Annotated in this window: 113 protein-coding genes and 5 tRNA genes (2 of these 118 running past the window's edge); 39 read left to right on the plus strand and 79 right to left on the minus strand. The window is 67.4% G+C overall.

All coding sequences use genetic code 11. From position 1 onward, the window contains the following. Nucleotides 1-436, minus strand: partial view of a potassium channel family protein gene (locus tag ACODSL_RS11775; RefSeq protein WP_488900884.1) — the 5' portion only. Its footprint begins 110 nt before the window's first position; the window shows 436 of its 546 coding nt (coding positions 1-436); the start codon lies at nt 434-436; its stop codon lies off the left edge, out of view. A 60-nt stretch (nt 437-496) separates the two neighbouring features. Then, nucleotides 497-1,027, minus strand: coding sequence for a VOC family protein (locus tag ACODSL_RS11780; RefSeq protein ID WP_488900885.1), 531 nt, complete (start codon nt 1,025-1,027; stop codon nt 497-499). Between the two features lie 143 nt (nt 1,028-1,170). Between ACODSL_RS11780 and ACODSL_RS11785 the strand changes: the two genes are divergently transcribed. The 3 genes from ACODSL_RS11785 to ACODSL_RS11795 all read left to right on the plus strand — a co-directional run bounded on the left by ACODSL_RS11785 (nt 1,171) and on the right by ACODSL_RS11795 (nt 4,423). Then, nucleotides 1,171-2,352, plus strand: a complete 1,182-nt coding sequence (locus ACODSL_RS11785) for an amidohydrolase family protein (RefSeq protein ID WP_488900886.1) — start codon at nt 1,171-1,173, stop codon at nt 2,350-2,352. 125 nt (nt 2,353-2,477) lie between these two features. Beyond that, nucleotides 2,478-2,804 carry a hypothetical protein gene (locus ACODSL_RS11790; RefSeq protein ID WP_488900887.1) on the plus strand — a complete coding sequence of 109 codons (327 nt, stop codon included), beginning with the start codon at nt 2,478-2,480 and terminating at the stop codon, nt 2,802-2,804. A 206-nt stretch (nt 2,805-3,010) separates the two neighbouring features. Beyond that, nucleotides 3,011-4,423, plus strand: coding sequence for an alpha/beta hydrolase family protein (locus tag ACODSL_RS11795; RefSeq protein WP_488900888.1), 1,413 nt, complete (start codon nt 3,011-3,013; stop codon nt 4,421-4,423). Nucleotides 4,424-4,462: 39 nt separating this feature from the next. On the opposite strand, the gene ACODSL_RS11800 is transcribed toward ACODSL_RS11795, so the two are convergent. The 3 genes from ACODSL_RS11800 to ACODSL_RS11810 all read right to left on the minus strand — a co-directional run bounded on the left by ACODSL_RS11800 (nt 4,463) and on the right by ACODSL_RS11810 (nt 5,926). Next, a tRNA-Ser gene (locus ACODSL_RS11800) sits at nt 4,463-4,552 on the minus strand. Between the two features lie 43 nt (nt 4,553-4,595). Continuing rightward, a complete protein-coding gene (locus ACODSL_RS11805) occupies nt 4,596-4,997 on the minus strand; it encodes an SRPBCC family protein (protein ID WP_488900889.1) in 402 nt (133 codons plus the stop codon). 254 nt (nt 4,998-5,251) lie between these two features. Next, a complete protein-coding gene (locus ACODSL_RS11810) occupies nt 5,252-5,926 on the minus strand; it encodes a bifunctional 4-hydroxy-2-oxoglutarate aldolase/2-dehydro-3-deoxy-phosphogluconate aldolase (protein WP_488900890.1) in 675 nt (224 codons plus the stop codon). A gap of 220 nt (nt 5,927-6,146) precedes the next feature. Here ACODSL_RS11810 and ligD point away from each other — a divergent pair, with 220 nt between their 5' ends. Further along, nucleotides 6,147-8,762: a DNA ligase D gene (ligD, locus tag ACODSL_RS11815; RefSeq protein ID WP_488900891.1), complete on the plus strand. Its 2,616-nt coding sequence runs from the start codon at nt 6,147-6,149 to the stop codon at nt 8,760-8,762. On the opposite strand, the gene ku is transcribed toward ligD, so the two are convergent. Further along, a complete protein-coding gene (gene ku / locus ACODSL_RS11820; protein WP_488900892.1) occupies nt 8,759-9,604 on the minus strand; it encodes a non-homologous end joining protein Ku in 846 nt (281 codons plus the stop codon). The genes ligD and ku overlap by 4 nt on opposite strands. Here ku and ACODSL_RS11825 point away from each other — a divergent pair. After that, a complete protein-coding gene (locus tag ACODSL_RS11825) occupies nt 9,603-9,893 on the plus strand; it encodes a sulfurtransferase TusA family protein (protein WP_488900893.1) in 291 nt (96 codons plus the stop codon). The genes ku and ACODSL_RS11825 overlap by 2 nt on opposite strands. Here the strand turns inward: ACODSL_RS11825 and ACODSL_RS11830 are convergent. From ACODSL_RS11830 to ACODSL_RS11840, 3 genes are all read right to left on the minus strand, one after another. After that, on the minus strand, nt 9,847-10,785 hold the full coding sequence (locus ACODSL_RS11830) for a YihY/virulence factor BrkB family protein (protein WP_488900894.1): 939 nt from the start codon (nt 10,783-10,785) through the stop codon (nt 9,847-9,849). The two genes, ACODSL_RS11825 and ACODSL_RS11830, sit on opposite strands and share 47 nt — an antisense overlap. Before the next feature lie 216 nt (nt 10,786-11,001). Beyond that, complete coding sequence (locus tag ACODSL_RS11835; RefSeq protein ID WP_488900895.1) at nt 11,002-12,129, minus strand: CaiB/BaiF CoA transferase family protein; 1,128 nt, start codon at nt 12,127-12,129, stop codon at nt 11,002-11,004. A gap of 62 nt (nt 12,130-12,191) precedes the next feature. Then, nucleotides 12,192-12,968 (minus strand): SDR family NAD(P)-dependent oxidoreductase, encoded by a 777-nt coding sequence (locus ACODSL_RS11840; RefSeq protein WP_488900896.1) that lies wholly within the window; start codon nt 12,966-12,968, stop codon nt 12,192-12,194. A gap of 131 nt (nt 12,969-13,099) precedes the next feature. Between ACODSL_RS11840 and ACODSL_RS11845 the strand changes: the two genes are divergently transcribed. From ACODSL_RS11845 to ACODSL_RS11855, 3 genes are read left to right on the plus strand one after another with little or no spacing between them, the layout of a single operon-like run. Then, nucleotides 13,100-14,425: a diguanylate cyclase domain-containing protein gene (locus ACODSL_RS11845; RefSeq protein ID WP_488900897.1), complete on the plus strand. Its 1,326-nt coding sequence runs from the start codon at nt 13,100-13,102 to the stop codon at nt 14,423-14,425. Nucleotides 14,426-14,443: 18 nt separating this feature from the next. Further along, nucleotides 14,444-15,076: a DsbA family oxidoreductase gene (locus tag ACODSL_RS11850; protein WP_488900898.1), complete on the plus strand. Its 633-nt coding sequence runs from the start codon at nt 14,444-14,446 to the stop codon at nt 15,074-15,076. Then, entirely contained in the window at nt 15,076-15,597 is a 522-nt protein-coding gene (locus ACODSL_RS11855; protein WP_488900899.1) for a CcdC protein domain-containing protein, read from the plus strand. The genes ACODSL_RS11850 and ACODSL_RS11855 overlap by 1 nt, the downstream gene beginning before the upstream one ends. Before the next feature lies 1 nt (nt 15,598). On the opposite strand, the gene mfd is transcribed toward ACODSL_RS11855, so the two are convergent. Together mfd and ACODSL_RS11865 are read right to left on the minus strand one after the other, a co-directional pair. Continuing rightward, nucleotides 15,599-19,060, minus strand: a complete 3,462-nt coding sequence (gene mfd, locus ACODSL_RS11860; RefSeq protein WP_488900900.1) for a transcription-repair coupling factor — start codon at nt 19,058-19,060, stop codon at nt 15,599-15,601. Continuing rightward, nucleotides 19,053-19,397, minus strand: a complete 345-nt coding sequence (locus ACODSL_RS11865) for an FAD assembly factor SdhE (RefSeq protein ID WP_488900901.1) — start codon at nt 19,395-19,397, stop codon at nt 19,053-19,055. Before ACODSL_RS11865 ends, mfd begins: the two co-directional genes overlap by 8 nt. Nucleotides 19,398-19,605: 208 nt before the next feature. Between ACODSL_RS11865 and recG the strand changes: the two genes are divergently transcribed. The 3 genes from recG to ACODSL_RS11880 all read left to right on the plus strand — a co-directional run bounded on the left by recG (nt 19,606) and on the right by ACODSL_RS11880 (nt 23,164). Continuing rightward, on the plus strand, nt 19,606-21,678 hold the full coding sequence (gene recG / locus ACODSL_RS11870) for an ATP-dependent DNA helicase RecG (protein WP_488900902.1): 2,073 nt from the start codon (nt 19,606-19,608) through the stop codon (nt 21,676-21,678). A 137-nt stretch (nt 21,679-21,815) separates the two neighbouring features. Continuing rightward, nucleotides 21,816-22,793 carry a phosphotransferase family protein gene (locus tag ACODSL_RS11875; RefSeq protein WP_488900903.1) on the plus strand — a complete coding sequence of 326 codons (978 nt, stop codon included), beginning with the start codon at nt 21,816-21,818 and terminating at the stop codon, nt 22,791-22,793. Next, on the plus strand, nt 22,790-23,164 hold the full coding sequence (locus ACODSL_RS11880) for a DUF6285 domain-containing protein (protein ID WP_488900904.1): 375 nt from the start codon (nt 22,790-22,792) through the stop codon (nt 23,162-23,164). Before ACODSL_RS11875 ends, ACODSL_RS11880 begins: the two co-directional genes overlap by 4 nt. On the opposite strand, the gene ACODSL_RS11885 is transcribed toward ACODSL_RS11880, so the two are convergent. The 4 genes from ACODSL_RS11885 to rfaE2 are packed head-to-tail and all read right to left on the minus strand — an operon-like array spanning nt 23,138 to nt 28,075. Beyond that, nucleotides 23,138-24,391, minus strand: a complete 1,254-nt coding sequence (locus ACODSL_RS11885) for an MFS transporter (protein ID WP_488900905.1) — start codon at nt 24,389-24,391, stop codon at nt 23,138-23,140. The two genes, ACODSL_RS11880 and ACODSL_RS11885, sit on opposite strands and share 27 nt — an antisense overlap. A 2-nt stretch (nt 24,392-24,393) precedes the next feature. Continuing rightward, nucleotides 24,394-25,563, minus strand: a complete 1,170-nt coding sequence (locus ACODSL_RS11890; protein ID WP_488900906.1) for a DUF3089 domain-containing protein — start codon at nt 25,561-25,563, stop codon at nt 24,394-24,396. Nucleotides 25,564-25,601: 38 nt separating this feature from the next. Further along, nucleotides 25,602-26,603: an ADP-glyceromanno-heptose 6-epimerase gene (gene rfaD / locus ACODSL_RS11895; protein WP_488900907.1), complete on the minus strand. Its 1,002-nt coding sequence runs from the start codon at nt 26,601-26,603 to the stop codon at nt 25,602-25,604. A 5-nt stretch (nt 26,604-26,608) separates the two neighbouring features. After that, complete coding sequence (rfaE2, locus tag ACODSL_RS11900) at nt 26,609-28,075, minus strand: D-glycero-beta-D-manno-heptose 1-phosphate adenylyltransferase (RefSeq protein WP_488900908.1); 1,467 nt, start codon at nt 28,073-28,075, stop codon at nt 26,609-26,611. A gap of 120 nt (nt 28,076-28,195) precedes the next feature. Here rfaE2 and ACODSL_RS11905 point away from each other — a divergent pair, with 120 nt between their 5' ends. The 6 genes from ACODSL_RS11905 (at nt 28,196) to sseA (ending at nt 34,966) form a co-directional block, all read left to right on the plus strand. Further along, nucleotides 28,196-29,662: a cryptochrome/photolyase family protein gene (locus ACODSL_RS11905; RefSeq protein ID WP_488900909.1), complete on the plus strand. Its 1,467-nt coding sequence runs from the start codon at nt 28,196-28,198 to the stop codon at nt 29,660-29,662. After that, nucleotides 29,659-30,963 (plus strand): NAD(P)/FAD-dependent oxidoreductase, encoded by a 1,305-nt coding sequence (locus ACODSL_RS11910; RefSeq protein ID WP_488900910.1) that lies wholly within the window; start codon nt 29,659-29,661, stop codon nt 30,961-30,963. The genes ACODSL_RS11905 and ACODSL_RS11910 overlap by 4 nt, the downstream gene beginning before the upstream one ends. Then, a complete protein-coding gene (locus ACODSL_RS11915) occupies nt 30,960-31,841 on the plus strand; it encodes a DUF1365 domain-containing protein (protein WP_488900911.1) in 882 nt (293 codons plus the stop codon). The genes ACODSL_RS11910 and ACODSL_RS11915 overlap by 4 nt, the downstream gene beginning before the upstream one ends. Beyond that, nucleotides 31,777-33,018, plus strand: a complete 1,242-nt coding sequence (locus ACODSL_RS11920) for a class I SAM-dependent methyltransferase (RefSeq protein ID WP_488900912.1) — start codon at nt 31,777-31,779, stop codon at nt 33,016-33,018. Before ACODSL_RS11915 ends, ACODSL_RS11920 begins: the two co-directional genes overlap by 65 nt. Before the next feature lie 92 nt (nt 33,019-33,110). Beyond that, nucleotides 33,111-34,109 (plus strand): cysteine synthase A, encoded by a 999-nt coding sequence (locus ACODSL_RS11925; protein ID WP_488900913.1) that lies wholly within the window; start codon nt 33,111-33,113, stop codon nt 34,107-34,109. 11 nt (nt 34,110-34,120) lie between these two features. After that, entirely contained in the window at nt 34,121-34,966 is an 846-nt protein-coding gene (gene sseA / locus ACODSL_RS11930; RefSeq protein WP_488900914.1) for a 3-mercaptopyruvate sulfurtransferase, read from the plus strand. Here sseA and ACODSL_RS11935 read toward each other — a convergent pair whose 3' ends face one another. Next, nucleotides 34,967-36,052: an amino acid ABC transporter substrate-binding protein gene (locus tag ACODSL_RS11935; RefSeq protein WP_488900915.1), complete on the minus strand. Its 1,086-nt coding sequence runs from the start codon at nt 36,050-36,052 to the stop codon at nt 34,967-34,969. Nucleotides 36,053-36,137: 85 nt separating this feature from the next. Between ACODSL_RS11935 and metC the strand changes: the two genes are divergently transcribed. Further along, entirely contained in the window at nt 36,138-37,286 is a 1,149-nt protein-coding gene (metC, locus tag ACODSL_RS11940; protein ID WP_488900916.1) for a cystathionine beta-lyase, read from the plus strand. A 3-nt stretch (nt 37,287-37,289) separates the two neighbouring features. Here the strand turns inward: metC and ACODSL_RS11945 are convergent. From ACODSL_RS11945 to ACODSL_RS11955, 3 genes are all read right to left on the minus strand, one after another. Next, nucleotides 37,290-37,366 (minus strand) — tRNA-Arg (locus ACODSL_RS11945). A 142-nt stretch (nt 37,367-37,508) separates the two neighbouring features. Beyond that, complete coding sequence (locus ACODSL_RS11950; RefSeq protein WP_488900917.1) at nt 37,509-37,814, minus strand: ETC complex I subunit; 306 nt, start codon at nt 37,812-37,814, stop codon at nt 37,509-37,511. 29 nt (nt 37,815-37,843) lie between these two features. After that, nucleotides 37,844-37,920: transfer RNA gene (locus tag ACODSL_RS11955), tRNA-Pro, on the minus strand. 189 nt (nt 37,921-38,109) lie between these two features. Here ACODSL_RS11955 and ACODSL_RS11960 point away from each other — a divergent pair. Together ACODSL_RS11960 and ACODSL_RS11965 are read left to right on the plus strand one after the other, a co-directional pair. After that, complete coding sequence (locus ACODSL_RS11960) at nt 38,110-39,195, plus strand: phosphotransferase (RefSeq protein ID WP_488900918.1); 1,086 nt, start codon at nt 38,110-38,112, stop codon at nt 39,193-39,195. 11 nt (nt 39,196-39,206) lie between these two features. Then, nucleotides 39,207-40,310 (plus strand): NAD(P)-dependent alcohol dehydrogenase, encoded by a 1,104-nt coding sequence (locus ACODSL_RS11965; RefSeq protein ID WP_488900919.1) that lies wholly within the window; start codon nt 39,207-39,209, stop codon nt 40,308-40,310. On the opposite strand, the gene ACODSL_RS11970 is transcribed toward ACODSL_RS11965, so the two are convergent. From ACODSL_RS11970 to ACODSL_RS12010, 9 genes are all read right to left on the minus strand, one after another. Beyond that, nucleotides 40,297-40,752 (minus strand): PaaI family thioesterase, encoded by a 456-nt coding sequence (locus tag ACODSL_RS11970; RefSeq protein WP_488900920.1) that lies wholly within the window; start codon nt 40,750-40,752, stop codon nt 40,297-40,299. The genes ACODSL_RS11965 and ACODSL_RS11970 overlap by 14 nt on opposite strands. Then, on the minus strand, nt 40,749-41,255 hold the full coding sequence (locus ACODSL_RS11975; protein WP_488900921.1) for a DUF192 domain-containing protein: 507 nt from the start codon (nt 41,253-41,255) through the stop codon (nt 40,749-40,751). The genes ACODSL_RS11970 and ACODSL_RS11975 overlap by 4 nt, the downstream gene beginning before the upstream one ends. Before the next feature lie 38 nt (nt 41,256-41,293). After that, the gene (locus ACODSL_RS11980) at nt 41,294-41,914 is read right to left on the minus strand and encodes a cold-shock protein (RefSeq protein ID WP_488900922.1); all 621 of its coding nucleotides are present in this window, start codon (nt 41,912-41,914) and stop codon (nt 41,294-41,296) included. Nucleotides 41,915-42,078: 164 nt separating this feature from the next. Further along, nucleotides 42,079-42,153, minus strand: a tRNA-Glu gene (locus tag ACODSL_RS11985). A 102-nt stretch (nt 42,154-42,255) separates the two neighbouring features. Further along, entirely contained in the window at nt 42,256-44,058 is a 1,803-nt protein-coding gene (recJ, locus tag ACODSL_RS11990) for a single-stranded-DNA-specific exonuclease RecJ (RefSeq protein ID WP_488900923.1), read from the minus strand. A 2-nt stretch (nt 44,059-44,060) separates the two neighbouring features. After that, nucleotides 44,061-45,014, minus strand: a complete 954-nt coding sequence (gene glpX, locus ACODSL_RS11995; RefSeq protein WP_488900924.1) for a class II fructose-bisphosphatase — start codon at nt 45,012-45,014, stop codon at nt 44,061-44,063. 56 nt (nt 45,015-45,070) lie between these two features. After that, nucleotides 45,071-46,360, minus strand: a complete 1,290-nt coding sequence (locus ACODSL_RS12000; RefSeq protein ID WP_488900925.1) for a homoserine dehydrogenase — start codon at nt 46,358-46,360, stop codon at nt 45,071-45,073. Beyond that, nucleotides 46,357-47,577, minus strand: coding sequence for an LL-diaminopimelate aminotransferase (locus ACODSL_RS12005; protein WP_488900926.1), 1,221 nt, complete (start codon nt 47,575-47,577; stop codon nt 46,357-46,359). The genes ACODSL_RS12000 and ACODSL_RS12005 overlap by 4 nt, the downstream gene beginning before the upstream one ends. Before the next feature lie 117 nt (nt 47,578-47,694). Beyond that, nucleotides 47,695-48,165, minus strand: coding sequence for a hypothetical protein (locus ACODSL_RS12010; RefSeq protein WP_488900927.1), 471 nt, complete (start codon nt 48,163-48,165; stop codon nt 47,695-47,697). A 67-nt stretch (nt 48,166-48,232) separates the two neighbouring features. On the opposite strand from ACODSL_RS12010, the gene phaC reads away from it, so the two are divergent. Then, a complete protein-coding gene (gene phaC, locus ACODSL_RS12015) occupies nt 48,233-50,224 on the plus strand; it encodes a class I poly(R)-hydroxyalkanoic acid synthase (RefSeq protein ID WP_488900928.1) in 1,992 nt (663 codons plus the stop codon). Nucleotides 50,225-50,373: 149 nt separating this feature from the next. Here the strand turns inward: phaC and ACODSL_RS12020 are convergent, their stop codons facing one another. The 7 genes from ACODSL_RS12020 to ACODSL_RS12050 form a co-directional block, all read right to left on the minus strand. Next, nucleotides 50,374-50,826, minus strand: coding sequence for a GNAT family N-acetyltransferase (locus ACODSL_RS12020; RefSeq protein WP_488900929.1), 453 nt, complete (start codon nt 50,824-50,826; stop codon nt 50,374-50,376). After that, nucleotides 50,823-51,770, minus strand: a complete 948-nt coding sequence (gene argC / locus ACODSL_RS12025) for an N-acetyl-gamma-glutamyl-phosphate reductase (protein ID WP_488900930.1) — start codon at nt 51,768-51,770, stop codon at nt 50,823-50,825. Before argC ends, ACODSL_RS12020 begins: the two co-directional genes overlap by 4 nt. A 21-nt stretch (nt 51,771-51,791) precedes the next feature. Beyond that, entirely contained in the window at nt 51,792-52,202 is a 411-nt protein-coding gene (locus ACODSL_RS12030) for a VOC family protein (protein WP_488900931.1), read from the minus strand. Nucleotides 52,203-52,272: 70 nt separating this feature from the next. Then, nucleotides 52,273-52,743 carry a 30S ribosomal protein S9 gene (gene rpsI / locus ACODSL_RS12035; protein ID WP_488900932.1) on the minus strand — a complete coding sequence of 157 codons (471 nt, stop codon included), beginning with the start codon at nt 52,741-52,743 and terminating at the stop codon, nt 52,273-52,275. 3 nt (nt 52,744-52,746) lie between these two features. Then, complete coding sequence (gene rplM, locus ACODSL_RS12040) at nt 52,747-53,220, minus strand: 50S ribosomal protein L13 (RefSeq protein ID WP_488900933.1); 474 nt, start codon at nt 53,218-53,220, stop codon at nt 52,747-52,749. Nucleotides 53,221-53,390: 170 nt separating this feature from the next. Next, nucleotides 53,391-54,923 carry an alkaline phosphatase gene (locus tag ACODSL_RS12045; protein ID WP_488900934.1) on the minus strand — a complete coding sequence of 511 codons (1,533 nt, stop codon included), beginning with the start codon at nt 54,921-54,923 and terminating at the stop codon, nt 53,391-53,393. A 68-nt stretch (nt 54,924-54,991) separates the two neighbouring features. After that, nucleotides 54,992-56,023: a COX15/CtaA family protein gene (locus ACODSL_RS12050; RefSeq protein ID WP_488900935.1), complete on the minus strand. Its 1,032-nt coding sequence runs from the start codon at nt 56,021-56,023 to the stop codon at nt 54,992-54,994. Nucleotides 56,024-56,136: 113 nt separating this feature from the next. On the opposite strand from ACODSL_RS12050, the gene ACODSL_RS12055 reads away from it, so the two are divergent. The 3 genes from ACODSL_RS12055 (at nt 56,137) to ACODSL_RS12065 (ending at nt 56,959) form a co-directional block, all read left to right on the plus strand. Next, complete coding sequence (locus tag ACODSL_RS12055; protein WP_488900936.1) at nt 56,137-56,385, plus strand: hypothetical protein; 249 nt, start codon at nt 56,137-56,139, stop codon at nt 56,383-56,385. 64 nt (nt 56,386-56,449) lie between these two features. Beyond that, nucleotides 56,450-56,698, plus strand: a complete 249-nt coding sequence (locus ACODSL_RS12060) for a GlsB/YeaQ/YmgE family stress response membrane protein (protein ID WP_488900937.1) — start codon at nt 56,450-56,452, stop codon at nt 56,696-56,698. A gap of 51 nt (nt 56,699-56,749) precedes the next feature. Beyond that, complete coding sequence (locus ACODSL_RS12065; RefSeq protein WP_488900938.1) at nt 56,750-56,959, plus strand: DUF2842 domain-containing protein; 210 nt, start codon at nt 56,750-56,752, stop codon at nt 56,957-56,959. Between the two features lie 14 nt (nt 56,960-56,973). On the opposite strand, the gene ACODSL_RS12070 is transcribed toward ACODSL_RS12065, so the two are convergent. From ACODSL_RS12070 to ACODSL_RS12100, 7 genes are all read right to left on the minus strand, one after another. After that, nucleotides 56,974-57,050 (minus strand) — tRNA-Pro (locus ACODSL_RS12070). 82 nt (nt 57,051-57,132) lie between these two features. Beyond that, nucleotides 57,133-57,552 (minus strand): MerR family transcriptional regulator, encoded by a 420-nt coding sequence (locus ACODSL_RS12075; protein ID WP_488900939.1) that lies wholly within the window; start codon nt 57,550-57,552, stop codon nt 57,133-57,135. Between the two features lie 8 nt (nt 57,553-57,560). Further along, nucleotides 57,561-57,863, minus strand: coding sequence for an integration host factor subunit alpha (locus ACODSL_RS12080; protein WP_488900940.1), 303 nt, complete (start codon nt 57,861-57,863; stop codon nt 57,561-57,563). A gap of 88 nt (nt 57,864-57,951) precedes the next feature. Continuing rightward, the gene (locus ACODSL_RS12085; protein ID WP_488900941.1) at nt 57,952-58,929 is read right to left on the minus strand and encodes a beta-ketoacyl-ACP synthase III; all 978 of its coding nucleotides are present in this window, start codon (nt 58,927-58,929) and stop codon (nt 57,952-57,954) included. After that, a complete protein-coding gene (plsX, locus tag ACODSL_RS12090) occupies nt 58,926-59,990 on the minus strand; it encodes a phosphate acyltransferase PlsX (protein WP_488900942.1) in 1,065 nt (354 codons plus the stop codon). Before plsX ends, ACODSL_RS12085 begins: the two co-directional genes overlap by 4 nt. Before the next feature lie 96 nt (nt 59,991-60,086). Then, complete coding sequence (locus ACODSL_RS12095) at nt 60,087-60,620, minus strand: YceD family protein (protein WP_488900943.1); 534 nt, start codon at nt 60,618-60,620, stop codon at nt 60,087-60,089. Then, the gene (locus ACODSL_RS12100) at nt 60,620-61,144 is read right to left on the minus strand and encodes a ubiquinol-cytochrome C chaperone family protein (RefSeq protein WP_488900944.1); all 525 of its coding nucleotides are present in this window, start codon (nt 61,142-61,144) and stop codon (nt 60,620-60,622) included. The genes ACODSL_RS12095 and ACODSL_RS12100 overlap by 1 nt, the downstream gene beginning before the upstream one ends. 112 nt (nt 61,145-61,256) lie before the next feature. Here ACODSL_RS12100 and ACODSL_RS12105 point away from each other — a divergent pair, with 112 nt between their 5' ends. Continuing rightward, nucleotides 61,257-61,754: an outer membrane protein assembly factor BamE gene (locus ACODSL_RS12105; protein WP_488900945.1), complete on the plus strand. Its 498-nt coding sequence runs from the start codon at nt 61,257-61,259 to the stop codon at nt 61,752-61,754. A gap of 114 nt (nt 61,755-61,868) precedes the next feature. Here the strand turns inward: ACODSL_RS12105 and ACODSL_RS12110 are convergent, their stop codons facing one another. From ACODSL_RS12110 to glyA, 10 genes are all read right to left on the minus strand, one after another. Beyond that, the gene (locus ACODSL_RS12110; RefSeq protein ID WP_488900946.1) at nt 61,869-64,025 is read right to left on the minus strand and encodes a sodium-translocating pyrophosphatase; all 2,157 of its coding nucleotides are present in this window, start codon (nt 64,023-64,025) and stop codon (nt 61,869-61,871) included. A gap of 184 nt (nt 64,026-64,209) precedes the next feature. Next, nucleotides 64,210-64,638 (minus strand): hypothetical protein, encoded by a 429-nt coding sequence (locus ACODSL_RS12115; protein WP_488900947.1) that lies wholly within the window; start codon nt 64,636-64,638, stop codon nt 64,210-64,212. A 34-nt stretch (nt 64,639-64,672) separates the two neighbouring features. After that, nucleotides 64,673-65,689 carry a thiamine-phosphate kinase gene (gene thiL, locus ACODSL_RS12120; RefSeq protein ID WP_488900948.1) on the minus strand — a complete coding sequence of 339 codons (1,017 nt, stop codon included), beginning with the start codon at nt 65,687-65,689 and terminating at the stop codon, nt 64,673-64,675. Next, entirely contained in the window at nt 65,598-66,128 is a 531-nt protein-coding gene (gene nusB / locus ACODSL_RS12125) for a transcription antitermination factor NusB (RefSeq protein WP_488900949.1), read from the minus strand. The genes thiL and nusB overlap by 92 nt, the downstream gene beginning before the upstream one ends. Further along, a complete protein-coding gene (ribH, locus tag ACODSL_RS12130) occupies nt 66,125-66,586 on the minus strand; it encodes a 6,7-dimethyl-8-ribityllumazine synthase (RefSeq protein WP_488900950.1) in 462 nt (153 codons plus the stop codon). Before ribH ends, nusB begins: the two co-directional genes overlap by 4 nt. Before the next feature lie 3 nt (nt 66,587-66,589). After that, nucleotides 66,590-67,711: a 3,4-dihydroxy-2-butanone-4-phosphate synthase gene (gene ribB, locus ACODSL_RS12135; protein ID WP_488900951.1), complete on the minus strand. Its 1,122-nt coding sequence runs from the start codon at nt 67,709-67,711 to the stop codon at nt 66,590-66,592. A 156-nt stretch (nt 67,712-67,867) separates the two neighbouring features. After that, nucleotides 67,868-68,458: a riboflavin synthase gene (locus ACODSL_RS12140; protein WP_488900952.1), complete on the minus strand. Its 591-nt coding sequence runs from the start codon at nt 68,456-68,458 to the stop codon at nt 67,868-67,870. Beyond that, nucleotides 68,458-69,144 (minus strand): RibD family protein, encoded by a 687-nt coding sequence (locus tag ACODSL_RS12145; RefSeq protein WP_488900953.1) that lies wholly within the window; start codon nt 69,142-69,144, stop codon nt 68,458-68,460. The genes ACODSL_RS12140 and ACODSL_RS12145 overlap by 1 nt, the downstream gene beginning before the upstream one ends. A gap of 2 nt (nt 69,145-69,146) precedes the next feature. Next, nucleotides 69,147-69,617 carry a transcriptional regulator NrdR gene (gene nrdR / locus ACODSL_RS12150; protein WP_488900954.1) on the minus strand — a complete coding sequence of 157 codons (471 nt, stop codon included), beginning with the start codon at nt 69,615-69,617 and terminating at the stop codon, nt 69,147-69,149. Nucleotides 69,618-69,645: 28 nt separating this feature from the next. Further along, nucleotides 69,646-70,938 (minus strand): serine hydroxymethyltransferase, encoded by a 1,293-nt coding sequence (glyA, locus tag ACODSL_RS12155; protein WP_488900955.1) that lies wholly within the window; start codon nt 70,936-70,938, stop codon nt 69,646-69,648. 160 nt (nt 70,939-71,098) lie between these two features. Here glyA and ACODSL_RS12160 point away from each other — a divergent pair, with 160 nt between their 5' ends. Then, nucleotides 71,099-71,530 (plus strand): Ros/MucR family transcriptional regulator, encoded by a 432-nt coding sequence (locus tag ACODSL_RS12160; protein WP_488900956.1) that lies wholly within the window; start codon nt 71,099-71,101, stop codon nt 71,528-71,530. Nucleotides 71,531-71,536: 6 nt separating this feature from the next. Here the strand turns inward: ACODSL_RS12160 and hemA are convergent, their stop codons facing one another. From hemA to ACODSL_RS12190, 6 genes are all read right to left on the minus strand, one after another. After that, a complete protein-coding gene (gene hemA, locus ACODSL_RS12165) occupies nt 71,537-72,766 on the minus strand; it encodes a 5-aminolevulinate synthase (protein ID WP_488900957.1) in 1,230 nt (409 codons plus the stop codon). 231 nt (nt 72,767-72,997) lie between these two features. Beyond that, nucleotides 72,998-73,897: a 3-hydroxyisobutyrate dehydrogenase gene (gene mmsB / locus ACODSL_RS12170; RefSeq protein WP_488900958.1), complete on the minus strand. Its 900-nt coding sequence runs from the start codon at nt 73,895-73,897 to the stop codon at nt 72,998-73,000. A 4-nt stretch (nt 73,898-73,901) separates the two neighbouring features. Further along, complete coding sequence (locus tag ACODSL_RS12175) at nt 73,902-74,657, minus strand: class I SAM-dependent methyltransferase (protein ID WP_488900959.1); 756 nt, start codon at nt 74,655-74,657, stop codon at nt 73,902-73,904. Next, nucleotides 74,657-75,460 (minus strand): class I SAM-dependent methyltransferase, encoded by an 804-nt coding sequence (locus ACODSL_RS12180; RefSeq protein WP_488900960.1) that lies wholly within the window; start codon nt 75,458-75,460, stop codon nt 74,657-74,659. The genes ACODSL_RS12175 and ACODSL_RS12180 overlap by 1 nt, the downstream gene beginning before the upstream one ends. A gap of 61 nt (nt 75,461-75,521) precedes the next feature. Then, nucleotides 75,522-76,574: an enoyl-CoA hydratase/isomerase family protein gene (locus ACODSL_RS12185; protein ID WP_488900961.1), complete on the minus strand. Its 1,053-nt coding sequence runs from the start codon at nt 76,572-76,574 to the stop codon at nt 75,522-75,524. A 126-nt stretch (nt 76,575-76,700) separates the two neighbouring features. Beyond that, nucleotides 76,701-77,840 carry an isobutyryl-CoA dehydrogenase gene (locus ACODSL_RS12190; protein ID WP_488900962.1) on the minus strand — a complete coding sequence of 380 codons (1,140 nt, stop codon included), beginning with the start codon at nt 77,838-77,840 and terminating at the stop codon, nt 76,701-76,703. 109 nt (nt 77,841-77,949) lie between these two features. Here ACODSL_RS12190 and ACODSL_RS12195 point away from each other — a divergent pair, with 109 nt between their 5' ends. From ACODSL_RS12195 to ACODSL_RS12220, 6 genes are read left to right on the plus strand one after another with little or no spacing between them, the layout of a single operon-like run. Next, the gene (locus ACODSL_RS12195; protein ID WP_488900963.1) at nt 77,950-78,435 is read left to right on the plus strand and encodes a hypothetical protein; all 486 of its coding nucleotides are present in this window, start codon (nt 77,950-77,952) and stop codon (nt 78,433-78,435) included. Continuing rightward, nucleotides 78,432-79,439 carry a porphobilinogen synthase gene (gene hemB / locus ACODSL_RS12200; RefSeq protein ID WP_488900964.1) on the plus strand — a complete coding sequence of 336 codons (1,008 nt, stop codon included), beginning with the start codon at nt 78,432-78,434 and terminating at the stop codon, nt 79,437-79,439. The genes ACODSL_RS12195 and hemB overlap by 4 nt, the downstream gene beginning before the upstream one ends. 1 nt (nt 79,440) lies before the next feature. After that, nucleotides 79,441-79,806 carry a hypothetical protein gene (locus tag ACODSL_RS12205; RefSeq protein ID WP_488900965.1) on the plus strand — a complete coding sequence of 122 codons (366 nt, stop codon included), beginning with the start codon at nt 79,441-79,443 and terminating at the stop codon, nt 79,804-79,806. Between the two features lie 45 nt (nt 79,807-79,851). Further along, nucleotides 79,852-80,406 carry a GrpB family protein gene (locus ACODSL_RS12210; protein ID WP_488900966.1) on the plus strand — a complete coding sequence of 185 codons (555 nt, stop codon included), beginning with the start codon at nt 79,852-79,854 and terminating at the stop codon, nt 80,404-80,406. After that, entirely contained in the window at nt 80,403-80,999 is a 597-nt protein-coding gene (locus ACODSL_RS12215) for an inner membrane-spanning protein YciB (RefSeq protein WP_488900967.1), read from the plus strand. Before ACODSL_RS12210 ends, ACODSL_RS12215 begins: the two co-directional genes overlap by 4 nt. A gap of 47 nt (nt 81,000-81,046) precedes the next feature. After that, a complete protein-coding gene (locus ACODSL_RS12220; protein ID WP_488900968.1) occupies nt 81,047-83,533 on the plus strand; it encodes a hybrid sensor histidine kinase/response regulator in 2,487 nt (828 codons plus the stop codon). Nucleotides 83,534-83,535: 2 nt separating this feature from the next. Here the strand turns inward: ACODSL_RS12220 and ACODSL_RS12225 are convergent, their stop codons facing one another. Both ACODSL_RS12225 and ACODSL_RS12230 read right to left on the minus strand, forming a co-directional pair. Continuing rightward, nucleotides 83,536-83,826 (minus strand): ASCH domain-containing protein, encoded by a 291-nt coding sequence (locus ACODSL_RS12225; RefSeq protein WP_488900969.1) that lies wholly within the window; start codon nt 83,824-83,826, stop codon nt 83,536-83,538. A gap of 7 nt (nt 83,827-83,833) precedes the next feature. Continuing rightward, nucleotides 83,834-84,694 (minus strand): NAD(P)-dependent oxidoreductase, encoded by an 861-nt coding sequence (locus ACODSL_RS12230; protein WP_488900970.1) that lies wholly within the window; start codon nt 84,692-84,694, stop codon nt 83,834-83,836. Between the two features lie 88 nt (nt 84,695-84,782). Between ACODSL_RS12230 and ACODSL_RS12235 the strand changes: the two genes are divergently transcribed. The 3 genes from ACODSL_RS12235 to ACODSL_RS12245 all read left to right on the plus strand — a co-directional run bounded on the left by ACODSL_RS12235 (nt 84,783) and on the right by ACODSL_RS12245 (nt 87,068). After that, on the plus strand, nt 84,783-85,691 hold the full coding sequence (locus ACODSL_RS12235; protein WP_488900971.1) for a flagellar motor protein MotB: 909 nt from the start codon (nt 84,783-84,785) through the stop codon (nt 85,689-85,691). Between the two features lie 91 nt (nt 85,692-85,782). Next, on the plus strand, nt 85,783-86,607 hold the full coding sequence (locus tag ACODSL_RS12240; RefSeq protein ID WP_488900972.1) for an arginyltransferase: 825 nt from the start codon (nt 85,783-85,785) through the stop codon (nt 86,605-86,607). 2 nt (nt 86,608-86,609) lie between these two features. Beyond that, on the plus strand, nt 86,610-87,068 hold the full coding sequence (locus tag ACODSL_RS12245; protein WP_488900973.1) for a GNAT family N-acetyltransferase: 459 nt from the start codon (nt 86,610-86,612) through the stop codon (nt 87,066-87,068). Here ACODSL_RS12245 and ACODSL_RS12250 read toward each other — a convergent pair. From ACODSL_RS12250 to parC, 5 genes are all read right to left on the minus strand, one after another. Beyond that, nucleotides 87,065-87,427, minus strand: a complete 363-nt coding sequence (locus ACODSL_RS12250; protein WP_488900974.1) for a nuclear transport factor 2 family protein — start codon at nt 87,425-87,427, stop codon at nt 87,065-87,067. The genes ACODSL_RS12245 and ACODSL_RS12250 overlap by 4 nt on opposite strands. A gap of 4 nt (nt 87,428-87,431) precedes the next feature. Beyond that, nucleotides 87,432-88,487 (minus strand): M48 family metallopeptidase, encoded by a 1,056-nt coding sequence (locus ACODSL_RS12255; RefSeq protein WP_488900975.1) that lies wholly within the window; start codon nt 88,485-88,487, stop codon nt 87,432-87,434. Nucleotides 88,488-88,497: 10 nt separating this feature from the next. Beyond that, entirely contained in the window at nt 88,498-89,055 is a 558-nt protein-coding gene (locus tag ACODSL_RS12260; protein WP_488900976.1) for a LemA family protein, read from the minus strand. 91 nt (nt 89,056-89,146) lie between these two features. Next, nucleotides 89,147-90,490 carry a serine hydrolase domain-containing protein gene (locus ACODSL_RS12265; RefSeq protein WP_488900977.1) on the minus strand — a complete coding sequence of 448 codons (1,344 nt, stop codon included), beginning with the start codon at nt 90,488-90,490 and terminating at the stop codon, nt 89,147-89,149. A 261-nt stretch (nt 90,491-90,751) separates the two neighbouring features. Next, nucleotides 90,752-92,986: a DNA topoisomerase IV subunit A gene (gene parC / locus ACODSL_RS12270; RefSeq protein WP_488900978.1), complete on the minus strand. Its 2,235-nt coding sequence runs from the start codon at nt 92,984-92,986 to the stop codon at nt 90,752-90,754. 283 nt (nt 92,987-93,269) lie between these two features. Here parC and ACODSL_RS12275 point away from each other — a divergent pair, with 283 nt between their 5' ends. Beyond that, entirely contained in the window at nt 93,270-94,499 is a 1,230-nt protein-coding gene (locus ACODSL_RS12275) for a cytochrome P450 (RefSeq protein WP_488900979.1), read from the plus strand. A gap of 99 nt (nt 94,500-94,598) precedes the next feature. On the opposite strand, the gene ACODSL_RS12280 is transcribed toward ACODSL_RS12275, so the two are convergent. The 11 genes from ACODSL_RS12280 to pyrE form a co-directional block, all read right to left on the minus strand. Continuing rightward, nucleotides 94,599-95,639, minus strand: a complete 1,041-nt coding sequence (locus ACODSL_RS12280) for an isopenicillin N synthase family dioxygenase (RefSeq protein WP_488900980.1) — start codon at nt 95,637-95,639, stop codon at nt 94,599-94,601. Further along, nucleotides 95,636-96,793 carry a M24 family metallopeptidase gene (locus tag ACODSL_RS12285; RefSeq protein WP_488900981.1) on the minus strand — a complete coding sequence of 386 codons (1,158 nt, stop codon included), beginning with the start codon at nt 96,791-96,793 and terminating at the stop codon, nt 95,636-95,638. Before ACODSL_RS12285 ends, ACODSL_RS12280 begins: the two co-directional genes overlap by 4 nt. Nucleotides 96,794-96,965: 172 nt before the next feature. Beyond that, entirely contained in the window at nt 96,966-97,697 is a 732-nt protein-coding gene (gene recO, locus ACODSL_RS12290; RefSeq protein ID WP_488900982.1) for a DNA repair protein RecO, read from the minus strand. Between the two features lie 212 nt (nt 97,698-97,909). Next, nucleotides 97,910-98,407: a nuclear transport factor 2 family protein gene (locus ACODSL_RS12295; RefSeq protein WP_488900983.1), complete on the minus strand. Its 498-nt coding sequence runs from the start codon at nt 98,405-98,407 to the stop codon at nt 97,910-97,912. A 93-nt stretch (nt 98,408-98,500) separates the two neighbouring features. Next, the gene (gene era / locus ACODSL_RS12300) at nt 98,501-99,451 is read right to left on the minus strand and encodes a GTPase Era (protein WP_488900984.1); all 951 of its coding nucleotides are present in this window, start codon (nt 99,449-99,451) and stop codon (nt 98,501-98,503) included. A 146-nt stretch (nt 99,452-99,597) separates the two neighbouring features. Beyond that, nucleotides 99,598-100,287: a ribonuclease III gene (gene rnc, locus ACODSL_RS12305; RefSeq protein ID WP_488900985.1), complete on the minus strand. Its 690-nt coding sequence runs from the start codon at nt 100,285-100,287 to the stop codon at nt 99,598-99,600. Continuing rightward, nucleotides 100,284-101,027 carry a signal peptidase I gene (lepB, locus tag ACODSL_RS12310; protein ID WP_488901175.1) on the minus strand — a complete coding sequence of 248 codons (744 nt, stop codon included), beginning with the start codon at nt 101,025-101,027 and terminating at the stop codon, nt 100,284-100,286. Before lepB (ACODSL_RS12310) ends, rnc begins: the two co-directional genes overlap by 4 nt. A 228-nt stretch (nt 101,028-101,255) precedes the next feature. Then, complete coding sequence (lepB, locus tag ACODSL_RS12315) at nt 101,256-102,149, minus strand: signal peptidase I (RefSeq protein ID WP_488900986.1); 894 nt, start codon at nt 102,147-102,149, stop codon at nt 101,256-101,258. A gap of 86 nt (nt 102,150-102,235) precedes the next feature. Continuing rightward, nucleotides 102,236-102,658, minus strand: coding sequence for a holo-ACP synthase (gene acpS / locus ACODSL_RS12320; RefSeq protein ID WP_488900987.1), 423 nt, complete (start codon nt 102,656-102,658; stop codon nt 102,236-102,238). After that, complete coding sequence (locus ACODSL_RS12325; protein WP_488900988.1) at nt 102,655-103,416, minus strand: pyridoxine 5'-phosphate synthase; 762 nt, start codon at nt 103,414-103,416, stop codon at nt 102,655-102,657. The genes acpS and ACODSL_RS12325 overlap by 4 nt, the downstream gene beginning before the upstream one ends. Before the next feature lie 114 nt (nt 103,417-103,530). Continuing rightward, complete coding sequence (pyrE, locus tag ACODSL_RS12330; protein WP_488900989.1) at nt 103,531-104,112, minus strand: orotate phosphoribosyltransferase; 582 nt, start codon at nt 104,110-104,112, stop codon at nt 103,531-103,533. Between the two features lie 205 nt (nt 104,113-104,317). Here pyrE and ACODSL_RS12335 point away from each other — a divergent pair, with 205 nt between their 5' ends. Beyond that, nucleotides 104,318-104,725, plus strand: coding sequence for an NUDIX domain-containing protein (locus ACODSL_RS12335; protein WP_488900990.1), 408 nt, complete (start codon nt 104,318-104,320; stop codon nt 104,723-104,725). An 18-nt stretch (nt 104,726-104,743) separates the two neighbouring features. On the opposite strand, the gene ACODSL_RS12340 is transcribed toward ACODSL_RS12335, so the two are convergent. The 3 genes from ACODSL_RS12340 to folK form a co-directional block, all read right to left on the minus strand. Continuing rightward, nucleotides 104,744-106,951 (minus strand): RelA/SpoT family protein, encoded by a 2,208-nt coding sequence (locus tag ACODSL_RS12340; protein WP_488900991.1) that lies wholly within the window; start codon nt 106,949-106,951, stop codon nt 104,744-104,746. An 83-nt stretch (nt 106,952-107,034) separates the two neighbouring features. After that, entirely contained in the window at nt 107,035-107,394 is a 360-nt protein-coding gene (rpoZ, locus tag ACODSL_RS12345) for a DNA-directed RNA polymerase subunit omega (RefSeq protein ID WP_488900992.1), read from the minus strand. Nucleotides 107,395-107,469: 75 nt separating this feature from the next. After that, nucleotides 107,470-107,988, minus strand: coding sequence for a 2-amino-4-hydroxy-6-hydroxymethyldihydropteridine diphosphokinase (gene folK / locus ACODSL_RS12350; protein ID WP_488900993.1), 519 nt, complete (start codon nt 107,986-107,988; stop codon nt 107,470-107,472). Between the two features lie 12 nt (nt 107,989-108,000). Here folK and ACODSL_RS12355 point away from each other — a divergent pair, with 12 nt between their 5' ends. Together ACODSL_RS12355 and ACODSL_RS12360 are read left to right on the plus strand one after the other, a co-directional pair. Continuing rightward, a complete protein-coding gene (locus tag ACODSL_RS12355; protein WP_488900994.1) occupies nt 108,001-108,609 on the plus strand; it encodes a LabA-like NYN domain-containing protein in 609 nt (202 codons plus the stop codon). Nucleotides 108,610-108,735: 126 nt separating this feature from the next. Further along, nucleotides 108,736-109,149, plus strand: the 5' portion of a protein-coding gene (locus ACODSL_RS12360) for a uracil-DNA glycosylase (RefSeq protein ID WP_488900995.1). Its footprint extends 225 nt past the window's final position; only the first 414 of its 639 coding nucleotides appear in the window; it begins with the start codon at nt 108,736-108,738; the stop codon falls past the right edge of the window.

Raw genomic sequence — 109,149 nt, forward strand, 5'->3', positions numbered from 1 at the left:
CGAGCAGCCGCAGACGACCCGTCACGGAAAACAGGAAGGCGGTCGACCAGGCGATCAGGATCACGCCGTTGGCCGCCTCGATCGCGCTGAGCATCCGCCAGGTCGTCGGCAGGACCACGTCGCCGTAGCCGACCGCGACGAAGGTGACGGTCGAGAAATAGAGCGCCGGTTCGAGCGACGGCAACGCGTTAAGCGTCAGATAGAGCATGGCGTAGAGCCAGATCTCGACGGTGTGCAGGGCGAAGATCCCGAACACCACCATCAGCACCAGCATGGCCTGGCCGCCGTGACTTCTGTCCGCGCGCAGGCGGGGGCCAGTATGCCCCATGATGCGCAGGAGCAGGATCAGACCCCAGAAGTGGATGAGCACCGTGATCCCGACCATCGCGGTGGCAAGGACGAGGTTCTGGAACAGGCCGACGTGGGTGGGGTTCATGATGGACACATCGTACACGATCCGCGCGACGGGCTGTTTGATCTGACGCCCTGAGGCGGCCTATTTCACCGGCCGGATCGGATCGGTTCCGTCCCAGTCCACGGCGGCGCGCCGGATATGGTCGAAGAAGCGCATCTTCGTTCCGCTCACATCCGACAGCTCGACCACCGTGCCCGGGTGCTCCTCGTCGGTGTCGAAATAGACAAAGCGTCCGTTCGGTCCATTGATCTGGCCTTCGTGGCCGATGGCCAGGCCTCGGGCCAGCGCGGCGTCATAGTCGGCCTGGTAGTTCATCGACCACCAGGACATGTGCTGCAGCCCCTCACCGTGTTTGGCCGCGAACTCGCGGTAGAGCGAGGGGACATCATTGCGCTGCTGGATCAGCTCGATCTGCAGATCGCCGGAATTGGCCAGGGCGATCGACAGGTCGATGTCGTAGGCGACGCCGCGATGGCGGAACCAGTCGACGGGGACCTTCTCGATGTAGAACCAGGGCCCCACGCCCAGCACCTCGATCCAGTGCCTCATCGCCGCCTCAACGTCGCGCACGACATAGCCGTTCTGGCGGACCGGACCGGTGAAACGGCTCATGGCGAAGCTCCTCTGCGCGGGGGCAGCCTCAGGGAGTCGGGCGGACGGCGCAACCGCCCGGCCTTGACGGACCGGCCCGCAGGTCGCCGAATGGCGCCCAACGGACCCGCCGCGCGGCCAGAGGTCCGGTGGGAGGATGTCCGATGCCGTACGTCGAAGGCCAGACCGTTCACGACGCCGACTCCCATGTCATGGAGCTACCCGGGACCATCGAACGCTACATTGATCCCGCGTTCCGAGAGGCCCTGTCCGCAAAGCTGCGCAAGGCCGCCCGTGATGAGGCCTGGGTCGACCAGGCCCGCGCACTCCAGGAGGATCCGGCGTTTCGCGCCGGTCAGGCGGACAACCTGCTGCTACGCAAGAACTACCAGGCTCTCGGCGCCTTTGATCCCGTCGACCGGCCACTGGCCGTGGACCTGCTGGGCTTCGCCAGCCAACTGGTGTTCACCACCGCGGGACTCAGCCTGTTCGCCCTGGAGCATGGCGACGATCCGGTCCTCGCCGTCGAGGCGGCCCGGGCTCACAACAGAATGATGGTCGACTACTGCCAGGTGGACCGCCGTCTGCTGCCGACCGCTTATGTGCCCCTGGTCGACCGGGCTCGCGCCGTCGAGGTCGCCCGCGAGGCGATCGCCCTCGGGTGCAAGGGCCTGATGATCCCGTCCCAGGTTCCCAAACACCACGCCCCCAGCCATGCCGATTTCGACCCGCTGTGGGCCCTGGCCCAGGAGGCCGGCCTGCCGATCCTGTTCCACGTCGGCGGGGAGAAGAAGCTCGATCCGGCCTATTTCGACAACGGCGGCCCGCAGGTGCTCGACTTCCATGGCGGAGCGGAGAACTTCACCTCGGTCAGCTTCATGGCGATCCCGGTGTCGATCTGGCAGACCCTTCCGGTGCTGGTGTTCGACGGGGTGTTCGACCGGTTCCCCGATCTGAAGTTCGGGGCCATCGAGTTGGGCGCCGGCTGGCTGCCCAGCCTGATGCAATTCATGGATTCCGCCGCCCTGGCCTTCGGCAAGGAGGAGCGGCTGCAGCGTCTGTCGGCGAAGCCGAGCGAGATCCTGAAGCGGCAGTTCTTCGCCACGCCCTACCCGCACGAGAACGTCGGCTGGATCATCAGTCAGGTGGGCGAGGACATGTGCCTGTTCTCCTCGGACTTTCCGCATGTGGAAGGCGGCCGCAATCCGCTCAAGCGGTTCAACGATTCGCTGGAGGGCGTCTCGACGGCGGGCCGGCGCAAGTTCTTCCGCGACAACTTCGTCAACCTGATGGGTGCGGGGTTGCCGGCTGATCTGCACGACATACCCGGGCTGGTCGCGGCTTGAGCGCCAATCCCCGGATCGGGGACCGATCGTCACCGAACCTCGATTGCCGTTCCGGATTCTGGCGCCTAACCTCCCGCCCCGACGGCGCATTCGACGCCGCGCGGAACCCAAAGGGGGGACTATCCATGAAAACCAGACTGCTCATCGCCATTGCCGGGCTCGCGCTTATCGCCACGCCGGCGCTCGCGTCGTCCACGACGGTCGAGTTCGCCAACAGCAACGGCACGACCACGGTCGTGGTGTTCGATTCCAACGGCACCGCGAGCGTCAACGGAGCGGCGCCGGGCCCCTACACTGTTGATCAGGCGGCCAAGAAAATCTGCGGCGACGCCGGCGGACAGCAGCTCTGCGTGACGTTCGGCGAAATGGGCGCCGCCGTCGGCTTCAGCACCACCTACACCGACAACGCCGGCAACTCCGGCACGGCGACCATCACGGCCGTCAGCGAGTAGGACGATCAGGGGCGCAGGCGCGCTTGCCGGACAGGCCGCCTGCGTCCTTCCTTCAGTCCAGCCCGGTCGCGGCGAGCCACGCCGTCGTCGTTGCCGCGATCTCAACAGAATTTACGCCGGTTCTTGACCAGGGCCTGACCAGGGCAATGCCGATACCACGGTAGAGGCTCCCCCTGAACGAGTGGCTGTGGGAGCCGGGTGAAGCGATGTTGATTCCCGATCTGGTCTTGCTGGCGGTGGTGCTGGCGCTGGCGGCGTGGCGGTTGTTTGCTCCGGCCGAGCGGCCGAGGCTGCGGATCGCCGGGGTCGGTCTGGGCCTGTTGCTGGCGGCGGCCCAATCGGCCCTCTGCGGATTCACCTGGCAGGACCTGCCCGCCTGGCTCCTGCTGGCGCTGAGCGCCCTGCCTCCGCTGCGAACGGGGGCCGCGGTTCGCTGGATCGGTCGTATAGGCCTTGCCGGGATTGCCGCCGCGTGCCTCGGCGTCTGGCTCCTGCCCGCGGTCCCGGCGCTTCCAACGCCCGACGGCCGCTACGCCGTCGCGACCGAGGTCTATCGCTGGACCGACGCGTCACGCGACGAGCCGCATACGGCCGATCCAGGCGACCGGCGCAGCGTGATCGCCCAGGCCTGGTATCCGACGACGCGCGCAGAAAAACCCGGCGGCGGCGCGCATATCCCCTACATTGACGGGATCGGCCACCTGCCAGACCAGGTCAGCCTGATGCCGGCCTTCATGCTGCATCGCTACGGCCAGATCGACACTCACGCCGAGGCCATGGCGCCGCTTGCGGCCCACGATCGCCCCTGGCCTGTGGTGATCTTCTCACCCGGCTACGGCGCGCCGCGGGCTGTCTATACGGGCTTGGTGACCCAGCTTGCCAGCCGGGGGTTCGTCGTTTTCGTGCTGGACCATCCCTACGAGTCGGCGGTGACGGAACTTCCGGATGGCCAGGTTGTCGGGACCCGGGAAATCTTCCCGGCTGACCGAACCCGGTTCATGCCGGACCAGCAGCGCGTTCGCACCGCCGACATTCGCTTTGTGATCGACCAGCTCGCGCGTCCGGAGGCGCTGTCGCCGTCGTTGAGGGGCGGCCGGATCGACGCCTCGAAAGTGGCTGTGATCGGCCACTCCTTCGGCGGCGCCGCTTCTGCCATGGCGATGAGCGAAGACCCGCGAGCAGTCGCCGCGGCAAACATCGACGGTACGCCCTACGGCGACCTGCCGGACCGCCGGCTCACCCGGCCCTTCCTGGTGTTGCAGAGCGACTACGCCGAGACCCACCATGGCGAGCTGTTCATCAACGGCAACGGCAAGCTGCTGGCGACCATGACCGCGCCCGGCTTTCACTATGAGATCAAGCGCGCCAATCACTACAGCTTCACCGATGCGCCCTTCTTCTTCGCATCACCGGGCCGTTGGCTGTTGGCGCGGGTGATGGGCGGCGGGCGGGGTCCCGCTGCGACACAAAAGGCGGCGGCGGATATTGTCGCGGCGTTCCTGTCTGGCCCCCTCAACGGCGTACCCGCCGACGTGGCCGCGACGGCCGCCCGCTACCCGGGCGTGCCGGGCGGACCCGTGAAGTCCAGAATCGGCGCCGCGCCGAAGTCGAGCTCCTGAGGTTCGGAAATCACCATCGAGGGCGTGGCTGCCATGTGGTGGCGGACGGGGTGGGATTCGAACCCACGGTAGGCTTCCACCTACGGCGGTTTTCAAGACCGCTGCCTTAAACCACTCGACCACCCGTCCGTTGGCGGCGCTTCTAGCAGCGCCCGGCGTGGGTCTCAAAGCCCTATCGGGCGGCAGACTCCATGGTCGACTTCAGAACGGCCGCGCCCTGCCGCATCATCGGCTCCATGGTCTCGGCCACGGCGTCGGGCAGGACGTCGGCGATCCAGATGAAACGGCAGCCGCCTTCCCCATCGTCCACGACCTGGTTGGAGGCGCTGTGGTGGATCATGCGCTCGCTGACGATGCCGTAGGCCAAGCGCATGGCCGCGTCGTCCAGGCCGACGATCCGCTCGCGCGCAGTCATGCCGTTGCCGAATGTGACCATGCGGGAATCGCCCTCAAGCCGTGTGTCGACCACGAACCCGGGAACAAGGCGCGTGTGCAGGGCTCCATAGTCGCGAATGGCCTCCCAGACCTGGTCAGCCGGCGCGTTGATGGAAATGTCGATTAGGATCGTGGCCATGGACTGGTCCTTGCGTCGTGGAAGCCCAGCCTGCCCCGGACCAGAGACCGCTGCTCGCGGATTCCGGACACCATCGACAGGGCTTTTTGGGAACGGATCATCCGTCCGGGATTTTCCGGTTTTGACGCACCCCGCGTCGAAGCAGGAAGGATGACTCCCATGGCCGACGCCGCCGCCCCCCTGGACGCCATCGCGCCCCTGACGCTCGCCGTGGTGCGACCGGACGCCGGATCGGCGTCCGGTCGCGTGCGGCCTCAAAGGTCGCGTCGAATGCGTGCGATGAGCTCGACGGTCTGGCGCACGCGGGCTTCGATGCCGTTCCAGTCGCCCGCCTTGACGAGGTCGCTACTGATCAGCTTGCTGCCCATGCCGGCGGCGACGATGCCCGCGCCGAACCACTCGCGCAGAGACTCTTCGTCGGGATCAACCCCGCCAGTCGGCATGATCTTGGTCCAGGGCATGGGCCCCAGAACCGCCTTGACGAAGGCCGGACCTCCGACGCTCTCGCCCGGGAAGACCTTGACGATCTCGCTGCCCAGCTCCTGCGCATAGCTGATCTCGGTCACGCTTCCGCACCCGGGGCTGTAGGGGACCATGCGCCGGTTGCAGACCCGCGCCACCTCGGCGTTGAGGATCGGGCCAACGACGAACTTGGCTCCGTTGGCGATGTAGATCCCGGCGGTCGGTGCGTCGACGATGCTGCCCACGCCCATGATGACGTTCGGGTCAGCCTCGGCGAAATGACGGGTCACGTCGAGAAAGGTGTGAGCCGCGAACTCACCACGGTTGGTGAATTCAATACAGCGTGCGCCGCCGTTGGCGCAGGCCTGGATGACGTTCACGCAGGTTTCGACGTCCGGATGGAAGAAGACAGGGATGACCCCCTGATCGATCATCGCGGCCAGAACGGCCATGCGGTCCTTGGGCATGGGACTCTCTCCTGCTTCCAGCCCCCAGCCTTACGCCGCCGGCCGGAAAAAAGAAGGGCGCCTGGATGCGTTGTCGCCCGGTTGCGCCGGGAGGAGTCAATTCAACGCTGTTTCCCGGATGCTGTCCGCTATCCCGCGGGCCGGGCTCAATTCGCCGGACCGTCGGGAACCCGGGGCCGGCGTCGCGACTTCCATCGGCATACCGCCGGAGACGAGACCCGTGGCCCATGAGAAACTCGCCAGGTACCGCGCCAAACGCGACTTCGCGGTCACCGCCGAGCCCAGCGGTGATGGCGCCGTGGCGGCCTCGCAACGCCGGCGGTTCGTGATCCAGAAGCATGCCGCCACGCGTCTGCACTACGATCTGCGACTGGAGCACGAGGGCGTGTTCCTGTCCTGGGCCGTGACGCGCGGGCCGTCGCTCGACCCGGCCGACAAGCGGCTGGCCGTAGAGGTCGAGCCCCATCCGCTCGACTACGGCGACTTCGAGGGTACGATCCCGGAAGGCCAGTACGGCGGCGGCGCGGTCATGCTGTGGGATCGGGGCTACTGGGCGCCGGAGTCCGGCTTCGACGTCGAAAAGGGCCTGAAGCAGGGCGAGCTGAAGGTCGTGTTCGCCGGCGAGCGGATGCAGGGCGGCTATGTGCTGGTGCGGATCCGCAATGACCGCACCGGCGGCAAGAGGTCGAACTGGCTGCTTATCAAGCACCGCGACGACTTCTCCCGCGACGGCGACAAGGACCGCTTCCTGAAGGACACAGCCTTCTCCGTCGCCTCTGGCCGGACGATGGAGGACATCGCCGCCGGCAAGGGCAAGGGGCCCACGCCGTTCATCTCCGGCAAGAAGCGCAAGGCGGACGCCGTGTGGAACAGCCGTCCCTCGCCGGAGGCGAGCGCGGAGAAGGCCGCCAGGGCGCACGATGCGCCCAGGGCCCGCAAGCCGGCCGCGTCCCGGCCCACGGGAAAGGCGTCGACTGCTTTCATCGAGCCGCAGCTGTGCAAGCTGGTCGACCGGCCCCCGCAGGGCGCGGGCTGGGCGCATGAGATCAAGTTCGACGGCTACCGCATGCAGCTGCGTGTCGCCGACGGGAAGGCCACGCTGCGCACCCGCAAGGGCCTCGACTGGACCCCGAAATTCCCGGAGATCGCGCACGACGCGGCCAGCCTGCCTGATGTCGTCGTCGACGGCGAGATCGTCGCGCTCGACGCTGGTGGCTCGCCCGACTTCGCCGGCCTGCAGGCCGCCCTTTCGGACGGCAGGACGAAGGATCTGGTGTTCTTCGCCTTCGACCTGATGGCCGACGGCGAGGCGGATCTGCGCCCCCTGCCCCTGTCTGACCGCAAGGCTCGCCTTCACGTGCTGCTCAAGCCGCTCAAGTCCGGCCGTCTGCGCTATGTCGAGCATTTCAGGTCCGGCGGCGATGCAGTGTTGAGTTCGGCGTGCCGCATGTCACTGGAGGGGATCGTCTCCAAACGGATCGATGCGCCCTACCGGTCCGGCCGAGGCGACAGTTGGCTCAAGTCCAAGTGCCGCGCCGGCCACGAGGTGGTCATCGGGGGCTGGACGACGACCGGCGGCGCCTTTCGTTCGTTGATCGCCGGAGTCATGCGCGAGGGCAAGCTGGTCCATGTCGGGCGCATCGGCACGGGATTCGGCCGGGACAAGGTCAGCCGCCTCCTGCCGAAGCTGAAGGCGCTGGAGACCGACCACTCGCCGTTCGCCGGACGCCTGCCCCGCGGCCAGGGCGAGACCCATTGGGTCAAGCCGATGCTGGTCGCCGAGATCGAGTATGCGGGCTTCACCGGCGATGGCGCCATCCGCCAGGCCGCGTTCAAGGGCCTGCGCGAGGACAAGCCGGCCGCCGAGGTCCAGGCTGAAATGCCTGCCCCCTCCGCCGGGACCGCCCTCGTCATCCCGGTCCCGCGCCGGCCCGCCGGCAACGTTGTCATGGGGGTCACGATCTCAAGCCCCGACAAGGCGCTGTGGCCGGACGCGGACGATGGCCGGCCTGTGACCAAGCTGGATCTGGCCCGCTACTACGAGACGATCGCCGACTGGATGCTGCCGCACCTCGCCGGCAGACCCTGTTCGATCATCCGTACGCCGGACGGCATCACCGGCGACCAGCATTTCTTCCAGCGACACGTGGGCAAGGGCTCGTCTGCCCTGCTCGACGAGGTCGCCATGGCCGGCGACCACAAACCCTACCTGCGCATTGAACGGAAGGAAGCCCTGGCGGCGCTGGCCCAGATCGGCGCGACCGAGTTGCACCCCTCGAACTGCCGCCCTGGCGAGCCGGAGGTCCCGGGCCGGCTGGTGTTCGACCTCGACCCGGATGAAGGCCTGGACTTCGGTGACGTAATCACCGCCGCGAAGGAGGTGCACGAGAGACTTGAGGCGGTCGGCCTCGTCGCCTTCTGCAAGACCACTGGGGGCAAGGGGCTGCATGTGGTGACCCCGCTGTCCGGCGCGAAGAGGGACCGCGTCGACTGGCCGACAGCCAAGGCCTTCGCGAAGGCATTCTGCGAGCAGATGGCCGCCGACACCCCGGACCGCTACGTCGTCAACATGTCCAGGAAGGCGCGGAAGGGCCGGATCTTCCTCGACTACCTCAGGAACGACCGGCTGAGCACGGCGGTCGCGCCCCTCTCGCCGAGGGCTCGGCCGGGGGCGACCGTCTCGATGCCTTTGACCTGGTCGCAGGTCCGCGCGGGCCTCGACCCGAAGCGGTTCACGATTCGCACCACCCCTGCCCTCGTGGCGAAAACGACCGCCTGGGCGGACAACGGGGAGTCGGAACGCTCGTTGACCGCCGCCATCCGCAAGCTCGGTTAGGACGCTTTGCGTTTCGGCGCCGATTTCGCCGCCGGCTTGGCCACCCGGGTCTTCGCCGGAGCGCCGCCACCCTTGCCGAGACTTCGGCGCAGGGCATCCATCAGGTCGACGACATTGGTGTCGTCCGGCTCGGCGGCGACCACCTTGCGGCCCTTGCCCTTCTGCTTCTCGGTGATCAGGGCGCGCAGGGCGTCCTCATAACGGTCGTTGAACTGCGAGGGATCGAACGCCCCCTCCTGCTGGGCGATGATCTTTTCGGCGATGGCGATCATGCCGGCGTCGGCCTTGTGCGCCGGAATCTCGCCGAAGATCTCGTCGGCGTCGCGCACCTCATCCTTGCTGCGCAGGCTCCAGGCGACGAGGCCGCGCTCCTGCGGCTCGATGGCGATCAGCCGCTCACGCTGGTGCATCACCAGCCGGCCCAGCGCGATCTTTCCGGTCTTGCGCATGGCCTCGCGGATTACCGTGTAGGCCTCGACCGCGAGCTTGCCATCCGGCGCCAGGAAATAGGGGCTGTCCCAGTAGAGCCGGTCGATGGCGTCGCGATCGACGAACCGCTCGATATCGATCGTCCGGGTGCTTTCCAGCCGGACCGCGTCGATCTCTTCCGGCGTCACGACGATATAGTGGCCCTTTTCATATTCGAAGCCCTTCACCAGATCGGTGCGCTCGACGGCGCCGAGCTCAGGGTCGGTCGGGATCATCCGGATGCGGTTGTGTGTGTCCTTGTGCAGCAGGTTGAAATGCACATCGCCCGCGGGGCTGGTGGCGGTGTAGAGAGCCACGGGACAGGTCACCAGCGAGAGTCGCAGGTGACCCTGCCAGGTTGGACGCGACGCCATGACGGCCTCCGATGAACAAGGACCTCCGCTCAACGCGGCTCCGGACCAGCCGGTTGCGGCGGAGCGGGTCGTCAATGCGCTCGGACACCATTGCCCTGTTCCGACATTGCGGCTGCGACGGGCGCTGGAACAGGCGGGGCCTGGCGCGGTTGTGCGCCTTCTGGCCGACGATCCGATGGCCCGGATCGATGTGCCGCATTTCGCGGCCCAGGCCGGCTACGACCTGATCGACAGCGGTGATCTCAGCCCTTCGCCGGGGCTTTTTTTCGTCGTTTCAAGACCGGCTTGATCGTCCGCGTGTGCAGCGCGATCTCCATTTCGGTCGCCAGAGCCCCGCCGAAGAACAGCGCGTTCACATTCCAGCTCAGCCAGATCAGGAACACGACCACGGTGCCCACGGAGCCGTAAGTCGCGCCCAGATGCGCGACCTGCTCAACATAGATCGCACAAAGCCAGGACGCGACGAGCGCCAGCACCGCCGAGGCGACCCCGCCGGCGATCGAGGCGCGCCAGGCGACCGGTTCCCGGGACATGGCGAAGCGGTAGATCAGGCTCATCGACAGCAGCATGCAGACGCTTGTCCAGGTCCATTCGCTGTAGAGCCAGCTCATGCCCGCCAGCGGCTTGAGGTTCCAGGCCACGGCGGCCACGCGCAGGCCGAGAAACACTACCGACACCAGCCCGACCAGCAACAGGGAGGCGACCAGCACCACCAGGGCCATGACATTGAAGCTGACGAAGCCCCGCTGGTTTTCTTCTTCATGAATGAAGCTGAGGCCGGCCAGGAGGGCCTTGTAACCCCGGTGGGCGGCATAGCCCCCGATGAACAGGGCGACGAAGCTCTGGGCGGAGACGGCGACATGCGGGGCGTGCGCCAGCCGCTGTAGCTCGTCCTGGAACAGGCTCCTGGCGTCCGCCGGAAGCATTCGCGCCAGCAGTTCGGCCTGATTGGCCACCTGTTCCGGCGTCACGAGAATGCCGTAGAGCCCCACGGCGATAACCAGCAGCGGGAAGACCGCCAGCATGATCCAGAAGGACACGCCGCCGACGTAGAGCATCACGTCTCGACCCCAGAGACGGGTCAGCGCCTTGCCGATCACCTCGAGCGTGGCCCGCGCCCAATGGACGGGGTCGAGGTCGAGGGCGGTGGTGAGCCCCGACGGGCGGGGTGTACGCGTCATGCGCGGAACCTGCCCGCGACGGCGATGGAGCGCAACGTCAAAGGCGCGCCGCGGGTGTTCGGGCCGCGACGCGCCTGACAGGAAGACCTTGCCTTCGTCCTGTGCATCCAGCCGCCGCTTCGAGGGACGGGAGAGCCAGCGGCTGTCTACGAGGACGAGAATGGAATCGGCCGGCTGAACCGTGGCTGAACGGCGGTATCAGCCGGCGTTGTCGTCCTAGAGAGCGCCCTTCGCCTTGAGCGCGTCGATCTCGGCCGCCGAGAATCCCCATTGCGACAGGGCTTCGTCGTTGTGCGCGCCGATCTTCGGCGGCGGGCCCTGAATGGCTCCCGGGGTCGCAGAGAAGCGCGGCGCGGGCGCCGGCTGGACCACGCCCTCGATCGTCACGAACGTCTCGCGGGCGACATTGTGAGGGTGTTTCGGCGCGTCCTCGAGATCCAGCACCGGCGCGAAACAGATGTCGGTGGCGTCCATGATCTCGCACCACTCGGCCTGGGTCTTCTTCGCCAGCACGGCGGCCAGCTTGGCCTTCAGCTCTGGCCATTCATCACGGCTCATCTGATTGGCGAATTGTGGGTCAGTAATGCCCGTCTTTTCAAGGAGAAGCGCGTAGAACTGAGGCTCAATCGAACCGATCGAGATCCACTTGCCGTCCGAGCACTGGTAGGTGTCGTAGAAGTGGGCGCCGCCGTCGAGCAGGTTGCTGCGACGTTCGTCCTTCCAGATGCCCGCGCCCTTGAAGCCATAGAACATGGCCATCAGCGAGGCCGCGCCGTCGCTCATGGCGCAGTCGATCACCTGACCCTTGCCGGTCTCGCGGGCGCTGATGATGCCGGCCATCAGACCGAACGCGAGATAGAGGGCGCCGCCCCCGAAATCGCCGACCAGGTTCAACGGCGGCACCGGCTTGTCGGTGGTGCCGATGGCGTGCAGCGCACCGGTGATGGCGATGTAGTTCATGTCGTGGCCGGCGGCCTTGGCGTAGGGGCCGAACTGGCCCCAGCCGGTCATGCGGCCGAACACAAGCTTCGGGTTACGCTTCAGCACGACGTCCGGACCCAGGCCCAGGCGTTCCATCACGCCCGGACGGAATCCCTCGATCAGGCCGTCAGCGCTTTCGAGCAGCTTGAGCACGGCCTCAATGGCGTCCGGCGACTTCAGGTCCAGCGCCACCGAGCGGCGGCCGCGGCTGGTGACATCGGCGGGCGAAGCCCGGCCCGCGCCCTTTCGGTCGACCCGCACGACGTCCGCCCCAAGGTCGGACAGCAGCATGCCGCAGAAAGGTCCCGGCCCGATGCCGGCGAACTCGACGATCTTCAGACCCGAAAGCGGACCCTTGCCCATGATGTGTTTCCTCTGGCTTTGAGCAGGAGCTAATGCCCCTGACGTTCGGTCAGGCAAGCGGCCTACAGCGTCTGCCCGTCGTCGAGGCTGATCAGCGTGCCGGTGATGAAGTGAGCACGGCGACCGGCCAGCATCAGCAGGGCTTCGTCCAGCACATCTTCGTCCATCAGCCGCCGACGCGGGAAGCCCTTGATCTGCTTCTGTCCGCCTTCGGTCTGGAACCAGTCGCTGTTGATCTCGGTCTCGATGTAGCCGGGGCAGATGGCGTTGACGGCGATGCGCGGCCGGGCCCATTCGCGGGCCAGCCCCTTTGTCAGCGAGGCGCAGGCGGCCTTTGAGGCGCAATAGACGCTCAGTCCGGGCAGCTGGTTGAAGGCGGCGATCGAGGCGATGTTGATGATCCGGGCCTCGCCGGCTTCGGCGACGCCGCTTGCGATCATCCGCTTCGCGGCTTCGACGGCGCCGAAATAGACGCCGCGGACGTTGACCGCGAAGGTCTGGTCGAAGGTCTCGACACTCATGTCCATGGCCATGCCGTCGCCGCCGACGCCGGCGTTGTTCACCAGGATCGAGATCGGGCCGAGCGCGGATTCCACCGCGTCGAACGCGGGTCCGATGGCCGGGACATCCTGGACATCGAGCGGAATCGCGACGGCCTTGCCCCCTTTTGCAGTGATCGCCGCGACTTCGGCGGTGAGTCGGTCCGTGCGCCGCGCCATCAGGGCCACGGCGGCCCCGGCGGCCCCGGCGTCCGACAACACATGGGCGAAGCGTCTTCCGAGGCCGCTGGAGGCTCCGGTCACGACCGCAACGCGTCCGGCCAGTGGTTTATCGCTCATCATTGCTCTCCTGCGGCGCTGTATCGCTATGCCGGTCCCTCGCCTCTGCTATGGTGCAGCGTTGCGAATCCTGACGCGCAGCGGATAGCCGGCGGGGGCCCGGCGGCGTCAAGGGCGGGAGTTCAGACGGCTTGTCAATTCAGGCCCGCATTTTGATCGTCGCGCGGGACGACGCGCTGGCAGGACCGTTGGCCGAGGGGCTCGACCGTCTTGGCTGGCGCACGATCACGGCCCGGGGCCCCTATGCGGCCATTGCGGCGCTGGGCGACCTCGCCATCGAGGCGGCCATTGTCGACGTCGCCAGCGGCGGACATGACGCGCTCACGCTGGCCCGTCGTCTCAAGGCCGCCTGCGCGCCACGTCGTTTGCCGGTCATCGCCATCGGTGATCCGGACCCGCAGCTGGACAGTTACGCCTTCGATCTGACGCTCGCGCCGCCGCTGCATCCGGCCCAGGCCGTGCTGCGGCTGGAATCGCTGGTCCGCATGGCCGTGGCCGAGGAAGAGTTCGAGCTGCGGCTGGAAACCTTCGCCGAGCGCGGTCGCCGTCTCGACCTGCCTGAGCCCAAGGCTGATCCGTATCGGGTGCTCGCGGTCGGAGAGCCGGCGCCGCAGTTTCTCGCCCTGAGCAACGCCCTGACGCGCAGCGGCGCGGACGTGGTCGGCGCCTTCACGGCCTTCACGGCCTTCGACTATCTGCACGAGCGCGATTTCGACTCGGTCGTGCTCTGGGCCGGCGACAACAGTTCCGAGGCGCTCAGCATCGCCGCTGGCATGCGACGCAATACCCGCCTCTATCACATCCCTGCCCTGCTCTATCTGCGCGGCGAAAGCTACGTCACGACGTCGGAAGCCTTCCACCGCGGCGTATCCGACGTGGCGTCGCCCGAGACGCCGGAAAGCGAGACCGCCAAACGGATCATCGAGCTGTCGCGCAGCTATCGTCGCGCCGTCTCGATCCGCAAGGCGCTGGAGCGCGCGCGCAGCAGCGGCCTGATGGACGCGGCCACGGGGCTATTTACCCGCGACCTGTTCGCGGGCCATCTGGTTCGCCTCGCCCACGCCTCGCGCATCCGCAACCGGCCCATGAGCGTCTGCGTGCTGCGGCTGGCCGACCGGCCCGAGACCTCGGCCGCCCGCGCCGGCGGTTATCTCGACCGCGCCATTCCCCAGATCGGCTCGATGATCGGACGGCTTGTCCGCGTCGAGGACACCGCCGCACGTCTGGGTCCGGAAGTGTTCGCCCTGGCCCTGCCCGCCACGCCGCAGTCGGCGGCCCGAGCCGCCGCCGAACGAATCACCGCCGTCATCGCCTGCACCGCCTTCGAGGCCGGTGAAGGCAAGACGCCCTTCACCGTCGATTTCGACATCGGCATCGCCCAGATCGAGCCCGGCGAGAACGCCGCCCGGGCGCTGGAGCGGGCCGCCAGTCGCGCCCTGCAGCGCGAAGCCAGCTAACCTTCGGGAGACCCCGCCATGCAGATCGACTTCATCGCCGACGTCGTCTGTCCCTGGTGCTATCTCGGCTGGCGGCGGCTGGAGAAGGCGCTGGCGATGCGTCCAGACCTGCAGGCGACCGTCACCTGGCGGCCTTACCAGCTTGATCCGACGCTCCCCGAAGAGGGCGTGGACCGCAAGAACTACTACGCCGCCAAGTTCCCTGACCCGGAGCGCCGTGAAGCCGGCGCCAGGGTGCTCAACGCCGCCGCGGCCGAAGACGGCATCAGCTGGAACCTCGCCGAGATCCCGATCTCGCCCAACACCAACGCCGCCCATCGCCTGATCCGCTGGGCCCAGGGCGAGGGCCTGCAGGGCCCGGTGCTGGAGGGTGTGCTCGCGGCCTATTTCACCGAACTGCGAGACATCGGCGATCCCGTGGTGCTGGCCGACATTGGCGAGAAAGCCGGGCTCGACCGTATGCGCCTGCTGCAACTGTTCTCCGAAGGCGTCGACAAGGACACCGTCGCCCGTGAGCACTTCCAGGCCCATCAGGCCGGCGTGTCGGGCGTCCCCTTCATGATCTTCGACGGCAAGATCGCCGTTTCGGGCGCGGAGGCGCCGGAGCGGCTGGTCAAGGCCATCGACAAGGCGCGGGAGCTCGCGGCGTAATGGACTTCAAGGACCCCAAGACAATCGGCCCGATCATCGGCGTCGTCATCTTCCTGGCGATCTTCTCGCTCCGCCTGATGCGGTCGCGCCAGCAGCGGCGGCTGAGGCTGGAGTGGCTGTGGATCACGCCGACGATCCTGGTCGTTCTGGCCGGCTTCCTGCTCTGGCAGTTTCGGCCCCAGGGCCTGGAATGGCTGTGGCTGGCGGTGGTCTTGGCCATCGGTGGCGTGATCGGCTGGCAACGCGGACGGATGATGGCGATCACCATCGACCCGGAGACGCATGATCTGAACCAGCAGGCCTCGCCCGCGGCGATGATCCTGCTGGTGAGTCTGGTGGTGATCCGCTACGGCCTGCGCTCGGTGCTGACCGAGGAGGCCGGCCTGCTGCACATCACCGTCAATTTCATCACCGACGCCTTCGTCATTCTTGGCGTCGGCCTGCTCGGTGTCACGCGACTTGAGATGTTCCTGCGGGCGCGGAAATTGCTGACGGCGGCGCGGGCCGCCAGGGCCGGCTGAACTAGGCCGCCTTCGCCAGCTTCGCCAGCGTGGTCAGAATCCGCTCTGCCGCGTCGAGCCGCTGGGCCGGCGTGTCCCATTCGCCCTTGATGACGATCTTCTGGTCAGGCCGCAGCTTCCAGACGATCTGGTTGGCCTGGATGAACTTCACCAGCGCCAGCGGGTTGGCGAAATGGTCGTCGCGGAAGCTTGCCACGGCGCCCTTGGGCCCGACATCGATCTTGGCCACGTTGGCCTCGCGGCACAGGCCCTTGATGGCCACGACCTTCAGGAGGCTGCTGGCCTCCGGCGGGATCGGGCCGAACCGGTCGATCAGCTCGGCGGCCAGGGCTTCGCGGTCCTGGGCCTGTTCGGCCTCGGACAGGCGGCGGTAGAGCGCCAGCCGCACATTCAGGTCCGGGACGTAGGCTTCCGGGATCATCACGGCCGCGCCGGTGTTGATCAGCGGCGACCAGCCCCTGTCCGCCAGCGCTTCCGCGCCCTGCTTCTGGCGCAGCTCGGCGACCGCGTCCTCGAGCATCTGCTGGTACAGCTCGACCCCGATTTCCTTGATGTGGCCGCTCTGTTCGTCGCCCAGCAGGTTGCCGCCGCCGCGGATGTCGAGGTCGTGGCTGGCCAGCTGGAAGCCGGCGCCCAGGCTGTCGAGCGACTGCAGCACCTTGAGCCGCTTCTCGGCCGACAGGGTCAGCTGCTTCTCGACCGGGGTGGTGAAGTAGGCGTAGGCGCGCGCCTTGGCCCGGCCGACCCGGCCGCGCAGCTGGTACAGCTGGGCCAGTCCGAACATGTCGGCGCGGTGGATGATCAGGGTGTTGGCTGTCGGAATATCAAGCCCGCTCTCGACGATCGTCGTCGACAGCAGCACGTCGTACTGCCCGTCGTAGAAGGCGCTCATCACCTCCTCGAGCTGGGTCGGGCTCATCTGGCCGTGACCGACGACGAACTTCACCTCCGGAACCTGCTCGCGCAGGAACCGCTCGATGTCGGTCAGGTCCTTGATCCGCGGCACGACGAAATAGGCCTGGCCGCCGCGATACTTCTCGCGCAGCAGCGCCTCGCGCAGGGTCACCGGATCCCACGGCGTGATGTAGGTGCGCACGGCCAGACGGTCGACCGGCGGGGTGGCGATGATGCTCATCTCACGGATGCCGCTGAGGGCCATCTGCAGGGTGCGCGGGATCGGCGTGGCCGTCAGCGTCAGCATGTGCACGTCGGCGCGAAGCTCCTTGAGCTTCTCCTTGTGCTTGACCCCGAAGTGCTGCTCCTCGTCGACGATGACGAGGCCGAGGTCCTTGAAGCTGACCTGCTGGCTGAGCACGGCGTGGGTGCCGACGACGATCTCGATCTCGCCGGCGGCGAGGCCGGCGCGCGTCTCGGCGACCTCCTTGACCGGCACCAGCCGCGAGAGACGGCTGACCTTGATCGGCCAGCCCTGCAGCCGGTCGCTGAAGGTCTTGAAGTGCTGTCGCGCCAGCAGGGTGGTCGGACAGACCACGGCCACCTGCTTGCCGCTCATGGCCATGACGAAGGCCGCGCGCAGGGCGACCTCGGTCTTGCCGAAGCCGACGTCGCCGCAGATCAGCCGGTCCATCGGCTTGCCGCTGGTCAGGTCGGTCAGCACGTCGCCGATGGCGTTGAGCTGGTCGTCCGTCTCCTCGTAGGGGAAGCGGGCGCAAAACTCGTCGAACAGGCCGGACGGCGGATCGATCTCTTCCACGGCCTTCAACTGGCGGGCGGCGGCGATCTGGATCAGGCCCTCGGCCATGACCCGCAGCCGTTCCTTGGCCTTGGCCTTTCGGCTCTGCCAGCCGGCCCCGCCCAGCTTGTCCAGCTGGATGTTCTCGCCGTCGGCGCCGTAACGGGTCAGCAGGTCGATGTTCTCGACCGGCAGATAGAGTTTGGCCTCCCCGCCGTAGTGCAGCTCGAGGCAGTCGTGCGGGGCGCCCTGGACGTCGAGCGTCTTGAGGCCGGCATAGCGGCCGATGCCGTGATCGATATGCACGACCAGATCGCCCTGGGTCAGGGCGGTGGCCTCGGCGAGGAAGTTGGCGGCGCGACGCTTGCGGCGCGGCCGGGCCAGCCGGTCACCGAGGATGTCGGTCTCGGAGATGACCGCCAGGTTGTCGGTCTCGAAGCCCGACTCCAGCGGCAGCACGACGCGCTGCGGCGTCTTCGGATCGGCCGCCTTAGCCGCCTGCCAGTAGGGCGCAAACGGGATGCGCTTGAGGCCGTGGTCGGCCAGCATCGTGCCGAGGCGCTCGGACGAGCCCTCCGACCAGCTGGCGAACAGCACGCGCTTGCCCTCCCCGCTGACCTTGCGGGCGTGGTCGGCGGTGGCCTCGAACAGGTTGACGCTGTCCTGCGCCCGCTCGGCGGCGAAGGTCCGGCCGAGCTTGGCGCCCATGTCGACCGCGCCAATAGCGTCGCTCTGGAATGGCGAGAACCAGCGGTTGGGCCGTTCGGATACCCGCGAGGCCAGCTCGTCAGCCGTCAGGTACAGCGCCTCGGGCTCCAGCGGCCGGTAGGCGGATTTGCGGTCGGCGCTGGCCCGGGCGTCATAGGCGTCGGCGATCATCGCCATCCGCTCGGCCTCGGACTCCCCGACCAGATGATCCATGGCGACCAGCGTGGCGGCCGGCAGATAGTCGAAGAGCGTCTCCAGCCGCGCGTAGTAGAGCGGCAGCCAGTGCTCCATGCCCGCGCGGCGGCCGCCGGCGCTGATGGTGTCGTAGAGCGCGTCGTCGCCCGGCGCGCCGAACCGCGAGACATAACCCTTGCGGAACCGGGCGATCGCGTCGGCGTCGAGCAGGACTTCGCTGACCGGCAGCAGGTCGATCGACTTCAGCTGTTTCGTCGATCGCTGCGTCTCGGGATCGAAGGCGCGGATCGATTCCAGCGTATCGCCGAACAGGTCCAGCCGCACCGGCTCCTCGCCGCCGGGCGGAAACACGTCGATCACACCGCCGCGGATCGCGAACTCGCCCCGTTCCGAAACGGTCGAGGCGCGGCTGTAGCCGTTCACCGCGAAGTACCGTTCGAGGTCGGCGATCGCGACCTCCTGGCCAGGGCGGGCGCTGTAGCCGGCGCGGGAGACGTCCTCGCGTGACGGCAGGCGCTGCAGAACGGCCGGCGCCGCGGTGACCAGCAATGTCGCCTTGCCGCCCTCCTCGCCTTTCACCAGCCGGGCCAGGGTCGACATGCGCTGGGCGGCGATGCCCGCCGACGGGCCGGTCCGGTCGTAGGGCAGGCAGTCCCAGGACGGCAGCTGCAGGATGGCGATCTCGGGCGCGAAGAAGCGCATGGCGTCGATGAAGGCGCTGGCCCGGGCGCTGTCACGGGCGACGAACACGGTCAGGCCGCCGCGCGCCCGGGCGATATCGGCCATCACCAGGGCGTCGAAGCCTTCCGGCGCGCCGGTCAGATCAAGTCGGCCGTCCGCCCTGGCGACCTGTTTCAGGTCAGCCACCGGCGGGTCTCCCGGACGGGTCGAAGGCCTGCAGCAGGGCGAAGATCTCGGGGTCGATATGGTCGGCGACGGGCGTCTTGCCGAGGTACCAGTCGTAGATGTCCTGGTCGGCCTCTTCCATCAGCGCCTCGAAGGCGTCGAGCTGGGCCGGGGTCATGGTGGGGACATGCTTGTCCGCGAACGGCCCCAGAATGAGGTCCGCTTCCCGGAAGCCACGACGCCAGGCCCGCAGCCTGATCTTCTTGAGGCGGTGCTCGTCCATGCAGAGGCGGCGGATATAGAGCGGGTTGAGAGGTAGCGCCAGTGAGGGCGTGCAGCCATGGCTGACAAGCCGCACCGAAGCCCCCTCACCCGTCATCGTCGGACTTGTTCCGACGACCCATGAACACCGCGGGCTGACAGACCGGACGCTGACCCGCCCGCGCGAAATTGGCTAACTCCCCGCGCTTGGGTCGTCGGAACAAGTCCGACGATGACGGCAATGGGGACGGATGGCGTACGTTGGCCCGGCGCGCGGTCGCCAACTCCGCGCTACACTCCCTCCGATGCGCCCCGAGATTCTGTTCCCGCTGTTCGCTCCGGTCAGCACGCTGAAAGGCGTGGGGCCGAAGGTTGAGCCTCTGGTGGAGCGGGTCGCCGGGCCGCTGGTGCGCGACGTGCTGTTCCTGGGGCCCCAGTCGCTGATCCATCGCACGCCGACCACGGTCGACAGCGTCGTCGACGGCCAGGTGCACACCCTGATCGTCGATGTCGAGACGCACACCAGGCCCGCGCGCATGGATATCCCCTGGAAGATCAGGTGCTTCGACGGGACGGCCTTCCTGACGCTGATCTGGTTCAAGGGGCACGGCGACCATCTGCTGCGTCAGCACCCGATCGGCGCGCGGCGCGCGGTCAGCGGCAAGATCGAGCGCTGGGGCAACGAGATCCAGATGGCTCATCCGGACTACATCCTGCCGGTCGAGCGCGCCGCCGAGATCCCCGAAACAGAAGCGGTCTACCCCGCCACCGCCGGCCTGCCGGCCCGCACGGTGCGAAAGCTGGCGCTGGAGGCGCTGTCGCGGGCCCCGGAGCTGCCGGAGTGGCAGGACGCCGCCTGGGTCGCTCGCGAAGGGTTCATCGGCTGGCGCGCGGCGCTGGAGCGGTTCCACAATCCGCAGTCCGATGCCGACCTCTCGCCGCTGGCGCCGCATCGCCGCCGGCTGGCCTATGACGAGCTGCTGGCCCATCAACTGGCGCTGGCCCAGCGCAAGGCGGCCCGTCGCGCGCAGCCGGCCCCGGTGATCCCGGCCGGCGCCCTCGCCGACCGCGTCGAGGCCGCCCTCCCGTGGAAACTCACCGGCGCCCAGATCCGCGCCCTTTCGGAGGTGCGCGGCGACCTGCAGTCTGGCGAGCGCATGAGCCGGCTGCTGCACGGCGATGTCGGGGCCGGCAAGACCATCGTCGCCATGCTGGCCATGGCTGACGCTGCGGCGGCGAACCTGCAGTCGGTGCTGATGGCGCCGACCGAAATCCTTGCACGGCAACACTTCGAGACCATCGCCGCGCCGCTTGAGGCCCAGGGCCTGCGGGTCGTGCTGCTGACCGGCCGCGACAAGGGCGGGGTGCGGACCGAGAAGCTGATGGCCCTGATGGACGGCACGGCCGACGTCGCCGTCGGCACCCATGCCCTGTTCCAGGACGATGTGCGCTATCGATCGCTCGGCCTGACCGTCATCGACGAGCAGCACCGCTTCGGCGTCAGCGAGCGCAAGCGGCTGCAGGACAAGGGCGAGAGCGTCCACCTGCTGGCCATGTCCGCAACGCCGATTCCGCGCACGCTGGAATTGACGGTATTCGGCGATCTCGACGTCAGCCGCATCGACGAGAAGCCGCCGGGGCGCACGCCGGTCGCAACCCGGGCCGTCCCCTCCCCACGCATGGGCGAGATCATCGCCCGACTGCAGGAAGCCGTCCGTGGCGGAGCGCAGGCCTTCTGGATCTGTCCGATGGTCAGCGAGAGCGAGTTCGCCGACCTCGCCGCCGCCGAGATCCGGGCCCGCGAGCTGCAAAAGGTCATGGGGGCCCAGGTCGGGCTGGTGCATGGCCAGATGCCGGCCGCCGAGAAGGACGCGGTCATGGCGGAATTCGCCGAGGGCCGCCTGCCGGTGCTGGTGGCGACCACGGTCGTCGAGGTCGGGGTCAATGTGCCCAACGCCACCATCATGGTCATCGAGCAGGCCGAACGGTTCGGCCTCGCCCAGCTGCACCAGCTGCGCGGCCGGGTCGGCCGAGGCCGGCGGGAGAGCGCCTGCGTCCTGCTCTACGACCCGCCGCTCTCGGACACCGCCCAGCAGCGGCTGGATATCCTGAGGCGCACCGACGACGGCTTCCTGATCGCCGAGAAGGATCTGGAACTGCGCGGGGGCGGCGACCCGCTGGGCCTCAAACAGAGCGGCTTCCCAGCCTATCGCCTCGCCGACCCGGCGGCCCACCGCGCGATGATCGCGACGGCCGCCGACGACGCACGGCTGATTTTGAACCGCGACCCGGGCCTGACCTCCGAACGGGGCCAGGCGGTGCGCGTGCTGCAGGAACTTTTCGACTGGCGCGCCGGCGGTTTGACTGACGCCGGGTGAAGGCGTGCGTGGTTCGAGATGCGGCCCTGAGGGGCCGCTCCTCACCATGACGAGCCTTGTTGCAACCCACTCAAAGGCGTCATCCTGAGGAGCCCGCGTCAGCGGGCGTCTCGAACGACGCAAGACCGGACGTGCCAGTGACCGACCTGAACCAGGCCCTCAATGATATCGCCCCAGAGCTGGGCGGTTCCGCCATCTCCGGCCTTCGTCGCCTGTCCGGCGGCGCCAGCCAGGAAACCTGGGCCTTCAGCCTCGATAACGGCCGGCCGCTGATCCTTCGTCGCAAGCCGCCCGGGACCGCCGGGGTCACCGGAACCCAGACGCCGCTGGCGACGGAGGCGGCGCTGATCCGTGCGGCGGCCCTGCAGGGCGCGCCGGTGCCGGAGGTGCTGGCCATCTGCGATCCCGACAGCGATGTCGGCGAGGCCTATGTCATGGCCGCGGTCGAGGGGGAGACTCTCGGCAAGCGCATCGCCCGCGACGACAATTTCGCCGCCATCCGCCCCCGGCTGGCCTACCAGTGCGGCGAGGCCCTGGCCCGCATTCACGCGATTCCGCTCGACGAGAACCTGCCGCCGCTGAACCGGTCGAGCGCGCTGGACGAACTGGAAAAGTACGAGACGGTCTACCGGAACCTGGGCGCCCGCCGCCCGATCCTCGAGGCCGCCTTCCGGTACCTGAAGGACCGCGCGCCGCCGCTCGACCGCCCGGTCATGCTGCACGGCGACTTCCGGAACGGGAACATCATGTTCCACCCCGAGACCGGCCTGGCCGCGGTGCTCGACTGGGAGCTGGTCCACATCGGCGACCCTGCCGAGGACATGGGCTGGGTCTGTACAGCGTCCTGGCGGTTCGGCGGCGCCAAGCCCGTCGGCGGCTTCGGCGACTACGCCGACCTGCTCGCCGGCTATGAGGCGGCCGGCGGGACGCCGATCCCGCTGGAGCGGGTGCTGTACTGGCAGATGCTGGGTTCCCTGAAGTGGGGCGTGATGTGCGAGGGCATGTACGCCTCGTTCGCCAACGGAACCGACCCGTCAGTCGAGCGGGCGATGATCGGCCGCCGCACCTCGGAATGCGAGATCGACCTGATGGCGTTGCTGGAGCGCGCGGCATGATCACCCATCCCACCGCCCCCGAACTGATCGACTCGGTGATCAGGTTCATCGAGGAGCGCGCCGCGCCGCAGCTGAAGGACCGCGACGCCTTCCTCTGCCGGGTGGCCGTCAACGCCCTGGCCGCCGTCAAGCGCGAGATCCAGCAAGGGCCGGACGCAGAGGAAGCCGCCGTTGTCCGCCTCCGCGCCCTGCTCGGCCGCGACGGCGACTTCGCCACTCTCAATGCCGCGCTCTGCGACGGCATCCAGGATGGAACCATCGATCCGCTGGATCCGGCGGTTCTGGCGCATATGAAGTCCAGCATCATCGATCAGGTGCGGATCGATCAGCCGCAGTACAGCGGGCTAAGAACCCTCACCCAGGGCTCGTAGGCTCCACAACGGCGACAGCGCAGGGATCAGCTCGGCCAGCAGAAGGCCGACGCAGGCGGTGACGAGGGCCTCGCGCACGCCGATGGATGTCGCCAGCGCGCCGCATATCAGCGCCCCGATGATGAAGCCGGCGCCTCGCGCGATCTGGAAGATGGCGCCGACCCGTCCGAGCGCGTCCTCAGGGATCAGGGTCTGCTGCAGGGTGGTCGTCGGGATCATCGCCGCAACACCGAACGCATCGCCGACCAGCTGCGAGGCCATCAGGAACACCATGCCCCAGACCGGATCGGCGGGGGCGAACGGAATCAGGAAGAAGGACGCGGCCGCGATCACGCCACAGACGATGATGGCCGGCCCCACGCCCAGCACTCTGGTGATCCGGGGCGCCAGGACCGCGCCAAGCAGGGCGCCGATTCCGCCGACCGCGATGGTCACGCCCAGAGCCGCCGGCGTCAGCCCCAAGGTCTTGAGCGCGAACAGGGCGTAGAGGCTGCCGAAGAACGCGAAGAAGGTCATCTGCAGCGCGAACAGGAACAGCAGTGGTCGCACCCGGGGCTCGGCCATGACCGTGCGCCAGCCGAAAGCGAGGTCCGCCGCCCAGTGTTGCGACCCGGCCGGTTGTTCGACGGCCGTCTCCCGGGCCTTGATGCCGCCGAGGAGCAGCGCCGAGAGCAGATAGGTCACCGCATCGATGGCGATGGCGAAGGGCGCGGTCAGCAGCTGGAACAGGACGCCCGCCACGGCCGGGCCGCCGATCTCGGCGGTGGACTGCGTGACGGTGAGTTTGGTGTTGCCCTCCATCAGGTCGTCCGTCTCGACCAGCGACGGCAGGAAAGCCCGGTCCGCCAGGTCGAACAGCACCGTCGCCGCCCCGACGAGCGCCGCGACAATGTACAGCTGCTCCATCCCCAAAAGATGTAGCCACGCGGCCATCGGCACCGTCATCAGGACGGCGGAGCGGAGCAGGTCGGTTCCGATCAGGATCGCCCGACGGCTGGTGCGGTCGACGAATCCGCCCGCGACAAGGCCTACGAGCAGTCCCGGTCCCATCGACAGGGCCGCCAGCACGCCCAGCTGCGCCGGACTGGCGTCCAGGGTCATTACGGCCGCTAGCGGAAGTCCCTCGCGGGTAATGCGGGCGCCAAAGGCCGATACCGTCTGGGCTGACCACAGCTTCAGGAAATCAGGGTGACGCCAGAGCGCGCCGGACAGGGCGGGCAGAGCCACAGCTAGTCGATCCTGTGGACCGGAGAGGTCGTGACAGCGACCGAGTCGGTAATCGGCGGCGCGGCGCGGCCGTACATCTGACGGCCCATCAGAATCGAGACGCGCGTCTGCGCATCAGTCTCCAGATCGCCATAGAACAGGTTGTAGGGCGCGACCTTCAGCCGGTCGGCCCAGCCCCGGGCGGGGCGGAAGGCCGAGGACTTCGGCTTTGACACATCAAGGAAGCCGTCGACGCAGCGGGTGCGGACTTCACGCTTGAGGAAGGGCGGCTGGACGCCCCAGCCCATGCCGCTGGCATTGGCGGCGCCGATATTGTCGCGTTCGCCCGCCGGATCATTGTTCAGAGCGCCGGTCAGCGGATTGACGCAGAGGGCCGCGCGATCCCCGAGCTCGACCAGCGCGCCGCTGTCGTCCCAGACCAGGGCCCGCTCCTGCATTTCGCGGCGGTCCCCGTTGGGCGGCGTGGCCCAGGCGACGACGCAGCGGGCCTGATTGCGGCGCGTGCAGGTGGGGGTCGGAGCGTCCCCGCCATAGCCCGCGGCGGGCACGACCGTTTCGATCAGGTAGGCCCCGGCAAGACGGGCGCGAAGCGCTGGATCCGGCGCAATCTCTTCACGCAACAGACGTTCCGCCAACAAGCCGCCCTGCTCCACGCCGACCAGCACCAGCGGTCGCCCGCTGTCCTGGTGAGCGCGCCAGTAGCGGAAAGCCGCGCGGATGTCGGTGTAGGCGAAGGCCCGCGCGGCGCGCGCATCTTCGCGAAGGGTCAGCTGCGAATAGAGGCTCGCCTGACGATAGCGGGGGGCGATGATCCGCCCGACCCGCGCGAAGGGTCCGGCATAGTTGGGCAGCATGACCCGGTCCAGCAGTCGCGCCGCGTCCTGATCGCGGAACGGCGCGTTCCAGTGCTTGCCGCCGTTGTAGGTCGTGGGATGAATGAAGAAGACGTCCGCCGGCAGGCTGGCGGCGGGATGCTCATCGATCGGAAGGACCCAGGCGCGGGTCTCGGCGTAGTTCGGCGCTTTCGGGGGCGTATAGGCCTGGAACGGAACCTTCGGGTCGAGCGACGTCCGCAGGATATCACCGCGCAGCACGAACGCGACCACGGCCAGGACGATCACGAAAGCCGCGACTCCCAGCGCAATCCAGCGTTTGAATCCCGTTACGGCCATGGCGCCAGCGTTACACGAGTGACCGACCGTCGAGAACCCTAGCGATAGGGATCCGCGGCGTTCAGGAACCCGCCCACATAGTCGCCGATACCGTCTTCCAGCGGCGTCATCTGTCCCGGGTATCCGGCCTCGCGGAGGCGATCCATCTTCGCCTCGGTGAAGTACTGGTATTTGTCCCGGATCGAGGTCGGCATCGGGATATAGTCGATCTGCGGTTCACGGCCGGCGGCCTTGAACACGTTCTCGGCCATGTCCTTGAAGGACCGGGCCTTGCCCGAACCCAGGTTGAAGACGCCGTTGACCTGTTCGTTTTCGCTCAGCCACTGCACCACGTCGGCGACATCGCGCACGTAGACGAAGTCACGCAGCTGGCCGCCGTCGGCGTAGTCCGGATTGTGGGACTTGAAGAGCTGGACCGCCCGCCCCTCGCGCACATGCGGCCAGATCTGCGAGGCGACGGACTTCATCGACGCCTTGTGCTCCTCGTTGGGGCCATAGACGTTGAAGAACTTCAGGCCGACCCACTGCGGCGGGGCGTAGTCGCGGGCCGCCTGGCGGGCCGCGAAGACGTCGAACAGGGCCTTGGACCAGCCGTAGGTGTTCAGCGGGCGAAGCGCCTTGAGGGCGTTCAGGTCGTTGTCGTCATCGAACCCCTGGGCGCCGTCGCCGTAGGTGGCCGCCGACGAGGCGTAGATCAGCCGCCGTTGGCGGTCGGCGCACCAGCGAAAGAGGTCGCGGGACAGGCCGAAGTTCTGGTGGATGATCTTGTCGGCGTCCGGCTCGGTGGTTGAGCTGATGGCGCCCATGTGGATCACCAACGCGACGTCCTGCCAGCGCTTCTCCAGCCACTCCATCATGTTTTCGGGGGCCACGAAGTCGCCGATCGGGTGTTTGGCGAGATTGCGCCACTTGCCGAGATCCGCGCCGCCCAGCCAGTCACAGGCCACCAGATCCAGCGACGGATCCTCGGCCAGCCTGGCGATGATGTTGGAACCGATAAAGCCGGCCCCGCCGGTGACGAAGATGATGCGGCGGCTCATGGAACTCAGGCTTTCTCGATCATGCGGGCGATGGCGGCGGTGGTGGAATAGCCCTCGACGATGGCGGCGAGCTTCACCTCTCCGCCCCAGGAGGCGACCAGGTCATGGCCGACGACGCCTTCGACAGTGTAGTCGGCGCCCTTGATCAGGACGTCAGGTCGGGCGGCCTTGATCAGCTCGGCCGGCGTGTCCTCGTCGAACGGCGCGACAAGGTCGACGGAGCCAAGCCCGGCCAGCACGAGGGCACGGGATTCCAGATCGTTGACCGGACGCCCCTCGCCCTTCAGCGCGCGGACGGAACGGTCGCTGTTCACCCCGACGATGAGCCGGTCACACCAGCTGCGGGCCTGGGCGAGGTAGGCGACGTGACCCTTGTGCAGGATATCGAAGCAGCCGTTGGTGAAGCCGACCTTGAGGCCCTGGGCGCGCCAGGCGGCGGCCTTTTCGGCCATCTGGGCGGGCAGAACGACCTTGGCTTCGGACGGGGCAAGATGGGCCGCGATCTCGGCCTCGACCAGATCCTGCGGCGTGGCGACAGCGGTGCCAGCCTTGCCGACCACGACGCCGGACGCCAGCAGGGCGAACGTCACCGCATCCTCCGGGCTTGCCTTGGCGGCGAGGGCCAGACCGAGCGCCGCCAGTGCGGTGTCGCCGGCGCCGGAGACATCGAACACCTCTCTTGGCCGGCCGGGGAAGTGGCGCACCGGCTGCCCGCGAACGGCGAGGCTCATGCCCCTGGCGGCGCGGGTGACCAGCACCGCCTTTGCCCGGGACAGATCGAGCGCCCGCGCCAGGGCGGCCTCGATCTGGTCGTCGGTGTCCGTCGGCAGGTCGGTGGCCGCGGCCAGTTCGGCGGCGTTGGGTTTGACGATGTCCGCCGCGCCGTAACGAGCGAAGCTTCGGGCCTTGGAATCGACGATCAGCACGGCGCCCGACGCACTAGCGGCGGAAAGGCAGGCCTCGATGACCGCCGGGGTCACCGCGCCCTTGCCGTAGTCGGACAGCAGGATGCAGCCAGCCTCGCGCGCGGCGTGGCGTACGGCTGTGACGAGGCGTCCCTCGGTCTCCTTCCCGGCGGCCCGGGAATCTTCGGAGTCGACGCGCAGCAGCTGCTGGCCGGCCGCGACATAGCGGGTTTTCACGGTCGTCGGCCGGCCGCGCTCGGCGACAAGATGGCCTTCCATCCCGGCTTCAGCGCCAATCAGCCCGAGCGCCTCGTTGGCGGCGGCGTCATCGCCGATCACGCCGGTCAAAGCCGCCAGGCCGCCCAGCGCCGCGACGTTTCGCGCCACGTTGCCGGCGCCGCCGAGCATGGTGGTCTCACGACCCCGCGCCAGCACCGGCACAGGGGCCTCGGGCGAGGTCCGATGAACCTCGCCGTAGACGAACCGGTCGATCATCACGTCACCAACGCAGGCGACGCGAACCCCGGAAACGGCGGACAGCAGTGACTGAAGGGAAGCCAGATCCATGAGGTCAGGGTGTGAGCGTTGACGTGGGGGTGGTCAAGACGGCGCGCAAGACTTCGTTATCCGCCCTGATCCGCCTGCCGGGCCGATGATCCGACCGGCGATCAAGGCCGTAGACCGCTCGTGACCAGCACAACAGTACCTTTGCAGATTGCCGCGCCCGCCGTTGTCTGGCTGCGCCAGGACCTGCGGCTGACGGACAATCCGGCCCTGGCGGAAGCCTCCGCGGGCGGTCGACCCGTAATACCGGTCTATATACTCGACGACACGCCCGACGCCCGCCCGCTCGGCGGCGCAACGCGGTGGTGGCTCGACAAGTCGCTGAAGGCGCTCGCGGCCGATCTGCAAGCGCGCGGCTCGCGGCTCATCCTGCGACGCGGCGATCCTGCTCATCAGCTGAACGAGATCATCGCCACGACCGGTGCGACGGCGGTGTACTGGAACCGTCTGTACGACAAGCACGCGGTCGCCCGGGACAGCGCCATCAAGTCCGACCTGACGGCCGACGGCTTTCTGGCGGTGTCCTGCAACGGCGGGCTGCTCAACGAGCCCTGGGCGGTCAAGAACGGCTCGGGTGAGGCCTATCGCGTGTTCACACCCTACTGGCGCGCGGCCCGGGGATTGACAGTCGTTCCGCCTGAGACGCCCGCGTCGCCGTCGATCGCCGCGCCGCAGGTCTGGCCCGACAGCGACAGACTGGCCGACTGGGCCCTGCACCCGCATTCGCCTGACTGGTCGACGGGCTTCTCGAACTGGACGCCAGGCGAAGCGGGCGCGCGGTCGCGGCTTGAGCAATTCCTCACCGGGGCCATCGACGGTTACAGCGCTCAGCGGGACCTGCCCGGCGTCGATGGCACCTCACGCCTGTCGCCGCACCTGCACTTCGGCGAAATCGGTCCGCGACAGGTCTGGCGGGCGGTCCACGCCGCCGCGGCGATGGGCGATGCGCCGGAGGCGCAAGCCGACAAGTTCCTCGCCGAACTGGGGTGGCGTGAGTTCAATCACCACATCCTGTTCTACTGGCCGGATCTGCCGACGGCCAATTTCAAGCCGGCCTTCGACCAGTTTGTCTGGCGCGACGATGACGCCGGTTTCCAGGCCTGGACGCGCGGACAGACCGGCTACCCGATCGTCGACGCCGGCATGCGCGAGTTGTGGGCGACCGGCTTCATGCACAATCGCGTCCGGATGATCGTCGCCTCGTTCCTGATCAAGGATCTGATGGTCGACTGGCGCGCCGGCGAGCGCTGGTTCTGGGACACTCTGGTCGACGCCGACATCGCCCAGAACGCCGCCAACTGGCAGTGGGTCGCGGGATCAGGCGCGGATGCATCCCCGTATTTCCGCATCTTCAACCCTGTAACCCAGGGTCAGAAATTCGACGCCGCCGGTGACTATGTCCGTCGATGGGTCCCGGAACTCGCAAGGCTGCCGGACGATGTGATCCACGCGCCTTGGACCGCCTCGCCGCTCGACCTTCGCCAGGCAGGCGTCGTGCCTGGGAAAACCTATCCCCACCCCATCGTCGACCACGCCAGGGCGCGCGACCGCGCCCTCGCCGCCTATGCCGCCGTCAGGAGCGCCGCATGAAGATCGCCGTCATCGGATCCGGCATCGCCGGGCTCGGCGCCGCCTGGGCGCTCGAAGGCCTGCACGAGTTGGTCGTTTACGAAGCCGACGACCGTCTCGGGGGCCACGCCAACACCGTGACCATCGACTATTCCGGCAAGGCGATCGACGTCGACACCGGCTTCATCGTCTACAACGAAGAGAACTATCCAAACCTGCGCGGTCTGTTCGGAGCGCTCGATGTCGAGACCCGCCTGACCGACATGAGCTTCGCCTGCGCCGGCGGCGGCGTGGAATGGTCTTCCAACTTTCCGCGTGGCGTCTTCGCCCAGAAGCGCAACCTCGTGCGGCCCGATTTCCTGGGCATGCTCAATGATATCCGGCGGTTTTATGCGGTCGCTCGCACCGACCTGCTGAAAGGCGGAATCGACGATCTCACCCTCGGCGCCTGGCTGAAGTTGCGGCGGTTCGGCGGCGGCTTTCGCGATCGCTTCCTGCTGCCCATGGGCGCGGCCATCTGGTCGACGACCGAGGGCGGCATCGGCGACTTCCCGGCAGAGAGCTTTCTGCGCTTCCTCCAAAACCATGGCCTGCTGCAGTTCAAACCCCCGCAGTGGCGCACGGTGGTCGGCGGCAGCCGCCGCTATGTGCAGAAGATCGGCGCGGCGCTCGGCGACAGCGTCCGGCTCAACGCCCAAGTTCTTGAGGTGCGCCGCACCGACGCCGGCGTCGTGGTCCTCGACAGCCAGGGTCGCGAAGAGCTGTTCGACCACGTGATCCTCGCCTGTCACGCACCCGAGGCGCTCGCCGTTCTGGCGGACGCGGATGGCGAAGAGCGCGCCCTGCTGTCAGCCATCCGCTACGCCCCCAACCGGGCGTTCCTGCACCGGGATCCCGCCTTGATGCCAAGCCGGGAGTCCGCATGGGGAAGCTGGAACTACGTTACCAATACGGGTGAGAAATCAGACCCTTACGTCACATACTGGATGAACAATCTGCAGGGCCTCGACGCGACGCGCCCGCTGTTCGTCAGTCTCAATTCCCCGGAGCCGAACCCGGACCTGACCTTCGCCGCCTTCGACTATGAGCATCCCCAGTTCGATACGCCCGCGCTCGCCGCCCAGCGCCGCTTCGGTCGCATCCAGGGACGGGGCGGCGTCTGGTACGCCGGGGCCTGGCTTGGGTACGGATTCCACGAGGACGGGGTGACCTCGGGCGTGAAGGTGGCGCTGGCTCTGGGGGGCAAGGCACCCTGGGCGTTCGTCGACCATCGCGTCGCCGACCTCAGCGAATCGCCAGCGGCGCTGGCGGCCGCCGCATGACAGCGGCCCTCTATGTCGGCGAGACGGTTCACAACCGCCTGTCGCCAAAGCCACACCGGTTTCGCTATTCGCTGTTTCAGCTCCTGCTGGATGTCAACCGCCTCGACGAGGACCTCGCCGGCCTGATCCTCCTGCGTCGGGGGCGGTTTGGGCTTTTCTCCATCGACGACCGTGACCACGGCTGGCGCGACGGGCGGTCCCTCCGCAGCTGGGTCGAGGCGCGGCTGAAGGAAACCGATGTCGCTGCGACGGCCCACCGGATCCGCCTGCTGACCTTCCCCCGTGTCCTTGGCTTCGTCTTCAATCCGATTTCGCTGGTCTACGTCGAGGACATCGCCGGGAACCTTGAGGCGGTCATCTATGAGGTCAACAGCACGTTCGGCCAGACCCACGCCTACGTCGCTCCCGCTTCCGGAAACGGCCCGCAGCGCCAGACGGTCCCCAAGGCCCTTTTCGTATCGCCGTTCTTCGCGGTGGAGGGCGACTATAGGTTCGATGTCACCCCGCCGTCCGAACATCTGAATCTGTCGATCGTCAAATCCACAGACGGACGTCCTGACTTTACCGCCACACTGGCGCTGCAACGCCGGCCGCTCACCGACCGGGCGCTGCTCGGGCAGTTCTTCGCCATGCCGCTGATGACCCTCAAGGTCCTCGCGACGATCCATTGGGAAGCGTTTCGGCTGTTCCTGAAGGGTATTCCACTGGTTAGCCGGCCACCCTCACCTGATGTCGGCGCAAGCCGCGCCACACTTCTCTCTCGTGCGACGGGAAAAAACCATGATACTCTCGGCAGGACGGAAAGTAGCGGACATGACGTTCACGGACCTGACACACGCCCCGAAAGGCCGCGCCAGCGAACCCGACGCGTTGCGTAACGCCCCGGCGGTGTTCCGCACCGGGGTCCGGATCTGCGCCGACAACTGGCGCGAAGGGACCCTCACCTGGGTGCTCCCTGACGGAACCGAAATTCCCTGTCACGGCCGCGAGCCGGGTCCGGACGCCCGGCTGATTGTCAGGGACTACCGGTTCATCCGCCGCTGCCTTGTCGCCGGTTCGGTCGGATTCGCCGAAGGCTACATGGCCGGGGAATGGGACAGTCCTGACCTGGCGGCCCTGCTGTCTGCGTTCGCCCTCAACTTCGACCGGCTGGAAGCGCTGGTCAGCGGTAACCCGATTGTCCGGGCGATCAACATCGTCAGCCACATGCTGAACCGGAATGACCGCAAAGGCTCGAAGAAGAACATTCACGCCCACTACGACCTGGGCAATCCCTTCTACGAGCGCTGGCTGGACCGGACGATGACCTACAGCTCGGCGGTCTACGAGAAGCCGGGCGAGCCGCTGGACCTGGCCCAGACACACAAGTACGCCGCCCTCGCCCGTTCGATGGACCTGCGGTCCGGCCAGAGCGTGCTCGAGATCGGCTGTGGCTGGGGCGGCTTCGCCGAATTCGCCGCCGCGGAGGTCGGCGCAACGGTCACCGGCATCACCATTTCGCGGGAACAGTATGATTTCGCGAAGAAACGGCTGTTCGAGAAGGGGCTGGCTGAAAAGGCCGACATTCGCCTCGTCGACTACCGCGATGTCGACGGCAAGTTCGACCGCGTCGCCTCGATCGAGATGTTCGAGGCCGTCGGGGAGGAATACTGGCCGACCTATTTCCGCAAAATCCACGACGTGCTCTCGCCCGGCGGCCGCGCCGGCCTGCAGATCATCACCATCCGCGATGAGCTGTTCGAGGGCTACCGCCGCCACGCCGACTTCATCCAGAAGTACATTTTCCCGGGCGGCATGCTGCCCAGCGAGACGCGGCTGAGGCAGGAAACCGGCCGCGCCGGTCTGACCTGGGACCAGGCGCCCGCCTTTGGCCAGCATTACGCCGACACGCTTGCCGAATGGGGCCGCCGTTTCGAGGCCGCCTGGGACGATATCCGCCGCCTCGGATTCGACGAGCGCTTCCGCAAGATGTGGCGATACTACCTCGCCTATTGCGAGGCCGGCTTCCGCACCGAGCGGACCAACGTCATCCAGCTGGGTCTGTCGAGAGCCTAGGGCGCCTTCAGATATTCTGGGGTTGCGATCCGGCGGGCGCGCATGATGTAGGCTGGACCATCAGGTCGTCGTTCGGCCGCCGGAAAACGCCTATGTCCGCTGCCGCCAGTGTCCTGGATCTGATCGGAAATACCCCGCTGATCCGGCTGAAGGCCGCCAGCGAAGCGACCGGCTGCGAGATCCTCGGCAAGGCTGAATTCCTCAACCCCGGCCAGTCGATCAAGGACCGCGCGGCGCTCGGCATTATCCGGGACGCGGAGGCCCGGCGTCTGCTGCGACCTGGCGGCCGGATCGTCGAGGGCACGGCCGGCAACACCGGCATCGGCCTGGCCATGGTCGCCAGCGCTCTGGGCTACAAGACCACGATCGTCATCCCGCGGACCCAGAGCCAGGAGAAGAAGGACGCCATTCGTCTGGCCGGCGCCGAGCTGGTCGAGGTGGATGCGGTCCCCTACTCGAACCCTGACAACTACGTGCGCTATTCCGGCCGGCTGGCCGATGAGCTGGCGAAGACCGACCCCAATGGCGCCATCTGGGCCAACCAGTTCGACAACGTCGCCAACCGCCAGGCGCACGAGCGCACCACCGGCCCTGAGATCTGGGAACAGACGAGCGGCAAGGTCGACGGGTTCATCTGCGCCGTCGGTTCGGGCGGTACGCTGGCGGGGGTGGCGGCGGTCTTGCGCGCCCGCAAACCGGACATCGCCATCGGCCTCGCAGATCCCGGCGGCGCGGCGCTCTACAGCTACTATACGACCGGCGAATTGAAGGCCGAGGGGACCTCGATCTCCGAGGGCATCGGTCAGGGCCGCATTACAGCAAACCTCGAAGGCCTGACGATCGACCATGTCTATCGCATCGGGGACGAGGAGATGCTGCGCATCATCTTCGACCTGGCGGAGCACGAGGGTCTGGTCATGGGCGGGTCAACGGGCATCAATATCGCCGGCGCCATGGCTCTGGCGCGCGATCTGGGACCCGGCCACACCATCGTGACCATTTTGTGCGACTACGGATCGCGGTATCAGAGCAAACTGTTTAATCCGGCGTTCCTCAAGGAACGCGGCCTTCCGGTTCCCGGCTGGCTCTAGGGGACCAATCGATGGCTGATCCGCTCGTTTCCACCGCCTGGCTCGCTGACCACCTGCAGGCGCCCGATGTCCGGATCATCGACGCCAGCTGGTACTTCCCGCAGGAGGAGCGCGACGCGAAGGCCGAGTACGCCCTGGCGCACATTCCCGGCGCGGTTTTCTTCGACATCGACGACATCGCCGACGAGACCTCTTCCCTCCCGCACATGCTGCCCAGCGCGGTGAAGTTCGCCTCGCGGGTCCGCAAGCTGGGACTGGGCGACGGGTCGCGCATGGTGGTCTACGACCAACTGGGCCTGCGCTCCGCCGCCCGCGTCTGGTGGACCTTCCGCGCCATGGGTCACCTCGATGTGGTGGTGCTCGACGGCGGCCTGCCGAAGTGGATCGCCGAAGGGCGGCCGACCTCGGACATGCCGGCGCCGCCGCGGGAACGGCATTTTACCCCTCGGCTCAGCTACGACCTGGTTCGGGATCTCGCCCAGGTTCGCAAGGCGCTTGAGACCGGCCGGGAGCAGGTCGTCGACGCTCGTCCCGCCGGTCGGTTCACCGGCGAAACGCCCGAACCGCGCGCGGGCCTGCGGAGCGGTCACATGCCGGGCGCGCGCAACGTCCCGTCCAGCGAGCTTCTGGCCCCGGACGGCACTATGAAGTCAGTCGCACAGCTGTCTGAAATCTTTGACAAAGCCGGCGTTGATATCAACAAGCCGATCATCACCAGCTGCGGATCGGGCATCACCGCCGCCATTCTGGCGCTGGGTCTCGCCCGCCTCGGCAAGGAGCGCACGGCGCTCTACGACGGCTCCTGGACGGAATGGGGCGGCCGCGAGGATGTCCCGGTGGTCACCGGCCCGGCCTGATCACCGCAACGGCGGCGAATACAGCAAGCCAGGTTTCACCGCGCTCCACAGCGCGTTCTGGCCGCGCTCCAGTTTCAGCGCCGAGTCCTTGCCGAGGTTGCGGTCGAACACCTCGCCATAGGAGCCCACGGCCTTGATGGCCCGGTAGGCCCACGCGTCGTCCAGTCCCAGCATGCCGCCGTAGCCTGTGTCCGCTCCCAGCAGGCGCCGCTCCTCCGGCGCCGTCGCTGCCTTGCGTTGCCGATCGACGCTCTCGCGGGTGATCCCCGCCTCCTCGGCCAGAATCAGGACGTTCAGGGTCCAGCGCACAATGTCGGTCCAGCCGGGGTCGCCCTGGCGCACGACGGGGCCGAGCGGCTCCTTGGAGATCACATCAGGCAGGAGCACATGGGCGGTCTGGTCGGCGAGGGTCGCCCTTGCAGACGCCAGGGCCGAAATATCGGCCGACAGCACGTCGCAGACGCCCTGCTCGTAATCCGCACGCGCCCGTTCCAGCGTCGGCGCCAGCACTGGCATCCAGTTGATCGAACGGGTCTTGAACCAGTCGCGCAGGTTCAACTCGCTGGTCGACCCCGACTGTACGCAGATTTTGGCCCCCGACAGCTCCGAGGCGCTCTGCAGTGAAAGGTCGCGTGGCGCAAGGAATCCCTGGCCGTCGTAGTAGCTGACGCCCGCGAAATCGACGCCTTCGCCCGCATCGCGGCTGAAGGTCCAGCTGGTGTTGCGCGACAGGAGATCGACCTGTCCCGCTTTCAGGGCCGCAAGCCGCATGTCGTTGGTCAGCGGTATGAAGGCGACCCGTTCCGGACTGCCCAGCACCGCGGCGGCGAGCGCGCGGCAGAAGTCGATGTCAAAGCCGCTCCAGCGCCCCTGTGCATCCCGATGGGAAAACCCCGCGAGCTCGGGATTGACGCCACACCGCAGGACTCCGCGCGCCTTCACGGCCGTCAGGGTCCGGTTTGCCGAAGCCGTCGCGCCGGCCTCATCAACGACCGGAGCCTTGTCCGGCGCGCTCGAAACCGGCGCCGTACGCTCGCAGCCGCTGGCCAGCGCGGCAAGCAACAGGGCCAGGGCGAGTCGTTTCACGGCGAGGCGTCCTTGATCGACGGCGCCAAGCCGCCCTATGGGAGTGGGCAACCATCGCTCCCCGACGCCAAGGCTGGCAACCCGCATGGACGAAGAAACACGCCTGATCCACGCCGGTCATGTCGCGGCCCTTCAAGCCAGGACGGTCAGTCCGCCGGTCCAGCGTGGCTCAACGGTGCTGCTGCCCAGCGCGAAGGCCCTCTACGACGGCACGCTGGGCTACGGTCGCGCCGGGCTGTCGGCGCAGTTCGCCTTGATGGACGCGCTCGCCGAGCTTGAAGGTGCGACCGACGTCCAGCTCTATCCGTCAGGCCTCGCGGCGATGACCGCGGCGATCACCGCCGTGCTCAAGTCCGGCGATCATCTGCTGGTGGTCGACACGGTCTACCGGCCGGTGCGCTATTTCTGTGATCGGGTCCTGGCGCGGTTCGGCGTCGCCGTTCAGTACTATGATCCCCGGCTCGACGCGGCAGGGGTGCTGGCGCTGGCGACTCCCGAAACACGCGCGATCGTCATGGAGTCGCCCGGCTCGCTGAGCTTCGAGATGCAGGACGTGGCCGCCATCGCCGCCGCCGCCCGCGCCCGTGGCGTGCTGACCATCGCCGACAACACCTGGGCCGCGGGCCTGCTGTTCAAGCCGCTTGCGCAGGGGGTCGATATCAGCGTCCAGGCCCTGACCAAGTATGTCTGCGGCCATTCGGACGTCTTCCTGGGTTCGGTCACGACGGCTGATCCGGCGACCGGCGCGCTGATCAAGGCCTCCATCGCCGACCATGGGTGGTCGGTGGCCCCCGACGACGCCTATCAGGCCCTGCGCGGCCTGCGCACCCTGGCCACCCGGCTGGAACGGCAGGGGGAGAGCGGACTGGCGGTCGCCCGCTGGCTGGCCGGGCAACCGGAGGTGCTGACCGTCCTGCATCCCGCCCTCCCCGGCGCGCCCGGCCACGCCCTGTGGATGCGCGACTACAGCGGGACCTGCGGCCTGTTCGGCTTCGTGCTGCGGCCCGGGTCGCCCGCGAAGGTCGAGGCCTTCCTCGATGCTCTGGAGATCTTCGGGCTGGGCTTTTCGTGGGGCGGGTTCGAGAGCCTGGCCATCAGCTGTGACAAGCAGCTGACCTCACGGACCGTCGATATCGCCTACGGCGGCCCGCTTATGCGCCTGCATGTCGGCCTGGAGAGCCCCGCCGACCTGATCGCCGACTTGCGCAAGGGCCTGGACGCCTACAGCGCCTGACCATGGCGACCCCAGCAGGACTCGAACCTGCAACCCCCTGCTTAGAAGGCAGGTGCTCTATCCGGTTGAGCTATGGGGTCTTCGACGGTGCTCTTGCGTGGTTCGAGACGCTCGGCCGGGGCCTCGCTCCTCACCATGACGAACAGTAGTGCAATCCAACCTGCTTCGTCATCCTGAGGAGCGGACCCCCAGGTCCGCGTCTCGAAGGACGCACGACCCCCGCTAATGCGTCCAGGACTGCCGGCGATTGGTGGCGAAGTTGTCGGCGTAGGCCTTGATGATCTTCTTCGGCTCTTTCGGCTCGAAAAGCTGGAAGGCGATGCCGTGGCGCTGGGCGTAGGCGACCGCCTCATCCCGTGTTTCGAAGGTCAGCCGCACCTGGCCGTTCATGTCGGTGGACTGGGTCCACCCGGTCAGCGGGTCGGTGCGCTTCGCGGCGGCCGGCTCGAACTCCAGGAGCCAGTCCTTCGTCTTGGCCTTGCCGGACTGCATGGCGGTCTTGGCGGGACGATAGATGCGCGCGAGCATGCGGAGCCTCCTGCGGTCAGTCGTTTCCGTGGTCGGGGCGAGAGGATTCGAACCTCCGACCCTCTGGTCCCAAACCAGATGCGCTACCAGACTGCGCCACACCCCGTAATCACGGAAGGGCTTGCTCTACAAAGCTTCGCGGCCGGTAGCAAACGTATTGCGCATGTCGGTTGCGGTTCCGTTGGGTGATCGGCCTAAAGATGGTTCCAGCGCCGCCAGGGATGGTCTAGCGGTGATTTCAGGGACCAGCCTTCGCCAGGCGGCGCCAAGTCCGTCGGCGATCGGGAAACACGACATGACGCAACCCGCCATCGCCGCCACCATCGACGCCGTAGACCCCGACTGGATGACGGCCGTGCTGCGGGCGTCCGGCGCTCTGCCAACGGGCCGGGTGACCTCGATTGACATTAAACCGGTCGGAAATGGCCTCGTCGGCGACAGCTACCGGATCACCCTGGGCTATGAGGGCGCACCGGAGACGGCGCCCGCCAGCGTGGTCGGCAAGTTCGCCGCCGCCGATCCCGGTAGCCGGGCCACGGGCGCGGCGTTCAATCTCTATGGTCGCGAAGTCGGCTTCTATCGCGAAGTGGCCTCGACCGTCGGGATCATCACCCCCCGGACCCACTTCGCCGGGATCGATCCGGAAACCTCGGCCTTCACGCTGATCTTCGAGGACTTCGGCCCGGCCCGGGCCGGCGATCAGCTGACCGGCTGTTCGATCGATGACGCCCGCACCGCGATGCTGGAGGCCGCGGCCCTGCACGCCCCACGGTGGAACGATCCCTCGCTGAAGGACATCGCCTGGCTGGCGTCCAGTCCGGACATGTTCCCGGCGATCATCGCCGCCCTGCCCGGCATAATCGGGGCTTTCCGCGAGCGCTACGACGGCGTCCTGGCCGACGAGCATATGGCTCTTGTCACCCGCCTTCCGGAGATCATGCCGCAGTTTCAGGGCGTGACCGAGGGACCGTTCACGGTCCAGCACGGCGACTTCCGGCTCGACAACATCCTGTTCGACATCCAGGGCGGAACCCGCCGCATGGGCACGCTGGACTGGCAGACGCTGGCCATCGGCCACGGGATGACGGACGTGACCTATTTCCTGAGCGCCGGCATTTCGCCGGATCTTCGACGCCGGCATGAGCGCGAACTGATCGGGCAGTATCACGAAGAACTGCGCCGGCTCGGTGTCAGTGACTACAGCGCGGCGGACTGCTGGACCGACTATCGTCGCATGGCGGTCCACGGCGTGTTCATGGGCGTCTTTTCGGCCATCGCGGTCGAGCGCACCGAGCGCGGCGACGCCCTGTTCCTGACCATGACCCGCGGGGCCTGCATCCAGGCGCTGGACCACGACACCTACGACCTCTGGACCGCTTGAGAGATTCGACCATGCAGGTAATCGCCGCCGTCGCCCGCGCCCCGGGCCAGGATTTCACGCTCGAGACCGTCGAACTGGACGAGCCGCGCGCCGACGAGATCCTCGTCCGCATCGCCGCCGTCGGCGTTTGCCACACCGACCTGGTCGCCCGGGAGGGCGGCATGCCCTTCTCGATGCCCGCCGTGCTGGGTCATGAAGGCGCGGGCGTGGTCGAGCGCGTCGGCGCCTCCGTGACCAAGGTCGTCGCCGGAGACCGGGTGGCCCTCACCTTCCGCTCCTGCGGCCAGTGTGACCGCTGCAAGAGCGGCGATCCCGCCTACTGCTATTCAATGCCGGCCCTGAACTACATCGGCATGCGGCCGGACGGGTCCAAGGCGCTGAAGCAGGGCGACACGGCTGTCTCGTCAAATTTCTTCGGTCAGTCGTCCTTCGCGACCTACGCCCTTGCCTACGAGGCGAACGTCCTGAAGCTGCCGGACGACATCCCCTTCGACCTTGCCGCGCCGCTCGGCTGCGGCGTCCAGACGGGCGCCGGCGGCATCATGCTGGCCCTGGCCTGTCCGACAGGCTCCAGCCTGCTGATCACCGGCGGCGGCGCCGTGGGCCTTTCGGCGGTCATGGGCGCGAAGATCCAGGGCTGCGGAACTGTCATCGTCGTCGAGCCGCACGCGGCGCGGCGGGCGCTGGCCACCGAGCTCGGCGCGACGCATGTCATCGACCCGGCCGCCAGTCCGGACCTGGCAGCGGCTGTCCGCGCGATCCTGCCCCAGGGCGTTGACTATGCCTTCGACACGACGGGCCGACCCGACACCCTGACCGCCATCATGGGCGCCCTGGCCCCCAAGGGGGTGCTGGGGATCGTCGGCATCCCGCCGGCGGGCACGCCGCTGCCCGGCGACCTCGGGACCGTTCTGACGTTCGGCCAGACCGTGCGCGGCATCATTGAGGGCGACAGCGACCCGGACGTCTTCCTCCCCGAGTTGATCGCCCACTGGAAGGCCGGCCGCCTGCCCGTGGAGAAGCTGGTGAAGACCTTCCCGTTCGCCGAGATCAATGCGGCCATCGCCGCGCAGCATCACGGCGACTGCGTCAAGGTCGTGCTCAGTCTGGCTTAGGCCGTGCGCCGGGCGCCGGCTGGTCCGCGCGCCGATGGACGGGCTTGAAGATGCCGGTGGCCCGCATCACGTCGCGGCTGCCGGTGTGGATTCGCCCCTCGACGAAGATCAGGTCCTTCGTCTTGCGGGTGACGACGGCCTCGCCGTAGACCCAGTCGCCGGCCCGGGCCATCGACAGGAAATCGAGCGACAGGTGCACGGTCACCGAGGCCGTGCCTGTTTCGCGGCCCACGGCGTTCGCCAGCACGCCATCCATGAAGGTCGACAGCATGCCGCCGTGGACGATGCCCAGGCTGTTGCAGTGCCGCTTGAGGACGAAGAAGGCGTGCTCCAGCCGATCGTTCTCGATGCGGTGAAAGAACGGCCCGTTGTGCGTCGTATAGGGGCCTCGGGCGCTGGGCTTGAACCCCTCCGGCGGCGCCGGAACGGTCTCGTCCGTCACTGGCCGAACATCGGGTGGTGAACCTGGTCGCCCAGGTCGATGCCAAGCTGTGCGGCGCGACCGCCGGCAAGCTCCAGGACGGCCTTCGCGTCGCCGCGTGAGGGTATGGGCGTCTCATCGAACGGCTGGGCCATGGCGGCGATCGAGATGATCCGGCCGTTAGCTCCGATGTAGATGATGTCGAGCGGGATGTAGGTGTTCTTCATCCAGAAGGCGCGTGGCGCGGCGCGTTCCCATTCGAACAGCATGCCGGCGTCGGGGGCCAGGGTCGTTCGATACATCAGGCCCTTTTCACGTTCGGCGTCGTCGTCGGCGATCTCGACCTTGAACGCCTTCACGCCGCTGGCGGTGTCGATCGTCAGGGGCTCCGTGACGGGCGTCAGCACGATCCGGGCGGGCGTGGTCGCGGCTGGCGAAGCCGCACTTTCCGCATGGCAGGCTCCGGCCATGGAAGCCGCAAGCAGGGCGGCGGCCAGGACAGCGGTCCGACCGGCGTTACGCATGTTCAGGATCAACGGGTTACTCCAGGAGCGATCGAGCGTCAGGACGCCGCGATTTCGGCCACAACAAGACCCTTGGGCCCCTCGGCGAAGCGCACCATCACGCCATCTCCAGGCTGCAGGTCATCAAGGCCGCTGCGGCGCAGCGTCTCGATGTGGACGAAGATATCCCCCGGCTGGGCGTCGCGCACCACGAAACCGTAGCCCTTGGTGCGGTTGAACCATTTGACGGTGCAATGCTCGAGCGGACCCTCAGCGTGCACGGGCGGACCCCGTCGCGGAGCCTCGCGTGACTCTCCGCCAAAGCCGCCACCGAACCGGTCGCGGCGGAAACCACCGCCAGACTCCTGGTCGAAACGGCGTTGGGGCCGTTCACCAACGGGCGGTGCGGCCGTCTCGTCCAGGTCAACGATGTCGGAAACCTGCCAGCCCTTGGTTCGGCGTACGACATCACAAATGATCACCGAGCCCTCGATGGCAGACTCGCGACCTGCGTTGCGCAGCGATGTGATGTGCAGAAGCACATCCTTCAAGCCGGTCTGGCTGGGATCGTCGGGAACGATGAAACCGTAGCCCTTCCCGGCATCAAACCATTTCACGCGGCCATTGATCCGCACGGATTCTTCGTGCGAGTCCTGAGCCTCGAAATCAAAACCAGACATTCCGCCCCTCTGCCCCATCCCGAAGTGCCGTTTGGACGAGGTCTTAGGTATAACACTGTTCTCGCGGGGCGAGAGCCGTCAATGCGGGAATTCGCCCAGACGATGACTCGGGCTTTGGGTGCGACAATTTGTCGCGATATTTTGGGAAAAGTCACTCGCGGCGGTGGTACGCCCTAGGGGAGTCGAACCCCTCTTACCAGATTGAAAATCTGGGGTCCTAACCGATAGACGAAGGGCGCCCGGTCGCGAGGAAGCGGCTGTATATTCGCGACTCCCGGGTGGCGCAAGCCCCTTGCGCAGGTCTTCACGTCTCTGCGCCGCCAAAGGCCGCGACCGATGAATTACAGCACCATCCTGGGGTCGGCGGCGTCCTCGATTTCCAGCTCGACACTTTGACGGCCCTGCCAGTCATCGGGCTTCAGCCGACCGACAAAATGCATCGATCCCCCGCCGGCCATGATCCGTGCGCCCATCTCGGTTTCGCCCGCTCGCCATGCCACGGCCTTGAGGCGTCCCCCCGAGGAATCCATCAGCGTACAGCGCACATGGCCGCCCTTGAGCATCATGGGACGCTCGATCCGGGCGTCGGCGACGGCGAAGGTGGGTTCGGGATTGCCCGGACCGAATGGGGCCAGGCGCTGGAACTCGGCGTACAAGCCGCGCGTCGCGCCACCGGGGCTGACCAGGGCGTCGATCTCGATAGCGTCCTGACCGGCGGCCTCGACCATTTCGTCGGCAAGCCGCTCGCAAAGGAAGGCGCGCAGATCGGGAATCATCGCCGGCCGGATGGTCAGGCCCGCGGCCATGGCGTGCCCGCCGCCGGCCAGCAGTAGGCCCTCGTCGAACGCGGCCTGCACGGCCCTGCCGAGGTTCACACCCGGCTGGGAGCGCCCCGAGCCCTTGCCTGTTTCTGACGGCCTGTCGATGCCGATCACGACAACCGGCTTGCGATAGCGCTCCCGCAGGCGAGCGGCGGCAATGCCGACGACGCCCGGATGCCATCCGTCTCCGGCCACGACGATGGCCGGCGCCTCGGGATCGAAATTGCTGTCCCGTTCGATCGATAGCACGGCCTCGTCGATGACCCCTTTCTCGACGTCCTTGCGCGAGGCGTTGAGGGCATCGAGCTGCTCAGCCAGATCGCGGGCTTCTTCGGGATCATCGGTCGACAGCAGGCGCGCGCCGAGGTCGGACCGCCCGATCCGTCCTCCCGCGTTGATCCGTGGGCCGAGAATGAAGCCCGCGTGGAAGGTCGTGGCGGGCCCCTGGGCCTTGGCCACGTCGAGCAGCGCCTTCAGCCCGGGATTGGCCCAGTTCGACATCGTCCGCAGCCCCTGGGCCGCGATGGCGCGATTGAAGCCGGTCAGGCTGGTGACGTCGCAGACCGCGCCCATGGCCGCCAGGTCGAGCCACTGGCGGATGTCCGGCTCCGAGCGGTCCTGGAACAGCCCCCTGCGCCGCGCCTCGCGGTTCAGGGCGGCCAGAAGTACGAAGGTCACCCCTGCCGCAGCGAGATGCCCCTGCCCCGATGTGTCGTCGGGCCGGTTGGGATTGACCAGGGCCGCGGCCGGCGGCTGGTCGCCGCGCATCAGGTGGTGATCGATGACCACGACATCGAGACCGATGTCTCTCGCCGCCACCAGGGCGTCTGTCGCCGCCGCGCCACAGTCGACGGTGACCACAAGGTCCGCGCCCTGCTCCTGCAGATGGCGGAAGGCGGCCGGGCTTGGGCCATAGCCCTCGATGATCCGGTCGGGCACATAGATGGCCAGCTCGCGGCCCATGGCCCGGAACCAGCGCACCAGCTGGGCCGCGCTCGAGGCGCCGTCGACGTCGTAGTCGGCGAACACGGCCGTTGGCCGGCCGGTCTCGACGGCGTCGACGAGGATCGAGGCCGCCAGATCCATGTCGGCGAACGTAGAGGGGTCGGGAAACTGCGCCTTCAGCGTCGGCGTCAGGTAGTCGGTTGCGCCGGCCGTATCGATGCCGCGCCCGGCCAACGCACGGGCCAAAGGCTCGCTGAGCCCATGGCGCATCTGGTGATCACGGATCAGCGCGGCGTCGGCGGGACGCCAGCGCCAGGCCCGTCCGGACAGCGAGCGGCGCACACCGAGGAAGCCTGCCTCCGGTGCGCCGTCGGCCATCGTCAGAGGGGCCGTTTCATCCGCACTTCACGCACGGTGCGGGTGGAGGAGTTCATCACCATGGTGTGGGTGAGGACAAATCCGGTCTCGAACTTGACCCCGTCGAGAAGCGCGCCGTCAGTTACGCCGGTCATGGCGAAGATGGCGTCGGCGCGGACGATCTCGTCGAGCATGTATTTGCGGTCGAGATCGGTGATGCCCCATTTGGCGGCGCGGGCGCGTTCGTCATTGTTGCGGAACACCAGACGGCCCTGGAACTGGCCGCCGACGCACTTCAGCGCCGCGCAGGCCAGTACGCCCTCCGGCGCTCCGCCCTGGCCGATGTAGAGGTCGACACCGGTCGAGGGATCAGCGGTGTTGATCACGCCCGCCACGTCGCCGTCGGTGATCAGATAGACCCGCGCGCCGACGGAACGCAGGCTGTTGATAATCTCGGTGTGGCGCGGACGGTCCAGGACGCAGACGGTGATCTGGTCAGGTTCAACGCCCTTGGCCTTGGCCATGGCGCGGACGTTGTCCGCCGGCGAGGCGTCCAGATCGATCACCCCCTCGGCGTAGCCGGGGCCGCAGGCGATCTTGTCCATGTAGGTATCGGGCGCGTTCAGCAGCGTGCCGGCCGGGGCCCAGGCCATCACGGCCAGGGCGTTGGCCATGGCCTTGGCCGTCAGTGTCGTGCCTTCAAGAGGGTCCAGCGCGATGTCGACGCGCGGGCCTTTGCCGGTGCCGACCTTTTCGCCGATGTAGAGCATCGGCGCTTCGTCCCGCTCGCCCTCGCCTATGACGATCTCGCCGTCGATGGCCAGATCGTTCAGCGCGTTGCGCATCGCGTCGACGGCCGCCTGATCGGCGTCCTTCTCGTCGCCGCGGCCGACCAGATGCCAGGCCGCGATCGCCGCCGCTTCGGTCACCCGGACCGCGTCCAGAACCAGTCCCCGGTCCAGCGTTTCAGAACTCATGAAAGTCAGTCTCCCGGCCCCTTCCCGGGGCGCTCTCCGGTGTTGTCGGAGGATTCTCAAATACGCGCGATGCGCAACAGGCGCGGACGCTCTAGCACGGACGGCAGTTTTTCGATGCGGTTTATCGCATCGGTCAGCACAGACTCCGCGATCGCGTGTGTCGTCAGCACGATCGGCACCCCGCCGGCGTCCTCAACCGGCTTCTGCAGGAAGCTGTCGATCGACACCCCGCATTCGGCGAGTGTCTCGGAAACGGCGGCAATGACCCCGGCCTGATCCTTCACCAGCAGCCGCAGATAGGCCTTGCCGACGCGCCGTGTGGGGGCGACGGCCACGAATGGCTTCAGCGCCCCGGCGGGACGCTGGAACACCGGCCGGGTCGGCAGGGTCATGACGTCGGCGATGTCGGCCGCGACGGCGGCAGCCGTCGGCCCGGCCCCGGCGCCTGGCCCCTGGATGAAGATCCGCCCGATCCGGGTGCCCTCGATGAACAGGGCGTTGAGCGCGCCGCGGGTTTCGGCCAGCGGGTGGCCCTGAGCCACCAGCGAGGGATGAACCCGCACCGCAACGCCGTCCGGCGTACGGTCGGCCGAGGCGATCAGCCGGATGCGGTATCCCAGATCCTTCGCCAGTCGGATGTCCAGCAGATCGACCTGGTCGATGCCTTCGATCTCGGCGGCGGCGAAATTGGGTGCGCAGCCGAACGCCAGCGCCGCCAGGATCGTGACCTTGTGGGCCGCGTCGAACCCGCCGACGTCCATGGTCGGATCGGCCTCGGCGTAGCCCATCCGCTGGGCTTCGGCGAGGACGTCGGCGAAGGATGCGCCGCGCTGTTCCATCTCGCTGAGGATGAAATTGCAGGTGCCGTTAAGAATGCCGGCGACGCCGACCACGTCGTCGCCGACCATGGCCTCGCGCAGCATCTTGACGGCCGGGGTGCCGCCCATGACGGCCGCCTCGAACAGCAGGGGCACGCCCGACGCTTCCGCCAGCGCGGCCAGTTCGGCGCCGTGCTCGGCGATCAGCGCCTTGTTGGCGGTGACAACGGGCTTGCCGGCCTTCAGCGCGGCCTCGACGGAGGCCTTGGCCGGACCGTCCGAGCCGCCGACCAGTTCAACGAACAGGTCGACGTCCGGCGACGTCGCCAGAGCGACAGGGTCGTCGAACCAGGCGAGGTTCGAAATGTCGATGCTGCGTGGCCGCGACCGCGATCTGGCCGTGACGCCCGTGATGACCGCCCTGCCCCCGGCCGGCGCGAAATCCGGCCGCTCCGACAGGAACTGCAGAAGTCCGCCGCCGACGGTGCCGAGGCCGGCGACGCCGATTCGCCAGGTCCGCGCGCTCATTGCGCGGCCACCGCATTGTGCGCCTTGGCGAGGATCCGTTCGGAGTCGGCGAGGAACTTCTTCACATTGCGCGCCGCCTGCCGGATGCGATGTTCGTTCTCGACCAGGCCGATGCGTACATAGCCCTCGCCGTACTCGCCGAAGCCCGATCCCGGCGCGACCGCGACGCCCGCTTCCTCGATCAGCATCCGGGAGAATTGCATCGAACTCACGTCCTTGTAGGGCTCGGGAAGTTTGGCCCATGCGAACATCGAGGCCGGCGGCGCGGGAATGTCCCAGCCGGCGCGCTTCATGCTGCTGACAAGGGTGTCGCGGCGCGACTTGTAGATGCCGCGGATCTCCTCGACGCAGTCCTGCGGGCCGTTCAGCGCGGCTGCGGCGGCCACCTGGATCGGGAGGAAGGCGCCGTAGTCCAGATAGGATTTCACCCGCGCCAGGGCCGCGCACATGCGCGCGTTGCCGACGACCATGCCCACGCGCCAGCCCGCCATCGCATAGGTCTTGGACAGGCTGTTGACCTCAACGGCGAGGTCCTTGGCGCCTTCGACCTGCAGGATCGACGGCGGCGGATTATTGTCGAAGTAGATTTCCGAATAGGCGACATCGGAGATGATCAGCATGTCGTGCTTACGGGCCAGCTGAACGGCGTCGCGGTAGAAATCCAGATCAACCCACTGCGCGGTCGGGTTCGACGGATAGCTGAGAATCAGGATGCTGGGCGGCGGCGCCGAATGCTTCACAGCGCGGCTGATACCGGCCAGATACTCTTCCGGCGACAGGGCCGGCACGTGGCGGATCACGCCGCCGGCCATGATGAATCCGAACGCGTGGATCGGATAGGCAGGGTTGGGGCAGATGATCACGTCGCCCGGGGCGGTCAGGGCGTTGGCGAGGTTGGCGAACCCCTCCTTGGAGCCCAGGGTCGCGACCACTTCGGTGTCGGGGTTTAGCGACACGCCGTAGCGGCGCTCGTAGTAGCCCGCCATCGCCCGCCTCAGGCCGATGACGCCTTTGGAGGCGGAATAGCGGCCGGCCTTGGGGTCGCGGGCGGTCTCGATCAGTTTGTCGACGATATGCTTGGGGGTCGGCATGTCGGGATTGCCCATCCCGAAATCGATGATGTCCGTTCCTTCGGCCCGAAGCTTGGCCTTGATACGGTTCACTTCCTCGAAAACGTAGGGCGGCAGACGCCGGATACGGTGAAACTCGGTGGTCATTATAGGGCTCTCTGCGCCATCACCGGCGCTCTGGGAGCGGAGGTCGCGCATGGATAACCCCCGGAAGGGGCGACTCCAAGCAGGTTCAGGGAATTTCTTGCCTCCGCCGCGCCGGATTCACCTCGGCGACGGAGGCGGGGTAGCTCGCTTGCGCAGGGCGCGGGCATAGGCCTCCGACTCGGCGATCTCGGCGTCGGTGGGGGCGTGCAGGTTCAGCGGATTGGCGTCGACGCGCGCCTGGGCCTCAAAGGCCTCGGTCGCCGTCAGGCTCCAGGTGTCTTCTGCCACGCTCCGGGCGGTGTAGACGCCTTCGGCTTCCTGATCTTCGATCGCGGCCCGCCAGGCCTCCGAATTGCGCACGTCATCGGGGATCTGGGGAATTCCGGCGAAGGTCGGCCAGGGGCCGGGATGCTTCAGCGCCTCATCTACCTGGGCGGCCGCGGGCGACTTGGGGTCGGTCGTGGCGCTGGTCCCGGGCTCCAGTTTCGGCAGGTCGGCGCAGGCCGTCAGGCCGCCTGCCACGCCCGCAAGGAGCGCCAGTCGCAAGGATCGCCAGAAAGTTCGCGCATCGCCGTTCATATCGGTCACGGTCTTATGCCATGATCAGGTTCAGCGAAAGGGCGCGAGACGCCCACGCACCGGGAAGGACGCACGCATGGCAGGCTCTAGCGGCAAGACTACACCCCCGAAGACGGCCCCGAAGAGGTCTTCGACGAAGAAACCCGCCGCAAAGCCCGCCGCGCCGACGGCTGCGGCGAAAGCCGCAAAGCCCAGGCCCGCCGAATCGCCGAAGACCACGCCGCCGCCTCAGCCGTCCCCTCTTTCGTCGTTCGACTATGCCGCGGCGCCCGATCCGGCCGCGTTTCTGTCTTCGGAACAACGAGAGGCCCTGGAAAAGTTGTCGGCCAATCTCGCCCGCGCCGCGGTCACGGCGCAGGGCGCCATCGCCGAGGCTGCCCTGCGCCAGGCTGACAGCCCCGCGGCGCTCAGTCCGGACCCCTTCCATGTCGGCCCGGCCCTGACCGATGTCATGGGCCGCCTCGCGGCGCAGCCTGATCGCCTGATGCGGGCCCAGGCCGACCTGTTTTCGCGCTATCTGGACCTCTGGCAGACCACGGCCCGCCGCATGGGTGGCGAACAGGTGGAGCCCGTCATCACCCCGCCAAAGGGCGACAAGCGCTTCAACGATCCGGAATGGGGCGCCCATCCCGTCTATGACGTGATGAAGCAGTCCTACCTGTTGACCAGCGGCTGGCTGAACGATCTCGTCTCTGAAGTCGAGGGCGTCGACCCGCTGGAGAAGCGTCGCGTGGAGTTCTTCATCAAAATGCTGACGGACGCGATCTCGCCGTCGAACTTCCTGATGTCCAATCCGGCGGCGCTCAAGGAGGCCATGACCAGCGGCGGCGAAAGCCTGGTTCGGGGCATGGAAAACTTCGCCGAGGACCTGGCCCGCGGCGGCGGCCAGCTGCAGATCAGCCAGACCGACATGGAGCAGTTCAAGGTCGGCGAAAACGTCGCCACCGCGCCCGGCAAGGTCGTCTACCAGAACGACATCCTGCAGCTGCTGCAGTACGAACCGACGACCGAACAGGTGCGCGAGATCCCGCTGCTGCTGTTCACGCCCTGGATCAACAAGTTCTACATCACCGACCTGCGCCCCGATAACAGCCTGATCCGCTGGCTGACGGCCCAAGGATTCACCGTCTTTGTCACCAGCTGGGTCAACCCGGATGAGACCCTCGCGGCCAAGACCTTCGAGGACTACCTGGTCGAGGGCATCTATGACGCCACGACCCAGGTGATGAAGCAGTGCGGCACGGACCGGGTAAATACGGTCGGCTACTGCATCGGCGGCACCCTGCTCTCCTGCGCCCTCGCCCATATGGCGGCCAAGGGCGACAAGCGCATCCAGTCGGCGACCTTTTTCGCGGCCCAGCAGGATTTCGAGGAGGCGGGCGACCTCAGGCTGTTCGTCGACGACGCCTGGCTTCGCTCGATCGAGGAAACCATGGACCAGTCGGGCGGCTTCCTGCCCGGCAAGTCGATGGCCGACACTTTCAATTCGTTGCGCGGCAATGACCTGATCTGGTCGTTCTTCGTCAACAACTACCTGATGGGCAAGGAACCCAAGCCGTTCGACCTGCTGTTCTGGAACAGCGACCAGACGCGCATGCCCAAGGCGCTGCACCTCTTCTATCTGCGCAATTTCTACAAGGACAACGCGCTGTCGAAGGGCGAGCTGACCCTCGCCGGCGTGAAGCTCGACCTGCACAAGGTGCAGACCCCGATCTATGTGCAGTCCTCGCGGGACGACCATATCGCGCCGTTCAAGAGCATCTATCGCGGGGCGAAACTGTTCGGCGGGCCGGTGAAATTCACCATGGCCGGCAGCGGTCATATCGCCGGGGTCATCAACCACCCGGATGCGAAGAAGTACCAGCACTGGACGAACGACGACCTCCCCGCCACCGTCGCCGAATGGCAGGCCGGCGCGGTCGAGCATCCCGGCAGCTGGTGGCCGCACTGGGCGGCCTGGCTCAACGAACGGTCCGGCGAAATGGTCCCCGCGCGGGATCCGTCGAAGGGCCCGCTCGGCAAGCCGCTGGAAGATGCGCCCGGGAGCTTCGTGAAGGTCAGAAGTTAGTTCTTCCTCCCCACGCCGTGGGGAGGGGGACCGCCGGAGGCGGTGGAGGGGCTGCGCCAGCGGCACCGGAAAGACCGGAATTCAGGACAGAGCGGCTCGCCTAGGCGCTGCCCCCTCCACCATCCTTCGGATGGTCCCCCTCCCCCTCGCTAAGCTCCGGGGAGGATTAGTTCAAATTTCGGCCGTTCCCAGCTGATCCCGTCGCCGGGCGGTGAGACGCCGATGTCGATCGCGCCCATGCGCCGGTAGAAGCCGGCCGCGTCCGGGTTCGAGCTGATGATCACACGTCCTGCGCCGAGCGCCCTCGCCCGGTCGGCCATATGGTCGAACAAGCGGCGGCCGACGCCGGTCCCCTGGCTGTCGTTCGCGGTGAAGAACAGATCCAGTTCCTGGTCCGCGCCGTGCGGGATCAGGACGTAGAAGCCGGCGACCGCGTGAATGTCCTGCGCCAGCCAGACCTCATGGTCGTCGTCGGGCACCGACCAGCCGGCGGCGAAGCCGAAGATCATCGATCGGGCCGCGGGCTGCCGGTAGCCGTTGCTGACAGCCATCATCGCCCGCAGGGCCGGCGTGTCCGCGACGACCGCCCTACGGACGATCAAAGGCCGGCGGCCTCGGGCAGGCCTAGCATCAGGTTGAGGTTCTGCACCGCCGCGCCGGAGGCGCCCTTGCCCAGATTGTCGAGCAGGGCGACGAGCCGGGCCTGACGTCCTTCGTCGGAGCCGAACACGAACAACTGCATACGATTGGTGCCGTTCAGGCCCTCGGGGTCGAGCGTCCTGAGCGCTTCGCAGACCTTGAGGGGCACGACCTCGACGAACTGTTCGCCGCGATAGTGTTTCGTCAGCGCCTCATGCAGGTCCTTCAGGTCCGGCCCGTTGCCCATCTGGGCCAGATGCAGCGGAACCTCGACCAGCATGCCCTGGGCGTAACGGCCGACGGCGGGCGTGAACAGGGGCCGGGTCAGCAGGCCGGAGCGGACCTGCATCTCCGGCACATGCTTGTGCTCCAGGCCCATGGCGTAGATGCGGTACGGCGCCTTGGTATAGGTCGGGCTGGCCTCATCCTCGAATTCGGCGATCATCGGCTTGCCGCCGCCGCTATAGCCACTGACGGCGTTGACGCTGACGGGATGGTCGGCAGGCATGAGGCCGGCCTGGACCAGCGGACGGATGAGGGCGATGGCGCCGGTTGAATAGCAGCCGGGGTTGGAGACCCGTTTGGCCGTCTTGATCGCCGGCCTCTGGCTCTTGCACAGCTCGGGGAACCCGAAGGTCCAGCCGTCAGCCGTGCGGTGCGCGGTCGAGGCATCAATGACCTTGACCGCTGGATTGGTGATCAGGCTGACGGCCTCGCGCGCCGCGTCGTCCGGCAGGCAGAGGATCACCGCATCGGCGGCGTTGATGAGCTCGGCGCGGGCGTCCACGTCCTTGCGGCGCTCTTCGGCGATCGACAGCAGGTCGATATCGGTGCGGCCGGCAAGCCGCTCGCGAATCTGCAGCCCGGTTGTGCCGGCTTCGCCGTCGATGAAGACCTTGGGGGTCATCGCTTTCGTCCTTGCTCGTCGCTAGTCCACGACGCTCACGCCGGGAGGATAGTAGGTCACTTCAAAGCGGATCCCGTCTGGATCCTTCATGAACAGCGCTCGCGCGCCGCCCAGATTCTGTATCTCGGGCGCCTCGAACCCGGCAGCTCGCATGGTCGCCTGGATGCGCTGCACGGTCTGTTCGTCTGGTGCGCCGAACCCGACGTGGTTCAGACCGGGAGCTCGTCGCCCGTAGTCAGCCGTATCCGCATCCGCCTGCAGGATCTGAAGGAAGAACCCGTCAGGCGTCCCCCAGTTGCCGGTCCTCGTTCTCGAAAACCCCAGCGCCGGCAACAGCGCAGCGTACCAGTTGGCGCTGTCCTCCAGCGAACGCACCATCAGGGTGAGATGATCGACCTTCAGCGCCGGCGAATGAACGACGGGGTTGCTCATGCTTCGCTCCAAAGAAAAAGGGCGCTCCGGTTTCCCGAAGCGCCCTTTCGCAAACCGTGTTCGCGAACGACTAGCGCTTCGAGAACTGGAAGGAGCGGCGGGCCTTGGCCTTGCCGTACTTCTTCCGCTCGACGACGCGGCTGTCGCGGGTCAGGAAGCCGTGCGGCTTCAGGGCCGTGCGCAGCGCCGGTTCGAAGTAGGTCAGGGCCTTGGAGATGCCGTGACGCACGGCGCCGGCCTGGCCCGACAGGCCCGAACCTTCAACCGTGACGATGACGTCGAACTGGCCGACCCGGTCGGTGACCTGGAACGGCTGGGCGAGCATCATCCGCAGCACGGGGCGGGCGAAGTAAACTTCCTGGTCCCGGCCGTTGATGGTGATCGAACCCTTGCCCGGCTTGATCCAGACGCGGGCGATGGCGTTCTTGCGCTTGCCGGTCGCATAGGCGCGACCGTACTTGTCCAGCTTCTGGACCGCGGGCGCGGCCTCGGGAGCGGACGACAGGCTCTGGAGAGCGTCGAAACCTTGAGCTTCGGCCATGATCTATTGGCTCCGGACGTTCTTGGCGTTGCGTTCAGCGAACGCGACGGGCTCAGGGCTCTGCGCCTGGTGGGTGTGCTCGGCGCCGTTGAAGATGCGCAGGTGGGTCAGCTGCTTGCGGGCAAGCGGGCTTTCCTTCGGCAGCATGCGTTCGACGGCCTTTTCCAGGACGCGCTCGGGGAAACGACCGGCCAGTTGCTTTCCGGCAGTGATTTCCTTGATGCCGCCCGGGTGACCGGTGTGGCGGTAGTAGATCTTCTGGTCGAGCTTGCGGCCCGTGAACTTCACCTTCTCGGCGTTCACCACGACGACGTAGTCGCCGCAGTCGACGTTCGGAGTGTAGTCAGGACGGTGCTTGCCGCGAAGACGCATGGCGATGAACGACGCGAGGCGGCCAACGACCACATTCTCGGCGTCGATCACGATCCACTTCTTCTCGACCTCGGCGGGCTTCAAAGAAGCCGTGGTCTTCATCATGGGACTGATCCGTTGCAGGCGGAGACAAGCGGTCCCCGACGTGAGGGCGCGCTGTTACCCGCGAGCGCCGGCCCTGTCAACAACGGCACGATCACTTTCCGCCGCAACCCTTATGGCGCAAGGGAATTCATGATGCGGTATCCTGATACCACACCCTCGAAAGGCCGGATTCAGAGCCCGAAAGGAAAGCGGAACCGCTTTTTTGGCTTCTCCGCCGCCGGAGATGCCGGTGCAGCACCGTCAAGGCCCAGAGCATGCCGGGCGACATGAAAGGTGTAGGTCTCCTCGACCACGCCCCGGAACAGATAGGCCTGGGGACCGATCGCATAGATCGCCACATCCTCGCCGCTGTGGGCGGCATTTCGGAGACCGATAGCGGCGGCCTGGCGGTAGTCAGGACTGGTGGTGTCGACGTCGGCGGGGTTCTCCCGATCGTTCACGCCGTCGGGCCCGCCAGGTCCGGTCGCGAACATCAGGGTCGTATAGGGCTTGCCGTCGAGTCCCTTCGTCGGTTCTCCTTCGTCGGTGGCGATCCCGAGGATCGGGGAATTGCGGTTGGCATACCCTGTGAGGACCAGGCCGTGGCTATGGTCCGCGGTGACGATCACCAGCGTATCCTCAAGGTCGACCACGCCCAGGGCCGCCTTCACCGCGTCCGCGAACGCAACCGTCTCGGTCACCGTGCGGCCAGCCATGCCAAGATGGCTGGCCATGTCGATCCGGCCGCCCTCGACAAGCAGGACGTAACCGTTGGGGTTCTGTTTGAGGATCTCGATGGCCTTGAGCGTCATCGCGGCGAGTGACGGGACGCCCTGACCGGACACGGGCCGGTCAACTTCGTACGGCAGATGCTCGTTGGCGAAGAGGCCCAGCATCCGGGTGGTCGGCGTGACCGGCGCCGCCATCATCTCATCGGCCGTCGCGACATAGACGGCTCCAGGGCCGCCCGACTCACGCCATTCGCGGGTCAGGTCACGATCGTCGGCCCGCTTTCCGTCGGCGCTTTCGGGCAGAAAGCGCGACCGGCCGCCGCCCAGCGCGACATCGACGCGCGAGGCCAGCGGCGCTTCGACTAGTTGCCGGGCGATATCGATGCAGCCGGCGGCCTTGGCGTCCGGCGACATGTCCGCGTCGCCTTCCCAGTCACGGTAAGGCGTATGGGCGTAGGCCCCGGCCGGGGTCGCATGCGTGATCCGGGTGGTCGTGACCACGCCGGTCGACCGGCCCGAGGCCTTGGCGATGTCCTCAAGATTGAGCGCCATCGCGCCCTGCGCTGAAGCACAGTCTTCGCGCACCGCGGACGAGGTGAGCCCGATGATTCCGTTGCGGGTCTTGACCCCTGTCATGATCGCGGAAATGCCGGCCGCGCTGTCGGTCACCTGGACATCGGCGCTGTAGGTCTTCGACAGGGCCAGATAGGGGAAGGTCTCGAACACCAGGCTGTTGGATTCGCCATCGACGCCGCGCTTCTGTCCTTCGAAGATGCGCGAGGCGGCCACGGTCGACAGGCCCATGCCGTCGCCGAGGAAGATGATGACGTTCCGCGCCCGACCCGTGTTGGGAACGTGGGCGAGATTGGCGGACAGGCGCTGGGCCGAGCCCGCGAAATAGGCGTCGCCGGTCTGGCTTGAGGGAAGAGCCTGCGCCAGGGCGCCGGACGCGCTCAAGGCGGCGACGACAATCAGGCTGGCGAAGTAGCGCATGGAACAGCTCCGGCGGTGGGGCCATCTAGGACCGCGGCGGCCGGACACGCCAGCCGATCACAAAAATTTCAAACTCGCCGGACTCGCCAGGCGAACACTGTGGCGGCCCCGAGCAGGATGGCGGCGCCCAGCTGATGCAGGATGCCCAGCCACAGCGGTACGCCCGCCATCAGGGTCGCGACGCCGAGGCCCGCCTGCATCAGCACCACGGCGCCGACCACCAGGCCGAGAAGACGGGTCTCTTCGGCGAGGTAGCGCGCGCGCGCGGCCAACCCGGCAATGGTCAGCCCGGCCGCAAGCAACAGATAGGCGCCGATCCGGTGGTGGAACTGGACGGAGGCCTGATTGTGCGCGAGCGTCGCCCACAGGCCTTCTCCGGCGTAGTCCTTCGGGAACAGCGCGCCGTTCATGAGCGGCCAGTCGTTGTAGATGAAGCCGGCATGCGCGCCGGCGACGAGCGCCCCGAGCAGGCTCTGCACATAGACCGCGCCGAGGAAAATCAGCGATCCCGCCCGCCAGCGCGTTGGATTCTCCTGCCGGGGCTGGCCGGCATTGGCGTCGAGCGCAGTCCAGACCAGCAGAACGAAGAGCGCCAGGGCCAGGCCCAGGTGCGTCGCCAGCCGCTCGGGCGCGACCGACACCCGGCCGGCCAGTCCGCTGGCGACCATCCACCAGCCGACGACCGCCTGCATGGCGAGCAGTCCGAACATCGCGCCGCAACGCCAGATCAGCCTTCGGGGAATGCTGCGCCGGATGAGAAAGACCACCAGCGGCACGGCGAAGGCGGCGACCACCAGCCGGGCCAGCAGGCGATGCGCCCACTCCCAGCGATAGATCGACTTGAATTCCGCCAGGGTCATGCCGCGGTTGAGCTGCTGGTACTGCGGGATCTTCTGGTACTTGGAGAACTCGTTGCCCCAGGCTTCCTCGCCCATCGGCGGGATCGCGCCGGTGACCGGCTTCCATTCGGTGATCGACAGGCCGGACCCGGTTAGACGCGTCGCCCCGCCGACGACGACCATCGCCAGGACGAGCACGGCCACCGCGAGCAGCCAGACAGCGACCGGGCGGGACCGGTCCGAACGCAGAAACGAGGTCATGGCGGGCTATCTAGTGTCAGTGCACGGCCGGATAAGGGCGGCGATCCCTACCCTCCTCGCGCGATACCGTCCAGAGTCGTGACGTCGCCGCGGTCGCCTGTCATGCTGCGGGCATGGGGACGCCAGGCCTGTTCATCGTTGCGGTAATCGGCCTGCTGGCGGGTACGCTGGGTCGAGCGCTGCTGCTTGGCCGCCCGTCCCGCTTCGCAGGCATGGCGGCGGGCCTGGCCGGGGCGATCGCGGGCCCACCCCTGGCCGGCGCGTTCGGCTACCCGGTCACGACCCTCTGGCAGGTCGCGATGACCTCCCTGGCCGGCGCCGTGCTCCTCCTTCCCTTCACGCTGCTGCTGCGTCGCCGCTGACGGAGCGGAACCTTGTTCGCCCGCACCGCATTTCAGGCGTCCGGGCTTTCAGGAGGAAACGGGCATGCACGGACTGAACTGGATCGTCATCATCATCGCCGGCATCTTCGCCGGCTGGATCGCCGAGCGGCTGATGAACCGCAATCACGGCATTCTGACCAACCTCATCGTCGGCCTGCTGGGCGCCTTCATCGGCAGCTGGCTCGCCGGCGCTTTGGGCTTTGCCTACACAGGCCTGCTCTCGAGCATCCTGGTCGCCGTCGTGGGCGCTGTGGTGTTGCTGTTCGTGCTGGGTCTCTTCAAACGCCGCTAGGTCTGGCATAGGTCCCCGGCGGCCGGCTCACCGGGCCGCCGGAGGTCCGCCATGAACCCGCGTCTCAGGAAGCTCGTCGGCATGCTGGGCATGCTCGTCTTCCTGTTTTTCTATGTGGTGCTCGCGATCACCATCGCCGGCCACCTGCCGAAACACCCGGCCGTGTCGCTTCTGTATTTCGCGGTCGTCGGCATCGCCTGGGGCGTGCCGCTGTTTCCCCTGATGTCCTGGATGAACCGGGAGCCGAAGCCCAGGGGCTGAGGCGAGGGAGAAGATGGTCGGAGCGACAGGATTCGAACCTGCGACCCCTTGACCCCCAGTCAAGTGCGCTACCAGGCTGCGCCACGCTCCGACATCTTCTCTCGGCGTTTCGCGAACGACGCGCCGTGGGGAGCGCCCTTATAGGGACCGGGTCCCGGCGCGGCAACTCGAATTCAGCGGCCTTTCAGCAACCCGTCGAGACGGGCCTTCACTGCTTCCAGATCGGCCAGGGCGAAGCTGAGCCTGTCGCGGGCTTCACCGCCGATTTCGACTGTTTCTTCAACGTGGAAGACTTCGCCGGCCGGATCGACAGGCGCAGCGCCTTCCTCACCGGCGGCGGCCAGTCGGCGGATGCCCTGGTCCTTGTGCAGCTTCTGCACGCCCTTGATAGTGTAGCCTTCGTCGTGCAGCAGCGCCCGCACGCCGCGCAGCACGGCGATGTCCTGGGGCCGGTAGAAGCGGCGACCGCCGGCCCGTTTCATCGGGCGTATGAACGAGAACTTGGTTTCCCAGAAGCGCAGCACATGCTGGGGCACGCCCAGCTCATCGGCTGCTTCCGAGATCGTGCGGAAGGCGTTGGGGCCCTTCGCCACCGGGGCCGTCAGTCGCTCAGCGCGCGGTCGATCCGCGCCTTCATGACCTGCGAGGCGCGGAAGCCGATGACCCGCCGGGGTTCGATCTCCGCCGGCTCACCGGTCTTGGGATTGCGGCCCATGCGGGCGCGCTTGGCCCGCACCTGAAACACGCCAAAGCCGGACAGTTTCACCGTTTCGCCGCGCTCAAGCGCTTCGGCGACCAGATCGAGCGTGCGCTCCACCAGTCCACCACAATCCTGACGCGTCAGCCCCACCTCTTCGTGGACGGCCTCCGTCAGTTCCGCACGTGTGAGGGTTTCGCCCTTCATGCCCCGCTCCCAGACCCTTGAGTCTATCGGTGCATGAGCCGATTGGTCCGTCAAGTCAAAGGGTTCCCGGCGGTTCCGGATTCCTGGACTACAGACGAATGACGCAGGCGCCCCAGGTCAGGCCGCCGCCCATGGCCTCGATGAGCAGCAGGTCGCCCTTCTTGATCCGGCCGTCCGCCATGCCCTGGGCCCAGGCCAGCGGGATCGAGGCGGCCGAGGTGTTGGCGTGGTCGGCGACGGTCTGGATGACCTTGTGCTCGTCGATGCCCAGGCGGTGAGCGACGCCCTTGAGGATGCGCTCATTGGCCTGGTGTGGAATGAACCAGTCCACGTCGGATACGGCGACGCCCGCCTGGGCGGCGGCGGCGACGACGGCTTCGGAGATATTGACCACCGCGTGCTTGAACACCTGGTTGCCCTGCATGCGGAGTTTGCCGACCGTGCCGGTCGTTGACGGGCCGCCGTCGACGTAGAGCAGGTCCTGCTTGGTCCCGTCGCAGCGCAGGGCGAAGCCGAGGAGGCCACGATCGTCCGTGGTCCCCTGCCCTTCGCCCGGCTCAAGCACGATGGCGCCCGCGCCGTCGCCGAACAGCACGCAGGTGCCGCGGTCGGTCCAGTCCATCAGGCGGGTCATGGTCTCGGCGCCGATAACCAGCGCGCATTTCGAATGGCCGCGGCCAACGAAGCCGTCCGCCACGGTCAGGGCATAGACGAAGCCCGAACAGACGGCCTGAACGTCAAAGGCGATGCCGACCGGACAGCCCAGCTTGCGCTGAACGATGGCCGCCGTGGCGGGAAAGGTGAGGTCCGGCGTGGTGGTGCCCAGCACGATCAGATCGACGTCGGCGGCGGTCTTCCCGGCCGCCGCCAGGGCGCGTCTGGCGGCTTCGACGGCGAGATCAGACACCGCTTGGTCTTCCGACGCCCGATGCCGTTGACGGATGCCGGTCCGCTCCCGGACCCATTCGTCGGACGTGTCGACGATCTTCGACAGATCGTCATTGCTCACGATCGTTTCGGGCAGATAACCGCCCACGCCGGTTACGACGCTACGCAGAACACTCACTCGACGGCTCCCCCGGCCGGAGCCGTGGCTGTGGATTCGGACAGGGTGGCGGTCAGACGCTGCATGTTGCGGTCGATCTCGCCGGCGAAGTCGCTACGGGCCAGGTCGGCGGCGACGCGGATCGCGCTGGCGAAGCTGCGGGCGTCGGCGCTGCCATGGCTCTTCACGACGATTCCGTTGAGCCCCAGAAGCGGGCCTCCGTTGACGGCGCCCGGATCCATCCGCTTGCGCATCCGGTTGAGCCCGGCTGAAGCGAACAGCGCGCCGAGAAGTTCCAGCGGACCCGAGGTGAAAGTCGCCTTCAGCTCGTTAGCGAAAAAGCGGGCCAGACCTTCGGCGGTCTTCAGGGCGATGTTGCCGGTGAAGCCGTCGGTGACGATTACATCGACGGTCCCCTTGGCGATGTCATTGCCCTCGACGAAGCCGCGATAGTCCAGATCGAACGTCGTCGCGCGCAGCAGGGCATTGGCGCCGCGCACTTCGTCGTGACCCTTTTCCTCTTCCGAGCCGACATTCAGAACGCCCACGGTCGGCCGGGCCGAGCCATGCACCGCGTGGTGGAACGCGGCGCCCATGATCGCGAACTCAACCAGCTGCTCGGCGTCGCATTCCACATTGGCGCCGACGTCCAGCACCGCGGTCACACCGTTCAGGGTCGGCCAGCTGGCGACAATCGCCGGACGAGAAACGCCCGCCGCCATGCGCAACACCAGCTTCGAGATGGCCATCAGGGCGCCGGTGTTACCGGCGGAGACGGCGGCTTTGGCCTCGCCAGCCTTTACCGACTCGATCGCGTTCCAGACGCTGGAGCCCTTGCCGCGGCGCATGGCCTGGGCGGGCTTCTCGTCCATCGAGATGGCCTTGTCGGTATGGCGCACCGTGCAGACCGCCTTCGCCGTCGGCAGGCGGGCCAGCTCGGCGTTGATTCGACTCTCGTCGCCATGCAGCAGGAACCGCAGGTCCGGGTTGGCCCGAGCGGCGATGTCGACGGCGGGAACGACGATGGCGGGGCCGTGATCGCCCCCCATGGCGTCAATGGAAATGACGATGTCTTGAGACAATGGCCGGTCGCGATTCCGTTGCGGGCCCCGGGTCGGGGCGAAGCCGCCGGAACTTACCCCCGCATGGCGGCGATGCAAGCCCGGCCTCCAAACGCCCTATTCGGGCGCGTCGTCCTTTTTCAGCAGCCGCAAGACGGCGAATGGCGACAGATCGGTGTCGTCCCGGGGCGGCAGGAACTCGGCGCCCGGCTTGCGGGGGAAGGGATCCAGCTCCAGAGCGAGGTGCTCGACGACGTAGCCGCCAAGATCGATATCCTCGCCCTCCAGCACATCGGGGGGATCATCCGCTTCGAGATCCAGTTCGATTTCCTCGACCGGATCCTGCGGAGCGTTGACGCTGCCGGGCGGCAGAACGCGAATGACGAAGTCCGCCTCGGCGGTTTCCTCGAACGGCTCGGCTGTCACGCTGCAGGTCTGGACGATGTCGGCCGTGAAGCTGCCGTCGATCTCCGCGCCATCCATCCAGGGGCGGATCGTCAGCTCAGCCTTCAGCGATTCGACGGAAACGATGCCCAGCAGTCGGGCGATCGCCTTTCGAGCCGTTTCATCGGCCTGAAGGGATCGTTTGACAGGTCCACGCCCGACTTCACCGAACCGGACGACCTCCCGCCAGGGCGAATCACCGATCATCACAGCGTCTCCCACGGGATATCGCCCGCCAGCAGGGCGTCGGTGGATTGCCGCGACAGGGCGTCGCGAGCGCGAAGGACATAGCCGGCGAGATCAGCGGCGGTGTCGCCCCTGCCCTCCAGCACGGTTCGGGTGACCAGGTCGATGAGGGCTGCGGTATCGGGCAGAACAGCGACCGCGTCTTCAAACGCCTTCAGCCGCCCGTAGAAGGCCTGTCCCAGGCTCTTTACGCGCTTGGCCACTGCCGTGTCGCCCACGCCCAGTTCGCGAAAGGCGTCATCGAGACCCTGAACATAGCGGTCAAACAGCATCTGGCGGGCGTCACCGGCCAGACCCGTTTCACCCTTGAGCCGCTCGACCAGCAGGATGACATGGAGGGTATAGAGCTCAAACCGCCCTTCCCGGGTGTCCGCGACCCCGCTCCGGGCGTAGAAATCAGGCCGACGCGCCTGCGCCGCGGCGGACGCATACAGCGCCTCACCAGCTGTTTTCGCAGGACCTGGCCGGAAAAGCCGCTGCAGCATCTTGGGTATCGCCTCGTTTTCGCCGCCGAGAGAGCCTAAAGCGGGCATTGAACTAAGCCCCCGCGGGCGATAGGTCAAAGAGCCGCGCCCAGAGCGCGTACCGGGAGCCGACATGTTTCGTAAAGCCGCCCTCGCCGCCGCCACCGCCCTCGTCCTCGCGACGACCGGCGGCTGCACGCCGATGACCAACTATTCCGGGTTCCAGGCGATCGAGGTCAATCCGGCCGACATCAAGTCTGGCGAGGACACCAAGTCGACGGTCCTGGGCAAGCTGGGCTCGCCCTCGGCGACTTCGACCTTTGATCCGAACATCTGGTTCTACATGAGCCAGGTCACGGACCGGGTGGCCTTCTACCAGCCCCGCGTGGCGGTGCGGAACGTGTATGCCATCACCTTCGACAAGAGCAGCGAGCAGGTCGTCGCGGTCAACGCCTTCACGCTGCGCGATGGGAAGGTGTTCGCCTACAACACCCGCGAAACGCCGACCCGCGGTCGGGAGCTGAGCATTCTTGAACAGCTCCTCGGCAACGTCGGTCGTGGCGGCATGCTGCCGCGCGATGATTCCGAGGGCCTCCCGGGCAGCCGACCGGGCGATCGCGGCGGCCAGTAGCCCCCTTCGAACCGACCTGCACAGTACGAAAACGCCCCGGAGATCGCTCTCCGGGGCGTCGTCATATCTGGAGCGTGACAGGCGGGGCGGATCGCAAGACCCGCCCCCGAAGTCCTAGCCGTGGGCCAGAACCGCCAGCAGCAGCAGGGCCACGATGTTCGCGATCTTGATCATCGGGTTCACGGCCGGGCCGGACGTGTCCTTGTAGGGGTCGCCGACGGTGTCGCCGGTCACGGCGGCCTTGTGGGCTTCAGAACCCTTGCCGTGCGTGACGCCGTCGCTGTCGGTGAAGCCTTCTTCGATCACCTTCTTGGCGTTGTCCCAGGCGCCGCCGCCCGAGGTCATCGAGATGGCGACGAACAGGCCGGTGACGATGACGCCCATGAGCATCGCGCCGAGGCTGGCGAAGGCGTTGATCTTGCCCGCGATCGCATTGATCACGAAGAACAGGACCACCGGCGAGGCGACCGGCAGCAGCGACGGGACGATCATTTCCCGGATCGCGGCCTTGGTCAGGATGTCCACGGCCTTGCCGTACTCGGGCTTCACTTCGCCGGTCATGATGCCGGGGTTTTCGCGGAACTGGCGACGAACCTCGACCACGACCGCCTGGGCGGCGCGACCGACGGCGGTCATCGACATGCCGCCGAACAGGAACGGCAGCAGGCCGCCGAACAGCAGGCCGACCACGACGTACGGGTTGGAGAGGTCGAAGGTGACCGCGCCGAGACCGTCGAAGAAGCCGCCCTTGCCGAGGCCTTCGGTGGTGAAGAACTTCAGGTCTTCGGTGTAGGCGGCGAACAGCACGAGCGCGCCGAGGCCGGCCGAACCGATGGCGTAACCCTTGGTGACGGCCTTGGTCGTGTTGCCCACGGCGTCGAGGGCGTCGGTGGTGACGCGCACTTCCGGGGGCAGACCCGCCATTTCAGCGATGCCGCCGGCGTTGTCCGTGACCGGGCCGAAGGCGTCGAGGGCGACGATGAAGCCGGCCAGCGACAGCATGGAGGTCACGGCGATGGCGATGCCGAACAGGCCGGCGAGGCCGTAGGTGACGATGATGCCGGCGATGATCACGATCGCCGGGGCCGCGCAGGCTTCCAGCGACATGGCCAGGCCCTGGATCACGTTGGTGCCGTGACCCGAGACCGAGGCTTGCGCCACCGACTTCACCGGACGGAAGCCCGTGCCGGTGTAGTATTCGGTGATGACCACGATCAGGGCCGTGATCACCAGGCCCGTCAGGCCGCAGTAGAACAGCTCCATCGCGCCATAGGTCTTTTCAACGCCACCGAAGGGCGTGAAGGCGATCGGGGCGGACACGAACATCGGGAACAGGAAGTACAGGGCGACCGCCGACAGAACGCCGGTGACGACCAGACCCTTGTACAGGGCGCCCATGATGTTCTGGCTCTTGCCCAGGCGCACGAAGAAGGCGCCGATGATCGAGGTGACGATGCCGACGGCGCAGATGGCCAGTGGCAGCAGCATCATGCTGGAGAGCAGTTCCGGCGAGTTGCGGAAGAAGATGGCGGCCAGAACCATGGTGGCGACCGTTGTCACCGCGTAGGTCTCGAACAGGTCGGCGGCCATGCCGGCGCAGTCGCCGACGTTATCGCCGACGTTGTCGGCGATGGTCGCGGCGTTTCGGGGGTCATCTTCCGGAATGCCGGCTTCAACCTTGCCGACCATGTCGCCGCCGACGTCGGCGCCCTTGGTGAAGATGCCGCCGCCCAGACGGGCGAAGATGGAGATCAGCGAGGCGCCGAAGCCCAGCGAGACCAGCGAGTCGATGACCGTGCGGTCGGTCGGGGCCAGGCCCACGTGCTTGGTCAGGATGGCGTAGTAGCCCGCGACGCCGATCAGGGCGAGGCCGGCCACCAGCATGCCGGTGATGGCGCCGGAGGTGAAGGCCACGTTCAGGCCCTTGGCGAGGCTCTCTGAAGAGGCCTGGGCGGTGCGGACGTTGGCTCGAACCGAGATCAGCATGCCGACGAAGCCGGCGCCCCCCGACAGGATCGCGCCGATGGCGAAGCCGACCGGCTGCTCCCAGCTCTTGAAGAACCAGGACAGGATCAGGATCACGACCACGCCGACGGCGCCGATCGTGGCGTACTGGCGGTTCAGATAGGCCTGAGCGCCTTCCTGAATAGCCGCCGCGATTTCCTGCATCCGGGCGTTGCCGGCAGGCTTGCGCAACAGCGCCATGGTCTGGAGCGCGCCGTATACGACGGCGGCCAGACCGGCGAGGTTCGCCAGAAGGAGAAAGTCCATGGTTCCAAGAGCCCCTTGTTGTAGCGCCGGGGGTTCCCGCGCGGCCGTTGGCCGACGGTCGGTGCCCCCGATTTGCTTTGAATAGACGCCGCCTGACGGCGCCCCCTTGCGAAAAAGACGCCCGTCTTTGCCAAATGCGGGCGGTCTAAGCAACCGCCTGTTCCGTTTGGGGAAACGCGTGAGCCTAGGCGGCAGGTCGCGGCAGGCGGCTGCGCTGCTTCGGCGTCTGCGAAATCAGGCTCACCGACAGCAGATTTCTCGCCGGCGTGATCAGCGCGGCTTCCCGCATTAGCGCCGCCTTCATCCGGACATCGTCGATGATCGTGTAGTCGCGGAGATTGGTGAAGGGCGTCCGATGGGCGGCCCGAACGAGCGCATCCCGGAACCACGGCTCGCGTTCGCGCAGCTTCGGCGCATCGGCCGTGGGGCTCAGATTGATGCGGATACGGCAGAAGACATAGTTGATCAGCCGGTTGTTGAGCACGATCGGCAAGGCCACCGGCGACAGGTCGATATACTGCCCGACGGCTTCCTTCTTTTCCGGCTCACTGGCGGCCGCGGCGCCGGCGACGGCGACAAGCGGCAAGACGGTCAGGAGATGGCGGCGGTTCATGCTCCCTTGTCGAACGGACGTGGTGAAAGGGCGGTTAACCGTGCTGCCAGCCGAGACGTTCGACGGCGACGGCCGCCCCCTTGAAGGTCGCGTGGACGCCATGGCCGGCCTCGAAGACACCGACGGCGGTGAAGCCCTCCGGCATCGCCGCGTCGGCCGGGAAAGCGCAGACGATTTCGTAGTCATCCCCGCCGGTCGCGAGCGACGCAAGGGCCGCCGCCGCATCGGCCTGGCCATTGAACCAGCGGGCCCCTGCGGCAGACACCGGCAGCCGTTCAAGGCAGATCTCTACCGAACAGCCGCTGGCTGTCGCGAGGTGGCCGGCGTCCGCCAGCAGACCATCGGAGATGTCCGCCGCGGCCCGCGCCTGGGCCCGGAGAACCCCGATCAGGTCCGTCCGGGGGCGAGGCAGACGATAGCGATCAGCCAGACCGACGTCGGCGATCTCACCCTTGGCTGCCTTCAGGCCCAGCCATCCATCACCGATCGGACCGGATACCGCGAGCACGTCACCCGGACGGGCGCCCCTGCGCAGCACCGCCCTGCCCTGCGGAACCCAGCCCAGCATCGTCGCCGTCACGGTCAACGGGCCGGGCGTTGAGGTCGTGTCGCCGCCGAGCAGCACCAGAGCCCAGGTTGCGCCGTCATCGCCGAGGCCTTTGGCGAACAGCTCGCGATCCGCCCAGGTCGTCCCGGCCGGCCAGCTGGTGGTCAGGAAATACCCCGAGGGGTCGGCGCCCTTGGCGGCGAGATCGGACAGATTCACCCGCAGCAGCTTGCGGGCCACCAGGTCGAGCGGGTCATCGGGCAGAAAATGGACGCCGGCGACCAGGACGTCCTTGGTGACCACCAGGTCGAACCCGGGCCGCGAGGGAATCACGGCGGCATCGTCGAGCAGATCGAGCGCTTCCGGCGCCCCCCGGGTGAGGGGTCTCAGAAGCCGCGCGATCCAGTCGAACTCATCCCCGGGCATCGCGGGCGATGCCGTCGAGCGCGCCATTGACGAAGCCGGGCTCGGGACCTTCGAAGAAGGACTTGGTGATCTCGACATACTCGTCGATGGCGACCTCGACCGGCACATCCGGCCGATGCATCAGCTCCCAGCTGCCGGCGCGCAGGATCGCCCGCAGGGTCGCGTCGATCCGCTCCAGCCGCCAGCCGGTGGCGAGGCGGTGAGTGATCGCCGAATCAATCGCCGCCTGGGCGCCGACCACGCCGTGAACCAGTTCGGAGAAAAAGGCCTCGTCCGCCTCGGCGAGGGTCTCGCCCTCGATGTCGCCGTCAAAGCGATGATCGACGAACTCGCGCACGACCGCGTCGACCCCGGCTCCGGCCAGTTCCATCTGGTACAGGGCCTGGACGGCGGCCAGCCGTCCTACGGTGCGGGCGCGACGGGCCCGGGCGCTCAACGGCGCGACCTTGCCCTCCGTCGCGGCCACCAGGCGATCATAGGCTTCGCGCAGGCTGGCGGGCTTGCTGTCGCCGCTCATTGGCCCAGGCCCAGACTGTTCTTGATGCTCAGGACCTCGAGGCAGGCGCGCGCCGCGCCGCCGCCCTTGTCGCCCTCGGACACGCGGGCGCGGGCCCAGGCCTGCTCCTCGTCCTCGACGGTCAGGATGCCGTTGCCGATCGCGAGGCCATGCCGGACGGCCAGGTCCATGAGGCCACGCGACGATTCGTTCGACACGATCTCGAAGTGGTAGGTCTCACCACGGATCACGCAGCCCAACGCGACATAGCCGTCATAGGGACGACCCGTGGGACGACGGCCCGCTTCTTCGGCGAGCGCGATCACGGCCGGAATCTCCAGCGCGCCCGGCACGGTGATCACGTCATACTCCGCTCCGATCGCCGTAATGGCGTCGGCCGCGCCCCGCAGGAGTTCGTCGGACAGTTCCGAATAGAACCGGCCTTCCACGATCAGGATGCGGACCTTGTCAGCGGACATGCGTTACTCCTTGGGCGTCGCGATGGGCTGGCGCCCGACGATCCTGAGCCCGTAGCCTTCGAGGGCGGCGGGTTTGAAGGGACTGGAGGTTAGCAGGACCATTTCCCGCACCCCCAGGTCCAGCAGGATTTGCGCCCCCACGCCGTAATCGCGGATGGCGTTGCTTCGGTACTGGCTCCCCGCCGCATACTCTCCGCCGTAGCGTTCGGAAAGCCAGGCCGGGTTCGGATCGCGGATGAACACGACCACACCGGGGCCGTCATGGTCGCCGATCGCCTGCATGGCGGCCGGCACATAGTCGCGGCGGGCGCCGACGAAACCCAGCATGTCGGCGGCGAGATCGACCTGGTGCATCCGCACCAGCGTGGGCTTGTCGGCCTCGATCCGGCCCTTCACGAGGGCGACGTGCTCGCAGCGGTCAATGGTGTTGCGATAGACGATCATGCGGAAGTCTCCGCCATGAACGCTGGTGAACGGCGTCTCGAGCGCCCGCTCGACCTGCCGCTCGGTGCGGCGACGATAGGCGATCAGGTCGGCGATGGTGCCAATCTTCAGCCCGTGCAACTGGGCGAAGGAGACCAGATCCGGGAGGCGGGCCATCGTCCCGTCGTCCTTCATGATCTCGCAGATCACCCCGGCGGGGTTCAGTCCGGCCAAGCGGGAAATGTCGATCGCCGCCTCGGTATGACCGGCGCGGACCAGCACGCCGCCGTCGCGCGCGACCAGCGGGAAGACGTGGCCCGGCGAAACGATGTCATCAGGCCCCTTGGTCGGGTCGATCGCCACGGCCACGGTATGAGAGCGGTCGTGGGCCGAGATGCCGGTGGTGACGCCTTCCTTCGCCTCGATCGAGACGGTGAAGGCCGTCGTCATGCTCTCGCGGTTCTCGGCGGCCATCGGCGGCAGGCGAAGCTGACGCGCCCGCTCGTGGGTGATGCTGAGGCAGATCAGCCCGCGCGCGTGGCGGGCCATGAAGTTGATCTGGTCGGGCGTGGCGAACTGGGCGGGGATGATCACATCCCCCTCGTTCTCGCGGTCCTCGGCGTCGACCAGGATATAGGGCCGCCCGTTGCGGGCATCCTCGATGATGTCCTCGATCGGCGAGATGGGTGAATCGTCAGACATCGAACACATACCCCAACATCGTCATGGCCCGGCTTGTCCGGGCCACCCAAGCCTGACCTGCCGGCCGAAAATTCTCGGCGGCGATGCCGTGCGAGCTCTGAATCACGGCGTTCTTGGGTGGCCCGGACGAGCCGGGCCATGACGGAGAAAATAGCATCACGCGGTCTCCTGCCACCGGGCGAGGTACCGCGCCAGCATGTCGATCTCGAGGTTGACCCGCGTACCGACTGTCAGGCGGCCCAGGGTGGTCACGTCCCAGGTGTGGGGGATGATGTTCAGGCCGAAGACATCGCCCTCGACCTCGTTGACCGTCAGGCTGACGCCTTCGACAGTTATCGAGCCCTTGGGGGCGATCAGGCGATGCAGCGGCTTCGGCGCGCGGATGCGCAGGCGATGAGAGCCGCCTTCGGGCGTGATCGAAAGCACTTCGCCAAGACCGTCGACGTGACCGGAGACGATATGGCCGCCCATCTCGTCGCCGAGCCTTGCGGCCCGCTCCAGATTGACCGGCGCGCCCTCGGCCCACTGATCCAGCGTGGTCATCGACAGGGTCTCGGCCGAGACCTCGACGGCGAACCAGCCCTCGCCCTTCTCGACCACGGTCAGGCAGCAGCCGGCGTGTGAGATCGACGCGCCCAGATCGACTGTCGACAGGTCGTAGGCCGTCTCGATCTCGAATCGGCGGTCACGGTTGGTCTCGCGCACGCTGCGGACCCGGCCGACGTCGGTGACTATTCCGGTAAACATCAGGCCTTCCCGTATCGCTCCCACAGGTCGTCGCCGACCGTCTCGACGGCCAGCCGCCTGAAACGTGGGGCGGCGGCCAGATCTTTCAACACGAAGGCGCCGATCGCCGGTCGCCCCTCGTCACCCAGGATGATCGGCGCCCGGAACCACTCGATCTGGTCGACCAGACCCGCGCTCAGGAAACTCGCCGCGACCTGACCGCCGCCTTCGATCATCAGGTTCATCGTCATCCCCGCGCCGGCACCCGGGAACCGATCCTCGAGCCGCCGCTGAAAATCCGCCTGCAGGGCTTCCAGAACCGCCTTCGGCTCGGGCCGCCCCTCAGATTGAGCCACTTGAATCACGGTGACCCCCGCGTCAGTCAAACGGTTGTTTGGATTCTCGATGGTGATGACCACGGTCGGCAGTCGCTCTGCCTCGCGCACCAGCTTCGACGTCAAGGGCAAGCGCTGACGGCTGTCGAGCACCACCCGCACCGGCTGGAACCCGACAAATCCCGGAAGCCGGACCGTCAGCTCGGGATCATCCGCGATCGCCGTCTCGACACCGACGAGGATCGCCTGGTGCAGGGCGCGCAGACGATGGACCTCTTCGCGCGCCCTTGGACCGGTAATCCAGCGACTTTCGCCTGACGCCGTGGCGATGCGGCCGTCGAGCGACGTGGCCAGCTTGAGCGTGACGCCCAACGTCAGTCCTCGTCGAGGTCGTCGGACAGGCCCTCGGCGCTGAGGAACTGGGCGAAGTCGTCGGTGTGGCGGAAGTCGCGGTAGACCGAGGCGTAGCGGACGTAGGCCACGTCATCGAGGGCCTTGAGCGACTTCATCACCATCTCGCCGACCACGGACGAGGCCAGTTCGGTCTCTCCCATGCTTTCCAGCTGGCGGACGATGCCATTGATCAGCCGGTCGACGCGCTCGGCGTCGATCTGGCGCTTGCGCAGCGGCAGCGCCACGGACCGGGCCAGCTTCTCGCGGTCGAACGGCGTACGCCGGCCGGACCGCTTCACGATCGTGAGCTCGCGCAGCTGGACGCGCTCGAAGGTGGTGAAGCGACCGCCGCATTCAGGGCAGAGTCGACGCCGTCGGATCGCCGCGCCGTCTTCCGACGGGCGGCTGTCCTTCACCTGGCTTTCCAAATGGCCACAGAACGGACAGCGCATGTAGGGCCCCTCCCGGCGGCCATCCCTATTAGTTGTAGATAGGGAACCGCGCCGTCAACGCCAGCACCTGTTCACGGACCTTCGCTTCAACCGCAGCATTGCCCTCAGGGCCGTTGGCGGACAGGCCGTCGACGACCTCGCCGATCCAGCGGCCGATCTGGCGGAACTCCGCCTCGCCGAAGCCGCGGGTCGTGCCGGCCGGTGTGCCCAGCCGTACGCCGGACGTCACGGTGAATGACGCCGTGTCGAACGGAATGCCGTTCTTGTTGCAGGTGATGTTGGCCCGCTCGAGCGAGGCTTCGGTGTCCCGGCCCGTGACGCCCTTGGGCCGCAGATCGACCAGCATCACGTGGCTGTCGGTGCCGCCGGAGACGATGTTGACGCCACAGGCCATCAGGGTGTCGGCCAAGGCCTTGGCGTTGGTCACGACCTGGGCGGCGTAGGCCTTGAAGTCCGGCTGCAGCGCCTCGCCGAAGGCGACGGCCTTGGCGGCGATGACATGCTCCAGGGGGCCGCCCTGCAGGCCGGGGAAGACCGCCGAGTTGATCTTCTTGGCGATGGCCTCGTCGTTGGTCAGGATCAGACCGCCGCGTGGCCCGCGGAGCGTCTTGTGGGTTGTCGTGGTTACGACATGGGCGTGCGGCACCGGGTTGGGGTAGACGCCGCCGGCGACCAGGCCGGCGTAGTGGGCCATGTCGACCATCAGCAGCGCGCCGACGCTGTCGGCGATCTCCCGGAAACGCTTGAAGTCGATCGCACGGCCATAGGCCGAGCCGCCGGCGATGATCAGCTTGGGCCGCTCGCGCTCGGCGACTTCGGCGACGTTGTCATAGTCGATGTACTGGTCCTGCTGGCGCACGGTGTAGGCCACCGGCTTGAACCACTTGCCGGACTGGTTGGCCGGGCTGCCGTGGGTCAGGTGACCGCCGGCGGCGAGATCCATGCCCATGAAGGTGTCGCCCGGCGTCAGCAGCGCCATGAACACCGCCTGGTTGGCCTGGGCGCCCGAGTGCGGCTGGACGTTGGCGTAGCCGGCGCCGAACAGCTCCTTGGCCCGCTCGATGGCCAGGGTCTCCAGCACGTCGACGTATTCGCAGCCGCCGTAGTAGCGCTTGCCCGGGTAACCCTCGGCGTACTTGTTGGTCAGGATAGAGCCCTGGGCCTCCAGCACCGCCCTGCTGACGATGTTTTCCGAGGCGATCAGCTCGATCTGGTTCTGCTGTCGCTTCAGCTCGTGGGCAATGGCCTCGGCGATCGCCGGATCGGCCGTGGCGAGGTCAGCGCCGAAGAAGGCGGGACGGATGGTCGTGGAGGCGTTCATGGGCTTACTCCCGGCTGCGGCGCTGGCGCGCCCTCTTTAGCGATCATGTCGCGGCGATCAATCGGAACCCGGCAAGAGGGGGCCGCGTTGTTCAACAAGCCCGTCGCTCCTCCCGGAGCGCCAGGTACGGAAATGTATCCGTGCGTAGAGAGTAGAACCGATGACCGATGGCGCCAGCGATGCAGACACGTCGGGAGCGGAGCTGCTGGCCTGTTCGGCCGAGATCGTCGCGGCCTATGTAAGCCGCAACCAGGTAGGGCAGGCCGCCCTTCCCGATCTGATTCGCACGGTGCACGCGTCGATGGCGGGACTCGGCGTCGACTCCGCGCCTGTCGCGAAGGAGCGTCAGAAGCCGGCGGTCCCCATCTCGAAGTCCATTCAGCAGGACTACATCGTGTGTCTGGAAGACGGCGCGCAGCTGAAAATGCTGAAGCGTTATCTGCGCACCCGCTTCGACCTGAGCCCCGAAGACTATCGTCGGAAGTGGGGCCTGCCGCCAGACTATCCCATGGTCGCGCCGGCCTACGCCGAGCGACGGTCTGATTTCGCCAAACGAATCGGACTTGGAAAAGGTGTGCGGCGGCGGTCCTAGGTCCTTCTAGGCGGCGTAACCGCCGACGCGGGCGATGTTACAGTGGGCCCAAAGGTTTTCCAACGCCCGGACAAGGTCCCTCATCATCGCGTCGGTGTGGAACGGGGTCGGCGTGAAGCGCAGCCGCTCCGTTCCGCGAGGAACCGTCGGGAAGTTGATCGGCTGGACGTAGATGCCGTGATCTTCCAGCAGCATGTCCGAGACCATCTTGCAGTGGACGGCGTCGCCGACCATCACCGGCACGATATGGCTGACCGAGCTTTCCATGACCGGCAGGCCGGCGGCCTTCATCATGGCCTTCAGGGTCGCCGCGCGTTCCTGGTGCTGGTCGCGGACCTCGTTGTGCTCCTTGAGCCAGCGAACGGACGCCAGCGCGCCGGCCGTCAGGGCCGGCGGCAGCGAGGTCGTGAAGATGAAGCCCGAGGCGTAGGAACGGATCGCGTCGACGATCACCGCGTCGGCGGCAATGTAGCCGCCCATGACGCCGATGGCCTTGCCGAGCGTCGCCTCGATGATGTCGATCTCGGAGGCGATGTCGTCACGCTCCGAGACGCCGCCGCCGCGCTGGCCGTACAGGCCGACCGCGTGGACCTCGTCGATATAGGTCATGGCGCCGTACTTCTTCGCCAGCGCGACCGTGCCGCGGATGTCGGAGATGTCGCCGTCCATCGAATAGACGCTTTCGAACGCCACCAGCTTGGGCGCTTCCGGATCGGCCTCGGCGAGCAGCTGCTCAAGGTGACCAAGGTCGTTGTGACGGAAAATCTTGCGCGCGCCGCCGCCGTTGCGGATGCCGCTGATCATCGAGGCGTGGTTCAGCTCGTCCGAGAAGATGATCAGACCCGGCAGGATCTTGTACAGCGTCGCCAGCGTCGCCTCGTTCGAGACATACCCCGAGGTGAACAGAAGGGCCGACTCCTTGTGGTGCAGATCGGCCAGTTCGCGTTCGAGCTCGACGTGGAAGTGGGTCGTGCCGGAGATGTTGCGCGTGCCGCCCGAGCCGGTGCCGGTGGCGTCAATCGCCGCATGCATGGCGTCAGCGACGACGGGGTTCTGACCCTGGCCAAGGTAATCGTTGGAACACCAGACGATGACCTCGGATTCGGATCCGTCGTCCCGGGTCCAGGTCGCGCGAGGGAAGTCGCCGCGATGGCGCTTGAGATCCGCGAAGACCCGGTAGCGGCCTTCGTCGCGAACCTTCGCAACAGCGGTCTCGAAAGCGGCCTTGTAATCCATCGACGACGCCCGGCCCCCACGTGACGGTCGCCCCGCCCCGGCCGGCTCCTGTTCTCTGTTTCGCGGGGCTTATAGGCGCCCCGGGACTCCCGTGTCCACATTCGGGAGTTTCATCTGGCAACGTATTACGTGAATCGCCGCAGGTCTTTCGCGAACGGCTCTCAGGTAACGGGTTGCAGGATGGCCGCTCCCGCACCGGGATGAATTGATCCAGCGCAAAAACGGGCAGGCTCAGGCCTTCAATTCGTCCAGTCGCCCGCGGAACATCTGCAACATGGCCGAGAAGTCCTTCTGGCCGTGCCCCATGCCGTCGAACAGCGCGTAGAGAGCTTCAGCCTGGGCTCCCATCGGCGTCGAGGCGCCGGCGCGGGCCGCCGCCTCCTGGGCCAGCTTCAGGTCCTTGAGCATCAGGGCGCTGAGGAAGCCGCCCTCGTAGTTACGATTGGACGGCGCGGTCTCCACCGGCCCCGGCCAGGGGCAGTAGGTGGTCAGCGACCAGCACTGGCCAGACGACTTCGAGCCGATCTCGTAGAACCGCTCCGGATCGAGACCGAGCTTCTCCGCCAGGGCGAAAGCCTCGCAGACGCCGATCATCGAGATGCCGAGCAGCATGTTGTTGCAGATCTTGGCCGCCTGGCCCGATCCCGCCGCGCCGGCGTGGAAGACCACGCGGGCCATGGGCTGCAGGATGGCCTCGAACGCTGGATAGTCGGCCGCTTCACAACCGACCATGAAGGCGAGCGTGCCGGCCTCGGCCGCCATGATGCCGCCGCTGACCGGCGCGTCGGCGAAGCGGTAGCCACCCGCCCTCGCCTGTTCACCGACCGCGCGGGCGCTGTCGATGTCGATGGTCGAGCAGTCGATCAGCAGGGCGGATGTCGGGGCATGAGCCAGCACCTGATCGCCGTAAACGGACCGAACATGCTGGCCGGCGGGCAACATGGTGATGACGGCGTCTGCATCCCTGACGGCTTCAGCGATGGTGGCGGCGGGCCGGCAGCCGGCGGCGACGGCCTTGTCGATGGCGGCCTGGGACAGGTCGAAGGCGCGGACCTCATGGCCAGCCTTCGCCTGGTTGGCGGCCATACCGGCCCCCATGTTGCCGAGGCCGATAAAAGCTATGCGGGTCATGGATCTAGACGGGCCTGCGGAACTTGAGCACGAACTGGTCGGTCTTGCCCTTGATGGCGTCGTCAAACACGCTCGCCGTGCGCGGATCGGCGGGATTCCGAAGCAACTCGGTCGCGCCCTCGAAGACGAAACCGGCCGCCGTCAGTTCCGCCTTCACCGTGGCGATGTCGATGCGGTGCAGGGCCTTGGACTGGCTGTCCCCCGTGCCGTCGACAGCGGAATGGTCGATGACGATCAGCACGCCGCCCGGCTTGACGCTGTCGAACAGGGCCTTGTCGATCGCCGCGATGCCCTGCGGCGGAATGAAGCCCAGGTGGAGGTCGTGGTAGTTCTGGGCCGTGAAGATCACGTCCAGCGGCTCGGGAAAGCCGACCGCGCCCAGTGAGTTGTTGAGCGGCGTCACGTTCGGATAGGCTGCCGCAACGGCGTCCAGCGACTTCTGGTACTGGCCGTTGAACTGGATGAACTCCTTGGGCTGATAGGCGTAGACCTTGCCGCCCGTGCCAACGGCCTTGGCGAAGATGCGGGTGAAATAGCCGCCGCCCATGATGAAATCGCCAACCTTGTCGCCCGACTTCACGCCGGCGAAGGCCAGCAATTCGCCCGGATGGCGGGCGGCGTCACGGGCGGTGTCCGTCGCCGGCCTGCCGCTGTCGGCGAGGGCGGCGGTGATGTTGGCCGGCAGGTCGGCGGCCATTGCGGCGGCGCCGAGCGCGATGGCCAGGATCCCGGCAAGCGGGGCGGTGAACCGGAAGGACATCAGCGCGCGCTCCTGGGCTTGCGGAATTTGTAGACAAACTGGTCGGTCTTGCCGCGGATCGACGGGTCGAAGACGTTCGCCGTCAGCGGATCCTTCGGATTGCGCAGCAGACGGCTTTCGCCCTCATAGACGAAGCCGGCGGCCTCGATCTCCTTGCGCACCAGCGCCGCGTCGATGCGGTGCAGGGTCTCGGTGTCACGCAGGCCCGTCCCGGCCTTGGCCGAATGGTCAATGACCAGATAGACGCCGCCGGGTTTGAGCGCGGCGAAGATGCGGCGGTTCACCACCGACAGGTCCGCCGGGCCCATGAAGCTCAGGTGCATGTCGTGGTAGTTCTGGGCCGTGAAGACCATGTCGACCTTCTCCGGCGCGGAGAACATCGGCAGGGTCTGCAGGATCATGCTGGCGTTGCTGTAGGGCGGCTTGCCGACGAAGGCGGCGACCGACGGCGGGCGGCCCTTGGCGATGGCGGTCAGCTCGTCCGGCACATAGGCGTAGACGCGTCCGCTCGACCCGACAGCGCGCGAGAAGATGCGGGTGAAATAACCCGACCCCGGCACCAGATCGACAACCTTCATCCCGGGGCGCAGGCCGGCGAACAGCAGGATTTCACCGGGTTTGCGGTTGGCGTCGCGGGCGCGGTCGGCTTCCGGCCGACCCGGATCGGCCAGGGCGATGGAGATAAAGGCCGGCAGCGAGACCGGCGCGTCTGCGGGCGGAGGCGGGGGCGGCGGCGGAACGGTCTCGCAGGCGGCGAGCGCCAGTACGGCGGCCACGGCGAGCCAACGGGCTTGGAACTTCATCCTGGTATCTTCCCCAATTGCGTTACCCCGACCCGGCTTGTCTCCTACGCCGGTTCCGGCCTCAAGTCAGCGGCGTCCATTCCTCTTCGGCCGGCAGCGGCGCGAAAATATCGTCCAGCAGGGTGTCGGAGACAGCCTCGACCGTCGACGGATCCCAGCTCGGCGCATTGTCCTTGTCGATGATGACCGCTCGAACGCCCTCGAGGAAGTCGTGCAGGCGAACCACGCGCGAGCCGATGCGGTATTCCATCGCCATATTGTCGGCGAAGTCGTCCAGCGCCGCCCCAGTTCGGAGCTGGCGGTAAGCGACCTTCAGGGTCTGCGGCGACTTGGTCCGCAGCGTCGCCAGCTGGGCCTGGGCCCATTCGCCGGGCTCGACCTGCAGGTTGGCGAGGATCGCCTCAACATCCCCCTCGCCGAACAGGCGGTCGATCTCCGCCTGATGGGCGGTGATCGGCGGGTGCCCGGGGTCCTCGACGAAACCGGCCAGGGCGGCCGCGACGCTGCCGGGATGGGCCAGCAAGGCCGTCCTGAACGCCTCGACCTTGTCCGACGACATGTAGTGGGTCGCAATGCCCAGGACGCAGCAGTCGGCCGCCTTGATCCGCGCGCCGGTGAGGGCGAGCCACAGGCCTGCCTTCCCAGGGAGGCGCGGCAGGAACCAGCCGCCGCCGACATCGGGGAACAGGCCGATGCCGGTCTCGGGCATGGCGAACGTCGTCCGCTCGGTCGCGATCCGTACGTCGGCCGGCAGCGACAGGCCGACGCCGCCCCCCATGGTCACCCCGTCCATCACCGCCACAACCGGCTTGGGATAGGTGAACAGCAGATGGTTCAGCCGGTATTCGGTGTGGAAGAATTTGCGCGCCGCGACCGCGTCCCCTGCCCCGCTCTCGGCCAACATGCGGATGTCCCCGCCGGCGCAGAAGCCGCGCTCGCCGCTGTGGTCGATGAGGATGCACTGGACCTGTTCGTCGTAGCGCCAGATCGACAGCGCATCGATCATGTCCTCGCACATGACCAGGGTCAGGGCGTGCAGGGCCTTCGGCCGGTTCAGCGTGATCCGCCCGACGCCGGACTCGACGCGGCAGAGGACTTCGGGGGCGTCAGTCATGGAGCTTTCCTGCGTCCTTCGAGACGCCCCTGCGGGGCTCCTTAGGATGACGAATAGTGGAGAAGCCACCCCTCCCCGTCATGGTGAGGAGCGAGGCCCCGGCCGAGCGTCTCGAACCACGCACACTCACTGGCGGAACATCTCCCGACTGATGATCACCCGCATGATCTCGTTGGTGCCCTCGAGGATCTGGTGGACCCGCAGGTCGCGGACCACGCGCTCAAGCGGATAGTCCGCGAGATAGCCGTAGCCGCCGTGCAGCTGCAGCGCCTGGTTGGCGACCTCGAACCCGGCGTCGGTGGCGAAACGCTTGGCCATGGCGCAGAGTTCCGTTGCGCTCGGATCGCGGCGATCCAACGCGTCGGCGGCGTTGCGCACCATCAGCCGGGCGGCCTCCAGCTCGGTCGCCATGTCGGCGATCTTGAACTGCAGGGCCTGGAAGTCCTTCAGCGGGCGGCCGAACTGGTTGCGGGCTTCCATGTAGGCCTTGGCCGTGTCGAGGGCGAAGGCCGCGCCGCCGAGCGAGCAACTGGCGATGTTCAGCCGACCGCCGTCGAGGCCCATCATGGCGAAGCGGAAGCCCTCCCCCTCCCCGCCGATGCGGTTGGACTCATGCACGCGTACGCCGTCGAAGTTGACCTGGGCGGTCGGCTGCGACTTCCAGCCCATCTTGCGCTCGTTGGCCCCGAAGCTGAGCCCAGGCGTTCCCTTCTCGACCACGAAGGCCGAGACGCCCTTGGCGCCCGGCTCACCGGTGCGGGCCATGACGACATAGATGTCCGACACCCCGCCGCCGCTGATGAAGGCCTTCGAGCCGTTCAGCACGTAGTGGTCGCCGTCCTTTGCCGCCGTGGTGCGCATGGCTGCGGCGTCCGAGCCCGAGCCCGGCTCGGTCAGGCAGTAGCTGGCGATCAGCTCCATCGTCGTCAGGCGCGGCAGCCAGCGGTGGCGCAGCTCATCCGACCCGAACCGGTCGATCATCCACGAGGCCATGTTGTGGATGGTCATGTAGGCGGCCGTCGAGACGTCGCCGTAGCTCAGGGCCTCGAAGATGATCGAGGCGTCGAGGCGCGACAGGCCCGAGCCCCCGACGTCGTCCTGGACATAGATGCCGGCGAAGCCGAGCGCCGCCGCCGAGCGCATCACATCGACCGGGAAGTGACTGTCCTCGTCCCACTTCGCCGAATGCGGGGCGAGTTCATCCCGCGCGAAGGCCTGGGCCATCTCCTGGATCGCGCGCTGATCGTCGGAAAGGGAAAAATCCATGCGCCTTTGGCCTCCAGCAGGGCAATTCACAGCCCCGGTTGTATCGGGTTGATGACCTGACGCCAGCGGCGCACCCTGTCAACGACCGCGACTTCGCAGGACCACGCCCTTGAACAAGCCCGCCGGAGCCATCCGCACCGAAGCCGAACGCAACCTGGCCCTTCTGGCCTATGGGTTGCTGGGGGTTTCCGTGTTTTTCGCCGGCATCACGGCGCTGGTGGCGGTGATCATCGCCTACACACTTCACGATGCCGCCAACGAGACCCTGTCGAGCCACTTCCGCTTCCAGATCCGCATCTTCTGGATCGGCCTGGGCTGCGTCGCGCTGGCTGTCGTGGCCGGCGTAGTCGCGGCCGTGAGTTCCCTGGGCGCCCTGCTGCATCAGGCGCCACCGACCGACATGGTGCGCACGCTTGACCTGTGGGGCCACAGCATTGACCTGAGCGGCCTGCGGATCACGCCGCTGGTCGTTGTTTCCGCAGGCGTGGCCGTCAGTTCGGCCCTGCTCGGCGCCGTCTGGACCATCCTCGCGCCGGTGTTCGGCTTCATCCGGCTTGCCACATCGAAGCACATGAGCGAGACCGCCGCGTCATGAGCCTTCCGCCCCTCGCCGCCTATCCCGCCCTCCGCCTCCGCCGTCCGCGTCAGGCCGACTGGAGCCGCCGTCTGGTCCGCGAAAGCGTGATGACCCCGGCCGACCTGATCTGGTCGATGGTCGTGCACGAGGGTGAGGGAAAGATCCCCGTCGCATCGATGCCCGGCGTCGAGCGCCTTTCGGTCGAGGACTGTGCGAAGGCCGCTGTTGAAGCCCGCGACCTCGGAATCCCCGCGATCGCCGTGTTCCCCTACATCGACGGCTCCACCAAGGACGCCGCCGGTTCCCGCGCCGCCGACCCGGACGGCGTCGTCAGCCGGGCCGTACGCGCGATGAAGGCCGCGGCCCCTGAAGTCGGCATCATGTGCGATGTCGCACTCGACCCGTTCACCGACCATGGCCACGACGGCCTGATCGTCGATGGCCGGATCGACAACGACAGCACCATCGAGAAACTGGTCGAACAGGCTCTCGTTCAGGCCCGGGCCGGCTGCGATATCCTGGCTCCGTCCGACATGATGGACGGGCGGGTCGGTATTCTTCGTCAGGCGCTGGAAACCGAGGGCTTTCAGGATGTTATGATCATGTCCTATGCCGCGAAATATGCTTCGGCGTTCTACGGGCCATACCGGGACGCGATCGGCTCGGGCAAGCTGGGGACGCTTGGCCCCTCCGACAAGAAAACCTATCAGCAGGATCCTGCCAACAGCGATGAGGCCCTGCGCGAGGTGGCCCTCGACATTGCCGAGGGCGCGGACATGGTCATGGTCAAGCCCGGCATGCCCTATCTCGATATCATTCAACGGGTTGTCGAGACCTTCTCGATGCCGACCTTCGCCTTCCAGGTCAGCGGCGAGTACGCGATGATCATGGCTGCGGCGCGGAACGGCTGGATCGACGAGGAGCGCGCCATTCTCGAAAGCCTGGGCGCCTTCAAACGGGCCGGCTGCGCCGGCGTGATCAGCTATTTCGCGCCGCGCGCCGCGAAACTGCTCGGGGCCTGATGTGAGCCCTGTCGGCTCCTCTGCGCGGGGGATCCGGCCGGCCCTCGGCGCCGTTGGCTTCTGTTCCTGGTTCGGGAACCTGGCCTTTTTCCTCGTTCTGGATCGGCATGGCGCAAACGCGCCGAACGCCGCAGCCGGGCTGACGGCCAAACTGAACAACCACGGCCACGACTTCTTCGTCGAGCCCTGGAAGGCGTGGGTTTTCAACGGCGCGCTAGTCGCGTCGATGATCTTGATCGTGACCAACCTCACAGCGTTGAATGCGGCGATCCGAGAGCGGCGACGGGGGCCAATCCTTCTGTTGGGTGCAGTTTCGGCTGTGTTCTGGGCGGTCCTCGCCTATTCCGTTTCCAGTCCTGGCGGATGATCAGGCGCCGAACTCCCATCACATTGCCCTCGAAGCGAGCCGGTCATGGATGAAATTGAGCTGGTAGCATCAGACCCGGCCTGGCCCCGGCGCTTCGAAGAGGAAGCCTCGCGTCTGCGAACGATCATACCCGCGGATCTGCTGATCGACCTGGAGCATATCGGCAGCACCGCCGTGCCCGGCCTCCCCGCCAAACCGATTATCGACATTCAGGCGACGGTCACCGATCTGGAGGCCGCGAGGTCGCTCCTGGTCGCGCCGCTCGAAGCCGCCGGCTACAGCTTCTGGGCCGAGAACCCCGACACCGACCGGCTGTTCTTCGTGAAGGGCCTGCCGCCCGCGGCGCCGCACCGGACGCACCACCTGCACATCATGGAGGCGGGCCCCGGCGCGTTGAGGCACGTCGCCTTTCGGGACCACCTGCGCGACCATCCCGCCGAGCGGGACGCCTACGCCGCCCTGAAGCAGGATCTGGCCCGACGGTTTCGTGACGATCGCGAAGCCTACACGGCCGCCAAGGGTGACTTCATCGAGGCCGTTCTGGACCGCGCTGCGGCGGACGGTCAGTCTCTGGAAGCCGCCTGGGACGACCGCCCATGAAGTACTTCTTCCAGAGCGTCAGGCCGATCCTGCTCGACTTCCTGTCGACCATCGCCTTCCTGATCGCGCTCAGCTTCCTGCACGACGTCCGCGCCGCGATCCTCATCGGCATCGCCGTCGGCGTGGCCGAGATCGCCTGGGAAGTGGTTCGCCACAGGAAGATCAGCATCATGCAGGCGGCCAGCCTGTTCCTGGTCGTGACGCTCGGCGGCGCCAGCCTGATCCTGCATGACCCGCGCTTCGTGATGGTCAAGCCGAGCGTCGGCTACACCGCCATCGGCATTGTGATGCTCAAGCGGGGCTGGCAGGCGGGCTATGTGCCGCCGATCGCCCTGGAGCTGGTGCCCGAGCGACGGTTCATTGTCTGGGGCTACGTCTGGGCCGGGCTGATGCTGTTTTCCGCCGTCGGCAATCTCGTGCTGGTCGCGCTGGTCGATCTGAAGACCTGGGCGCTGATCCTGACCGTCTGGGGTCTCGGCTCGAAGATCATCCTGTTCGGCGCCGAGTACGGTTCGATCCGCCTGGAGGCAGGCCGGGCCTATCGACGCAGGGCGGCCGAACGGGCCAGTCCGGAGAACCCCGTTAACGCTTAATTGGCGCTCAATGGCGACCTTGCGACCTTCAGTGTCCCAAGGGCCCCATGCGGCTGCGATTCGTTCTTACCCTGTGTTTTGCGCTGACGACCGGTCAGGCCTTCGCGGCCGCCGCTCCGGCCATCCCCATTTCGAGCCAGTCCGCCCAGGATCAACGGGCCGTGCAGCTTGCGCGGACCCTGGAGTCGCGCGGCCTCATGACGACGCCGCAGGTGATCAGCGCCTGGGAGAGCCGGGCTGCCGCGACGACCGGAGACAGGCGACTCGAGCAGTTGCGTCGCATCTCCGTCGAAGCCCTAACCGCTTCGGATGTGGAGCGGGCGCATCGCTGGATGGCGCTGTACCAGCAGGAGATCCAGGCCCGGAATGACACCCGTCACGCCCGTGTGCTCCTGCAACTCCGGGCCTATGAACGCGGGATCGACGGGGACTTCGGCGGCGCCGTCACTGAGCTGACCCGTTTGCTCTCCGGGGAGCGGGACCCATTCCTGCGCGCAAACGGCGCCCGGCTGCTGGCCTATTCCCTTGCCGACGCCGGCGTGCCTGTGCAGGCGCTGCAGGTGATCCGGTCCGGCCTGCGCGACGCCGACCAGGTCAAGGACGGCGCGGCTCTCAAGATCGGCCTCGCCGACGCGGGGGCCTACGCGTCCCGCCAACTCAACGACCTGCCGGCCTTCATAGACAACATCGACATCGAGATCGCGGCGGCGGCGAAGACCGACCAGCCGCTCGACGGACGGACGGCGCTCTACAATCTGACCATTCTGACCTCGAACCTCGGTCGGGACGCGATCGCGGCCGATCTGTTGAAGCAGTTTCAGCGCCTGTCCGCCGCGACCGGTGACCAGACCGAGATCGCCTGGGCCAATGAAGTCTGCGCGACCGTGAAGATCGGCGCCCGCGTCTACGACGAGGCGCTCCGCTGCGCAGAGGCCGCCCTCGCCTATCCGGACATGGCCCCCGAGCATCGGCCGAAGGTGATGCTGATCGAGGTGACCGCCCTGGCGCGACTGGGGCGCCCTGCCGAGGCCCGCCGGCGCCTGACCGAACTTCAGGCGCTCGCCCGCAAACGGGGCGACCCCGTGCTGATCCACAACGTGCTTCAGAGCGAGGCGGAGGTCCTGCGCAGCGAAGGACGTCCTGACGAGGCCTATGCCGCCTTGCTGTCGTTTCACGACCAGCAGCAGCGGGACAGTTCCATCTCGGTCGTCGAGGGCCTGCATGACATGCGGGCCAGCCTCGAGAACGAGATCGATGACACCCAGGCCCTGCTGAAGGCCCAGCGCCAGCAGACACTTCAGATCACGGTCCTGGTCGGGATCGTCGCCCTGGCCCTGATCGCGGCGGTGGTATCGCTGGCGGGGCAGCGGCGACTGCAGCGCCGGCTTGTCGCGGCCGCCGACCGGGCCGAACGGGCCGACCGCGTAAAGTCGGAATTCCTCGCCAACATGAGCCACGAGATCCGAACGCCGCTGACCAGCATCGTCGGGTTCTCGCGCCTGCTGAGCGAGCAGCCGGAGCTCTCCTCGACCTCGAGCAGCTTCGCCACCCGGATCGTGACGGCGACCCAGTCGCTGCTGGCGATCGTCAATGATGTGCTCGACTTCTCCAAGATCGAGGCCGGTCAGGCCCGGATCGAGCCGCGTCCCACGGCGCCGCGCGCGCTGATCCTCGACGTGGCGGGTCTGTTCGAAGCCCAGGCGGCCGACAAGGGCATCGTTCTGACCGTTGATCTGGCAGACTCGCTCGTGAACTGGGTGCTGATCGATCCCGACAGGCTGAGACAGATCCTCCTGAACCTGACCGGCAACGCGGTGAAGTTCACCACGTCCGGATCCGTAATGGTGCGCGGCGACTGGTCCGAGGCCGGCGGTCTGCGACTGAGCGTCCAGGACACCGGCCCGGGCATTTCGGCGGACGGACAGGCGCGCCTTTTCCGACGCTTCTCGCAGGTTGAGGACGCCTCCAACCGGGTCGAGGGTGGAACGGGTCTGGGTCTGGCCATTTGCAGCGGACTCGTCGAGGCGATGGGTGGCGAAATCGGCGTCGAGAGCGCGGTCGGCCAGGGCAGCCGGTTCTGGTTCAGGGTGCCTGCTCCGGCGACCGACGCCCCGGCCGTGGCGGAGCCCTTGAACGTGACGCCCGCGGAGCAGGCCAACGAGCGCGCGCGGGTCCTGATCGTTGATGACAACGAGGCGAACCGCGACCTCGTGTCCCACCTGCTGGCGTCGCTGGATCTGGACATGACCTACGCCACCAGCGGCGAAGAAGCCGTTTTGGCCGCCGCGACCGCACCGTTCGACCTGGTCCTGATGGATATCCGCATGCCCGGCATGGGTGGCGAAGCGGCCATGGGCCTGATCCGGACGGGCGGCGGCCCGAACGCGGAAACGCCGATCCTCGCCTTCACCGCCGACGTCGATGGTCAGGCGACCGAGCGGCTTCTGGGCGCCGGCTTCGATGGCCATGTGCCCAAACCGATCGACGCCCGGGCGCTGATCACCTCGATCGTTCAATGGACGGCCGCGGCCTGACGTCAGGCGACCGGCTCCGGCCCCACGTACTCAAACTCCACGAGGAAGACCCGCTCGCCGGGGCCGTGTTTGGCGACCTTCAGCAGGTCGACCAAGCCTTCGAAGCCCGACCGGCGCGCGAGGTACGGCGTTATGTCCGAGAGGGACATCTCGCGGATTGACGTCACAACGATGTGGCCCGGCCCGAGGGCGTAGCGCCCGCCGACCCTGACCTTCGGCTTCTGCCAGATGCGCACCGAGCAGGTCACCTCGCCCCGCATGACCGGGTCGCGAAGGCGGCGGGTGAACATCATGGCCGGATCACGCGGGCTTTTCGAGCCGCGCCGCGAGGCTGGAGGTGTCCCAACGGTTGCCGCCCATGGCCTGAACTTCGGCATAGTAGCCGTCGACCATGGCGGTCATCTCGAGGGTCGCGCCATTGGCCACCGCTTCGTCCAGCACCAATCCCAGGTCCTTGCGCATCCAGTCGACGGCGAAGCCGAAGTCGAACTTGCCCTCGACCATCGTCGCCCAGCGGTTGTCCATCTGCCAGGACTGGGCCGCGCCCTTGCTGATGGCCTCGAAGACCAGATGCGGATCAATTCCCGAGCGTTTGCTGAAATGAACCGCCTCGGCCAGCCCCTGGACGACGCCGGCGATGCAGATCTGGTTGACCATCTTGGCCAGCTGGCCGCTGCCGGCCTCGCCGATGCGCTTCACCGCCTTGGCGTAGGCCGCCAGCACCGGCTCCAGTCGCGCCACGGCGGCCGCGTCGCCGCCGGCCATGACCGTCAGCTGGCCGTTCTCGGCGCCCGCCTGGCCGCCGCTGACCGGCGCGTCGACGAACCACCGGCCGGATGCCCGCGCGAGATCGGCCATCTCGCGGGCGACCACGGCGGAGGTTGTGGTGTGGTCGACGACGATCCCGCCCTGCGCCATCGCGGCCAGGACTTCCGGGACAACGCCACGAACGTCATCGTCGTTGCCGACGCACAGGGCGACGATCTCGCACCCGGCCGCCGCGTCTGCGACCGTCTCGCCCGCTCGGCCCCCATGGAAGTCGGCCCAGCGAATCGCTTTCGCGGGACTGCGGTTGAACACGCTGACGGCATGTCCGGCCTTCGCCAGATGTCCCGCCATGGGGAAACCCATGACGCCAAGGCCGACAAAGGCGATTTTCATGTCCGAACTCCGAATCCAGGGCTGCGCCGCAACACCATCTTAACGACCGCAGGCGAGGTTCGCAGTTACGGTTAAACGAGGATTCACCATGGCCTTGGGCAGCGACGCGCCCATCATGATCAAGAAGGTCAAAAAGGTCGTCGGCGGTGGGCACCACGGCGGCGCCTGGAAGGTCGCCTACGCCGACTTCGTGACCGCCATGATGGCCTTCTTCCTCCTGATGTGGCTGATCAATACGACCAGCCCGGAACAGAAGCGCGGGATCGCCGACTATTTCGCGCCCGCCAGTGTTTCGGAGACCACCAGCGGCTCCGGCGGCATCCTCGGCGGCACGGCGCTCGGGGACGACGGGGCCAAGTCTTCGGGGTCTGTCAGCTCGGTCGAGCAGATGGCGCCCGAATCGCCGACGGACGCCCAGGTCTCCGGCCAGAGCGACAGCAAGCCCGGGTCCACCGACCTCGAGACCGCCAGCGAACAAGCCCTGCGCAGGGAGCTGCAGGGCCGCGAGGACGCCGCCTTTGCCTCCGCCGCCCAGTCCCTGCGCCAGGCGCTGCAGGACATGCCTGAGCTGGCCGAGTTGTCGAAGCAGATCCTTATCGACCAGACGCCCGAAGGCCTGCGCATCCAGCTGGTCGACCAGGAAGGGCGTTCGATGTTCAAGGACGGCGCCGCGATGCCGAACGATCGCGCGCGCATCCTGCTGCGGGCCGTGTCGCGGATCATCAATCAGCTGCCCAACCGCATCTCGATCAGCGGCCACACCAGCATCAGCCCCGACGGCCGGACCCAGTCGAGCGACTGGGCCCTCTCCTCCGCACGCGCTGATGTCGCCCGACAGCTTCTGCAGGGCGCCGGCGTCAGTCCCGACCGCGTCTATCAGGTCGCCGGCAAGGCCAACTCCGATCCGCTCTATCCAGATGATCCGATGCTGGCGGGAAACCGGCGCATCTCGATTATCCTGCTGCGCGAAGCCCCTGTCCTTCCCCCGGATCGTTGAACGATGATCGATCAAACCTCGCTTGCACGGGGGCGCGGCATGCGCCCTAATCCTCGCGGGGAACAGGAGAGCCGCAAGGCATAAGGGGTCGGTGACGCATCACTTCACATCTCGGCGGATGCGTTTCTTTCTCACGGCCCCCTCGCCGTGCCCTTATCTGCCGGGACGGGAGGAGCGGAAGGTCTTCGCCCATCTGCCCTCCTCGGATGGCCCTTCGGTCAACGACGGACTGACCCAGTCCGGATTTCGACGCTCCCAGCACATCGCCTATCGCCCGGCCTGTGAAGCCTGTTCGGCCTGCACCTCGGCCCGCCTCCCCGTGATGGATTACGTCTTCTCGCGCTCGGAGCGGAAGACGCTGGCCCGCAACGGCGACCTGCGACGGCACCTGGTCGAGGCCGAGGCGACGATGGAGCAGTTCGACCTGCTTCGCCGCTATCTGCTCGCCCGACACGCCGATGGCGGGATGGCCGAGATGACCTGGCCTGACTACGTCGCCATGGTCGAGGACACCGCAGTCCGCACCCACATCATCGAATACCGGCTCGCGTCAACGGACGACGGCCCCGGCGACCTGATCGCCTGCGTACTGATCGACGTGATGAGCGACGGCCTGTCGATGGTCTACAGCTTCTATGATCCGCGGCTTGAGAAACGCAGCCTCGGCACCTTCATCATTCTCGATCACGTGGTTCAGGCCGGCCTCAACGGGCTGGCCTACGTCTATCTGGGCTACTGGGTGCCGGGCAGCGAGAAGATGGCCTACAAGGCCCGCTTCACACCGCTGGAGGTGCTGCGGCCGCAGGGCTGGATGCTGATGTCGGCGCGCGACCGGGCCGAGGCCCAGGACAGCCTCGATCGTGAGCGTCGGATGCGCGGTCCCGCGACGGTCAGGCTGGGCAGCAAGGCGCCGTAGTCGTGTTCGTGATCCGCCAGGACGACCTCTCCGGTGACGACGTCCGCGCCCTGCTGGCGATCCATCTGGCGGGCATGGCCGAGAACACGCCGCCGGAGCATGTGTTCGCCCTCGATCTGTCAGGCCTGCAGACGCCGGACATCACAGTCTGGACCGTGCGACACGACGGCGCACTGGCCGGCATCGGCGCGCTCAAGGCGCTCGGCGACGGGACCGGTGAGCTCAAGTCGATGCGCACGCATCCGGACCACCTGCGCAAGGGCGTCGCGGCCGCCCTGCTGGACCATATCCTCGATGTAGCGGCGACGCGGGGCTATCACCGGGTGAGCCTGGAGACCGGGGTCGGCGAGAGTTTCGACCCGGCGCTCGCGCTGTACCGCAAGCGCGGCTTCGAGAACGGCGGCGCCTTCTCGGACTACGAGGCCAGCGCCTTCAACCAGTTCCTGCACCTGGAGCTCTAGGCCGCCGCCGTCGTCCCCTGGTGGAAGGCCAGTCGCCACCGGTCGCCCTCCAGCCGCCAGACCGAACTGCGAAGTGAACGCGGCCGTTCATTGCCCGTCGCCTGATAGGTCACGAGGGCCACACAGGGGGCCAGCAGGCGAACCGTGATGCAGTCGATGTGTGCCGACGGGTCCAGCGTTGCTTGCGGCGCCGTCAGCGCTGCAATCACGCCGGCCTTGTCATAGGTCCGTCCCGAACTGCCGACTTCGACGAAGTCATCGGCCAGCACCTCGGCGAGCCAGGCGGCATCCGCCCGCGCCGGCGAATTCAGGAGGCGGGTCTCGAGCTCCAGGAGATGCGCGGCCAGGTCGCTCGCCATGCCCCTACCCCCACGGTCCCTTTTTCGACCAGCGTCCGGTTCTGACGGGCTCCACGATCGGAGAGGATGTGGCCAACGGGCTCTCCACGATCGGCCTCGGACTGTCGCGACCGCCGGCGAACTGCACCAGGGCTTCGATCCGCTTGCTGATCGGGGGATGGGTCGCGAACAGGCTGTAGAAGCCGGTCTCGTGGTTCTCGATGAACATGCCCTGCACCGACTCCGGCGCCGGCAAGGCGCTGTGACCCTCGATCTTGCGCAGGGCGCTGATCATGGCGTCGGGGTTCTTCGTCAGCTCGACCGAACCGGCGTCCGCGACAAACTCGCGGCTGCGCGACAGGGCCATGCGGATGACGATGGCCAGCAGCCAGCCGATCGCCGCCGCCGCGAAGGCGATGACGATGAACAGGCCGTTGCCCTTGCTGTCGCTGTCGCGCCGTCGTCCAAGCCCGCCGAACTGCACCGAGCGGAACAGGATCTCGGCGACCAGGGTGATGATCCCGGCGAACACGGCCGCGATGACCATGGTGCGGACGTCGCGGTTGAGGATGTGGGTCAGCTCGTGGCCAAGCACGGCCTCCATTTCCGCCCGATCAAGCGTCGCCATCAGGCCGGTCGTGACGGTGATGCTGTACTGCTTCTCGTTCAGTCCGCTGGCGTAGGCGTTGAGCGCATCGCTCTCGATGAGGCGCAGGCTGGGCATCGGAATGCCACGGGAGATGCACAGGTTTTCCAGCAGGTTGTAGAGCTCGGGCTGTTCCTGCCGTGACACGGGCCGGGCGCCAGTGACCGCGTCGATGATCGCGGTGTTGGCGAACCATGCGATGGCGAACCAGACAGCCGTCACCAGCAGGGCGAGCGGCGCCCCGGCCAGCATGAACCCTGCCGCCAGGCCAAGATCGCCGCCGGTCGACCCCATGGACGGCAGCATGCCAAAGCCGATCAGCCCCAGCGTCAGGGCGTAGGTCAGGCCGAGCAGCAGGACGGGAAACCCCGCCAGCAACAGGGCCGAGCGAACATTGTTGCTCTGGATGTGGGTGTAGAGGCCGACGGCCCCCATGACGCGGTTCCTAGAACTTGACCTCGGGGGCGACATCCAGGGCGGCGCGCTGCTCTCCGAGATCGAACAGGGTGCGGGCGTTGAAGCCCATCGATCCGGCGAACAGCACCGCCGGGAAGGACAGCCGGGCGGCATTGAACTCGGCCACGGCGCCGTTGAAGAATCGACGGGCGGCCGCCAGCTTGTTCTCCACGTCCGACAGTTCGGCCTGAAGGCTGAGGAAGTTGGTGTTGGCCTTGAGGTCCGGATAGGCCTCCGAGAGGGCGAACACCTGCCGCAGGGCGCCCGTCAGGACGTTCTCGGCCGCCACCTTGTCCGCCACGCTCGTGGCGCTCGTGGCCGCGTTGCGGGCGGCGATGACGGCCTCCAGCGTGCCCTTCTCGTGGGTGGCGTAGCCCTTCACCGTCTCGACCAGATTGGGGATCAGGTCGTGGCGCTGCTTCAGCTGCACGTCGATGTCGGCGAAGGCCTGGTCCGCGCGCGTGTTGAGCGCGACCAGGCGGTTGTAGATGCCGATCCCCGCCAGAGCGAGGACCACGACGACGACGAGAATGATGATCAGGGTCATGGGAAGTCCCGAAAGGAGTCGTGCGACGCTAGTGCCAATCCGGCGCCGATGGAATGCGCCGGACCAGATATAGGCGTCGCCGCGCCGTTCGCTACTTCGAAGGGTCGACCAGCGCCTGGTAGACCAGGGTCGCGGACCGGTCGTCGAGCCCGTAGCTGCTGCCGCCGAGCACGTGGATAAAGCCCAGCACGACCACGTCGTTCTCCGGATCGACCCAGAACCAGGTGCCGGCCGCGCCGCCCCAGCTGAAGCTGCCCTTGCCGGCCGTCGTGCCCGCCTTCGCGGGATCGGTGATCACGTCGACATCGAGCCCGAACCCGTGGCCAGGATACCGGGCCGCGTAGGTCGCGAGCGTGGTGTCCGTCAGGTGATTGGTCGCCATCAGCTTGATCGTCGAAGGGCTGAGGATGCGCACGCCGTCCAGCTGACCACCGCCGGCCAGCATGGCGGCGAAGCGGCTGTAGTCGGCCATGGTCGAGATCAGGCCGCCGCCGCCGTTGGCCGCGCCGGGGACCTTGTCCGTCGGGATGATCATGAAGCCTTCCGCCGGCTTGATCGTGCGGGTCTCGCGATCGATCATGTACAGGCTGGCGAGGCGGCCGCGCTTGGCTTCCGGGACCCAGAAGGCCGTGTCGGTCATGCGCAGCGGGCCAAAGATGCGGGTCTGCATGAAGTCCGGCAGCGTCTGACCGGACAGCTTTTCGATGATGTAGCCCTGGACGTCGACGGCGACGCTGTACTTCCAGGCCTCGCCGGGCTGGTGGGCCATCGGCAGGGTGACCAGCACGCTCATGGCGTCCTTCAGCGAGCCCTGCCGCTGCAGCGCGGACTCCTGGTAGACCTTGTCGACATAGTTGTCGGCCACCAGGCCGTAGGCGAAGCCGGCCGTGTGGGTCATCAGCTCGCGCATGGTCGCCGAGCGGGCGATCGGCTCGAGGATCGGCTTGCCGTCCTTGTCGAGCCCCTTGAACACCTTCAGGCCGGCGAACTCGGGGATGTATTTGGTCACCGGGTCGTCCAGCCGCCATTTGCCCTCTTCGTAGAGGATCATCATCGCCACGCCGGTGACCGGCTTGGTCTGGCTGTACATCCGCCACATCGTGTCCTGGGCCACGGCCGCGCCGGTCGTGAGGTCGGTCTTGCCGTACAGGTGGGTGTCGATGATCTGGCCGTGGCGGATGACCACCGTGGCGATGCCGGGCGCGTAGCCGCGGTCGACGAAGGCGTCCATGACGGCATGGAGGCGGCCGAGGCGCTCCGAGGAGAAGCCGACCGACTCTGGGGCGGCGGTGGGCAGGCCGAGCGGGGGAACGGGGGCCGCGACGGCGGTGGGGGCGGGTTTGGCCCTCCCGGGCCAGGCCTGGGCCATCGAGGCCGGCGCCAGCAGCGCCATGGAGGTCGCCGTCGCCAGTACCGCTTTACGCCAGATCGTCATATGCATCCCCCCAACCGGCTCGAACGACCGTTTGACCGAGATAAGCGACGCCTTCCGGCGGGGCAAGCAAGTGCAAGGGGACATGTACCGCAGGTACGTGTCCCCCAATCGAGCGGCGGCGGCTTTAGGGGACACGTACCTACGGTACATGTCCCCGACCCCGCTCACCGTCATCCTCGGGGATCTACTGGGCAAGGCTTCGCGATCTCCATTGTCACCCGGTGAAGGTGAAAGAGTGTCGCGCGCCTGTCCCCGTGGGGATCACTTCGGCCGGAAGCGTTTGCTGGTCGGGAACCCCTTGGGGGCCAGTTTGCCGGCGGCGCTGCGGCGGCCTTCCCAGTCCTTCCACTCCGGCCAGTCGCGGGTGCGGCCGGCCGCGTCGATCCAGGCCGCGCCGGTGGCGGACGCAAATACGAGCGCATCGCGCAGGCCGCCCTCGCGGTAGGTCTGCAGTTTGACGCCCTTGCCGCGCGGCATTTCCGGAAGTTCTTCAAGGGCGAAGATCAATATCTTGCCATTGTCGCCGACCACGCCAAGACGGTCGCCGGTGACCTCCAGCGACACGAGCGCCTCGCCGTTAAGCACCTGCTTGCCGGCCTTGCGGAAGGCCAGCGCCTCCTCTTCCGGCAGGATGAAGCCGTAGCCCGCCTTGCTGGCCAGCACGCGCTTGCGGCCCGGCTTGTGCGGGAAGACGTCGATGATCTTCACCCGGTCGTCGATATCGACCATCAGCCGCAGCGGTTCGCCATGGCCACGGGCGCTGGGCAACTTGCTGCAATCGAGGGTGAAGAAGCGCCCATCAGACGCGAAGATAAGCAGCTTGTCCGTTGTTTCTGCTGGTACAATGAAGCCCAGCTTGTCGCCTTCCTTGAACTTCAGTTCGGAGGGGTCCTCGACCCGGCCCTTGGCCGCGCGGATCCAGCCCTTGTCCGACAGGATGACCGTGATCGGCTCGCGAACGACGAAGGCCTCGACCGAGGCTTCGATCGAGACGGTCGGCGCGTCGGCGAAGTCGGAGCGGCGCTTGCCGACGGTGGTGTCGGGGCCGAGCACCTTGCGGACGTCCTTGAGCCCCTCCCCGACCAGCTTCCACTGCATCTTCTCGTCGGCCAGCATGGCGATGATGCCGTCCCGCTCCTCGGCCAGTTCGGCGTGCTCGCGGCGCAGCTCCATCTCTTCCAGCTTGGCCAGCTGGCGCAGGCGGGTGTTGAGGATGGCGTCGGCCTGGATATCGGTCAGGGCGAAGGCGGCGATCAGCTTCTGCTTCGGCTCGTCCTCGTAGCGGACGATGCGGATCACCTCGTCGAGATTGAGGAAGGCGATCAGCAGGCCGTCGAGGATGTGCAGCCGGGCCTCGATCTTGCCCAGCCGGAAGCGCGCCCGGCGCACCAGAACCTCGCGCCGGTGGGCAAGGAAGGCCAGCAGCGCCTGCTTCAGGCCCATGACCCCGGGCGTGCCGCGGGCGTCCAGCACGTTCATGTTGACCGGGAAGCGGTTCTCCAGGTCCGAGAGCCGGAACAGGCTCTCCATCATTACCTCGGGCTCGACGTTGCGGCTCTTGGGCTCCAGCACCAGCCGGACGTCCTCGGCGCTCTCGTCGCGCACGTCGCCGAGCAGCGGGGCCTTCTTGCTCTCGATCAGGTCGGCCAGTTGTTCGACCAGCTCGGCCTTCTTCACCTGGTACGGAATCTCGGTGATGACGATCTGCCAGCCGCCGCGCGCCTGGTCTTCTTTCTCCCAGCGGGCGCGCACGCGCACGCCGCCGCGGCCGGTCTCGTAGGTCTCGAGCATCGAGGCCGCCGACTCGACGATGACGCCGCCGGTCGGGAAGTCCGGACCGCGCACATGGGTCATCAGGTCGGCGGTGGTCGCCTCGGGCCGCTTGAGCAGCATCAGGCAGGCATCGATCAGCTCGGCGGCGTTGTGCGGCGGGATCGAGGTGGCCATGCCCACGGCGATGCCCGAGCTGCCGTTGGCCAGCAGGTTCGGGAAGCCCGAGGGCAGCACGACCGGCTCTTCGTCCTGGCCGTCATAGGTTGGGCGGAAGTCGACCGCGTCCTCGTCGATGCCGTCCAGCAGCAGCATCGCCGCCGGCGTCATCTTGCACTCGGTGTAGCGCATGGCCGCGGCGTTATCGCCGTCGATGTTGCCGAAGTTCCCCTGGCCGTCGACCAGCTGGTAGCGCTGGGCGAAAGACTGGGCGAGGCGCACCAGGGCGTCATAGATCGACTGGTCGCCGTGCGGGTGGAAATTACCCATCACCTCGCCGACGACCTTGGCGCACTTGCGGGCGGCCGACTCCGGGCTCAGCCGCATGTTGCTCATGGCGTACATCAGGCGGCGGTGCACGGGCTTGAGCCCGTCACGCACGTCGGGCAGCGCCCGCGAGCTGATGGTCGACAGGGCATAGGCGAGATAGCGCCGCGACAGGGCCTCGGTCAGGGGCTCGTCGATGATGCGGTCGCCGTCACCGGGCGGAGGCGTGTGAACAGTCATGGTCGAATCGCAAACTCAGGGAATCCGATGTTTAGCGCGCGGGCGGCGGCGTTGTCCCTGCGTCCATTGCTTCCTTCTCCCGGCGGGAGAAGGTGTCGGGCGGAGCCCGACGGATGAGGGTTTGCGAGGCGCGCCGTAACGCCCTCACCCTCCCATCCTGCTTCGCAGGTTGGGCCCCTCCCTCTCCCGCTGGGAGAGGGGGCGACGCGCGTTGTCAGGGCTCCCGCAGGCAGGCAAACTGCCGGGACGAAGGGCGACAGCCCCTGCCCTGAGGAACGCCGCCATGTCAGAGACCCCCCCGAGCATCCTGCAGCTGACGGCCCTCAATCCCGAATACAACAAGGATCCGCACGTCTTTCTCGATGACCTGCGTGGCCGCTGTCCCGTGCAGCCCGACGCGGTGTCCGGCAGCCTGATGCTGAGCCGGTACGAGGACGTCCGCGCGGTGGTCAGCGACCGCACCCTGTGGCGCGACCCGATCAGGGCTGATGAGTCGGCGGTGATGCAGCGGCGGTTCCTCGAGGCCTATGACCCGTCCGTGCCGCGAAGCAGCACGACCAGCATCCTGATGCTCGACGATCCGGACCACGCCCGGGTGCGCCAGCCGCTGGCCCAGGCGCTCTACGCGCGGGTGGCGAAGTTCCGGCCTGAGATCGAACGGATCGTCGACGAGGCGCTCGACGCCGTCGCGGGCGAGGCCGAATTCGACCTGATGGACCGGCTGTGCGTGCCCGTCCCGATTGACGCCATCGCAGCGATCCTCGGGGTCGACCATGAGCGGCTGGTCGAGTTCCGCAGCTGGTCCGAGGGCATCATCCAGAGCCTCAACCCGTTCCGGACGCCCGCCCAGACCCAGGCGATGATGGCCGCCAGCGAGGCGCTGACCACCTATTTCACCGAGGCGATCAATGATCGCCGGACCAATCCCCGCGACGACCTGATCAGCGACATGGTTCAGTTGCAGGCGTCGGGCGTCGAGCTGTCCGACGACGAACTGCGCATCAATCTGGGCGCCCTGCTGGTCGGCGGCAATCTGACCACGACCGACCTGATCGGCAACGGCGTGCGGCTGTTGCTGCTGAACCCGGACCAGCTGGCGACGTTCAAGGCCGACCCGAAGCTGGTCAACGCCCTGGTCGAGGAGATCCTGCGCTATGAGCCGCCGATCGACATCACGGCGCGGCTGGCGTCGAAGGATATGGAGATCGGCGGCTGCCCGCTGAAGGCCGGCCAGGCGATGACGGTCTGGCTGCGCGCCGCCAACCGCGACCCGGCGGTATTCGAGGACCCGCACCGCTTCGACATCACCCGCAAACACCGCCCGCACATCGCCTTCGGCGGCGGGGCGCACATCTGCATCGGCGCACCGCTGGCCCGGCTGGAGGCCCAGGTGGCGCTGGTGAAGCTGTTTCAGCGGTTCCCGGACCTGAAACTGGCGCGCCCGGACGAGCCGGCGGAATGGCGCACGCTGCCGTTCTTCAGGGGGCTCGAGCGGCTGGACGTGGCGCCCTAGCTCTGTCCCTTCTCCCGTCGGGAGAAGGTGCCGGGCGGAGCCCGGCGGATGAGGGTTTACGGTGCGCGCCGTAACGCCCTCACCCTCCCGTCGCGGAGTTTACCCTCGGGTCGGCCTTTGGCCGAGCCCGGGGGCGCCGGGCCCCTCCCTCTCCCGTTGGGAGAGGGCGTTTTTCAGTCCCGGAAACACCTTGCCGACCTTGCCGAGCAGGTAGTCACCGTAGGGGCCGGTGATGGCCCCGAGGTCGGCTTCATCCCAGCGCGCTTCGCGCTTGACGTCGGCGGCCAGCGGCAGGGGCTCGACCACGGCCTCGAAGCCCGGATCGAGGAACAGCGGCCAGCTCAGGCGGTCGCGGCCGCTGGTGTTTGCCACCCGGTGCGGGGCCGAGCGGTAGAGGCCCTGCGTGAGCCGGTCGAGCATGTCGCCGATGTTGATCACCAGGGTCCCCGGGATCGGCGGGGCGTCGAACCAGACCCCGTCGCGGCCCTTGATCTGCAGACCACCGTTGTCGTCCTGGGCCAGCAGGGTCAGCAGGCCGTAGTCGGTGTGCTCGCCCACGCCCCAGGCGTAGTCGGCGCCGTCGCCGGGCGGCGTGGCCGGATAGTGGAAGATGCGGAACAGCACCGTCGGCGCGGCGGTGTAGTGGTCGCGGAAATAGGCGTCGGGCAGGCCAAGGCTCAGCGCCACGCCCTCCAGCAGGGCCTGGCCGGCGCGGGTCATGGCCTCCATCCAGGCGGTGACGGCGGGTCGGAGCGAGGGCTGGGCCGCTGGCCACTGGTTGGCCCCATGCATCGGCCAGCCGGCGGCGACGCGGCGGTCGTCCGGCCCCAGCTCCTCGCCGAGATAGAGCCCCTGTTTGAGGTCCGGCTTGCCGGAGGTCAGCTCGCCGCCGACCGGGAAGAAGCCGCGCCAGGCCGGTCCGCCGTTGGTCATGGCGATGGCCATGCGATCCGCGAGCGGCAGGGCGAAGAACCGCTCGCTCTCGGCCCTGAGGGGCGCGAACAGCCCTTCCCCGCCATGACCGGAGACGTAGAAGAAGCCATCGCGGCGGCAGGCGCCGCCAATCTGGTCGGCGACGGCGGCGCGGTCGGCCGGATCGGTTCCGAACAGCGGCGCGATGTCGATGACCGGCAGGTTCATGGCTCGAACTCGCCAACATCGCCGAACGGATCATCGAGGCTGAACTGCGGCCGGGTGAACCACTGCGGGCCATCGGCGGTCATGTGGAAATGGTCCTCAAGCCGGATACCGAACGCGCCGGGGACGACGATCATCGGCTCGTTGGAGAAACACATGCCGACCTCCAAAGAGGTCGTGTCGCCGCGCACGAGATAGGGACCTTCGTGGATGTCGAGGCCGATGCCGTGGCCGGTGCGGTGCGGCGTGCCGGGCAGCTGGTAGTCCGGTCCGAGCCCATGACTGACAAGCACCGCACGCGCGGCGGCGTCGACGCTCTCGCAGGGACGGCCGAGGACGGCGGCGGCGAAGGCGGCGGCCTGCGCCTCCTTCTCGATGTCCCAGATGCGGCGCACGCGCGGCGGCGCCTCGCCGAACACATAGGTGCGGGTGATGTCGCTGTTGTAGCCGTCGATGGTCGTGCCGGTGTCGATCAGCACCAGATCGCCTTCGGCCAGCACCCGGTCGGTCTCGCCGCCGTGTGGCAGGGAGGTGTCCGGCCCAAACGAGACGATGCAGAAGCTGGAGCCGGTCCCGCCGTTGAGCGCGCGATGCTGGCCGTCGATGAAGGCCTCGACCTCCGACGCCCGCACGCCGGCCTTCAGGCTTTGCCAGGCGCGGCGGTGCACCTCGATCGTGATGGCCTTGGCGCGGGTCATCAGGGCGATCTCGGCCGGCGATTTGGCCCGGCGCAGGCGGTGGATCAGCTGCCCGGCGTCGGCCAGCCGTTCATCGCCGACCGCCCGTCGCAGGCCGAGGAACATGAACAGGGCGATCTGGTCGTCGACGGCCAGTTTGCCAGTCGCGCCGAGGCGGTCGGCGACAAGGGTGTAGGGGTTCTCGTGCTCTTCCCAAGTGAGCAGGTCGCCTGGAACGCCGACGATGCCGGCGACCTTCTCCCGCTCAAACGCCGGGCAGACGTACTCCAGCCGCCCGTCGGCATGGACGATGGCCCCGCACAGCCGCTCCGACGCGTGCCAGACCAGGCCGGTGAAGTAGCGCAGGCTGGCGGTCGCGCCGAGCAGGACGGCCGAGACCCCGGCGGCGTCCATCTGACCGCGCAGCGCGGCGAGGCGCGTCTGTCGTTCGGCGACGGTGATGGGCGCAGGGTTGGGCATCCGAGACTCCTTGGCCGGCAGTCTAGGAGCAATTGGGACCGGCGCCGATCTCAAGATACTCCCCTTCGGGGGAGCTGTCGGCGAAGCCGGCTGAGGGGGTCGCCCGGACCGGAGCGGCCCCCCTCCACCATGCTTCGCATGGTCCCCCTCCCCCGGTGGGGGAGGATCATCGCTAAAGCCGCCCGGCGTCGGCCAGCCGTTCCAGCAACCAGACCCGGGCCGGCGGCAGCGGGCGGTTGAGCGGGCCGAAGACGAACTGTTCGAGGAAGTGGCCGGTCAGGTCGAAACCGGCGCGGATGTCGCCCTCGCGCAGGCCGCCCTGGGAGCCGAGCAGGAAGCCCGGCAGCGGGAGCAGGCGGTCGGCATAGGGCTCACCCGCCGCGCGGCTGACGGCGCGGCCGGTCCTCGGACTGACCCAGACCAGATCGTCGGTCACGCCGGTCGAGGCGCATTTGCTCAGATCGAGTCCGAAGCCCAGCTCCTGCAGCAGTCCGGCCTCGAAGCGGACGAAGATCGCCGGCCAGATGTCGGGCAGGACGAAGGCGTTGGAGAGGGCGTCGAAGGCGTAGTAGGCGCCTGGATGCGGCTCGCGCTCGGGCAGGGCTCCGGCGGCCACGGCGGCGGCGGCGGCGAGGCCGGCCAGGGCCATGGGATCATCAAACAGGGCCGAGGGCCCCTCACCTACCGGTTCAAGGATGGCCGCGCCGAGCTGGTCGGAGACCCGCGCGCGATAGCCGGCCCGCACCCGCGCTCCGGCCTGCAGGAACGGCTTCATCCGTCGCGATGCGCCGCCGGCGACATGGGCGGCGAACCGTCCGTGTTCCTCGGTCAGCAGATCGACGATCGCGCCGGTCTCACCATGCGCGCGCGCCGACAGCACGAAGGCGTCGTCTTCCCATTCCATGGGGGAGGGATAGCCGGTTGCAGGGGATCGGGCGAGAGGCGCGTTCTTCTCCCTTCCCCCTCGATGGGGGAAGGGTCGGGGATGGGGGTGCGCGCAAGTAGATTGCTGGCAGACGACAAAGGCGTCGAGCCCAACGGCGCCCGGCACTGAAACCTTTGGGCTACACCCCCAACCCTGCCCTTCCCCCATTGGGGGGGAAGGGTTCACGAGTGCTACTTCGCCTTCGCCTTGGCTTCGAACCCCCTGATCTTCGCCGTCATGTCGTTGGCCAGATCATTGGGGATCGGGAAGGTCAGGGCGTATTGCGAGACTTTCCAGCCGTCAGGCGTCAGCATCAGGGTTCCCGTGCCCCGGCTCGTACCGTAGCCGGCGCTGTCGAGCAGCTCGTCGAACCAGGCCACGCAGCGGCAGGCGATCGGGGCGATGGTGATGTGCCGTTCACGCGGCACGTAGGTCCAGCCCTGGCCCTTGGAGAAGGACGGGGCCGCGTAAGCCTTGAAGGCGGGAATGTCCCAGCGCTCCGCGGCGTCGGTGCCGATGAACACGGCGTCCGGCGTGTAGAGCGCGAAATAGGCCGCGCCGTCGCCCTTCGAGGCAGCGGCGTGCAGAGCGTCGAGGGTTGCGCCGATCTGCTGTTCCGGGGTCGCGGCGTGAGCGGGAGACGCCATCGCGGCGGCCAGCAGGGTCATGGTCAGGGCGAGTTTGTGCATATTACCTCCGCTCATCCCGGCGACAGCCGGGACCCGGACGGCTTTTGAAACAGCCGCCCGGCCTCCCGACAAGTACAGGCACTGAACCGCGCCCTAGACGTCGAAATCCAGGCCCAGGCCTTCGTAGGTTTCCCGCTCGTCAGCCCAGTTTTCGCGGACCTTCACGTGCAGGAACAGGTGGACCTTGCGGTCCAGCAGGTCGCTGAGTTCGGTGCGGGAGGCCGAGCCGATCCATTTCAGGGTCTGGCCGTTCTCGCCGATGATGATGGCGCGCTGGCCGTCGCGCTCGACGAAGATGGTCTGTTCGATACGCACCGAGCCGTCGCGGCGTTCCTCGAAGGCCGTGGTCTCGACGGTCGCCGCGTACGGCAGTTCCTCGTGGACGCGCAGGTAGAGCTTTTCGCGCGTCAGTTCGGCGGCCAGCAGGCGCACCGGCAGGTCGGCAGTCTGGTCTTCCGGATAGAGCCAGGGCCCTTCCGGCATCAGCCCGGCCAGGCGGTCGCGCAGGTCCTCGACCCCGGCGCCCGTGGCGGCCGAGATCATGAACACCTCGGAATAGACCCCGGTATCGAACAGGGCCTGGGCGACGGCCAGCATGCGGTCGCGCTTCACGCCGTCGATCTTGTTGAGGGCCAGGATGGCCTGACGACCGGCGCCCTTGAGGCCTTCAATGATGGTCTGGACGTCGATCACGGCCTTCTTGTCGGCGCCGGCGGCCTTGCCCTCGCCGGTAACGGCCAGCTCGGCCTGGACGTCGACCAGGTGGACGATCGCTTCGGCATCCTCGGCGCCGGCCCAGGCGGACCGGACCATCGCCCGGTCGAGCCGGCGGCGGGGCGTGAAGATGCCCGGCGTGTCGACCAGAATGATCTGCGACTGGCCGGCCATGGCCACTCCGCGCACGGGGAAGCGGGTCGTCTGGACCTTGCGGGTGACGATGGAGACCTTTGCGCCGACGAGGCGGTTGGTCAGGGTCGACTTGCCGGCGTTCGGCGCGCCGATAATCGCGGCGAAGCCCGCGCGGGTGGGGGATGAAGCGCTCATTGCGGCGGCCTGTAGCACAGCACGCACGCCGGGGACATGTTCAGTGGGGACATGTACCGAAGGTACGTGTCCCCTAATCGAGCGGTCCAACCCTCGAGCGGTGGCGGGTCTAGGGGACACGTACCTGCGGTACATGTCCCCCTCGCCTATTCGCGGCGGAGCAGCATGGCGAGAGCGGCGGCCTTTTCGGCGTCCTGGCGGGAGCGGCCCTCGCCGCGCTCGGGATCGAAGCCCTGGATCGACACCTCGACCGTGAAGGTCGGAGCGTGATCCGGGCCGGTTCGGGACACCACCGCATAGAGCGGCAGCGGGAGGCCGCGGGCCTGGGCCCATTCCTGCAGCTGGGTCTTGGGATCCCGGTCCCGGCCGGCGGCGGGGTTGTCGAATTCGTCCTGCCAGGCCGTGGTGAAGAACGTTCGGGCAGCCTCAAGGCCGCCATCGATGTAGAGCGCCGCCATAAGGGCCTCGCAGGCGTCGCCGAGGACGCCATCAGACTCGCGGGCGCCGATCTTGGTCGCGGAGCCGGAAAGCCGCAACGCCGGTGCGAGGCCGATCCGGCGCGCGACGCGGGCGCAGGCCTTGCCGTTGACCAGCGCCGCCAGCCGCGGCGACAGCACGCCTTCCTTGGCCTCAAGGTCGAGGGCCAGCAGCCGTTCCGCAGCCAGCAGATTGAGGACGCGGTCGCCGAGGAATTCGAGACGTTCGTTGTGACGGACCTTGCGCGCGCCGTCGCCGACGCTGGAATGGGTCAGCGCCCGTTCCAGCAGCTCACGATCCTCGAAAGCATGACCGATTCCGGCTTCCAGCGCGGCGATCGCCTCGAGACGGGCGTTCATTTGAGGACGTGGAAGAACCGGCTGGGACGGGCGTCGAGGAACCAGGTCCAGGGCTTGAAGAGGGTGGCCTTGTCGTTCCACGACAACAGGATGATGCGGGCGTGGCCGACGAGGTTTTCAGCCGGGACATAGCCCACCCCGCTCGATTCCGGCGCGACCCGGCTGTCCAGCGAGTTGTCGCGATTGTCGCCCATGAAGAAGTAGTTGCCCTCCGGCACGACATAGACGCCGGTGTCATCGACATCGCCGCGCGGGCCGCAGTCATAGGTGACATAGGTGCGGTTGATCGGGTTGGTTTCGCGGAAGCGCTGAACCGTCGAGCCGTTCCAGCAGGTCCCGGGATCGCCCGGACCGTCGTAGACGCGGGTCAGGACCTTGTCGTTCACGAACACGACGCCACCCTTCACCTGGATCCGGTCGCCGGGCAGGCCGATCAGGCGCTTGATGTAGTCGATCTTGGGATCCGACGGCAGCTTGAAGACGATGATGTCGCCGCGCTTGGGCGTGTGGGCGAAGATGCGGCCCTTGAACAACGGCGGGCTGAACGGGATCGAATGACGGCTGTACCCGTAGCTGTACTTCGAGACGATGATGTAGTCGCCCTTCAGCAGGTTCGGCTCCATCGAGGCGGACGGGATGGTGAAGGGCTGGAACAGGAAGATGCGCAGGACCAGCGCGATCAGCAGGGCGTAGACCACCGTCTTGACGATCTCGATCGTCTCGTCGACCGCGCCGTTCATGGTATCGCCGCCGCCCTGGTCGTCGTTTCGGATCTGGAGCGCCAGCGGCTCGGAGTCGGACACGGTCTCGACCTGCGGTTCTGCGGCGTCAGTCATTGCGCGCGCGACTCTCTTCTCGATGATGCGGACAAGGCCCGCAGGTGTGGTTAGTCCGCCAATACGACACGGGCAAGCTTCGCGCCCGTTAACTCGCCTTCGTGGCGTATTGCGGGCCGCCCGCGCGAGCCGTCAGTGCCGCAACGAATGGAAGAAGCGGTTCCAGCGCAGGTTCATCACCCAGGTCCAGGGCTTCCAGAGGGCCGCGCCCTCTTTCCAGGACACCATAACCGTCTCGGCCTTGCCGACCAGGTTTTCGGCGGGGACGTATCCGACGCCGCCCGATTCGGGATCGACCCGGCTGTCGAGCGAGTTGTCGCGGTTGTCGCCCATGAAGAAGTAGTGGCCCTCGGGCACGAGGAAGACGGGCGTATTGTCCAGCGGGCCATCACCGCAGTCGTAGGTGATGTAGCTGCGGCCGACCGGGTTGGTCTCAAGGTAGCGCATCGGCATCGCCAGATTCGGACAGGCGCTCGAGTCGTCGCCCGCGAAGCCGATCGCCGTGCGCTTCAGGGTCTGGCCGTTCACCGACAGGGCGCCGTTGATCACCTGGATCTGGTCGCCCGGCACACCGATCAGTCTCTTGATGAGGTCCTTGTGGCCCTCGGCCGGGGTTTTGAACACGATGACATCGCCGCGCTTGGGCGTGCCCGAGAACAGCCGGCCGTGGAACAGTGGCGGGCTGAAGGGGATCGAGTTCTTGCTGTAGCCGTAGCTGAACTTGGACACGATCACGTAGTCGCCGATCAGCAGGTTCGGCCGCATGGACGACGACGGGATGGTGAAGGGCTGGAACAGGAAGATGCGCAGAAGCAGCGCGATCAGCAGGGCGTAGACGACGGTCTTGACCGTCTCGATCACTTCCTCACGGGACGCGACGCCGTCGTCCACCGGTTCTTCAGCGGGAGCCACTTCTTCTTCTACCAGAGCCACATCGGGTTCGGGCGCGGCGGCATGCGTCACCTCGACAACCTCCGCCTCGGCGGCAGTCTCGTCAGGCGGCGTTTCATCGGCGGCATCGGTCATTTCGCGCGCGGTCTCTTGTCTCTGGGCGCCCCCGCCCGGCTGAAAGCCCTACGCTAAACCGCTTCGCCGCGCCCGTTAACTCGTCTTCATGCCGCCGGGCGCGGTATTGCCTCGATAATCACGAAGGCCTGGGCGTAGGGGTGGTCATCGGTAAGCGACAGGTGGATCACCGGATCCATGCCTTCGGGGGTGATCTCGGCCAGCCGCAGCGCCGCCCCTCCGGTCAGGGCCATGGTCGGCTTGCCGCTGCGCAGGTTGACCACGCCCATGTCCGCCCAGTGCACACCGCGGCGCGGCACGCCGGTGCCGAGCGCCTTGGCGCAGGCTTCCTTGGCCGCGAAGCGTTTGGCGTAGCTGGCCGCCCGGCCGCCCTGGGCATTGACCTTGCGTTCCGACCGTTCGCGCTCGATGGCCGTGAAGGTGCGGTTGATGAACCGGTCGCCGAAACGCTCAAGCGTCTTCTCGATGCGCCGGATGTCGCTGAGGTCGGAACCGATACCGATGATCACGCGGCGAGCTCTATGCGCGCGGAGTCCATCAGGGCCCGCATCCGCTGGATAGCGGGGGCGAGACCGGTGAAGATCGCCTCGCCGATGAGGAAGTGGCCGATGTTCAGCTCGGCCAGCTCGGCGATCGCCGCCACCGGCTTCACCGTGGCGAAGTCGATGCCGTGGCCTGCGTGCACCTCCAGTCCGAGGTCGACCGCCTGACGGGCGCCGACGCGCAGCCGCTGCAGGATGGCGTCGGCGCGGCCGAAGTCCCCGGCGCGGAAGGCGTCGCAGTAGGACCCGGTGTGCAGCTCGATCACCTGGGCGCCGATCTCCGCCGAGGTCCGAATCTGCGCAGGGTCGGCCTCGATGAACAGCGACACCCGGCAGCCGGCCTCACGCAGCCGCTGGACGGCCGGGGCGATGCGGTTATGCCCGCCGACCACGTCGAGACCGCCCTCGGTGGTCACTTCCTCGCGGCGTTCGGGCACCAGACAGGCGGCGTGGGGCCGGTTCCGCAGCGCGATCCCGACCATCTCGTCCGTCACGGCCATCTCGAAGTTCAGGGGCTTGCCGCGCTTGAGACAGAGATCGGCGAGGATATCGATGTCGGCGTCGGAGATATGCCGGCGATCCTCCCGCAGATGGGCCGTGATGCCGTCGGCTCCGGCCGCCAGCGCCAGCTCGGCGGCGCGCGACGGTTCGGGATAGCCGGCGCCCCGGGCGTTCCGGATGGTCGCCACATGGTCGATGTTCACGCCGAGGCGGAGGCTGTTCATCGCTATCACATCCGCTCATCCCGGCGAAGGCCGGGACCCAGGAGTTTTATCGTAAAGCGTCGCGCGTTCCAGAAAAAGCCTGGGTCCCGGCCTTCGCCGGGATGAGCGGCGCTTTTATCGCAGCCGCCGGCTGCCCGGATCCTGCACCGGGATCGCGGCCAGTTCGGGGGGCAGCTTGTCGGCCTCGTAGGCGGGCACGTCGAGGGTCGCCAGCGCGATCAACGGAACGCCGACATCCGCCCGGCCGCCGGAACGGTCGACGATGCAGGCCGCGGCGATGACCTCGCCGCCGGCTTCACGGATCGCGGCGATGCATTCCCGCGACGACAGGCCCGTGGTGACGATGTCCTCGACCATCACGACCTTCGCGCCGGGCTCGATGGAGAAACCTCGCCGCAGCTTGAAGGCCCCGCCCTCGCGCTCGACGTACAGCGACCGGACCTTCAGGTGCCGGGCCGTCTCGTAGCCGGGAATGATGCCGCCGACGGCCGGGCTGATGGCCACGTCCGGCTGGCCGACTTCGGCGATGATCTTCTCCGCCAGCGCCCGGCACAGCCGCTCGCAGCGGTCCGGCTGGGCGAACACCAGGTTCTTCTGCAGGAACACGCCGCTGTGCAGGCCGCTGGAGAGCACAAAGTGGCCTTCGCGCAGCGCGTCGGCGGCGCGGAATTCGTCGAGAACGTCGTCCTGGGTCATGGCGGTTAGATAGCGGTGTCGTTCCCGTTCGTCACCCCGAACAGAACAATCCCGTCATCCTCGGGCCTGTCCCGAGGATCCCTCGTTCAGCAGCAGGTTCGGCTAGCAATCTGATCCGCTCGCGGCGCTTCAAGAGGGGTCCTGGGCACAAGACCCAGGATGACGGGTGATTGGATTGGGTCGTTGAGCGCGCTAGTAGCCGCCCATGACCTCCCCTCGCCCCACACCCCGCGTCGGCTGCGGCGCCGCGATCCTGCACGATGGCGCGCTGCTGCTGGTCAAGCGGCTAAAGGAGCCCGAGGCGGGCCACTGGGGGCTGCCGGGCGGCAAGACCGACTGGGGCGAGACGACGCGCGAGACCTGCGCCCGCGAGATCGCCGAGGAGCTGGGTCTGACGATCACGCCCGGGCGGCTGCTGTGCGTCGCCGACACCATCGACCTCGGCGACGGCGGCCACTGGGTCGCGCCGGTCTATCTCGTGGAGGACTGCGTCGGCGAGCCGGTGGTGCTGGAGCCTGACAAGCTCGGCGGCTGCGACTGGTTCCCGCTGGGCGCCCTGCCCGCTCCGCTGACGGCGGCGACAGTGGCGGCGATTGAGGCGCTCTCCCGCTAACCCGCCCGATCGGGTGAGTTAGCCCTTAGCCCGGTCGACCGTCTCGATGGACGGGTTGGCGCGCAGGGCTGCAACGATGTTGGTCGCGTGGCGGGCGTCCTTCACGTCGAGATCGAAGTCGACGTCGAAATGGTCGTCGCCGCGGTGGTGCATGTTGAGATTGACGATGTTGCCGCCGGTCTCGCCGATGATGGTGCAGGCCTCGCCCAGCACGCCCGGGGCGTTGCGGATCGTCGCGCGCAGGCGCGTGCGGGAAACGGAGTTGCGTTCGGCCTCGGCGGTCCAGTGCAGGTCGCGCCAGAGATCCTGACGGTCGTCGTACTGTTCCAGCGTCGGGCAGTCGATCGCGTGCACCTCGATGGACTTGTCGGCGACAATGCCGACGATCCGGTCACCGGGCACCGGCCGACAGCAGGTGGCGAAGCGGATCATCGAGCCGTGGCGCACCTTGTCGCCGATCACGAAGTCATGCGCCTCGCGGCCGTCTGTGATGCGCCGGCGGGCGCTGACGGCGGCCTTTTCGGAATCCTTCAGGCCGGGGAACAGCACTTCCAGCACCTGGGCCGGCGTGACACGCCCACGACCAATGGCGTCGAACAGCTCGTCCTCGGTCGCGACCGCGAACCGTTCCAGCGTCGCACGCAGGGTTACGCCCGAGCGAGTCTTGCCGACCCGGGCGAAGGCCTGGTCCATGGCCGCGACACCGAGGCGGAGGAACTCTTCCTTCTCGGTCTGACGGATGTGGCGGCGGATCGCCGAGCGCGCCTTGCCCGTGACGGCCAGCGAACGCCAGTCCGGTAGCACGGCCGGCTTTGGCCCACGGACGATCTCGACCACGTCGCCATTGGCAAGTTCCGTCCGCAAGGGCTTGAGTTCGCCGTTGATTTTGGCCCCGACGGTCGTGTCGCCGACGTTGGTGTGGACGCCGTAGGCGAAGTCCAGCGGCATCGAACCGCGCGGCAGGGTGATCAGCTTGCCCTTGGGCGTGAAGACGAACACCTGGTCGAGGAACAGCTCCATCTTGGCGTGTTCGACCAGCTCCTCGGAGTCGCCGCCGTGTTCCAGCACCTGGACAAGCTGGCGCAGGCTGGCGAGCGGGTCGCGTCCGCCCTCGGCCTCCATCGCCTCGCGGTCGAAGCCGTAGGACTGGTTCTTGTAGCGCCAGTGCGCCGCGACGCCGTCCTCGGCCACGCGATCCATAACCTCGGTGCGGATCTGCATCTCGACCCGCATGCCGCGCGGGCCGATCACCGTCGTGTGCAGCGAGCGGTAGTTGTTGCGCTTGGGCGTGGAGATGAAGTCCTTGAACCGCTCCGGCACGCAGGGCCACTGGCGGTGGATCAGGCCCAACGCCCGGTAGCAGTCGTCCTCGGTATCGACGATCACGCGGAAGGCGTAGATGTCGCTCATCTGCGAGAAGCCGATCGATTTGCGCTGCAGTTTCCGCCAGATCGAGAACGGGTGCTTCTCTCGGCCGAACACCCGGGCAGGAATGGTCTCGGCGTCGAGGATGCGGCTGATGTCGCCGCTGACCTGTTGCACCGCCTTGCCCTGGTCGACCCGCATGGCCTCCAGGCGACGGAGGATGGCGTTGCGGGCGACCGGATTGAGGTGCTCGAAGGCCAGTTCCTCGAGCTCGGTGCAGATGCGGTGGCAGCCGATGTTGCGCGCCAGCGGCGCGTAGATGTCGAGGGTCTCGCGGGCGATCCGCTCACGCTTGGCCGGACTCTTGATGAAGCCGAGCGTGCGCATGTTGTGCAGCCGGTCGGCCAGCTTGACCATCAGGACGCGGACGTCCTTGGAGATGGCCAGGATGAACTTGCGCAGGTTCTCGGCCTGCCGGGCGTGTTCGGCGGCCAGTTCCAGTTTGGAGAGCTTGGTGACGCCCTCGACCAGCTCGGCGACTTCCGCCCCGAACAGCTCGCTGATGTCGGCGCTGGAGGCGTGGGTGTCCTCAATGACGTCGTGCAGCAGGGCCGTAACGATGGAGGCCGTATCGAGCCGGTATTCCGTCAGGATGCCGGCCACCTCGATCGGGTGGGCGAAATAGGGATCGCCGGACGCGCGGGTCTGCGAGCCGTGCATGCGCACGGCATAGACATAGGCACGGTTCAGCAGGCCTTCGTCGGCGGTCGGGTCATAGGCCCGGACCCGTTCGATCAGCTCGTACTGGCGAAGGAATTTGGGGCCCGTCGCCCGCGCGCGCGCAGCGGCGCGGGCCGCCATTTCTGGCGGCTCCGGAGGCGTGTTTGTGGATGGGGCGGCGGGGGCCGCCTCTAGGACGTCAGTCGGTTCTGGACCTTCCGGACTCAGTACCGCTCCTCCTGACCGCCATCGCGGTCGCTTTGCAGAGCGCGGATCAGTTCCTGCTCGCTCATCTGCATGTGGGTCGGATCCGACAGCAGGGCGATGGTTTCGGCCTCTTCCTCGGCTTCCGTCCGCTCGTCCACCCGCTGAAGGGTGCCGATCAGGCTTTCGCGCAGACCGTCGTTGTCGACCACGTCCTCGGCGATTTCACGAAGCGCCACGACGGGGTTCTTGTCGTTGTCGCGATCGACCATCAGGGCCGAGCCGGCCGAGATGGCGCGGGCGCGATGCGCGGCGGCGAGGACCAGACCAAAGCGGTTGGGGATTTTCTCGACGCAATCTTCGACGGTGACGCGGGCCATTGAATCTCTCGGGGTGCCGGTTGAACCGCGCTACATAGAGTTTTGCGCGTCATTGTGCAACGCCGCAAGGACCGATCAGGCCGGATGGGCGTCCCTGCCGACCGACGCGGTCAGCGCCAGGGCGCTCGCGGGTTCGCCGGACAGGGGATGAACCCAATCCGGTGCGATCTCGGCGAGTGGGGCCATGACGAATCGACGATTGAGCGCACGCGGGTGAGGCAGCGTCAGGCCGGCGGTGTCGATCACCTGCCGACCGAATGCGATCAGGTCCAGATCAAGGGTTCGGGCGGCGTTGGGTTCATGCCGCTGGCGACCGAAGGCGCGTTCGATCGCGTGCAGCGCCTCGAGGGTCCCGGACGGCGTCAGGGCGGTCTCGACCAGGGCAACGCCGTTCGTAAAGGCCGGCGCCGCGGGGTCGGGCCAGGCGGCGGATCGCCACCAGCCCGACCGGGCCGTGACCGTCAGGCCATGGGCTGGAAGACAGGCCAGCGCCGCCTCCAGCAGGGCCTCGCAGGAGGCGTGCTCTCCCGCTAGATTACTGCCCAGGGCGATGACGACGGATTCGCCTATTTCAAGATGCGATATTGAGTTCAAGGTTTTGAAACGATGACATTTTATCCGACCGACAGGCTCGCCCTGTTCATCGACGGCGCCAATCTCTATTCCCAGGCCAAGGCGCTGGGCTTCGACATCGACTACCGCAAACTGCTCGACGAGTTCCGCAAGCGCGGGGTGCTGATCCGGGCCTACTACTACACCGCCCTGGCCGAGAGCGGCGACGACTTTTCCCCGCTGCGGCCGCTGGTCGACTGGCTCGACTACAACGGCTTCACCGTGGTGACCAAGCCGGCGCGAGAGTACACCGACGCCCAGGGCCGCAAGCGCTGGCGCGGCGACATGGATGTCGAGATCGCCGTCGACATGATGGAGATCGCCGACAAGGCCGACCATCTGGTGCTATTCAGCGGCGACGGCGATTTCCGGGCGCTGGTCGAGGGCGTGCAGCGCAAGGGCGTTCGGGTGACCGTGGTGTCCACCGTCAAGTCGCAGCCGCCGATGGTCAGCGACGACCTGCGCCGGCAGTGCGACGCCTTCGTCGATCTCGCCGACCTGGGCGACATCATCGGCCGGCCGCAGCGAGCGCATCAGCCGCGGTTTCTCAACGATCCGCCGGCGCGGTCGCGGGCCGAAGTGGAGGCGGATGATGAGGTTTGATCGCCAGGATCCTCCCCCGATGGGGGAGGTGGATCGCCGGAGGCGAGACGGAGGGGGTCCGCTCAGGTTTCGGGTGACCCCCTCAGTCCGCTTCGCGGACAGCTCCCCCAATGGGGGAGCATCTACATGAGCCCTCGCTCCGAGCCCGCACGCGACTGTCCGCTCTGCCCGCGCCTCGTTGAGTACCGCCGGGAGAACCAGCGGCAGAACCCCGACTGGTGGAACGGCCCTGCCCCCTCCTTCGGCGATCCAGAAGCCCGGCTGCTGATCGCGGGGCTCGCGCCGGGCCGGACCGGCGCCAACCGCACGGGCCGGCCGTTCACCGGCGACCATGCCGGCTGGCTGCTCTACGACACGCTGAAGCAGACGGGCTTCGCCACCGGACGCTATGATCCGAACGGCGACGATGACCTGCGGCTGACCGGTGCGATGATCACCAACGTCGTCCGCTGCGCCCCGCCGCTGAACAAGCCCGAAACCAGTGAAGAGAAAACCTGCAGCCCGTTCTTCGCTGCCAAGCTCGCCGAGCTGACCGAACTG

It is taken from the genome of Caulobacter sp. FG121 (genome assembly GCF_057809815.1).

What these genes read in the sequence shown, in the direction of transcription:
- ACODSL_RS12190 (WP_488900962.1), bottom strand. Translation starts at nt 77,840, where the DNA reads ATGGATTTTTCCCTTTCCGACGATCAGCGCGCGATCCAGGAGATGGCC.
- phaC (WP_488900928.1), top strand. Translation starts at nt 48,233, where the DNA reads ATGGCAGGCTCTAGCGGCAAGACTACACCCCCGAAGACGGCCCCGAAG.
- ACODSL_RS12255 (WP_488900975.1), bottom strand. Translation starts at nt 88,487, where the DNA reads ATGGGGGCCGTCGGCCTCTACACCCACATCCAGAGCAACAATGTTCGC.
- hemA (WP_488900957.1), bottom strand. Translation starts at nt 72,766, where the DNA reads ATGGATTACAAGGCCGCTTTCGAGACCGCTGTTGCGAAGGTTCGCGAC.
- ACODSL_RS12225 (WP_488900969.1), bottom strand. Translation starts at nt 83,826, where the DNA reads ATGATGTTCACCCGCCGCCTTCGCGACCCGGTCATGCGGGGCGAGGTG.
- rpsI (WP_488900932.1), bottom strand. Translation starts at nt 52,743, where the DNA reads ATGGCCGAAGCTCAAGGTTTCGACGCTCTCCAGAGCCTGTCGTCCGCT.
- ribH (WP_488900950.1), bottom strand. Translation starts at nt 66,586, where the DNA reads ATGTCCGCTGACAAGGTCCGCATCCTGATCGTGGAAGGCCGGTTCTAT.
- ACODSL_RS11825 (WP_488900893.1), top strand. Translation starts at nt 9,603, where the DNA reads ATGACGGCCTCCGATGAACAAGGACCTCCGCTCAACGCGGCTCCGGAC.
- ACODSL_RS12210 (WP_488900966.1), top strand. Translation starts at nt 79,852, where the DNA reads ATGGATGAAATTGAGCTGGTAGCATCAGACCCGGCCTGGCCCCGGCGC.
- ACODSL_RS11890 (WP_488900906.1), bottom strand. Translation starts at nt 25,563, where the DNA reads ATGGCCGTAACGGGATTCAAACGCTGGATTGCGCTGGGAGTCGCGGCT.
- ACODSL_RS11925 (WP_488900913.1), top strand. Translation starts at nt 33,111, where the DNA reads ATGTCCGCTGCCGCCAGTGTCCTGGATCTGATCGGAAATACCCCGCTG.
- pyrE (WP_488900989.1), bottom strand. Translation starts at nt 104,112, where the DNA reads ATGACCCAGGACGACGTTCTCGACGAATTCCGCGCCGCCGACGCGCTG.
- ku (WP_488900892.1), bottom strand. Translation starts at nt 9,604, where the DNA reads ATGGCGTCGCGTCCAACCTGGCAGGGTCACCTGCGACTCTCGCTGGTG.
- ACODSL_RS11880 (WP_488900904.1), top strand. Translation starts at nt 22,790, where the DNA reads ATGATCACCCATCCCACCGCCCCCGAACTGATCGACTCGGTGATCAGG.
- ACODSL_RS12095 (WP_488900943.1), bottom strand. Translation starts at nt 60,620, where the DNA reads ATGATCGGTGATTCGCCCTGGCGGGAGGTCGTCCGGTTCGGTGAAGTC.
- ribB (WP_488900951.1), bottom strand. Translation starts at nt 67,711, where the DNA reads ATGTCTGACGATTCACCCATCTCGCCGATCGAGGACATCATCGAGGAT.
- ACODSL_RS11855 (WP_488900899.1), top strand. Translation starts at nt 15,076, where the DNA reads ATGGACTTCAAGGACCCCAAGACAATCGGCCCGATCATCGGCGTCGTC.
- ACODSL_RS12110 (WP_488900946.1), bottom strand. Translation starts at nt 64,025, where the DNA reads ATGGACTTTCTCCTTCTGGCGAACCTCGCCGGTCTGGCCGCCGTCGTA.
- ACODSL_RS12325 (WP_488900988.1), bottom strand. Translation starts at nt 103,416, where the DNA reads ATGAACAGCCTCCGCCTCGGCGTGAACATCGACCATGTGGCGACCATC.
- nrdR (WP_488900954.1), bottom strand. Translation starts at nt 69,617, where the DNA reads ATGCGCTGTCCGTTCTGTGGCCATTTGGAAAGCCAGGTGAAGGACAGC.
- ACODSL_RS12030 (WP_488900931.1), bottom strand. Translation starts at nt 52,202, where the DNA reads ATGAGCAACCCCGTCGTTCATTCGCCGGCGCTGAAGGTCGATCATCTC.
- ACODSL_RS12000 (WP_488900925.1), bottom strand. Translation starts at nt 46,360, where the DNA reads ATGAGCGCGCGGACCTGGCGAATCGGCGTCGCCGGCCTCGGCACCGTC.
- recG (WP_488900902.1), top strand. Translation starts at nt 19,606, where the DNA reads ATGCGCCCCGAGATTCTGTTCCCGCTGTTCGCTCCGGTCAGCACGCTG.
- ACODSL_RS11830 (WP_488900894.1), bottom strand. Translation starts at nt 10,785, where the DNA reads ATGACGCGTACACCCCGCCCGTCGGGGCTCACCACCGCCCTCGACCTC.
- ACODSL_RS11795 (WP_488900888.1), top strand. Translation starts at nt 3,011, where the DNA reads ATGTTGATTCCCGATCTGGTCTTGCTGGCGGTGGTGCTGGCGCTGGCG.
- ACODSL_RS12050 (WP_488900935.1), bottom strand. Translation starts at nt 56,023, where the DNA reads ATGACCTCGTTTCTGCGTTCGGACCGGTCCCGCCCGGTCGCTGTCTGG.
- ACODSL_RS12175 (WP_488900959.1), bottom strand. Translation starts at nt 74,657, where the DNA reads ATGTCCTTCCGGTTCACCGCCCCGCTTGCCGGGATCCTGGCCATCGCG.
- ACODSL_RS12230 (WP_488900970.1), bottom strand. Translation starts at nt 84,694, where the DNA reads ATGAAAATCGCCTTTGTCGGCCTTGGCGTCATGGGTTTCCCCATGGCG.
- ACODSL_RS12060 (WP_488900937.1), top strand. Translation starts at nt 56,450, where the DNA reads ATGCACGGACTGAACTGGATCGTCATCATCATCGCCGGCATCTTCGCC.
- ACODSL_RS12180 (WP_488900960.1), bottom strand. Translation starts at nt 75,460, where the DNA reads ATGAAGTTCCAAGCCCGTTGGCTCGCCGTGGCCGCCGTACTGGCGCTC.
- ACODSL_RS11840 (WP_488900896.1), bottom strand. Translation starts at nt 12,968, where the DNA reads ATGAGCGATAAACCACTGGCCGGACGCGTTGCGGTCGTGACCGGAGCC.
- sseA (WP_488900914.1), top strand. Translation starts at nt 34,121, where the DNA reads ATGGCTGATCCGCTCGTTTCCACCGCCTGGCTCGCTGACCACCTGCAG.
- glpX (WP_488900924.1), bottom strand. Translation starts at nt 45,014, where the DNA reads ATGAGTTCTGAAACGCTGGACCGGGGACTGGTTCTGGACGCGGTCCGG.
- era (WP_488900984.1), bottom strand. Translation starts at nt 99,451, where the DNA reads ATGAGCGCTTCATCCCCCACCCGCGCGGGCTTCGCCGCGATTATCGGC.
- hemB (WP_488900964.1), top strand. Translation starts at nt 78,432, where the DNA reads ATGAGCCTTCCGCCCCTCGCCGCCTATCCCGCCCTCCGCCTCCGCCGT.
- ACODSL_RS12295 (WP_488900983.1), bottom strand. Translation starts at nt 98,407, where the DNA reads ATGCACAAACTCGCCCTGACCATGACCCTGCTGGCCGCCGCGATGGCG.
- ACODSL_RS12265 (WP_488900977.1), bottom strand. Translation starts at nt 90,490, where the DNA reads ATGACGATCTGGCGTAAAGCGGTACTGGCGACGGCGACCTCCATGGCG.
- parC (WP_488900978.1), bottom strand. Translation starts at nt 92,986, where the DNA reads ATGACTGTTCACACGCCTCCGCCCGGTGACGGCGACCGCATCATCGAC.
- lepB (WP_488900986.1), bottom strand. Translation starts at nt 102,149, where the DNA reads ATGACCGATGCCGCCGATGAAACGCCGCCTGACGAGACTGCCGCCGAG.
- glyA (WP_488900955.1), bottom strand. Translation starts at nt 70,938, where the DNA reads ATGAACGCCTCCACGACCATCCGTCCCGCCTTCTTCGGCGCTGACCTC.
- lepB (WP_488901175.1), bottom strand. Translation starts at nt 101,027, where the DNA reads ATGAACGGCGCGGTCGACGAGACGATCGAGATCGTCAAGACGGTGGTC.
- ACODSL_RS12355 (WP_488900994.1), top strand. Translation starts at nt 108,001, where the DNA reads ATGACATTTTATCCGACCGACAGGCTCGCCCTGTTCATCGACGGCGCC.
- ACODSL_RS11780 (WP_488900885.1), bottom strand. Translation starts at nt 1,027, where the DNA reads ATGAGCCGTTTCACCGGTCCGGTCCGCCAGAACGGCTATGTCGTGCGC.
- ACODSL_RS12215 (WP_488900967.1), top strand. Translation starts at nt 80,403, where the DNA reads ATGAAGTACTTCTTCCAGAGCGTCAGGCCGATCCTGCTCGACTTCCTG.
- ACODSL_RS12185 (WP_488900961.1), bottom strand. Translation starts at nt 76,574, where the DNA reads ATGACTGACGCCCCCGAAGTCCTCTGCCGCGTCGAGTCCGGCGTCGGG.
- ACODSL_RS11915 (WP_488900911.1), top strand. Translation starts at nt 30,960, where the DNA reads ATGACAGCGGCCCTCTATGTCGGCGAGACGGTTCACAACCGCCTGTCG.
- ACODSL_RS11950 (WP_488900917.1), bottom strand. Translation starts at nt 37,814, where the DNA reads ATGCTCGCGCGCATCTATCGTCCCGCCAAGACCGCCATGCAGTCCGGC.
- ACODSL_RS12055 (WP_488900936.1), top strand. Translation starts at nt 56,137, where the DNA reads ATGGGGACGCCAGGCCTGTTCATCGTTGCGGTAATCGGCCTGCTGGCG.
- ACODSL_RS12335 (WP_488900990.1), top strand. Translation starts at nt 104,318, where the DNA reads ATGACCTCCCCTCGCCCCACACCCCGCGTCGGCTGCGGCGCCGCGATC.
- rfaD (WP_488900907.1), bottom strand. Translation starts at nt 26,603, where the DNA reads ATGAGCCGCCGCATCATCTTCGTCACCGGCGGGGCCGGCTTTATCGGT.
- ACODSL_RS12220 (WP_488900968.1), top strand. Translation starts at nt 81,047, where the DNA reads ATGCGGCTGCGATTCGTTCTTACCCTGTGTTTTGCGCTGACGACCGGT.
- ACODSL_RS12105 (WP_488900945.1), top strand. Translation starts at nt 61,257, where the DNA reads ATGTTTCGTAAAGCCGCCCTCGCCGCCGCCACCGCCCTCGTCCTCGCG.
- nusB (WP_488900949.1), bottom strand. Translation starts at nt 66,128, where the DNA reads ATGAGCGGCGACAGCAAGCCCGCCAGCCTGCGCGAAGCCTATGATCGC.
- ACODSL_RS11975 (WP_488900921.1), bottom strand. Translation starts at nt 41,255, where the DNA reads ATGCGTAACGCCGGTCGGACCGCTGTCCTGGCCGCCGCCCTGCTTGCG.
- ACODSL_RS11850 (WP_488900898.1), top strand. Translation starts at nt 14,444, where the DNA reads ATGCAGATCGACTTCATCGCCGACGTCGTCTGTCCCTGGTGCTATCTC.
- ACODSL_RS12065 (WP_488900938.1), top strand. Translation starts at nt 56,750, where the DNA reads ATGAACCCGCGTCTCAGGAAGCTCGTCGGCATGCTGGGCATGCTCGTC.
- ACODSL_RS12080 (WP_488900940.1), bottom strand. Translation starts at nt 57,863, where the DNA reads ATGAAGGGCGAAACCCTCACACGTGCGGAACTGACGGAGGCCGTCCAC.
- ACODSL_RS12115 (WP_488900947.1), bottom strand. Translation starts at nt 64,638, where the DNA reads ATGAACCGCCGCCATCTCCTGACCGTCTTGCCGCTTGTCGCCGTCGCC.
- rnc (WP_488900985.1), bottom strand. Translation starts at nt 100,287, where the DNA reads ATGAACGCCCGTCTCGAGGCGATCGCCGCGCTGGAAGCCGGAATCGGT.
- ACODSL_RS11835 (WP_488900895.1), bottom strand. Translation starts at nt 12,129, where the DNA reads ATGGGCAAGGGTCCGCTTTCGGGTCTGAAGATCGTCGAGTTCGCCGGC.
- recJ (WP_488900923.1), bottom strand. Translation starts at nt 44,058, where the DNA reads ATGGCCGACGGCGCACCGGAGGCAGGCTTCCTCGGTGTGCGCCGCTCG.
- ACODSL_RS12285 (WP_488900981.1), bottom strand. Translation starts at nt 96,793, where the DNA reads ATGCCCAACCCTGCGCCCATCACCGTCGCCGAACGACAGACGCGCCTC.
- metC (WP_488900916.1), top strand. Translation starts at nt 36,138, where the DNA reads ATGGACGAAGAAACACGCCTGATCCACGCCGGTCATGTCGCGGCCCTT.
- recO (WP_488900982.1), bottom strand. Translation starts at nt 97,697, where the DNA reads ATGGAATGGGAAGACGACGCCTTCGTGCTGTCGGCGCGCGCGCATGGT.
- ACODSL_RS11790 (WP_488900887.1), top strand. Translation starts at nt 2,478, where the DNA reads ATGAAAACCAGACTGCTCATCGCCATTGCCGGGCTCGCGCTTATCGCC.
- ACODSL_RS11960 (WP_488900918.1), top strand. Translation starts at nt 38,110, where the DNA reads ATGACGCAACCCGCCATCGCCGCCACCATCGACGCCGTAGACCCCGAC.
- ACODSL_RS11965 (WP_488900919.1), top strand. Translation starts at nt 39,207, where the DNA reads ATGCAGGTAATCGCCGCCGTCGCCCGCGCCCCGGGCCAGGATTTCACG.
- ACODSL_RS12235 (WP_488900971.1), top strand. Translation starts at nt 84,783, where the DNA reads ATGGCCTTGGGCAGCGACGCGCCCATCATGATCAAGAAGGTCAAAAAG.
- ACODSL_RS12160 (WP_488900956.1), top strand. Translation starts at nt 71,099, where the DNA reads ATGACCGATGGCGCCAGCGATGCAGACACGTCGGGAGCGGAGCTGCTG.
- ACODSL_RS12275 (WP_488900979.1), top strand. Translation starts at nt 93,270, where the DNA reads ATGTCAGAGACCCCCCCGAGCATCCTGCAGCTGACGGCCCTCAATCCC.
- thiL (WP_488900948.1), bottom strand. Translation starts at nt 65,689, where the DNA reads ATGTCGAGATCACCAAGTCCTTCTTCGAAGGTCCCGAGCCCGGCTTCG.
- ACODSL_RS11910 (WP_488900910.1), top strand. Translation starts at nt 29,659, where the DNA reads ATGAAGATCGCCGTCATCGGATCCGGCATCGCCGGGCTCGGCGCCGCC.
- ACODSL_RS11805 (WP_488900889.1), bottom strand. Translation starts at nt 4,997, where the DNA reads ATGGCCACGATCCTAATCGACATTTCCATCAACGCGCCGGCTGACCAG.
- ACODSL_RS12340 (WP_488900991.1), bottom strand. Translation starts at nt 106,951, where the DNA reads ATGGCGGCCCGCGCCGCTGCGCGCGCGCGGGCGACGGGCCCCAAATTC.
- ACODSL_RS12100 (WP_488900944.1), bottom strand. Translation starts at nt 61,144, where the DNA reads ATGCTGCAGCGGCTTTTCCGGCCAGGTCCTGCGAAAACAGCTGGTGAG.
- ACODSL_RS12045 (WP_488900934.1), bottom strand. Translation starts at nt 54,923, where the DNA reads ATGCGCTACTTCGCCAGCCTGATTGTCGTCGCCGCCTTGAGCGCGTCC.
- rplM (WP_488900933.1), bottom strand. Translation starts at nt 53,220, where the DNA reads ATGATGAAGACCACGGCTTCTTTGAAGCCCGCCGAGGTCGAGAAGAAG.
- argC (WP_488900930.1), bottom strand. Translation starts at nt 51,770, where the DNA reads ATGACCCCCAAGGTCTTCATCGACGGCGAAGCCGGCACAACCGGGCTG.
- ACODSL_RS12280 (WP_488900980.1), bottom strand. Translation starts at nt 95,639, where the DNA reads ATGAACCTGCCGGTCATCGACATCGCGCCGCTGTTCGGAACCGATCCG.
- ACODSL_RS12250 (WP_488900974.1), bottom strand. Translation starts at nt 87,427, where the DNA reads ATGGCGAGCGACCTGGCCGCGCATCTCCTGGAGCTCGAGACCCGCCTC.
- ACODSL_RS12260 (WP_488900976.1), bottom strand. Translation starts at nt 89,055, where the DNA reads ATGACCCTGATCATCATTCTCGTCGTCGTCGTGGTCCTCGCTCTGGCG.
- ACODSL_RS11980 (WP_488900922.1), bottom strand. Translation starts at nt 41,914, where the DNA reads ATGTCTGGTTTTGATTTCGAGGCTCAGGACTCGCACGAAGAATCCGTG.
- ACODSL_RS11785 (WP_488900886.1), top strand. Translation starts at nt 1,171, where the DNA reads ATGCCGTACGTCGAAGGCCAGACCGTTCACGACGCCGACTCCCATGTC.
- ACODSL_RS12005 (WP_488900926.1), bottom strand. Translation starts at nt 47,577, where the DNA reads ATGACCACCGAGTTTCACCGTATCCGGCGTCTGCCGCCCTACGTTTTC.
- mmsB (WP_488900958.1), bottom strand. Translation starts at nt 73,897, where the DNA reads ATGACCCGCATAGCTTTTATCGGCCTCGGCAACATGGGGGCCGGTATG.
- ACODSL_RS11810 (WP_488900890.1), bottom strand. Translation starts at nt 5,926, where the DNA reads ATGCCCAAGGACCGCATGGCCGTTCTGGCCGCGATGATCGATCAGGGG.
- rpoZ (WP_488900992.1), bottom strand. Translation starts at nt 107,394, where the DNA reads ATGGCCCGCGTCACCGTCGAAGATTGCGTCGAGAAAATCCCCAACCGC.
- rfaE2 (WP_488900908.1), bottom strand. Translation starts at nt 28,075, where the DNA reads ATGGATCTGGCTTCCCTTCAGTCACTGCTGTCCGCCGTTTCCGGGGTT.
- ACODSL_RS11920 (WP_488900912.1), top strand. Translation starts at nt 31,777, where the DNA reads ATGACGTTCACGGACCTGACACACGCCCCGAAAGGCCGCGCCAGCGAA.
- ACODSL_RS12140 (WP_488900952.1), bottom strand. Translation starts at nt 68,458, where the DNA reads ATGTTTACCGGAATAGTCACCGACGTCGGCCGGGTCCGCAGCGTGCGC.